Source organism: Enterococcus songbeiensis (assembly GCF_005405265.1).
GTDB classification, from domain to species: Bacteria; Bacillota; Bacilli; order Lactobacillales; family Enterococcaceae; genus Enterococcus_C; species Enterococcus_C songbeiensis.
Window position 1 is genome coordinate 1 of the sequence record NZ_BJDS01000012.1, and the last position, 93,828, is coordinate 93,828.

Sequence of the window (93,828 nt, forward strand, 5' to 3'; positions counted from 1 at the left end):
AATAACAAAAAAAGAGAACACCGGAATGCTCTCTTTTCCAGATTTAATTCAAAACAACACTATTTGACAAAGAGCCACAAAATGTACGCCGTTTTTATACCTTTATTTATTGAAAATTTTAGGACCTTTTCGCATATGCTTGCGATCATTTTTCGGGGTATCCATCTGTTTGGATCTGCCGCCACCCTGTTTCTTCTTGATTAATTCTAACATTTTTTCTTTTGAATTCATTTGTTCCACCACCTTCACGGCTTATTACTCAACCGACGCTTCTCTTTTCATTTTCTATCAATGGAGTAGTTCCATTATCCACATCACAAAATCTCATGATAGCAGAATATAAAACACTTGGCAATAATGACTTTTAGATAGAGAGCCTCGTTGCGTAAACTCAAATTCTTCTTGAAGTTAGCACTCCTAAGTAAAGAAATCGAGAATTCAGATTAAGATCCAAATTCTCGAAAAGCTATCAATTCAATTACTTCTCCACTCGAGTAAGCAAACTTACTGACTCCACATGATATGTTTGTGGGAACAAATCAATTGGCTGAATCTTTTTAGTCTCATAGCCTTTTTCAGCAAAAAGTGCCAAATCACGAGCAAGAGTTGCCGGGTTGCAAGAAATATAAATAATTTTTTCCGGAGCTACATCACTGGCAGCTTCAATGAATTTTGGTTCCAGTCCTTTGCGGGGGGGATCAACGAAAATCACAGTAGGATTCACATCTTCTCGTGCCCACTGCTGCATAACTTTTTCTGCTTTTCCGACTAAATAGGTTGCATTGTCGATTCCATTTTTTTCAGCATTATATTTTGCATCGGCAACAGCACTTTCAATGGTTTCCATTCCGTAAACATGGGCTACTCGTTTGGCTACCGACAATCCGATAGTTCCGATACCTGAATAAGCATCGACTACAATATCATCCTTTTGCAGATCAGCAAAATCAATAGCTGTTTGATACAGCAATTCTGTTTGCTGGGTATTGACTTGGTAGAAGGATTTCGCTGAAATTCGGTACGTATTGCCTAAAAGTTGATCTTCAATGTAGGCTTGACCATACAAAATAACTTCCTTTTCTCCCATAATGACATTGGTTTTTTCTTCATTGATATTTTGGATCACAGAAACTACATCAGGAATTTCATCATGGATTACGGATGCAATTTCTTTTCCTTTAAAGAATTTCTCTTTTTTGGTCACCAAAACCACCATCATTTGATGGGAGTAATGTCCGCGACGAATAACGATGTGCCGTAAGAAACCTTCATGTGCTTCTTCATTATAGGCTTTTACGTTGAAGCGTTGCAAAATCTCACGAACAGTGATGATAGCAGCATCAATTGCTGGATCCTGAATATAGAAATCCTCAATAGGCACAAGATCATGACTATTTTTTCGGTAAAAACCTGTTTGTAGCTTGCCGTCAATTTTTTTGACAGGAATTTGTGCTTTGTTCCGATAATGGGAAGGTACCGCCATACCAATCGTATCCAAAACAGGAACATCCGGCAATTTTGCCACCCGTTGCAGAAGATTTTTCACTTGTTTTTGCTTGAATAAAAGCTGTTGTTCATAGCTTAGATGGCTTAAAGGTGCAATTCCAGTACGAAGTAATTCTTCATTGACAACTTCTTGACGATCTGGACTTTTTTCAAGCCATTCGCTGATTTTTCCAAAGCCAAATTTAGGTCCAACTTTTAAAATTTTGATGCGGACTTTTTCGCCAGGTAATGCATTTTCAATAAATACAGGATAGTGATCAAATTTAGCAATTCCCATACCTTCATGGGTCAAATCGATGATCTCCACCGTATGCTGTTCATTTTTTTTGATTGGGTAGTCTTTCATTATTTACTCCTAATTTTTGACTTTTGTGACCATGCAATAGAAAAACACTTTACTACGCTTTTCGTGCAAAGTAAAGTGCTTTAATTTACTTTTTTTCTTCAGCAACTTTGCCGTCGCCATCAATATCCTCATCCGTCAGCCGTTCTACCTCTTTGATAAATCCTTTGCTGACTTCTTCGTAATCCTCTTCCTCAGTACCAACTAGCGCATCATCTGGTATTTCATCAATATTGGCAAACATTTCAATATGCTGATGGAGATTTTCGAAGGTCATCGGTGCATCACCGCCGTATTCCCCGTCTAAATTGATCATTAACCGTCCTTCTGAAGTTGGTGCTTCAACTACCAGCTTCGACGTTTTCGTATAGATCAACCGTTTGTCATTGACATGCTTGCCGCCATTTAACATTAGCGCCACTAAATGAACGATTTCAAAAATATTGGCAGTTTTCACAATAATCAAAGAGAATTTTCCGTCATCTAAGGTAGCATCAGGAACGATTTGCTCGAAGCCGCCAACTGAATTGGTTAATCCTAAGAAAAACATTGAGGCGTTTCCATCATATTCTCCATCGTCATATTTGAGGTGCATCTTGATTGGTTTAACTCGCGGCAGCAACTCTGCTCCCTTAACAAGATAAGCCAAATAACCAAAGGTACTCTTCAATTCAGAAGGTACATCATAGGTCAATTCTGTCAGATGTCCCCCCGCAGCGATGTTAATGAAATAATTATCTGTCGTTTTTCCGATGTCCATTTTGATTGTCTGATTTTTCAAAATCACTTCGGCGGCATCACGAATATTATCTCTTGGAATTTTCAATGCTCGAGCATAATCATTCGTTGTTCCAGCTGGGATAATTGCCATTTTTGGACGATTCGCCAAAGGTGCGATACCGTTGACAACCTCATTGATCGTGCCGTCTCCTCCAGCTGCCACCACAAGATCAAAGCCAGCCTCTCCCGAACGTTTTGCTTCAAACATTGCGGAATTTGGTTCCGGTGTAGTGGCAAACGCGCTGGCTTCATAGCCAGCACGTTCCAATACATCTAAAATGTCTGCAAGATTTCTTTTAAGGGTTTCTTTTCCTGAAGTTGGATTATAGATTACTCTAGCTTTTTTCATGATTGCCCCTCTTACCGTTTTGCTAATTCTTCTTGCAACAGTTTATTTACAACTGCCGGATTTGCCTTTCCTTTCGTGGCTTTCATAAGCTGCCCTACTAAGAAACCAACGGCACGATCTTTCCCGTTTTTGAAGTCTTCAATTGATTGTTGGTTTTTATCTAAAATTTCATTGATGATCGGTAAAAGCTGTGCAGGATCTGACAATTGGATCAATCCTTTTGCTTCCACCACTTCTTTGGCACTGCCACCGTTAGTAATTAATTCACGGAAAACTTTTTTCGCAATTTTTGAACTGATGGTACCGTCTGCAATCAATTGGATCATCCCCGCCAAATTGCTTGGTGTCAATTTCGTTTCAGCCAACTCAAGTTTTTCACTATTTAGATAAGCAGAAACTTCACCCATCAACCAGTTGGAGGCTTGCTTGGCATCTGCGCCATCTTTCAATGTTTCTTCAAAGAAATCCGACATTTCTTTTGATAGAGTCAGCACTTTTGCATCGTATTCTGGCAAGCCAAGTTCATTGACATAACGTACTCTGCGAGCAGCTGGTAATTCAGGCAGGGTTGCCTTTACTCGAGCAATCCACTCATCATCAATAACGAATCGCGGAATATCAGGTTCTGGGAAGTAACGATAATCACTTGACCCTTCTTTCACACGCATCAAAAGTGTTTTATTGGTAGTTTCGTCAAAACGGCGGGTTTCTTGCTGAATTTCTCCACCAGATAACAGAACCTTTGCTTGCCGTACTTCTTCAAATGCTAATCCTTTTTTTACAAAGCTCATGGAGTTCAGATTTTTTAATTCAGTTTTTGTTCCGAACTCTTCTTGCCCATAAGGACGTAAAGAAATATTCGCATCACAGCGCATGGAGCCTTCTTCCATCTTCACATCGGAAACTTCCGTAAACTGGATGATGGAACGTAAGGCTTCCAAATAGGCATAAGCTTCTTCTGGTGAACGCATATCTGCTTCAGAAACGATTTCGATCAACGGTGTTCCCTGACGGTTCAAATCAACATAAGAGTAACCGCCGATACCATGCATATTTTTTCCGGCATCTTCTTCTAAATGGACTCGTTCAATTCGAATTTTTTTCTTCTTGCCTTCAACCTCAATTTCAATCCATCCATCATGCCCAATAGGTTGATCGAATTGTGAAATTTGATATGCTTTGGGATTGTCAGGGTAAAAATAATTCTTCCGGTCAAAATGCGTGTCTCTTGAAATTTCGCAGTTTAACGCAAGGGCAGCTTTCATTCCAAATTCTACTGCGGCTTTGTTCATAACCGGTAGCACACCTGGATATCCCCAGTCGATTACATTGGTATTGCTGTTTGGTTCTGCTCCAAAATGAGCGGGTGCCGGTGAAAAGATTTTAGAGTTGGTTTTTAATTCTACGTGGACTTCTAATCCAATGACTGTTTCAAAATTCATTCCGCATTTCCCCCTAAAATCGCTGGTTTTTTCTTGTGAAATTCTGTTGCTTGTTCAAAGGCATAGGCTGCTTTGTACATCGTTGCTTCATCAAAGTGCTTGCCGATGATTTGTAATCCTACAGGTAAGCCCTCCGAGAAACCTGCTGGAACTGACATTCCAGGAAGTCCTGCTAAGTTTACAGGAATCGTCAAAATATCACTCATATACATAGTGATTGGATCGTTGATGTTTTCACCGATTCCAAAAGCTACAGTCGGTGATGCTGGACCAATAATCAAGTCGTAATCTGCAAAAACTTTTTCAAAGTCCTGTTTGATCATTGTCCGAACTTGACCGGCTTTTTTGAAGTAGGCATCATAATAGCCAGCACTTAATGAGAAAGTCCCCAACATAATCCGACGTTTTACTTCGGTACCAAACCCTTCACTACGAGAATTTACATAAACATCTTCCAAATTTTTGACATTTTCAGATCGGAAGCCATAACGGATTCCATCAAAACGTTGCAGATTTGAACTTGCTTCTGATGAAGCAATAATGTAGTAGACAGCTACGCCATATTTTGAATGAGGCAAGCTGACCTCTTCCACTGTTGCCCCTAATTCTTTAAAGGTTTCTGCAGCTTTCAAAATTGCTTCCTTCACGCCGGGTTGAACCCCTTCGCCTAAATATTCTTTTGGCAAAGCAATTTTCATTCCTTTGATTTCTCCCGTCAATCCTTCAGTAAAATCAGGAACAGAAATACCGGAAGATGTACCGTCCTTTTCATCAAAACCACTGATGGCATTTAGTGCCAAGGCATTGTCTTTGACGGTACGGGTCATTGGTCCGATTTGATCCAATGAGGAAGCAAAAGCAATCAAGCCAAAACGAGACACACGGCCATAAGTCGGCTTCATGCCCACGATTCCGTTGAATGAAGCTGGCTGACGAATCGAACCACCTGTGTCACTCCCTAATGAAACTGGAATTTGACCGGCCGCAACAGCTGCAGCCGAACCACCTGAAGAACCGCCAGGAACTTTAGAATGATCCCATGCATTTTTTGTTTTCTTGAAATAAGAGGTCTCAGTACTGCCCCCCATCGCAAATTCATCCATATTCAATTTACCAACTGGAATCATATCTGCTTGATACAATTTATCCATGACAGTTGCATCATAGATTGGTTCAAAATTTGACAGGATTTTTGAAGCTGCTGTCGTCAGAATATCTTTTGTAACAATATTATCTTTGATCCCAATAGGAATTCCTGCCAATACGTTGTCTTCTGAAATTCCTTTTTCATCAATCGCTTTTGCTTGGGCCATAGCTTTTTCTTCTACTGTGGTGATGAACGCATCGATTTCCGGTTCTGTTTCTTTGATCCGATCAAAAATTGCTTTAGTCAAATCCACTGAAGTGATTTCTTTTGAAACAAGCAATGCGTGTAATTCCTCTAAAGTTTTGTCATATAGTTTTTCCATTATGCACCAGCCTCCCCATTTTCGATGATTGCCGGTACTTTAATAAAGCCATCTTCTGATTCTGGAACATTTTTTAATAATTCATCACGATTCCAACCGGCTTGCGCGCGATCTGGTCGCATAACATTCACTGTTTCAACAACATTTGAAGTGAACGGCACTCCTTGTGTGTCTACCTCATCGAGTAATTCCACCATATCGATGATTTTTCCTAATTGCGTTGTGAATTCATGTCGCTCAGCATCTGAAAAAGATAACTTTGCTAATTTTGCTACATGTTTGACTTGTTCTTCACTAATCGCCATTGTACCCCTTCTTTCTAAAAATCTTCGTACAACTCTTTTTTTGATTTTCCTTACTTATAATGAAATACTTCACGCAATTTTGCAAGTAACTAATTAAAAACATAGGAAATTACTTCTTTTTCCCCTGCTTTTTTTGCTATAAAGGCTTGCGGACCGTCGATGGAATTGATTTGAACCTCGATTGTCCCGGAAGTCCCCTCAAAAATTGATTCGATTTGTTTTCCAATAAATTGGGTAAAACTGGTAATCTCAGTTTTACTATAATATTTTGAATAGATGCTCATTGTTACTGCTTGCACCTGATCTTCGACATAATAAGCACTACCGGTTACTCCCGCTAATTCTGGGAAGAAACCTTGTATGGCATCACGAAAGCTGGTAAATTTCGTATTCAAACCATCTTGTGTCGCATTGTTTTTCTCTCCAGAAGCCACTGGTAAAGTGACGTGCGCTTCAGTGACCCTATCAAACTGATCAATGGTCGTCCCGCCATCCTTGCTCACAGCAGAATAAATATAATTTCCGCCTCGAATGTCTTCTCTAGCTGCTTGTTCAAACAGTCCAACCATAATCGGCACTTTTTCCAGACCTGAAATTTTCCGCACACGGGTCAGTACAGCATTGACAGTTTTACGAGCATTTGCCATGATTTCATCCCGAGAGATTTCAACTGCTTCATCTCCCGAATAATCCACCGAATTAAATGCAAAGCCTAAACTGATTCCTCCCAAGGTTTTGCCGTCTTCCTTAATGAAATCTTGTTCCATCAACTGCTGAAAGATAATCGGCTTTTTTTCATCTTTGGGATTAAGCCCATCCGGATTATCATCACTTGCCCGATCCAACCAAGAACGAAGGGTCTCCTCATCAATTTTTTGTCCTTCTTGGAAATAATACGAATCCACCGAAAAGGTTTCATGAGAAAGCCGTAACAACCCATCTTCAAAATTCTGCTGGTTGTAGCCGCCGGTCATTTTCTCTGCATTTAACTTGCGGGCAGCACTGGTTTGGTATTGTCCGTCTTTCATCAATGCCTGGTAAGCGGAATTATCCACCCGACCAGTAGTGATACTTCCCCCACTGGTCTTCTCGCCTTCATTTACATTGGAAATCCCATTTTCTAAATTTCCACAGGCACTTAAGAAAAATATGGTCGCACCCAACAGAAGTATTTTTTTAGTTTTCATCTTCATGACTCCCTTCGATTGCTGCGACCATTTCTGCTTCATTCCAAACAGTGACGCCAAGAGTTTGCGCCTTGACTAATTTACTTCCTGCCTCTTCACCGGCAACGACAATATCGGTTTTCTTCGAAACACTACCAGTGACTTTTCCCCCTAGGTTTTCGATTCGCTCTTTTGCTTCTTCTCGCGTAAAATGCGTTAATTTTCCAGTTAAAACAACTGTTTTATCCTTAAAAGGAGACTCTATTTTTTCAAGCTCCCTGATAGTTTTTCCCTGATAGGCAAAATTGACACCAGCTTCGGCCAATTCACGAAGAAGTTCATGGACCTCCTCATTAGCAAAATAAGTCACCAAACTATCTGCGATGATCTCTCCGATTGCATCAAGCTGAATGATTTCTTCTTTTTTCGCCTCAGCAACCTGCCATAAATTACCAAAATATTCAGCTAGAATTTTCGCAGCTTTGCTGCCGACATGGCGGATTCCCAAACCAAACAGCAAACGTTCCACTGAATTTTCTTTACTCTGTGCGATAGCGGTCAATAAATTATTGGCTGATTTTTCTTTTATCTTATCTAAGGTGAGCAGTTGTTCCTCCGTTAACGAATACAAATCAGCGACATCTTTAACCAGTCCACGATCGTACATTTGAGCTAAAACCCGTGGACCTAACCCATCAATGTTCATAGCATTTCGCGAAACAAAATGACTCAAGCCTTCTTTGATTTGCGCAGGACATTTTGGATTAATACACCGCAGGGCAACTTCTTCGTCCAAATGAACCAATTCACTATTGCAAATTGGGCAATGGGTCGGAATCTGATAAGGCTGGCTATCCGCTGGACGTTCGTCGATCAAAACTTGTGCCACTTCAGGAATAATATCCCCAGCTTTATAAATCACTACTCTATCCTGTAAACGGATATCCTTCATCTTGATGTAATCAACATTGTGCAACGAGGCACGACTAACTGTTGTTCCAGCCACACGAACTGGGGTCATTACCGCAGTTGGCGTTACAACACCGGTACGGCCGACCGTCCATTCGATCGTTTCAATTGTTGTTTGAGCTTCTTCAGGAGGAAATTTATAAGCCGTTGCCCAACGAGGCGCTTTTACAGTAAAGCCAAGTTGATCCTGCTGATTGAAATCGTTGACCTTGATAACAACGCCATCAATTTCATAAGGCAGGTCTAATCGTTTTTCATGGTATTCTTCAATGTATGCCCAGATTTCTTCTACATTTTTGCATAGACGTTTTTCCGGATTGGTACGAAAACCGATCCGCGCTAATTCATTTAGCGCATCAAATTGGGTTTGTGCTTCCAATGGACCAAAATCAGCTACCGTATACAAAAAAGTGTTAAGGTTACGTTTTGCCGTAATTTTAGTATCTAGCTGCCGTAAACTTCCGGCAGCGGCATTTCTCGGATTCGCAAAAACATCCAACCCAGCTTCTTCCCTTTGTTCATTTAGCGAAACAAAAGATTTTTTCGGCATATAGCATTCGCCGCGAACCTCAACAGATATCGGTTCTTGTAAACGCAAAGGAATCGATTTGACGGTTTTCAGGTTCTCCGTGATATTTTCTCCTACGGTGCCGTCTCCTCGAGTCGCTCCTCGAACGAAGATTCCTTCTTCGTAACGCAACGAAATAGAAAGTCCATCGATTTTCAATTCACACACGTAAGAGACTTGTTCTCCCAGCGCCTTCTTTACCCGTTCGTCAAAAGCAATAATCTCTTCTTTGCTGAATACATCACTCAAACTGTAAAGAGGACGATCATGGACTGCTTTTTCAAAGCCTTGAAGCACTTGTCCACCGACTCGCTGTGTGGGCGAGTCAGCAGTAACGAGCTGTGGATATTGCGCTTCAATCTCCGCCAATTCATGGTACAGCCGATCATAGATATAATCTTCTACTGTCGGTTGATCTTGAACATAATACTCATAGGCGTAGCGATTCAACTGCTCTCTGATTTTTTCTGCCTTTTCGGAAATCTTATTTATTTCTGGTTGGCTCATATCAGCTGTCCTTTCTTATAATTTCTCGATTGGGGCAAAAGCCGCCAATAATTTTTTAACACCTTGTTCAGGAAAAGCAACATCCAACTCTACATCTTTGGCTGTACCGTTTGTACGAACCACCGTGCCGATTCCCCATTTCTTATGTTTCACTTTATCGCCGGCTTTCCAATCAGCGGAATCTCCACCAGTTTCTTGACGGCTGGATACAACCCGCTGTGTTGGCTGTACATAAGCAGGTTTGAAGACTTTAGGATCAAAAGTTCGCACAGGTTTTTGATGAATACTGCCCGTTCGGCTTCCCTTATTAGCCAGTAATTCTCCTTCAATCTCTTCGATAAAACGAGACGGACGATTATACTGCGTTCGCCCATATAAAGTTCGAGAAAAAGCATTTGTCAAATATAATTCTTCTTCAGCTCGAGTGATCCCGACATAAGCCAATCGTCGTTCTTCTTCTAATTCTGCTTCTTCCAGCAAGGCACGGGAAAGAGGAAAGACGCCTTCTTCCATCCCTACTAAAAAGACAACTGAAAACTCCAAGCCTTTTGCTGCATGCAGGGTCATCAAAGTGACTTGGCTGGCTTCTTCTTCGTAACTATCAACATCCGATAACAGCGCCAAATCATTAAGGAAGATTGTTAATTTATCTTCAGCTTCCATTTCTTCTCGTTCAAAACGTTTATCAAATTCCTGCGTCACTGAAAGAAACTCTTCTAAGTTTTCTAAACGAGTTTGTGCCTCCAACGTATTTTGTCGTTTCAATTCATCTTCATAGCCGGATTTAGTCAAAACTTCGGCGGTTAATTCTGTCACTGACAGAAAAGGAACCATCTTCGAAAAATCTGCGATCATTTCCCCGAAATCGCCTAATTCCCGACCAGCTTTTCCAGAAATATTAGCTAACTGGACATTTTCAGTAGCCTCTAGCAATGAAAATTCATGAAGTGCAGCAAAATCCCGTAATTTTTCAATAGAGCCCGGTCCGACACCACGTTTGGGTACATTGACGATTCGTTCAAAACTGATTGAGTCTTTGGGATTGGCAATCACTTGCAAATAAGCCAAAATATCTCTAATTTCTTTGCGGTCGTAGAATTTGTGCCCGCCAACCATTTTATAAGGGATATTGGCTTTTAAGAAAGTTTCTTCCACGACACGTGATTGCGCATTGGTTCGATAAAGCACTGCGAAATCGCCGTATTTTCGTTGATTGTCACTAATCTGACGCAAAATCTCTGAAACGATAAATTGTCCCTCGTCCCGTTCATTGTCTCCACGATAATAGGTGATTTTTTCTCCGTCGTTGTTTTCCGTCCACAGTTGCTTTTCTTTCCGGTTGCGATTATTTTGAATCACTTGGTTTGCCGCAGCCAAAATCGTTTTGGTGGAACGATAATTTTGTTCTAATAAAATAACAGATGCATCTGGATAATCTTTTTCAAAATCCAAAATATTCTGCATATCGGCTCCCCGCCAACCATAGATACTTTGATCTGCATCACCAACAACACACAAATTGCGGAAACGAGCCGCAAGCATATTGACCAATGTATACTGCGCATGGTTCGTGTCTTGGTATTCATCGACGTGGATATAATGAAATTTAGACTGGTAATAGGTCAAAGAATCTGGATGCTCATTGAAGAGACGAATCGTATTCATAATCAGATCATCAAAATCCATACACTGATTGGTTCGCAATTCTTTTTGATACAGGTGATAACAACGAGCAACGATTTGTTCAAAAAAGCTGCCTTGTAAAGCTTCTACATCGTCAGGCGTCTGCAAAGCATTTTTTGCATTGGAGATTGCGCCTAAAATCGATCGGGCATCGTATTTCTTTGGATCAATATTCAATTCTTTTAGCACTCGTTTCATCAATGTCAATTGTTCTGATGAATCGATGATTGTAAAATTTCGCGAGTAACCGATGAAATCGACATCCCGGCGCAAAATCCGCACACACATGGAGTGGAAAGTCGAAACCCAGACGTCTGCTCCTTCTGCACCCAGCAGATTTCCAACACGTTCCTTCATTTCTTTTGCTGCTTTATTTGTAAAGGTGATTGCTAAAATATTCCAAGGATTAACTTCCTTTTCTTCAATTAAATAAGCAATTCGATGGGTCAATACGCGGGTTTTTCCGCTACCGGCTCCGGCCATCAATAATAATGGTCCTTCTGTTTGCTGCACGGCTTCTTTTTGTTTGGGATTCATCCCTTGTAGCAAGTTTTTCCTGGATGACATAACGAAACATCCTTTCCATTTCAATCCTCCCAATTATAGCATTTTCCCTCTTGTCATAAAACGGCTAATAGGAAAACTTTTTTAAATTTCAATAAAACCCCAACTATTCTTCTAAGAAACAATGAAAATCATTTTTATTTTTTCTGAATCTCCTTTTTTCTTCGGATTACCCTTGTCAGCACAATAAAAACAAGCTACATTAAATAAGGAAATGAGTGAAAAAAATGAGTAAAATAAACTATTTAGATGAAACACGAATAAAATATATTGGAAAAGGGGTTTTAGTGGGTGCTTGTGCCGGCTTCATTGTTAGTCTCTTTCGGTTGTTTATTGCAACCTTGAGCACTTGGGTGACTGATGCGTACCTTTTTTTTCATGAGGAACCGTTGTGGCTGATTCCTTGGATACTACTTTCATCTATCATTGCTGTTTTTGTCGGTCTACTGGTAAAAAGTGAACCGGACATCAAAGGTAGCGGGATTCCCCAAGTCGAGGGTCAGCTACGGGATGAAATCCACGTTCCCTGGTTCCCCGCTTTATGGAAAAAATTTATCGGCGGTGTGCTTTCTGTCGGCATGGGATTGTTTTTAGGGCGTGAAGGACCATCAATCCAACTGGGTGCCAGTGTCGGACAAGGTTTTGCCAAAAAATGGCAGGCAGAAAATTCTGAGACAAAAGTTCTGATTTCCAGTGGTGCCAGCGCAGGACTTGCCGCCGCCTTCAACGCACCGATTGCTGGATTGCTTTTTGTCGTAGAAGAAGTACATCATAATTTTTCGCCTCTTGTTTGGTTGACTTCTTTCGCCTCAGCCATTACTGCAAATTTTGTTTCATTAACAATTTTTGGTTTGCAGCCGGTTCTTCATTTAGGCGCAATCGAATCCTTGCCCTTGCGGTATTATTGGTTGTTAATTCTTTTAGGTATTTTTTTAGGACTCTTAGGGCGCTTCTATCAGCTTGTATTATTATCATTGTCAAAATGGTTTCATAAATTACCACTTCCAGAGTACCTTCATGGCTTGATTCCTTTTTTGCTGGTGATCCCGATTGGTTGGTTCTTTCCTGATAGTTTGGGCGGTGGAAATCAAATCGTGATTCAGTTAGGACAAGCTTCGCCGACCTTACTAATTATGCTGGGACTTTTCTTGCTACGTTTTGTTTTCTCAATGATTTCCTACGGCTCATCTTTACCGGGAGGAATCTTTTTGCCTATTTTGACATTAGGTGCTGTTTTAGGTAGTTTGTTCGGCACGGCAGCAGTTCTTTGGTTTCACATTGATCCGATTTTTGTTAAGAATTTTATCATCGTGGCAATGGCCGGCTACTTTGCAGCAATCGGCAAGGCACCACTAACAGCAATCGTCTTAGTGACAGAAATGGTCGGCTCGTTAGTTCACTTGATGCCGTTGGGAGTTGTTGCGCTGGTTGCGTATGTCGTGGTGGATTTATTAGGCGGCAATCCAATCTATGAATCACTATTAGAACGATTGGTGCAAACTAAACCTTCTGATATTCAAGGAAAAAAACTTGTACTTGAATGGCCGATTACCGTTGAAAGCTCTTTGGATGGACTGATGATTCGTGACTTTAATTGGCCGGCAAATATGCTGCTGATTTCGATTCGACGGGGAGATCACGAACTACTGACTCACGGGGATACCATTATGAAGTTAGGAGACACATTGCGGATTCTGACTGACGATACCAATGTTGCAGAAGTTCGGCAAACGATTCAACAACGTTCAGCAAAGACATTGATCTAAAAAAAGAACCTTCCCGGCAACTAAATCGGGAAGGTTCTTTTTAATTATAGCCAAAATCAGCAGCAATTTCTTCGTTTAAATAAACAGAAATGGAGCCATCCTTCACAGGAAAAACCCCTTTGCCGTTTTCATCAAGGACAACCTTTTCTTGCTGATTGTTCAACACGTCCACGAAAGTTTTTCCTGCATGGATACCGCTGATGGTCATTTCTTTTTCACCACCAGACCCATTCGTCATGAGTACGGCAAATCCTGAATACTCATGCTCAAAATCTCCTGTCATCACCCAACCAATCCGATCGGGGTCATCAAAATAATCCACTTGATTACCAAACGCTAATTGTTGTCGGATTGCCATCAAGGTCTCAAGATCTTGACCGACAGGATTAATTTTTTGTGTTGGAATTCCATAAAGATCTCCCCAAAAAACGGTTGGAATTCCTGCCTTGCGCAATAAAATCAAGGCATAAGCATGTACCTTGAACCAGCCATCAATCCACGACTCCAAACTCTGCCCCTTTTGCGTATCATGGTTATCAACAAAAGTCACCGCATAATCTGGACGAGAAGCAATCAGGGTATTCGCAAAAATTTCCCGCATGTCAAAACTTCCCATCGACGAACTGGCACGATAAAAATTAAAATGCAAAGGAACGTCAAAAAGTGCAATCAAATTACCGGAAGCATCAATATACTCCTCCAATTTAGTTACTTCATCCGCCCAATATTCCCCGACAACAAACAAGGAATCTTTTTTTTCTTTTCGCCGCTGCAACAACCAATCCACAAAAAAATCAAATTGGATATGTTTGACTGCATCTAAACGGAAACCATTGACATTTGTTTCTTCCAAATACCATTTTCCCCATTTATTTAATTGCTCTGCCGTCTCAGGATTCTCCATATCCAGATCACAGCCCATCAAATAGTCAAAATTCCCTTTTTCCCTATCGACCTCTTCGTCCCAACCTTTATCAGCAAAATTAAAAATCGCATGATTAGATCGTCGAGCATCATAGTCTACTCCAGAAAAGTTTTTCCAAGTCCAAGAATACGTATTGTATTTTCCTTGGCGACCGGGAAAAGTGAATTTGGTCCAAGCTTCAATTTCTTCTTCTCCGCTGATTGCTTGGTTACGATTATCCCAATTGTATTCTACCGCCGAGACTCGCTCTATCTCGTCTGCTCCCATAAAATGATTGAACACTATATCCCCATATACCGCGATTCCTTGATTTTGCAAGGCTTGAATCGCTGCTAAATATTCTGCTTTCGTTCCATACTTCGTAGCAACGCTTCCTTTTTGATCAAACTCTCCTAAATCATACAGATCATACGTGCCGTATCCCACATCTTCTGATCCGGCAGCACCTTTAGAAGCTGGCGGCAGCCAAACGGCGGTGATCCCTAACTGTTGCAACGCTGCGGCTTTCTCTTTTATCGTTTGCCAATGAGTGCCGTCAGCAGGCAATTCCCATTGAAACGCTTGTAAGATTAATTGATTGTTCATTATCTATCCTCCTAATCCCGTGACTGTTATTGCACTTTTTTAGCAAATGGTCCTTCTTCCATTAAGCCAAGAAGCAGAAAAAAAGTCAAAAGAAATCCGTATGATTGCTTCTCTGCTCGTTTATGGCGGATTCGTAGGGATCGAGGTGACCGTTTTTGAAATAATTTGATTGTTTTTGATTGAATAAATAAAAAGAATATGCTAGGATAAAAAACGAAGAGGTGAATGCAAATGCTTACAGAGGAACGCCAACAAAAAATTCTCTCCCTATTAGAAGAAAAAAACATCGTCAAACTTCATGAACTGACTAATGCTCTTGGGGCCTCCGAGTCGACGATTCGCCGTGATCTTCAAGAATTGGAAGATCAACAACTCTTAACCCGCATCCACGGCGGTGCTAAAAAGATTCAGCGTCTCGGTGTGGAACCAACGATGCTGGAAAAAACCCAGAAAAACGCAACAGAAAAAAAAGCAATCGCACAACAAGCAGTGAATCAGCTTCATAAAAATGAAGTCATCTATTTAGATGCCGGATCCACCACCTACGAAATGATCCCACTATTGCCGACTCATTTTGATCTTAAAGTTGTGACTAATTCTGTCAAACATGCTGCTCTACTGATTGATCGACAAATAGCAACGATTATTATCGGTGGAACGATAAAACTTTCAACAAATGCTGCGATGGGGTCTACCAGCGCACAGCAGTTAAAACAATACCGTTTTAACAAAACGTTTTTAGGGATGAACGGTGTGGAAGATCACTGCGGACTTACTACCCCTGATCCAGAAGAAGCTGCTTTGAAACGATTAGCAATTGAGAATAGTGAACAAACGTTTGTTTTGATTGATCACTCAAAATTTCAGCAAATCACTTTTACGCAGGTAGCACCTTTAGACAGCAGCATCACGCTGATTACCGATCACGTTCCTGATGGCTATCGTTCCCTTTATCCCGAAACTACTATTATGGAGGTCAAACAATGATTTACACCGTTACTCTTAATCCATCCATCGACTTTATCGTTCACGTCGACCATTTTCAAGTGGACGCTCTGAATCGCATGACAAAAGATCTCAAGCTTCCCGGTGGAAAAGGACTGAATGTCTCCCGAATTTTAAAACGCTTAGGCCAAGATTCAGTCGCTACCGGCTTTTTAGGGGGATTTACCGGCCGCTTTATTCATGACTGGCTGACTGAAGAAGGTATCACTCAACAATTTACTTCAGTCAAAAACGATACCCGAATCAATATCAAACTCAAATCAGATACTGAAACGGAAATCAACGGGTTAGGACCAGACATTTCTTCACAAGAAATCGAGCAGTTGAAAAAAAACTTAGAAAAAGCTGGTAAAGGAGATATCGTCATTCTTTCCGGCAGCAAACCAGCAAATCTTCCTGAAGGTTTCTACAACGAGTTGGTTACCCTTGTTAAACGCAACGGGGCTGACTTTATCATTGATACGACTGGCAAAGACCTTTTACAGTCTTTGGAGCAGCACCCACTATTAGTGAAACCAAATAACCACGAGCTAGCGGAACTTTACCAAACCAGCTTCACAACAATCGCAGAAATCCTGCCTTTTGGAAAAAAACTTTTAGAAGACGGAGCGCAACATGCAATTATTTCAATGGCTGGTGACGGCGCCTTGCTGTTTACACAAGATGGAATCTATCAGTCCAACGTATTAAAACGTCCAGTAAAAAATTCAGTGGGTGCCGGTGATTCGATGATTGCTGGTTTTATCGGTGAATATGCCAAAACACAAGATGCCCTTTCCGCTTTCAAATGGGGAGTTGCTTGTGGCAGTGCCTCTGCTTTTTCCGATGATTTGGCAACGAAAGAATTCATTGACAGTTTATTACCCGAAGTCAAGGTTACACCTATTGACTAAGAGTAAGAGCAACTGATTATTTTTAACAAAGAGAAATACCCAATGACGAACGATGCCGTTTTGTATTAAAAAGAGGAGGAGAAAAATGAACATCAAGGATTTATTGATTAAAGATGCAATGATCATGGATTTGCAAGCAACCGACAAACAAGGTGCCATTGATGAAATGGTTCAAAAAATGTTTGATACTGGTCGTATTTCAGATATTGCTACCTACAAAGAAGGCATTTTGGCACGTGAAGCCCAAACTTCAACAGGTTTAGGTGACGGAATCGCTATGCCCCATGCAAAAAATGCGGCTGTAAAAGAAGCAACTGTTCTTTTTGCAAAAAGTAACAAAGGATTGGATTACGAAGCGTTGGACGGACAACCAACCTATCTTTTCTTTATGATCGCTGCTCCAGAAGGCGCAAATGATACTCACCTGCAAGCCTTAGCACAATTAGCACGACTGTTGGTGGATCCAGAATTTGTCGACCGTTTAAAGAAAGCCGAAACACCTGATGATGTCCAAAAACTTTTTCAAGAGGCGGAGGCGGACAAAGAAGCCGAAGAAAAAGCCGAAACAGCAGAAACAACTGAAAAAGAAGATCAACCCTATATCGTAGCAGTCACTGCTTGTCCAACCGGCATCGCCCACACCTATATGGCAGAGGATGCTTTAAAGAAAAAAGCCAAAGAAATGGGCGTGGCTATCAAAGTTGAAACAAACGGATCGGAAGGAATCAAGCATCGACTAACTGATGAAGATATTGCTCGTGCCAAAGGAGTCATTGTTGCCGCCGATAAAAAAGTGGAGATGAATCGGTTTGATGGCAAACCTTTAGTCAATCGCCCTGTAAGTGACGGCATCCGTAAACCAGAAGAATTAATCAATGAAGCCCTCAGTGGAAAGGCACCTCTATTTCATGGAGATGGGCAAGCAGCCGCCGATTCTCACCAAGCAGATGGAACTGTTGGGCAACGAATCTATAAAGATTTGATGAATGGTGTTTCGCATATGTTACCTTTCGTAATCGGTGGTGGGATTGCAATCGCCCTCTCCTTCCTGATTGATCAATCCTTAGGTGTGCCACAAGCCAATTTAGCTGATTTAGGAAATTACAATGAAGTGGCCAGTTGGTTCAATCAAATCGGCAGTGCCGCTTTTGGTTTCATGTTACCGGTTCTTGCTGGATTTATCGCTTCCAGTATTGCTGATCGTCCAGGATTAGTCGTTGGTTTTGCAGCCGGTGCGTTGGCAAATACCGGAGGTGCCGGATTTTTAGGTGCACTTGTTGGCGGCTTTTTGGCCGGCTACGTTGTCTTATTTTTACGAAAGATTTTCAAAGGATTACCAAAATCGTTAGATGGAATCAAAACAATCCTTTTCTATCCGGTGTTTGGCTTGATCATCACTGGTCTGATGATGTTGGTCATCAATATTCCCATGAAAATCATTAATGATGGCTTGAACAGCTTCTTAACGGGCATGAGCGGAACCAATGCGGCATTGTTAGGTGCTTTGCTGGCCGGAATGATGGCGACCGACCTTGGCGGACCGATCAATAAAGCCGCTTATGTTTTCGGTACAGCTACCTTGGCCAGTACCGTAGCCGACGGCGGAAGTGTTGTCATGGCAGCGGTCATGGCTGGCGGAATGGTACCTCCATTAGCAATTTTTGTCGCTACTCGTCTTTTTAAAAATAAGTTTACCCAAGACCAACTGGATGCTGGCTTAACCAATATCGTGATGGGCCTCTCCTTTGTAACAGAAGGTTCAATCCCTTTTGCAGCAGCTGACCCATTGCGGGCAATTCCAAGTTTTGTTGCCGGTTCAGCGGTGACAGGAGCATTAGTAGGTGCTTTAGGAATTAAATTATTAGCTCCTCACGGTGGGATTTTCGTGGTATTCTTACTAAGCAATCCGCTGCTTTATCTTTTATTTATTCTGATTGGATCACTTATTTCCGGTGTAATCTTTGGACTTTTGAAGAAAAAAATTAATTAACTTTAACGCCCCGTATCCTCTAGCGATACGGGGCGTTACTCATTCTTTTTTCACTTCTCTTTCAAGATAATAACAAAGTGCCAAACCACCGACAAAAGAAACAAGGCCAATCGGAATTTTCAAAGCAAAGTCAGGCAGTAAAAATAAGAAAAATGCGAGTACTGCAATCGGCAGCATCACTTTTAAAAATAATTTATCATCCATTCAATCAGCCTCCTAGTCCTCTTGTTTCCAGTTGTTCAAAGGTCGAATAATTCATGAAAACAACACGTAAATGGTTTTTCCCTTTCTTTAAATCAAAGAAGGATTTTCCTTTTCGCTGTCTTAAACGACTAAAGCGAATATCCGTCATAGTTTCCTTCAATTTTTTGAAGGGGATTTTTTTTAAATAGTCGTCCGGAATATAAATCGTCAAAATCGCCTTGAATTCAGGATAATTTTCATCACAAACATTGATTTCCAAATAGTTGCGAATATAATACATGTACGCCGAAAATCCTTCATCAATGGCATATTCAGGATTTAACACAAGATAATTCATCATCTTCATTCCTTGTTCATCTACCCAGGGAAAATAAGCTCGTGCATTTAGTTCGCCCTTCACTCGTTTTTCCTGATAATGACGGCGAACGATATCATACGTCCGTGTAACAAAATGGGAAGCTTTTTTCTTTTCGATTGGCTGCAAGCGATCATTTTGGTATTGCACAGTTTGAATCATATTGCCATTAAATGCATATTCTACAAATGGTTCCCGAAAAATTCCCACGCCATTGTCCCATGCCAATTGATCGATCCCAATTTGATCACGAAACAACCGTTGATAGTCCGCATTTGCCGACTCATCCCAACGAAAAGGATCTTTGTATAATTCAATAATTACCAGCTCATCGATTTGCTGTACCCGTTCCACCTGCTGAATATCGGCAAATAAAGGCAGAGGAATGATTTGGTGGTAGCTAGTATGAAAATAGAGCCGCCAACACGAAGTCAGCCAGAATCCACGATAATTCACATCGTACCCAGAAAATTGATTGCAGTCTACAATCACTTCTCCACGAAAGTTTTTCCTTTTTGGCAACTCATCTACTTCTTCTTGTGTCTCAAAAAGTAATCGCTGTTCAATCTTTTCTGTATTGTGATAGAGATATTCATCATAGGAGCGAATCGACGCAAACAATCCCTTTTGGTGAGCCTGCGTTTCTACGTAATTGAGAAATAATTCTCGTTTTTCTTCAAAAATCTTCCTTTGAATAATGTGCTTTTCTAATAACTCTCCTTCAAACAAATAAAAGGTGGACTCATTCGTCCCATTTCCAACAATGATCGAAAAATCTTCATGAGTGCCTAATTGCTCAATAGTTTCTCGGCAACGAATCAGGGAAAATTGGGTATAGGATTCCTCTGCGATTTTCATATAGATTGGTTCATACAATAAACGAATCAGAACAAACCAATCCTGCGTGTGCCGCTGAATCATTTTTTTGGATAAAGAACGATATTGAATCGTCGCCATCACACGTTCGGTTTTTTGCATTTTTCCCCTCTCCTTTCGTTTTTTAATCATTTGCTAATCTAATTATAACGAAAACGCACAAGAAAAAAAAGAAATAGGTTCTAGCAAAAGCAATGAAAAAAGAAGCATTTCGTGCTAAACTAGACCTAGCGGAGGTGGCAATCATGGGCTTAAAATTTCAACGTGAAGATTCATTGGATAAAATGTTTGAAGAATTCGCCATTTTACCCGATCAAAAAGAAAAAGTAGTGGAAGAAAATAAAGCAATTGAACGTTTTCTAAAACCAGAAAAAAAGACAAAAGACAAAAAAAACGACCAAGACGATTAAACGTGTTGGTCGTTTTTGATTGCTTCTTCAATAGCCTGCCAAGCAGTTTCTTTTCCTTCTTTTGTCACAGAAGAGAAAATAATAAACTGATCTCTTGGATTAAAATTCAATGCATTTTTGATCATTGATTCATGTTTGTTCCATTTTCCTCGGGGAATTTTGTCTGCTTTGGTGGCGACAACGATGATTGGTATATGATAATAGCTCAAAAATTGATACATCTGAATATCTTCTTGACTAGGGGCATGACGCATATCAACTAAGGAGACGACCGCTTTTAGTTGCTCCCGCTGAGTGATATATGTTTCAATCATTTTTCCCCACTTTGCCCGTTCGGTTTTTGAAACTTTTGCATAACCATATCCTGGGACATCGACAAAATACAAACTTTCTTCAATTAAATAAAAATTCAACGTCTGGGTTTTTCCGGGTTTGGACGAGGTTCGTGCCAAATTCCGCCGATCAATCAACGTATTGATGAAAGAAGATTTCCCCACATTGGAGCGACCTGCCAAGGCAATTTCCGGCAGTTGGCTTTCGGGATATTGTTTCGGTGCAACTGCACTGATCACGATTTCGGCTGAGTGAACTTTCATGTTTTTACTCCTTTCAAACGAATGACAAACAGAGAGCCGGGACGAGAATTTCGTCGACCGGCTTTCTTTTGTTATCCTGCTTTTTTCTCTGTGTAGACGATTTCTGGTTGGCCCTGTCCTTTGGCTGCCAGTTCAGTGATAATCACCTTTTCAATCCCTGTTTCAGATGGAATATCAAACATCACATCCATCATGATATCTTCAATGATCGAACGCAAGCCTCGAGCGCCGGTATTTCGTTCGATGGCTTTGTCAGCAATCGCTTTTAGCGCTGTCGGTTCAAATTCTAACTTTGTTTCATCTAGTGCCAGCAATTTTTTATATTGCTTAACTAAAGCATTTTTAGGTTCGGTCAAAATACGAACCAAATCTTCATTGGTTAATTTATCCAATGCTGCCATTACCGGCAAACGTCCGATAAATTCAGGAATCAACCCAAATTTCAGTAAATCTTCCGGAATGATGTGTTGCATCACACTTTCATTTTCACCGATTTTCCGATTGTTGGTACCAAAACCGATTGTTTTTTCACCCATTCGATTTTTTACAATGGTTTCGATGCCATCAAAGGCGCCACCTACGATAAACAAAATATTTGTCGTATCGATTTGGATCATTTCTTGATGGGGATGTTTGCGTCCGCCTTGCGGAGGCACACTCGCTTCGGTACCTTCTAAAATTTTCAGTAACGCTTGCTGTACGCCTTCACCGGAAACATCCCGAGTGATCGATACATTTTCACTTTTACGGGCAATTTTATCAATTTCATCAATATAGATGATGCCTTTTTCTGCGCGATCAACATTGTAATCGGCTGCCTGTAATAGTTTTAGCAAGATATTTTCAACATCTTCCCCAACGTAGCCTGCTTCAGTCAAACTTGTCGCATCAGCAATCGCAAAAGGCACGTTCAAGGTTTTTGCTAAGGTTTGCGCTAAAAAGGTCTTTCCAGAACCAGTTGGGCCAATTAGACAAATATTGCTCTTTTGCAATTCTACTTCGTCTTCTGACGTTACTTCTGCATTTACCCGTTTGTAATGGTTATAAACCGCCACCGCCAATGCTCTTTTCGCACGGTCTTGTCCGATAACATAATCATTTAAAATACTTAAGATCTCTTGAGGTTTCGGCACTTCCGTAAATTCACGGACCGCTTCTTCATATAATTCCTCATCAATGATCTCCTTGCACAAATCAATACACTCGTTACAAATGTAGACGCCGGGACCAGCTACGATCTTTTTGACTTCTTCTTGTGTTTTACCGCAAAAAGAACAGCGTACTGTTTCACTACCGTTAGAATTGTCGTACATGGTTTTCACCTCTTGAATTTTCCAAGCTCGTTAACGAGTGGAATAAGATACAGACTTTTTCAGTCTTTTATAATCATAACATAATTTAAAAAAAAGAAAAAGTTCTTTCGATTGGATTCATCGATAGATGGGGGATTTTGCATTTTCTTAGAACTTTTTACTCTTTTTTAAGGAAGAAAAAGAAAGCATCGAGGCTATCGATACTTTCTTTCAATCAGACTCTTCCTAAGAAAGATGGAAGATTATTTTTCTACAGCTGTTCCCGTTACAAGTTCAACTGCTTGTTTCATCGTAATGTCATGTTTCAACATATCTTCTGTTAAAACATTTTTGATTTGGTCCTCTGGCATGTTGTATGCTTCAGAAAGTTCTTTGATTTCTTTTGCTACATCTTCTGCAGACGCTTCTAGATTTTCTTCTTTAGCGATTGCTTCGATAACTAGATTTGTTTTAACGCGCATTTCTGCTTCGCCTTCAAATTGTTTATGCAAATCTTCTTCTGTTGAACCAGTTAATTGGTAATACATTTCTGCTGAGATTCCTTGACGTTGCATGTTGTTTAGGAATTCGTCCATTGAACGGTGAACTTCGTCATGAACCATTACATGTGGTAAGTCAAGAATTTCTGCGTTTTCAACTGCTTGACGAATTGCAGCTTCATCTTTTGCATCTTCTGCTGCTTTTTCTTTTGTTTCAGCTAGTTCTTTGCGGTATTTTTCTTTCAATTCATCAAGTGAGTTAACTTCTTCGTCGATGTCTTTGGCAAAATCATCGTCTAATTCAGGAAGTTCTTTTGCTTTGACTTCATGAACAGTCACTTTAAAGACTGCTTCTTTACCAGCTAAATCTTCTGCTTGGTAATCTTCTGGGAAAGTCACAGTTACATCTAAATTATCGCCAGCTTTGTGTCCGACTAATTGTTCTTCAAACCCAGGAATAAATGAACCTGATCCAAGTTCTAAGGAATGGTTTTCACCTTTTCCGCCTTCAAAGGCTTCATCATTCACAAAACCTTCAAAGTCAATAACAACTGTGTCGCCGTTTTCAGCTGCTTCGTCTTCTTTAATTACTAAATCTGCTTGTTGTTCTTGTTCCCGTTTGATGCGTGCGTCAACATCGTCTTCAGAAACTTCACGGTCTTGTTTTTCAACCGTCAGATTTTTGTATTCGCCTAGTTTTACCTCAGGTTTAACTGTAACTTCTGCTTTGATTGTCCAGTCTTCCCCTTTGTTCATGCTTTCAACATCGATTTTTGGTTGTGAAACAGGATCAATGCCAGCTTCTGCAACAGCAGCTTCATACGCTTCTGGTAAAACAGCGTTCAATGCATCTTCAAACAATGCTTCTTCGCCATAGATACGATTAAATACTTGGCGTGATACTTTTCCTTTACGGAATCCAGGGACATTTAAGTTGCCCTTCACTTTATTGAAAGCTTGATTCAGCCCTTTTTGAATTTCTTCTTGTGCAATCGAAAATGTCAATACACCATCATTGGTGCCTGTTTTTTCCCATTTTGCAGTCATGTATTTCCCTCCGAATGTTTTAATAATTTTACATATGAAATAACTTCATGCATACTTTTCAATAGTACACTAACCCTTTTGAAATGTAAATATTTAGGGTTGAAACTTTCTTGTTTTCTAGCGATTTTTCTCGATTAATTGTTGAAAAAATTCCCGAAATCGGGTTTTTTCCTGCTGGATTTCCTGATAACGCATTAATTCGCGATTGGCGTCCTCATTTCCAAACATGGCTGCGTATTCCAAAACATAACTTTCCGCCCATGCTTCTGGTTGAAGCTCCTGGGGAGGAAAAGGAAAAGCCAGCGCAAAATGCGCCTGAATCTCTGCTACTATCGCTGCTGATAGGGCAGGATCATCTTGGCCCGTTGTTTCTTCCACATGTCGAATCATTTGTTGCAAGCTTTCTGCCTTTTCCGGCAGCGTCAGCAAGTTGGGTTGAAATTCCTGCAAGGTGCCTTCCAAGCTTTTGACAACAAAAATCTTATTACACTCCAGCTTCACCAACTCCTCAGCTAAGCGAGGCCGCACAAAAGGATTCGTTGCGATTGGTAAAAATTCCTTTATTAGCGAAAGAAATGATAAATAGGTCACGTTTTGAGTAAACACATCCCAGTCATTCTTTGAAATCGGACCGATTGCTTGATCGAATTCCCGTAGCAATCTGCGCTTTTGCGGAACAGATTCAGGGTCCACCAGTTGCTGGATATTTTCTAACTGCTGCAATTGCTGAAAAAGCTCCTCTATCAGTATGTTGTCTATTTTTTTCGCTTTTTTTCCTATTAACAAATATTCTCTTGCCTTCAAAAATCGCCGACTCAAAAGCAGTGTTTGCGTATATAAACGAAAGCCAGTCCTGTGAGAGAAATATTCTTCATACCAATCTTCCGCGATTCGCAGTACTTTGTCGAAGTCTTCCAGTTTAACTAATGCTTTTGTCCAAAGCAAATGATTATCAAAATTCGGTGCAAGCTGGTACGCCTTTTCAAAAGCCGCTGCCGCTCCAAGATACTCTGCCTTCTCCATTAGCTGCTGGCCTTGCCACAAAAGTCTTTGGTATTCATCTGGAAATTTTACCGTATCTCCCATTATGGATAGCTCCTTTAAAATAAGTTTGGAACAGCTGTTGTTGCTCAAGCCGTTCCAAGAATGGATATAAGTAGCACTAAATTATACGTGGATTTCTTTATTGAAAGCCTTAATCATGTTTAAGGTTACCACTGCCGTACCGGAAAAGTAATCCCCCAAATGTTGTTTTTTCCTCGAAAATGCTGCCGGTAGATAACCCAAAATGAAGGGAAATGATTTGAGAATAAATCGGCAAGCTCCCTCGCGAACAAGCACTGTCGCCCAGCTCAATTCCTCTTGATCCAAACTAACAACACGAATTCCAAAAACCATTTTTCCAATTGTTTGGCCTTTGTTCAATTTGGTCAGTAAAATAAAATAGACAAGATAAATAGCCAGGCTCAGCAAAGCATAAACACTTAGAAAACCGCTATCAGGTGTTTGTCCTCTCAAACGATAGAACAAGCCAATCGTACTCGAAGTAATTGCCTGAATACATAGGATGTCTAATAAAAAAGCAAAGAAGCGAATCCAAAAACCGGCATAAAAATACGCTGGAAAATGATTGAAGCGATAGTTTTCTTTGGTTTCTTCAAATCGTCGCCAATTTTTTTGACGGTCAGTAATTTCTTCTTGCGTAAAAGGTTCATCCGTCGAAGGTTGATAATAAATTTCCGGTCCGACTTGTGGTCCACTAGCATGCTGCTTGCTGTCATTTTTCTCAGTAACTGTCGCTTCAGGTATTTTTTCCTGTACCTCGGTTTCTTTTTGATTGTTTACTGCTTCATCATACTTTTCTTCCGTCATATTATTCACCTCCGTAATAATACAAAGGCTTTGGTGCTTCGGCGGTTCCAATGCTATCTAATAAAGAAAGTACCCGGCTGGTTTCAGACATTTTTAATCCTTGAACTTCAGCCAGACTTGATCCCAACCAAGTAGACGCAAACCCGGTGGTCGCAGCCTCATAAGAAAAAACTTCAGCATTTTCTAAATCATGGTCTTTTTTTAGTTGTGCCAAAGCATCTTCAGGAAAACCTAAAGCATCGATCAGTCCATTTTCTTTTGCCTGCGCACCATCATAGATTCTGCCATCAGCAAGTTTTCGGACAGCCTCTTCGCTCATCTCTCGTCCTTCTGCAACCACTTTGACAAAACGACCATAGGCACTGTCAACAAAACTTTGCAGCACTTTGTTGTCCGCTTCAGTAGGTTTTCGTTGAGCAGAACCCATATCTTTTAAAGCACCGCTTTTATACGTTTGGTCTTCGATTCCTAATTTTTCAAACAATCCCGCATAGTTGATTCCTGACATGATGACCCCGATTGATCCGGTCACCGTTTCATCCGTAGCAAAAATCTTCTCTGCTCCAGCGGAAATATAATATCCCCCGCTGGCCGCCATGTTTTTCATGCTGACATAGTAAGGAATTCCTAATTCTTTGATTTTTTTCATTTCTTTGGCAATTTCAGCACTTTCATAAACTCCGCCACCTGGAGAATTGACCTCTAACAAAATCCCTTTAATTGTTGAATCTTCTTGAATTGCTTTAAGCTGTTGCAAAAAATCTTGATGATTATAGGTTTCCGTGCTGAATAAGCCACTCTCACCAGAATCCGCAATCGTCCCATCAACGGAAATTTCAACAATCCGCGAATCAGACGATCCTTCTTCAATGATTGTTTCTCCCATTTCATTGGTACCGTAAAGTAAACCATTGATTCCGCTTAAAACTTGTTCCTGTTCCTCTTTAGTCGGTCCGGTCATTGCAGTCACTGCTGCAAATAAAAACAATCCGGCTGCGATTGCTACCGCTACCCATCTGCGCTTATTCATTTCTCCACCCCTATTTTCTTAATATAGATTTTCAATCACGATCACTGTTTCTGTTTCTCCGCTTGCCTTCATCTTTTCTGCTTTCGCGAGAGACGCGTACCCATTGAACAACTCTTTTGACAGTGGATCTTCCACTTGAAATTGTTGGGCTTCTTGACGGGTGATAGCTCCGGGAAGTATTTCCTGCAAACTATCCCAACCAGTATCTAAAAAGATTTTTGTTTCATCATTCACGGTAGGATCAGCCTCTAATTGTTGGAGGACTTCCTTTAATTCTTTAAATGTCATACAACGTACTTGATTTTCCATCATCTCACCTCTTCTTATACTTATTTATTGTATCGAATTATTAGAAAATATGATAGTGGATTTTTTTATTCTCTTAAAAAGTTTTCTATATCTATATATACCAATAGCGATTAAATAAAAAAATAATTGACAAACCCTTCTTTTTCTTTTACTCTATTCCTATGTTTCTATAAAATAAAACAAGGAGATTTATATATACCAATCGGATAGCGCCTGGTCTGTTTTTCACAGATGACGAGGAAAGAGCTTATCGAAAATTTCGGCGGATGGCTCTAGGGACTGCACTCTACAGACAAAGACAAAATGAGGTCGCAAGGCTTTAACAAACCCTTTGTCACGCAGATAGAAACATATAATGACTAGGAAAGCAGGAAAACTCATTATGTGCGGAATTGTTGGAATTGTTGGAAAGAATCATGCAGAAAAAGTAATTTTAAATGGATTGGAACGTTTGGAGTACCGGGGTTATGACTCTGCCGGTCTTTTTGTTGCGGACCAAAAGCAGCAGCACCTGATCAAAGCACAGGGAAGAATCAAGAAACTAGAAGAAAAAATCACTCCTGATATTACAGGAACGATTGGCATCGGGCATACCCGCTGGGCAACTCACGGCAAACCAAGTGAAGCCAACGCCCATCCCCATACCTCTACCAGTCAACGTCTAGTGTTGGTTCACAACGGGGTAATCGAAAATTTCGAAGACTTGCACCAAACGTACCTAAAAAATGATAGTTTCATCGGGCAGACAGATACTGAAATCGTTGTACACTTAATCGAAAAATTATTGACACCGGATATCACAGTAAAAGAAGCCTTCAAAAAAGCCCTGACCTTGATTCACGGCTCATACGCCTTTGCTCTGGTAGACAAACAAGACCCAGAAACAATTTATGTAGCGAAAAACAAGAGCCCTCTTTTACTAGGTCTGGGTGACGGCTTTAATGTTATTTGCAGTGATGCCTTGGCCATGTTGGATCAAACTAATCAATTCGTTGAGTTGGAAGATGGTGAGTTGGTAGTAGTTCAAGCGACCTCCATTGCAATTGAAGATCAAAACGGGACCCCCGTTCAACGTGCATCCTACGAAGCAGATTTCGATCTGACGGATATCGAAAAAGGACCATATCCTTATTATATGCTCAAAGAAATCGATGAACAGCCTGCCGTTATGCGTCGACTGGTTCAATATTATGCAGATGAAGCCGGTCAAGGCACCATCGATTCTTCTTTGATCCAAGTAATCAGCGGCAGTGATCGCATTTATATCGTTGCTTGCGGAACCAGCAGTCACGCAGGTTGGGCTGCGAAAAAATTGATTGAAACATTGACTCAGTTACCAGTAGAGGTCCACTTATCCAGTGAGTTCGGCTATAATATGCCTTTGCTATCAGAGAAACCTTTCTTTATCTACCTCACCCAAAGTGGAGAAACGGCCGATAGTCGTCAAGTATTGGTAAAAACCAATCAACTCGGTTATCCTTCCCTGACAATCACAAATGTTGCCGGGTCAACTCTTTCTCGAGAAGCCAACTATACCTTGCTGCTGCATGCTGGACCGGAAATTGCCGTGGCATCCACAAAAGCGTACACTGCTCAAATTGCGGTTCTGGCAATCTTGGCAAAACAAGTTGGTGAAAATCGGGGCATTCCATCAGCCTCTGTCATCGATATTTTTCATGAACTAGGATTGGTTGCAGCTGCGATGGAGTCGGTGATTACCGAAAAGGCTTTGATTCAAGACCTGACCGCCGCTTATTTAACCGATACTCGAAATGCGTTTTATATTGGTCGTGGCAATGATTTTTACGTTTCTCTAGAAGCCGCCTTGAAATTAAAGGAAATTTCCTATATTCAAGCAGAAGGCTTTGCCGCTGGCGAGCTGAAGCATGGAACGATTGCTTTGATCGAAGAAGGGACACCTGTTTTAGGCATCATCACAGATGCCTTGACGGGTTCTCATACCCGGGGAAATCTAAAAGAAGTTGAAAGCCGAGGTGCAAAAACCTTAACGATTGTCAGTGAAAACCTTGCAACTGAAACCGATCAGATTCTTTTGCCTCAGATTCATCCTCTACTAACAAGTCTGATTTCCGTAATTCCAACACAGCTCATGGCCTACTACGCTACGTTGGAAAGAGGCTTTGATGTGGATAAACCCCGTAATTTAGCAAAATCTGTTACCGTTGAGTAGAACGATTCGAGACTCCTTTACTGTTTTTGGTAAGGGAGTTTTTTTCACGAAAAAAAGCACCTTCTTTCGAAGATGCTTTGCAATCAATTCCTAATCGATACCGATTTCTTGGCGAACCACTGCTGCGATTTTTTCAACATAATACTCAACCTTTTCATGAGTTGGTGCTTCTGCCATCACTCGTAATAAAGGTTCTGTTCCGGAAGGACGAACTAAAATACGGCCTTCGCCATTCATTTCCGCTTCAGCTTCTTCAATGACTTCCTTAATCAAAGGAACCTCCATTGCACCGTTTTTATTCGACACTCGGATATTCACTAATTTTTGTGGATAAATCGTTACTTCTGCCGCTAATTCAGATAATTTTTTACCGGTTTGTTTCATGATATTCAATAATTGAATTCCAGAAAGCATGCCGTCTCCTGTTGTATTGAAATCTAGGAAAATCATATGTCCTGATTGTTCTCCACCAAAATTGTAATCATTTTTTCGCATTTCTTCTACAACATACCGATCCCCGACTTTTGTGATGACGTCTTTTAAGCCGATTGCTTCTACCGCTTTATGGAAACCAAGATTGCTCATCACGGTAGTAACGATGGTGTCTTGTTTTAGACGTTTCTTTTCCGACAAAAATTTTGCACAGATGTACATGATCTTATCGCCATCAACAATATTTCCTAACTCATCGACAGCGATCACCCGATCTCCATCTCCATCAAAGGCCAAACCGACATCTGCACCTTTTTCAACAACGAATTCTGCTAATTTTTCTGGATGGGTCGAACCAACACCGTCATTAATATTTAAACCATTCGGCGTCGTTCCGATGGTATAGAATTCTGTTTCCAAATCTGCGAATAATCGATTGACGGAAGTAGCTGTGGCACCATTTGCCGCATCGATACAAACTGTTAATCCAGAAAGATCTTCATTGATGGTTTGTTCAAGAAATTGTGAATATTTCAGTAGACCTTCTGGAAATTCTTCCACGGTTCCCAAACCTTCTGCAGAAGGACGAGGCAGATTATCTTCTGGCGCATCCAATAATGCTTCAATTTCTAATTCTTGATCATCCACTAACTTGAATCCGTCACTCCCGAAAAACTTGATGCCATTATCTAAGGCAGGATTATGAGATGCAGAAATCATTACTCCGGCACTGGCTTTTTGTACCCGAGTAAGATAAGCAACCCCAGGTGTCGAAATAACGCCTAATTGAAAGACTTCAATTCCCACTGATAATAAACCGGCGATCAATGCATTTTCCAGTAATTGACCTGAAATACGAGTATCTCGTCCAACTAAAACTCGAGGGCGACGTTCACTGCTTTCATGTTGGCTAAGGACATACCCGCCATATCTTCCTAATTTAAATGCCAATTCTGGCGTAAGCTCCACATTTGCTTCTCCTCTTACACCATCTGTTCCAAAATATTTTCCCATTTTTATTACCCTCTCTGTCTAATTATCGTCATTTCCTGATTCATTCGTTTGTGAATTTTCAGTTGTCGTTGATTGCGTTGTACTTGATTCTTCTGTGGTAGACTGTGCGGATTCTTCTTGTTGGGAAGGCACAGTCTCGCTTGCTCCACTGCTTTCGCTGGAAGACTGGATCAAGGTTGGTGTGATTTCAACAGAAACTTTCGCCGGAGTCAAGCCCAAACCATCCTCAACGGGAATATCAATCGTCCTTGTTGTCGTCTGATTGATTCCTGAAATATCAACTGGAATCGCAATACTATCGATCAAGTCGATTTGTGATAGCGGTCCTTGCAATACTGCTGTCTGCTGCGCAAGCGTAAAGGTGTATCCAGACACGCCTGAAGGTATTCTACCTTGTTGGGTAACATAAAGTCCAACAGTTTTTTCAGGTGCGGTCAATGAAACCTTCACGTTGACTTCGACAGGATCGGATAAAATGCTCAAGCTGTTCCCTTTTTCATCCAGCGCCTGTACCGCCACCGTTTCTTCAAAATCTTTTGACGTTACCTTTTCAGGATCGACAGTCGCAACCACTCGATTGATCAGTTCTGCGGTCTTATCGCCAGTTGTGATTGTGACTTCTTTCGGTGACACTGTAGCACTTTCCAGTTGAAAACCATCTTCCAGATTAGCTGTAGAAACTACTGGCTCTACTTTAAAGGTCTTGGATACTTTTTTCTCAATCGTTACTGTGATTGTTCCGGGATCAACGGTTGCAGTCACAGCGCTACTTAACTTGTTGATTCGTAGTTTCACCTCATGAGTGCCTTCTTCTAAATTTGAAAGATCTGCAACGACCCGAAATCCCCGAGTATCTTCATTTACTTCTGAATTGAGTTGAATCCGGTTCGCACTGCGTAATTTCACTTTCACTGTTGGCTCGTACCCGTGGATATAATATTCTGACGAATCGTAGACCGGATGAACGGGCACGTTAGTTACCGTCTCTTCGTATGCTTCAGGTGTACTGGTCAAACTTGCGGTAAGGTTATTATTCCCATTTACATTAAAGAATAAGACGACACTGAACAACAAAGAGACGATTGCATAAAATACGCTGCTTTTTGACTCTTTGGAAATCATTTACGTCCTCCTTTACTGACTCCTTCAATAAAGGACTGTAGGAGATTTTTACGATTTTTATCTTTCGCCTTATCTTCCGGAACCAATTCTCTTCTTAAGATAGTCAAGTATTCTTCTTGCTTCAATCCTGCTAATAGCTCATTGTTCAATGTAATACTGACATCCCCGGTTTCCTCAGAAACGACTAGCGTTACTGCATCACTGATTTCACTGACACCAACGGCTGCACGATGGCGGGTACCAAACTCTTTGGGAATCAGCATGCTTTCCGATAAAGGCAAATAAGCACAAGAAACCGCGATTTTTTCATTACGAATAATCACTGCTCCATCATGCAACGGTGTATTGGGAATAAAAATATTTATCAGTAATTCCCCAGTAATATCCGCATCAAGAGCAATTCCTGTTTCAATGTATTCCTCCAAGCCGGTATTGCGCTCAATCGTGATCAGGGCACCGATTTTTCGACGCGACATATATTGCACGGCTTTATCCAAGGCTGTGATCATCTTCTCATCTTTTTTCTGCTCTTGTTTTGTCGTTCGGAACAGTGAACTTCGCCCTAAATGCTCCAACCCCCGCCTGATCTCCGGCTGAAAAATGACGATTGCGGCGATCACACCATAAGTGATGACTTGGTTCATCAACCATGACAGTGTATGCAGACCAATCATCTCCGCTAGAATCCGGATAACGATAAAAACTGCAACCCCTTTAAAGAGCTGGATTGCTTTGGTTCCCTGAACCAATTTGATTAATTTGTAGACGATATACCAAACAACTAAGATGTCTAATATGTTGACAAAAAATTTCAGTGAGAAAATATCCACTGAAAATAGTTGTTTCCAATAATCGATATTGAATAATTCCCCGATATCAAATGACATAGACAGCCTTCCTTTACATTAAGACTTTACGAAAATAAGTATACCATAGGTTTCGTTTTAGATTAGTGAAAAAAAGACTTTTCCTGCTATTTTCATAAAATTTTCGAAAAATCCTTCATTTTCTCTTCTTCATTTGTCCCTTACCATTTGCAAAAAGTCGAGAAAAATCCGCGAATCTGTCTTCCAATAGCAAAGAGAGATTCACGGAATCAAATTTATTCTTTTCGTGCCGCACGGGCTGCTCTTCGGGCTGCCCGTCGCGCTTCCGCTTCAGGATCAGCGACTTTTTCTCGTCGAGGGCGAGTTTCAGGCTCTGTGACCAAATCATTTTTTTCTAATTTCCCTCTGATTTTCTCTTCTTGACCGGCTAAACGAGCATAATTGTAAAAACGAATTTTTGCATCATCCACGGTTTTTGCGAAAAGTTTGTCAGAAAGTTCTTTGTCGTTGGTTTCCAGCGAAGCAAAACGGACTTGGGTTCTCATAAAGGCCGGCATTTGTTCAAAATCCGGTTTTTTATAGTCCAATGTCATTGGCAATTTGCCTTTTTCTCTTGCTTCAGGATTGTAGCGGTACAAAGACCAATAGCCACTGGCTACGGCTTCCTGTGCTTCCTTAATGGATTGTCGCATGCCGCCGAACAGACCATGGGTGATACAAGGCGTATAAGCGATTATAAGCGATGGTCCAGGGAAACGTTCTGCTTCTTCGAACGCTTTGATAGTTTGCATTTGATTGGCTCCAGAGGCGACTTGTGCCACATAAACATTTCCGTAAGTCATCGCCATCATTCCCAAATCTTTTTTCGACACATATTTTCCACTTGCCGCAAATTTTACGATTGCAGAAGTTGGTGTCGCTTTTGACATTTGCCCACCGGTATTAGAATATACTTCATTATCCAACACCAGAATATTAACATCTGCCCCAGATGCAAGCACATGATCCAATCCGCCATAACCAATATCGTATGCCCAACCATCGCCGCCAATCATCCACTGACTTGGTTTCACGAATAAATCTTTGGCTTTATAGATAGCCGCCAACTCTGGAACATTAAAAAGTTCTGCTTCGATCGCAGCTTGAAGTTTTGCTGCCCGTTGTTGTGATCCAGACCCTTCATTTAGATGGGACATCCAGTCTTCCATTAATTGACGTAATTCTGGCGAAACTTTTTCCAAAACAGCTGTCATTTGTTTTGCTAATTGTTCGCGGCGTGTTTGATTGGCTAAAAACATTCCATAACCGTATTCGGCATTGTCTTCAAGCAAGGAATTGGACCAAGCGGGACCTTGTCCGTTCTCATTTGTTGTATAAGGAGATACCGGTGCTGCGCCACCCCAGATGGAGGAACAGCCTGTCGCATTAGCAATCATCATCCGATCACCATACATTTGTGTTAGCAGTTTGACATATGGCGTCTCACCACAACCGGAACAAGCTCCGGAAAATTCTAATAATGGTTTATTGAATTGTGTTCCCATGACGGTTCCCGGTTTTGCCGGATTTTCTTTTTGTTTCAAAGTCATCGCAAATGCCCAGTTGATGGCTTGTTCTTTTTGTTCTTCATACGGTTTCATCACCAAAGCTTTTCCTTTTGCCGGACAAGCTTCAACGCATAGTCCGCAACCCGTACAGTCTTCGACAGAAACTTGGATTCGATAATTCAATCCATCTGCTCCCCGCATACTGCGAACAATATATCCTTCTGGTGCTTCTGCCATTTCTTCTTCATCCGCAAGAAATGGACGAATCGCAGCATGAGGACAAACAAATGCGCACTCATTACACATCGTACAACGATCACTAATCCATTCAGGAACCTCCAACGCCACACCGCGTTTTTCAACAGCAGCGGTTCCTAACGGCATTTCTCCCGTCGTCATTTGATTATTGATTAGAGTACCCACGGACAGGTCGTTTCCTTCTTGGGCAGTCACTGGCTCGACGATTTCCCGAACATAGCGGGAGGTATTTTCAGATTTTTCTGGTTCAATTTCTAATGTTCGCCATTCTGCTGGTACATCTACTTTATGCAACAGCTCAACCGTCCGATCGATTGCTTGAATATTTTTTTCAACGATTGTCATGGATTTATGCCCATAGCTTTTTAGTGCTTCTGCCTTCAAAATAGGCAACACTTTTTCAAAGGGCATGATGTCAGCCAATTTAAAGAAAGCTGTTTCCATTGCGGTATTGATTCGTCTCCCCAAACCAACTTCCATTGCAAGTTTCATGGCATTGATGGTGTAAAAAGAAATCTCGTTTTCTGCCAAGTAACGCTTCATTTTTTTGGGTAAATGACGGTGCAACTGCTCATCAGTCCATGTTGTATTTAACAAGAAGGTCCCGCCTTTTTTCAATCCCTTTACCAAATCATAGGTATGAAGGTAGGCAGGTGTATGGCAAGCGACAAAATCCGCATGTTCGATCAAATAAGTGGAACGAATTGGTGTATCCCCGAAGCGTAGATGAGAAACTGTCAGTCCACCGGATTTTTTGGAATCGTAGTAGAAAAACCCCTGAGCAAATTTTTCTGTATTGTCACCGATAATTTTGATTGCTGATTTATTGGCGCCAACTGTACCGTCTGAACCAAACCCCCAAAATTTTGCTTGGAAGGTTTTTGGGTTTGTCAAATCCAAGCTCTCTCCACAATCTAGCGAAAGATGGGTCACGTCATCATTGATACCGATCGTGAACCGTTTCTTTCCAGATTTTCCCTTTTTTAATTCATCGAAAACCGCAACGACTTGATTGGGTGTAACATCTTTGGAACCCAAACCATAACGACCGCCAATCACGATTGGTCGGATTTCTGATTCATACAAAGCACTTTGAACGTCTAACAGTAATGGTTCTCCACCAGCACCAGGTTCTTTGCTGCGGTCTAGCACAGCAATGGCTTTAACCGTAGCTGGAATTTTTTCTAATAAATTCTCAATAGGAAATGGTCGATACAAATGAATATTGATAAAACCAACTTTTCGTCCTTGTTTATTCAAATAGTCAACGGTTTGTTCAATTGTTTGAGCCGATGAACCCATTGCAATTATCAATTCTTCCGCATCATCCGCCCCATAATACGTTGTCAAATCATAGTTTGTATTTCGCAGTTCATTAATTTTAAACATATATTTTTGCACGATTGCCGGTAATTTATCATAATATTGATTGATGGTCTCCCGCTGTTGAAAATGGATATCCGGATTCTGATTGGTTCCGCTGACGGTTGGGTGATTGGGATTCATTCCCCGTTGCCGAAATTCCGCCAATTTATCCTGATCAATTAATTCCGCCAGTTTTTCATAATCAATCACCTCGATTTTTTGAATTTCATGACTGGTCCGAAAGCCATCAAAGAAATTCAAGAAAGGCAAGCTGGATTCGATGGCTGCCAAATGTGCAACTGCCGAAAGATCCATAACTTCTTGCACACTACTTTCCGTCAGCATTGCAAAGCCCGTCTGCCGAGCTGCCATCACATCAGTATGGTCGCCGAAAATATTCAGAGCATTCGTCGTTACTGCACGACTCGCAACATGAAAGACTCCGGGTAATAGTTCACCAGCGATCTTATACATATTCGGAATCATTAACAGCAGACCTTGTGAAGCTGTGTACGTGGAGGTCAAAGCGCCGGTTTTTAATGAACCGTGCACAACACCGGCAGCTCCTGCTTCCGATTGCATTTCTACCACTTTTACTGGTTGACCGAAAAGATTCGTTTTTCCTTCTGCCGACCATTGATCCACCAACTCTGCCATCGTTGAACTTGGTGTAATTGGATAAATTGCTGCTAATTCAGTAAAGGCGTAAGAAATATAGGCAGCTGCTGTATTTCCGTCCATTGTTTTTCGCATTTTTTCATCATCCTCTATAGATTTCTCTACTCCCTGTTATTATAGCCGAAAAAGGAACAATTAGAAATGAAATTAAGAAATATTTCACAGACTTTTTCCTTTTGCCGACTTCAATAAAAAAGTCTTTGTGAAATAAAACCAAATACTTCTTTCTTCACCATTTTTCAGCTACACTAGAGGAAAAGGAGGCGAAAAAATGGATACTTCAGAAATCAATTATTTAGAAACCAATGCCGATGTCGGAGTTAAAATCGGTCCTACAGATGCACCAGTCGCCATCATTGAATTTCTTAATCTACGATGCCCCTATTGCCGTCAATGGTTTACCGCTTCAAAAGACATTATCGACCAGGCAGTAAAAGAAAAGAAAGCCTATCGAGTCATCAAACTTTTTGACAAAGAAAAAGAAAGTCTGCAACGGGGGAATGTGATGCACCGTTACGTCACAAAAGGAGATATTGAAAAAGCCTATCAAGATATCAACCGCATTTTTGATACACAAGATCAGTGGGGAGAGTTAACACTGGAAGAAGTCGAAACCTTCGCGGAAGAACAGTTAGGTTTAGAGAATTACGAAGATACACTGACCACCAAAGCAATCATTGAAGAAGCGAATCGTGCAAATATCAAATTTGTACCGACAATCATCATCGGCAATAAAATTTTTGATGAGTCGATTGAACCGGAACAGTTAAAAGACTATCTTAATGCAGCTCTTTTGAAGAGATGAAAAAAACGCAAGAGGCTCTTTGACGTTTGTCGAAGAAGTCTCTTGCATTTTATACTTTTTCCCGCAGGTTTTCTGCAAATTCATTAATTTTACGAATCCGATGGTTAATCCCTGATTTGGAGATTGCTCCGGAGGGAATCATTTCTCCCAATTCCTTAAGACTAACCTCCGGATGTTCCAGACGCAGCTCAGCAATTTCCTGTAATTTCTCCGGCAAAGCCTGCAGACCGACCCGCTGTTCGATAAATTCGATATTATCAATTTGTTTTGAGGCGGCATCAATCGTTTTATTCATGTTGGCCGTTTCGCAATTGACCAAACGATTGACTGAATTACGCATATCCCGAACAATTCGCACGTCCTCAAATTTCAACATTGAATTTGTTGCCCCAATCAAGGTTAAAAAATCCGCAATCTTTTCAGCACCTTTAAGATAAGAAATAAACCCATTCCTTCGTTCCAGCATTCGAGCATGCAGTCCATAATAATTTAACATGTCACATATATCTTGATTATGCTCTTCATAAATAGAATAAATTTCCAAATGGTAACGACTGGTTTCCGGATTATTGACTGAACCGGACGCCATAAAAGCCCCCCGCAAATAGGAACGCATTTTTTGCCCATTTCCCATAATCTCATCGGAAACATGAGTATGAAACATCATGCCATCCATAATATCCAATTCATTCAATACCCGTTGTGTTTCTTGCTTTAAGCGTACGATATAAACATTATTCTTTTTTAATTTCATTTTTCGCCGTACGAGCAGTTCACTGCGCACTTGAAAGTGATCCTTCAACAGAGAATAGATTCGTCTGGCGATTGCAGCATTTTCTGTTTGAACATTCAAAACAAATTGATGATTGGTCAAACTTAAAGAACCGTTCATCCGAATCAAAGCGGCTAGTTCAGCTTTGGCATGTTCCCGATGGACTTCTAAGCCGGTCAATTCTTTTTTTACATCAGCAGCAAACGACATCTAATCCCCTCCTCTCTATTTTGCACCGTAGACGATCCGCAGCAATTCCTCCGCTACTTTTTCGCCATCATGGAAGACCCCGCCATCATGCAGCTTTAAAAAGTCAGTGGAGACCACGCGGCATTCTTCCGCCCGTAGTCCTTTAAAATCGTGCTTAACCTGAAGCAGGTATTCGTCATAAATTTCCGGGTCCATATACCCCTCTGGCACCTTTTCTGTATTGACCAGCACGGTGTCAATAAATTGTTTTCCTAAATGTTTGTGCAATACCCGCACATGATCCGCATCTGTAAAGTGTTCGGTTTCACCTTTTTGCGTCATGATATTGCAGATATAGACAGTTTCAGCCTGTGTTTCTATTAACGCTTGACCAACTTCACTGATCATTAAATTAGGCAAAATACTAGTAAATAAACTCCCCGGTCCAAGTACGATCATGTCCGCATCCATAATGGAAGAAACCACTTTACGCGCTGCTTTTGGTTCTCGATTTCCGTGTTGATTCCGCACAAAAACCCGATCAATGGTTTTACGATCCAAAGCAATTTTTGATTCGCCAACTGCTTCCGTTCCATCGGCAAAAACGGCATGCAAAACTAACGGTTCTTCACTTGAAGGGTACACGTGACCGTCGACATGCATCATTTTTGTTAATAATTGAATGGCTTCATAAGTACTTTCCCGCATTTCAGAAATCGCAGCAATAATCAGATTCCCTAATGCATGATTTGCTAAAAATTTGTCTTCTTTTTTAAAGCGATATTGAAAAATATCTCCATACAATTTTGGCATATCCGATAAAGCCGCTAAAACATTTCGTAAATCCCCCGGCGGTGACATTGCGATGGAGTCGCGGATTTCGCCGCTGCTACCTCCATCGTCAGCAACCGTTACAACTGCTGTAATGTCTACCCCTTGATTGCGCAAACTTTTCAAAATAACCGGTAAGCCGGTTCCGCCGCCGACAACAACGATTTTTGGTTTTCGAATACGATAGGTTTTCATTTTCATGAACGGTTCACCGTCTCTTTACGTTTATCTTTATCCCGGTGAGTGATATTAACTTTATAGTCTTTGGCTAGTGCTTGACCCACTCGTTCTGTCAAAGCCACTGAACGATGCTGTCCGCCAGTACAGCCGATGGCAACTGTCAAACTGCTTTTTCCTTCATTCACATACCCGGGCATAATCGTTTGTAGCAAGCCGATAAAACGTTGATAAAATTCTTCTGTTTCATCAAAAGACATCACGTAATCGTAAACCGGTTGATCCATGCCGGTAAGTGGTCGCAAATCTGTAATATAATGTGGATTAGGTAAGAAACGAACATCCATCACAATATCTGCATCGATCGGTAACCCATACTTGAAGCCAAAAGAAATCATCTCTATCCGAAAGCCGTGTTCGTTCGATGTTTTAAATGCACCATTGATTTTTTCCCGCAATTGTCGCGGAGTCAAACTGGTTGTATCAATAATAATGGTTGCCTTCGTTTTGATATCATCAAGGATTGCCCGTTCTTTACGGATTCCTTCCGTAATCAAACCATCCATCGCCAAGGGATGCGCTCTGCGGGTCTCCTTGTAACGAGAAACCAATTCCTCATCAGAAGCATCTAAAAATAAAACCTGTGTATCGATGAAATTCGTATTTTCAATATCCACCAGCATACTTTGAATTTCTTCGAAAAAAGAGCGGGAACGCAAATCCACCACTAACGCAATTTTAGTTATTTTTCCCGATTCTTTAATTAACTCCCAAAATTTTGGAATCAATGAAGGTGGCATATTATCGATACAGAAAAAACCCATATCTTCAAAACTCTGGATGGCTACCGTTTTTCCGGCACCGCTCATTCCGGTAATAATGACTAATTGTAAATTATCTTGCATAATCAAAAAACTCCCTTCAACAGCATCACCTATTCAACATATTATAACATTCCGGGCGTGTCTTTGCTACGAAATTCCACCGTATTCATAAAAAAAGAGCCAAAATCAATTGACTCTACTCGTGTCTATTTAAGTTGGTTCTCTTTTTTTGCTTGTCGATCCTGTAATGCGCGTGCTATCGTCCGGTCAACTAAAATTGATTGGGCATCGATTACCGGATACGGATTGTTCTCGGTGAATTCTTCCATCAAAGAAAGCTCGGTACAGCCTAAAACGATTTTTTCGCAGTGGTATTTTTCGACGACTTCCTGCAAAATTTCAAAATACAAGGTCTTATTCAAAAAATCATTTTCTTTGATGTCTTGGTAAATCAAATGATTGATTTTTTTCTGTAGAGAAGCGTCAGGAATCAGGACATCAAAGCCTGCGGCCCGTAATTCTTTCTCATAGACCCCCGCCTTAACACTCCCTTCAGTGCCTAAAAAAGCGATTTTGCCAGAAGCTTGCTGCTTTTGCAACTCCACCGCCGCTTCTCGTGGCATATGCAATAAATCAATCGGTGTCGCTGCCTGCAGTTCATCAAAGAAATAATGTGCCGTATTACAAGTCAGCACAATAAAATTCGGCTTCAGGAGATTTTGCTTGGCAATATCATCCAACAAAAAAGGCATAGGATTTTCTGCCGTCGTATCCAAGATATACGCTGTGCGGTCAGGGACCGTTGCGTGATTGAACAAGACATAATTCAAATACTCCTGATCCTTATGGGCTACTGTTCGATGATTCAGAAGGCGGACAAAACTCTCTGTCGCCATCGTCCCCATGCCACCTAAAATACTAAAAAAATTCTCCACAAGCTATCCTTCTTTCACATTAAAGTACGTTTTGAAGCGCTTGATGTAATTATGGAACATGTATTTCATCAAGAACCAGCGTTTGAAAGACTGGTCCTTTTCATAAAAGACGGTCGTTCCCCATCTACCATCTCGAATCAATTTTTCGGCAAAGGCTTTCCCCGCATTGTCCCGCGCATATTTTTTAAATGTTTTTTTCGGTACTCCTAGCCAAACTTTCGCTTTCGGAGAGTCAATAGTGCCATATTCTGTTTCTCGAAAAACAGAAGAATAAATTAGGTCTTCCGTAATGTATTTTGCCAGATTATATCCGCTCAATGTTACAAAAAAGCTACTTCTTCCTTGACGTAAATTAATTTCGAACAATTTGTATTCATCATCCCGGACATCATACTTCAAATCAAAGTTCGCAAATCCAACATAATGGATTTTCGTCAAAAACTCCTTAATCGTTCGATAAATCTTTTCATTATAGTCTGGAACGATTACCACATAATTTCCTACGGATGCGGGAGTTGGATCTTCTAATAATGGGTGTCCTAAAACCATCATACGAACGTTTTGATGTTGATCGACATACGCATTTAAAACCCGCATATTGCTATCATCCCCAGGAATAAAATCTTGAACGATCATCTCGCTGGTATAGCCGGCTTTATATAAACGATCTAAAATCATGTCAAACTCAGCTTGATTATCAATAATAAACGCTTTTTTGCGTCCTTCAAATTTAACAGACAACCATTCTACACTGTTCGCTGGTTTTAATGCGACTGGAAAATCAAACGGCAACGCTTGATTTAGTTTCCCCTCTACCACCATTTCTTTTGTTACAATCAAGGTCTTAGGATAAGGCAGTTGATATTCCTCACAGACTTCATAAAAACTTACTTTGTTGATCAGTCGCTTGAAAAGTGAGTAATCATTGGCAGCAAAAACAAAATAAGGCGCCAAGTCCTCCTTATGTTGCGACAGTAATTCCGCATAACCGTCTCCGCAAGCGATCAACAGATACTTCCTAGAAGGATCGTTATAGGTATTCTTTGCCAGTTCTAACATTTTTTCAATAAACACTGGATCTTTATCAAAGCCATCCACCACATGGACATCGACGATTTGGCTATATCTTGTTGGTGCCAACTGATTTGATGCATAAGCGACAGAAGTCATGCCATATTCTTCATGAAAGGCACGAGCCATCCCATAGACATTCATATCGCTTCCTAAAAGAATCGGAATAAAGTTGTTTTGATCATTCATTTTACACACTCACTTCTACTAACTGATTCAATGATTTCTTGAAATATACAACAATCATAATACCATAAAGAAAAAAGCAATCAAAGTGCTGAACTTCGATTGCTTTTTTCAATTTTGAACGGATAGAACTTATAGGACAATAATTCAACCAAAAATCGTTGAGTTATCCCCTTGTGTGCATTCTAACCGAGTTGATTTCCAGTGACAAGTTCTTGAAAAAACAGTTAAGAAAACTTTAAATTTTATTTCAAAACTTTTTTCAAATACTGCCCGGTGTAACTTTCTTCCACGGCAGCGATCATTTCCGGTGTTCCTTTGGCAATAATCGTTCCACCGCCATCCCCGCCTTCTGGGCCAAGGTCAATCACATGATCTGCGGATTTGATGACATCCAGATTATGTTCAATCACTAATACGGTGTTCCCAGCGTCTGCCAATCGTTCTAAAACATGAAGCAAACGCGCAATATCATCCGTATGAAGTCCCGTTGTCGGTTCGTCAAGAATATAAAAGCTCTTGCCGTTTGAACTTTTATGCAATTCGCTGGCAAGTTTCATTCGTTGTGCTTCTCCCCCGGATAAGGTCGTAGCAGGTTGTCCCAGTGTGACATACCCCAAACCAACATCCACAATTGTTTGCAGTTTTCGATGGATTTTAGGAATATGTTTAAAGAAATCAACGGCATCTTCCACTGTCATATCCAAAATTTCTGAGATATTTTTCCCTTTGTAATGCACTTCCAACGTTTCTGAATTATACCGTTTTCCATGACAAACTTCACAAGGAACATAGACATCCGGCAAAAAGTGCATCTCGATTTTTATGATTCCGTCCCCTTTACAGGCTTCGCAGCGGCCACCCTTAACGTTAAAACTGAAACGTCCTTTTTTATACCCTCGCATCTTTGCTTCATTGGTTTTCGCAAAAAGATCACGAACATCGTCAAAAACACTGGTATAGGTAGCAGGATTGCTTCGTGGTGTCCGACCAATTGGGCTTTGATCAATATCGATGATTTTTTCAATCTTTTCGTAGCCAGTCATCGTTTTGAATTTTCCCGGCTTATGAGAGTTACGGTTGATTTTTTGCGCCAAAGCTTTTTTCAAAATCTCATTGACCAAGGTGGATTTTCCTGAACCGGAAACGCCGGTAACCGCAATAAATGAGCCTAACGGAAATTCTACCGAAATATTCTTCAAGTTGTTTTCACTAGCTCCGGTGATTTTAAGTTTTTCACCATTTCCTTTGCGGCGTTCTTTCGGTACAGGAATGACTTTTTTCCCGGATAAATATTGTCCTGTCAATGACTTCTTATTTTTCGCTACCTGCGCCGGTGTTCCCGCCGCGACGATTTCACCGCCGGCATGCCCGGCTCCTGGTCCCACATCAATCAAATAATCTGCTGCCCGCATTGTATCTTCATCATGCTCTACAACAATCAAGGTATTTCCCAGATCCCGCATTTTTCGTAAAGAATCCAATAAACGATCGTTGTCTCTTTGATGAAGACCGATAGACGGTTCATCCAAAATATACAATACACCCGACAGATTGGAACCGATTTGGGTCGCTAAACGAATCCGTTGTGCCTCTCCCCCAGATAAAGTACCGGCAGCTCGACTCAGGGTCAAATAATCTAACCCAACATTTCGTAAAAAGCTTAAACGGTCATTGATTTCTTTCAAAATAGGCTTGGCAATTACTTTTTCTGTTTCTGAAAGCGAAACCTTCTCAAAAAAGGCCAAACTATTATTGATGGCAAATTCGCTCACTTGACCGATATTTGTTTCATTGATTTGAACTGATAACGCCTGCGGATTCAACCGGTATCCACGACACGCTTGACAGGTTAATTCAGTCATATAAAGTCGCATTTGTTCCCGAGTGAAATCACTATTTGTTTCATGGTACCGGCGTTTAATATTCGTCAATACTCCTTCAAAGGCAACTTCAACATCCCGTACACCGCCAAAATCATTTTCATAATGAAAGTGGAAAGTTTCTCCATTTGATCCCTTTAAGACGATTTCTTGATGTTCTTCTGGCAATTCCTCAAAAGGTGTATCCATATCAATACCAAAACTGTCACAAGCTTGCTCCAACATTTGAGGGTAATATTGCGAACTGATTGGATTCCAAGGAATGATTGCTCCTTCATGCAATGTCTTGGTTGTATCTGGAACGACTAAATCCACGTCCACTTCCAGTTTAATACCTAAACCATCACATTCTGGGCAAGCTCCAAATGGTGCGTTAAACGAAAAGAGTCGCGGTTCAAGCTCCCCAACTGTAAACCCACAATAGGGACAAGAATAGTGTTCACTAAACAGCATTTCTTTTTGACCGATTACATCAACGACCGCATAGCCCTCTGCTAAATGCAGTGCCGCTTCAAAGGAATCAAACAGTCGAGAGCGAATGCCTTCCTTCACAACAATCCGATCAATGACAATACTGATTTCATGTTTTTTATTTTTTTCTAATTCAGGGACTTCTGAAATATCATAAATTTCGCCATCTACTCGAACCCGAACATAGCCTTCTCGCTGAATTCGTTCAAAAACTTTTTTATGCTGTCCCTTTTTTTGATAGACGATTGGAGCCAAAATTTGGATCTTCGTTCGTTCAGGTAGCTCTAATACTTCATCCACCATTTGTTCCGCAGACTGACTGGTGATCTCAATATGATCATTGGGACAAATCGGATGTCCAACCCGAGCAAATAACAGCCGCAAATAATCATTAATTTCTGTCACCGTTCCGACTGTTGAACGAGGGTTTTTACTGGTAGTCTTCTGATCGATAGAAATTGCCGGACTTAGACCATCAATACTGTCCACATCTGGTTTATCCATTTGCCCCAAAAACTGCCGAGCATATGCCGAAAGACTTTCCACATAGCGACGTTGTCCTTCTGCATAAAGTGTATCAAATGCCAATGAGCTCTTCCCAGAACCGGATAAACCAGTGACCACCACCAGCTTATCCCGGGGAATCGTTACATCAACATTTTTTAAATTATGTGCACGCGCACCGTGAATCACGATCTTATCATTTGCCATTGTTTTCCTCCTACTCAGACGCCTTTAATTCTAAAATGGTATCCCGTAATGTTGCAGCCGTCTCAAAATCTAACGCTTTGGCTGCGTCCTTCATTTCTTTTTCTAACTTACTCAATAAAATGGCTTTTTCTTCTCTTGATAAATCTTCAAAAGAAGTCGTTTCATAAGCTTCATCTTCTTCAGCCACTTTGGTGATTGAAATCAGATCGCGAATTTCTTTAATAATCGTCTTAGGGACGATGCCGTGTTCTTCATTATACTTTTGTTGAATCGAACGACGGCGTGCTGTTTCATCAATTGCTCGCTGCATCGAATCCGTCATTTTATCCGCGTACATAATAACTTTCCCATCGGAATTTCGGGCTGCCCGTCCAATCGTTTGGACTAAAGAACGCTCACTACGCAAGAAGCCTTCTTTATCGGCATCTAAAATCGCAACCAAAGAAACTTCTGGTACGTCCAGACCTTCCCGCAATAGGTTGATTCCGATAAGAACGTCAAATTCCCCTAATCGCAAATCGCGAATGATTTCCGTTCGTTCCAACGTTTTGATATCACTGTGAAGATATTTAACCTTGATTCCTAATTCTTTTAAGTAATCTGTCAAGTCCTCTGACATTTTTTTCGTCAAAGTCGTCACAAAGACGCGCTGGTTCTTTTCAGACCGAGCATTGATTTCTCCAACCAAATCATCAATCTGTCCCATAATCGGACGGACTTCGATAACTGGATCAAGCAAACCAGTCGGACGAATAATTTGTTGAATGACGGTATCTGTTTGTTCTGCTTCATAAGGACCCGGTGTTGCCGAAACATACACAATCTGATTGACATGTTCTTCAAATTCCTCCAAACGCAAAGGACGATTATCCAATGCAGAAGGCAAACGAAAACCATAATCCACCAACATTTGTTTTCTCGCCCGGTCACCATTATACATGCCGCGCACCTGCGGCATCGTTACGTGAGATTCATCTACAACTAATAAAAAATCATCTGGGAAGAAATCGATTAATGTATATGGAGGTTCTCCTTCTTTTCTGCCATCCATATGTCGGGAATAATTTTCAATTCCAGAGGTATACCCCATTTCTCGCAGCATCTCTAAATCATAATTTGTCCGCTGCTCCAAGCGTTGTGCTTCCAATAATTTATTTTCACTTCGTAGGACCTCCAAGCGATCCTTTAATTCGGCTTGAATAGACGCAATCCCGTGTTCTAAATAATCTTCATTGGTAACAAAGTGAGTTGCCGGAAAAATCGAAACATGTTCTGTTTCTGATAAAATTTCACCGGTCAATGCATCCACTTCACGGATTCGATCGATTTCATCACCAAAAAATTCGATTCGTAATGCCCGTTCATCACGAGATGCGGGGAAAATCTCCACCACGTCTCCACGGACACGAAAACGCCCCCGCTGAAAATCAATGTCATTCCGTTCGAATTGGATATCGATCAAATTACGTAACAGCCGATCACGAGAAATCTCCATACCGACCCGTAAAGAAACTACTTGCTTCTGGTATTCGACTGGTGAACCCAAACCAAAAATACAGGACACAGATGCCACAACGATTACATCATTGCGTTCTAACAAAGCACTGGTCGCCGAGTGACGCAATTTGTCAATTTCATCATTGACACTAGAATCTTTTTCAATATAAGTATCACTGGATGGAACATAAGCTTCCGGTTGATAGTAATCATAATAACTAACAAAATATTCCACCGCGTTGTTTGGGAAAAATTCTTTGAACTCACCATACAACTGCCCAGCCAATGTTTTATTGTGGGCAATGATCAACGTCGGCTTGTTCACTTCTTTGATCAAATTCGAAATGGTATAAGTTTTTCCGGTTCCGGTCGCTCCTAATAAAATCTGGGCTTTCTTCCCTTCAACCACACCTTCAACCAATTCTCTAATGGCTTCCGGCTGATCCCCGGCAGGCTGATATTTTGAGACTAATTCAAATTTATGGGAGGTTTCTCTCTCAATCATCTAACATCCTCCTTTATTCCTTCATATTAAAAGCAAAGAAAATAAACACATTTCTCACTGCGCTATATTATATCATAGCGAACATACTTTCGCTAGTTTTCTGACTGAATCTCGCTTTTCCAAATGTAAGATTTCTTCACATTCGTTGTTAGCATTCTTGGTATTTTTTTATTTATTCCTTACTTTCTCTTGTTTAAGAGCGCTTTAACCCGTATAATATCCTCATATTCAAAAAAATAGGAGGATACGAAATGAAGAAACGAACACTTCTGCTCTTGTTGGCAGCATTAATGGTAGGTCTCTTTACACTAGGCGGAAAAGAATCGGTCGAAGCTGCCGAGAAAACCTATAAAATCGGAACCGATCTCACATTTGCGCCCTTCGAGTTCCAAAATGAAAACAATGAATATGTCGGTATTGATATCGACTTATTAAATGAAATTGCAAAAGATCAAAATTTTTCAGTCGATTTGCGACCGTTGGGCTTTGACAGCTCTATCCAAGGCGTCCAATCCAACCAACTAGACGGGATGATTGCCGGGATGAGTATTACTGACGAACGGAAAGAGTCCTTTGACTTTTCCGAACCTTACTTTGATAGTGGCATCCAAATGGCCGTTCGTGCAGACGAAGAATCTATCACCGATTATGATGGACTAAAAGGAAAAACTGTCGGTGCAAAAGTCGGCACAGAAAGCGCCACTTTTTTAGAAGAGAATAAAGAGACCTATGGATTCAAAGTAAAAGTTTATGATGCAGCAGACGGGCTCTATGGCGCATTACGCAACAATACCGTACAGGCAATTTTTGATGACTACCCTGTGTTAGGTTATGCTATTTCAAATGGCGAAGAATTCAAACTCATCGGCGAACCGGAACAAGGAAATTCTTATGGTTTTGCAGTAAAAAAAGGTGAAAACAGTGAGCTCTTAGAAAAATTCAACAACGGCTTAAAAAAACTTAAAGAAAACGGCCGCTATGACGAAATTGTTGCAACCTATATCGCAACAGAAAGCGGAGACGATTCCGCTACAATGAAAAAAGTTGAACCAAAAAAAGAAGAATACATTATCGCAAGTGATTCCGCTTTTGCCCCTTTCGAATTTAAAAATGAAGAAAATGAATATGTCGGTATCGATGTCGACTTAATGAAACGAGCGGCTGAATTACAAGGCTTCAACATTAAATTTAATTTTATCGGCTTTTCCGGTGCATTACAGGCGCTTGAAGGCAATCAAGCAGACGGCATGATTGCCGGGATGAGCATTACTGATGAACGGAAGGAGTCCTTTGATTTTTCTACCCCCTATTTCGAAAGCGGAATTCAAGTCGCTGTAAAAGAGGGCAATAAATCAATCAAATCTTATGATGATTTAAAAGACAAAAAAGTTGGCGCAAAAATCGGTACGGAAAGCGCAGATTTTCTTGAAGCAAACAAAGATAACTACGGCTACGCAATAAAACTGTACGATGCGGCGGATCAGCTTTACGAATCCGTGAAAGGCGGACAAATTGATGCTATGATGGACGATTATCCAGTTATCGGCTACGCCATCAGCAATGGGCAAAAATTAGCAACTCCTATCAAACGCGAATCTGGTGGTGAATATGGTTTCGCAGTAAAAAAAGGGCAAAATCCTGAATTACTTGAAATGTTTAATGAAGGAATTGCCGAAATGAAACGAACCGGCGAATACGAAGATATCCTCGCAAAATATATTTCAGATGGCGCCGCTCCTGTAAAAAAAGCCAATGAAAAAACGATTTTCGGATTATTAGAAAATAACTGGAAAGTCTTACTGGAAGGGCTCGGAAAAACGATTGCATTGGCCTTGATTTCCTTTGCTCTAGCTCTAGTGATTGGGATTATTTTCGGACTGTTCAGCGTTGCACCAATCAGAGCTTTGCGGACTTTTGCTTCCATATACGTCGATATCATTCGCGGTATCCCAATGATGGTTCTGGCGTTCTTCATCTTTTTCGGGCTGTCGGATGCAATCGGCATTACGATTCCTGATTTTGCAGCAGGCGTCATCACCCTAACCTTGAATGCAAGCGCCTATATCGCTGAAATTGTTCGTGGCGGTATCAACGCTGTCCCCGTTGGACAGATGGAAGCCTCCCGCAGTCTCGGCATGCCTTACACTCGCACCATGCAAAAGATCATTTTACCGCAAGCAATCAAAATTATGATTCCTTCCTTCGTCAATCAGTTCGTTATTTCGTTGAAGGACACGACCATTATCTCCGTCATCGGCGTGGTAGAACTATTGCAAACAGGAAAAATCATCGTTGCACGAACTTCACAAAGTACCAATGTTTATCTGATTATCGCGGTCATGTACTTGATCGTCATCACGTCACTGACAAAATTGGCAAAAGTTTTAGAAAAGAAGGTGAAATAAGATGGCAGAAAAAATCTTAGTGGAACATCTTGTTAAAAAATATGGTGACAATACCGTGTTAAATGATATCAGTATCTCAATTAAAGAAGGTGATGTTGTCTGTGTCATCGGTCCGTCTGGTTCCGGAAAAAGCACCTTTTTACGTTGTTTGAACCGTTTAGAGGAACCAACCAGTGGAGATATCGTCATTGATGGTGCTCATTTAATGGATAAGAATACCAATATCAATCTTATTCGGCAACATATCGGTATGGTTTTTCAACATTTTAACCTTTTCCCCCATTTGACCGTTTTAGAAAATATTGTTTTAGCACCAATGGATCTTAAGAAAAACAATCGTAGCGAAGCGGAGAAAAAAGCGCTGGAATTATTGGATACCGTTGGACTAGCAGATAAAAAGGATATGTATCCTGATAAATTATCTGGCGGTCAAAAACAGCGAGTCGCTATCGCTCGTGCTTTGGCAATGAACCCTGATGTTATGTTATTTGATGAACCTACCTCTGCTCTGGATCCAGAAATGGTCGGCGATGTGTTGAACGTAATGAAAAAATTAGCAAAACAAGGCATGACAATGGTTATCGTCACCCATGAAATGGGCTTCGCCAAAGAAGTAGCTAATCGTGTTCTCTTTTGTGACGAAGGAAAATTCTTGGAAGATGGAACACCAGACCAACTGTTCAATGCTCCTAAGAACGAACGAACCAAAGATTTTCTGGACAAAGTTCTAAATATTTAATCTTTCTTGTGAAAGTCGGTTAATCCCTGACTTTCACAGTTTTTTTTGCAAAAAAATAAGTAGAAACAACGCCAAACAGTCGTCATTTCTACTTATTTTTTATGAACAGGAAGTCGATTGATTACCTACTTCTTTTTTCCGCTGAAGGCGTCTTTCATTTTATCAAAAAAACCTTCTGCCTGCTGTTCACTAATTTTTGTACCACTAGCTTCCGCAAAGCTACGCAATGCGTCTTTTTGCGCATCATTCAGATTTTTTGGTGTAATGATTTTAACGCGGACTTGTTGATCGCCATTGCCACCACCACGTAAACGAGGTGCACCTTTTCCACGAAGACGGAAATTAGTTCCCGTTTGTGTACCAGCTGGAATTTTCAGCTTCACATCTCCATGAACAGTCGGCACATTGATTTCATCGCCAAGTGCTGCTTGGACAAAGTTTAATGGCAATTCATAGTAAATCTCCGCACCATCCCGATCGAAGATATCACTTTCTTCAACTCGGAAAACAACATAAAGATCCCCATAAGGTCCACCGTTTTGTCCGGCTTCCCCTTGATTTGCCAAACGCATTTGTTGCCCATCTTCTACCCCTGCAGGTACATTGACTTTCACTTCATGGGCTTTCTTTTCGTGTCCAGCACCGTGACAAGTTGGACATGGTTCTTTGATTTCTTTCCCAGTACCATGACAGACATCACAGGTTTGACGACTCATTACACGACCAAGAGGCGTTTGTCGTTCCACATTGATTGAACCAGAACCATGACACTTATGACAGGTTTCTGGCTGGGTACCGGGTTTCGCTCCGTTACCGCCACATGTATGACAGGTTTCTTCCCGATTGTACTTGATCGGTTTCTCCACACCAAAAATTGCTTCTTCAAACTTCAAGTTGATCGAATACTGCAAATCGGCTCCTTGTCGGGGCGCATTGGGATCAGCCGAACGACCACCGCCACCGCCGCCAAAAAACGATTCAAAGATATCTTCAAATCCACCAAAACCGCCACCGGAAAAGCCACCATAATTACCGCCGCCAAATCCACCGTAGCCGCCACCGCCACCATAATTAGGATCTGTACCAGCGTGTCCATATTGATCATACGCTGCTCTTTTTTGCGGATCGCTCAGAATTTCATAGGCTTCGGAAATTTCTTTGAATTTATCTTCTGCATCAGCCTCTTTGTTAATATCCGGATGATACTTTTTGGAAAGCTTGCGGTATGCCTTTTTAATTTCATCATCCGAAGCCCCTTTTTGCAATCCCAGGACTTCGTAATAATCTCGTTTTGTTGCCATAGGCTTCCCTCCACATTTCTTGTTTTAACCACTTGTGTATTTTATCATATTTCTGTCATAAGCCAAATCATTCTTAACAAATCATAAGAAAAAGCCAAAGGATGACTTTGGCTTTTTCTTAGCGAGTTACTTATTTGTCATCGCCGTCTACTTCTTCAAAATCAGCATCGACAACATCATCTGCGCCGCCTTGCGCTTCTTCTGGATTTTCTTGCGCTTGTTGTTGCGCTGCTTGTTCGTACAATTTAACCGTTAAGTTTTGTACGATTTCGTTTAATGCATCTCGTTTTGTTTTCATTTCTTCGATGTTATTTGCTTCAACTGCAGCTTTCAGTTCATCCCGAGCATCTTCCGCTTTCTTCACTTCTTCTGCATCTACTTTGCCTTCTAGATCTTTCAATGTTTTATCAACAGTGAATAACAACGCATCTACATCATTACGAAGATCTACTTCTTCTTTGCGGGCTTTATCTGCTTCAGCATTTGCTTCAGCATCTTTCACCATGCGATCGATTTCTTCATCTGAAAGACCTGAAGAAGATTTGATGGTGATTTTTTGTTCTTTTTGTGTTCCCAAATCTTTAGCAGAAACATTCACGATACCGTTCTTATCGATATCAAAAGTTACTTCGATTTGTGGAATTCCACGAGGTGCTGGTGGAATATCCGTCAATTGGAATCTTCCTAATGTTTTGTTATCAGAAGCCATTGGACGTTCCCCTTGCAGTACATGGATATCTACGGCAGGTTGATTGTCTGCTGCTGTTGAGAAGACTTGTGATTTACTTGTAGGAATCGTTGTGTTACGGTCAATTAATTTTGTAAAGACACTACCCATTGTTTCGATACCTAATGAAAGTGGTGTAACATCTAACAAGACTACATCTTTGACGTCCCCAGTGATAACTCCACCTTGGATTGCAGCACCCATCGCAACAACTTCATCAGGGTTTACAGATTTATTTGGTTCTTTGCCAGTTTCTTTACGAACAGCATCAACAACTGCAGGAATCCGGGTTGAACCACCGACTAAAATCACTTCATCTACTTCAGATTGTGATAAACCAGCATCTTTCAAAGCTTGACGTACTGGAATTTTTGTCCGTTCAACAAGATCACTTGTTAATTCATCAAATTTCGCACGAGTCAAAGTCATTTCCAAATGCAAAGGACCAGCGTCTCCGGCTGTAATAAATGGCAAGCTGATTTGCGTGCTTGTTACACCTGACAAATCTTTTTTCGCTTTTTCAGCGGCATCTTTCAACCGTTGCAACGCCATTTTGTCTTTTCCTAAATCAATACCGTTTTCTTTCTTAAATTCAGCAACCATATGATCGATGATTTTGTTATCAAAGTCATCCCCACCAAGATGATTGTCACCGGCTGTAGATAATACATCAAACACACCGTCACCTAATTCAAGGATTGATACGTCAAAAGTACCACCACCAAGGTCAAATACTAAGATTTTTTCTTCTTTGTCTGTTTTATCCAAACCATAAGCTAATGCTGCTGCTGTTGGTTCATTAACAATCCGTTCTACTTCTAAACCTGCGATTTTACCAGCATCTTTCGTTGCTTGACGTTGCGCATCATTGAAGTATGCAGGAACTGTAATAACTGCTTTTTCAACTTTTTCACCTAGATAATCTTCAGCAAAACCTTTGATGTATTGTAAAATCATAGCTGAGATTTCTTGTGGTGTATAAGATTTCCCTTCGGCTTCTACTTTATAACCTGCTTCACCAATATGACGTTTGATAGAAGAAATCGTATGAGGATTTGTTACAGCTTGACGTTTTGCTACTTCACCTACTTGGATTTCACCATTTTTGAAAGAAACAACAGAAGGTGTTGTGCGGTTTCCTTCTGGATTTGCAATAATTTTTGCTTCGCCGCCTTCAAGAACAGCGACTGCTGAGTTTGTTGTACCTAAGTCGATACCGATAATTTTACTCATGTAAAAAACACTCCTTTAAAATAGTATACTACTAATATTTTTTTATTATTGGGCTACGATAACCATGCTTGGTCGCAAGACGCGGTCATGCAGCTTATATCCTTTTTGTAAAACTTCAACGATTGTATCTGTTGCTACATCGTCACCGGCTGGAATCGTTTGAACGGCCTGATGAACATTAGGATCAAACATTTCACCAGCTGCGGGAATTTCTTCAATCCCTTCTTCTTTCAAAGCAAAACGAATTCCTTCTAGAACCATGTCGACACCTTTTTTCAAATTTGCACCTTGGTCATCGGATACTTCCGCCGCCATTGCACGTTCCAAATTATCGATTGCCGGCAAAAGTTTCTTCGCCAAATCTTGCGAACGATATTTTTGTAATTGTTCCCGTTCATTGCGATTTCGAGTGGTAATATTTGCGATTTCCGCCCGCGCTCTCAAAAACTGATCTTCTAATTCATTGTTTTTTGCTTGCAACACTTCAAGTTCTGTCGGAGCTTCTGATTCAGTATCATCAGCTTCAATTTCTTCAGTGATCGCTGCTTCAATTTCTGTTTCTAGTTCTTTTTCCAATTCTTTTTCAGACACTTGACTAACTTCCTTTCTCTATTAGATTGTTTCGCTTTTTACTTTTACTAACTAAACGAATCTAGTGATCGATAATAGTCAGCCAATTTTGATGCGAGTTCTTGACGAAAAACGTCAATCAACGCAAAAATTTTTGAATATTGCATACTCGTAGGACCCAAAAGCGCAATCGTGCCGCGGCCATGACCAGAAATATCATAACTTGCTTGGACTAAACTCATATTTTGCAGCAAGTCAATGCCAAGCTCATCACCAATTCGAATCTGGATGGTTCCATTTGGCGGAATCAATAGCTGATTCAACTCCTCGGGATCTTTCATAAAAGAATAAATCGTTTTGAACTGATCCACATCCGGCTTAGGACCGAAATCCAAAAGGTTCATCCGTCCGCCGACAAAGATTTTTTCTTCGAAAGCGTTACTCAGCAACGAATCAAATAGATCAAGAATCCCTTCAGTTGTTTGAAAATACTTATGCAAAATCATAGGAATTTCTGTTCGCAAGCGATGATATACCGTAATCAACGGTTCACCGATCAATTTATCATTGATGATCCGCACCATTTTCTCTAAATCTTCTCCACTAATGGAGCGGGGAATCGTAAAGACCTGACTTTCAACGTTACCTTTATCTGTCACGATAATCGCAATGATTTGGCGATCGTTCAAGGGAACGATGCGAAAACCCGTTAAACGTCGTTCCTTCATATCTGGACCTAGTGAAAGTGCTGTGTAACTGGTCAGACTGGATAGGATATCCGCAGACTGTTGGATGATTTCATTAATTTCATGAAACTCTCTACCAAAAGACTGTTGAATAAGTTGCATTTCTGATTTTTCGACTTTGTCCGGTCGTAAAAGATGATCAACATAATAACGATAGCCTGTCATCGAAGGAACTCGCCCGGAAGAAGAATGTGTTTTTTGAAGAAAGCCATATTCTTCTAATGCCTTCATCTCGTTGCGAATCGTTGCAGAGCTTGCATCAATTCCTTCTTCCATCAGTTTTTTAGAACCGACTGGATGACCCGTTTGCGTGTAATTTTGAACAATGAGACGCAAAATATCCTGTTGCCGTTGTGTCAACATAATCTATCACCTCTCATTAGCACTCTTTACTTATAAGTGCTAATACGAGTATAAATATACCACACTCCACTTATTTGTCAAGAATTTTTCACCACTTTTTAGCACTCTATCATGCCGAGTGCTAATTATTTTAGAAAAATTTAAAAAGAAAAAAGAGTCCTAGTTAGAACTCTTCAATAAAAACTTTTCAAATACTTCATTACCGATAAATAACCCAGTTTTTGTCAAACGGACGGTATCCTTTTCTTCCAGCAGCCAACCTTTTTCTTTCAGCTCCGGCAACACTGATCCATAAATATCATGAAAATCGACATTAAATTTTTGGCGGAAGTTTTGCTTGGAAATACCTTCCAGTTTTCTTAGACCTAAAAATAATTCCTCTTCCATCTGATTTTCCTTTGTTAAAAATTCTTCTTCATAAATAGGAAGCTTTCCCTTTCGCAAAGGTTCCAAATAATGTTGGATTGGTCCATAATTTTTGTATCTGCGATTACCCAAGTAGCCGCTAGCTCCCGCACCAAACCCAAAATAATTTTCGTTGTTCCAATAAACCAGATTATGCTGAGATTCTTTTCCAGACTCAGCAAAGTTACTGATCTCGTATTGATGACGTCCGCGTTTTTCCATTTGTTCGATTGCTTCTTCAAACATTTGACTTTCAACTTCTTGATCCGGCAATTCGATTCTTCCTTGCCGCACCCAATTCATGAACATGGTTTTATTTTCCAAAATTAAGGAATACAAAGAATAGTGAGGTAAATCAAAATCCAATGCTCGATGTAACGTATCTCTGAAACTTTCCAATGTTTGTCCCGGTAACGCATAGATTAAATCGATAGACACATTATCAAACTGCTCTTTTTTTAACAAGTCAATCGTTTGGTAAACATCAGCTGCCGAGTGCTTACGACCAATTTTTTTTAATAATTGGTCATCAAATGTTTGGACGCCCATTGATAAACGACCAATTCCGTAATTTTTCATAACCCGCAATTTATCCTGAGTCAGATCGCCCGGATTGGCTTCAATAGTGAATTCTTTTACCTTCTCCATCGGAAACAAGTCCGTGACGCCTTGCAACAATCGATCCAATTGCTTTGCGGATAAAGAAGTTGGCGTTCCTCCACCAATGTAGATTGTTTTTGACTCTTCCGTTTTTTGTTGCTCCAATGTCAATTGGATTTCCTTCAACAGCATTTCGATGTATTCATCGACTGGCTGCCCTTCCAGGAATACCTTATTAAAGTCACAGTAATAACAGATATGTTCACAAAATGGGATGTGAATGTAGGCTGAAATGCTGGTATTACCTGGTTTATCTATATTTTTCATTTTGTTATTTCCTCTCAAAAGGCCTGTCCGCTTCTTTAATACCTTTCATTTAGCTATAAATTGAAGCGTTGCACTTCATTCTATCATAGGCTATAAAAACTTAACATATTCTTTTCAAGAGCAATTACTAAATGAAGTTACGATAAAGCAACTTTTATTGAGGAAAATACTTATTTCTTCTATACTAGTAAGTTTATTTACACCACCAAAACTCGTAAGTTACCCCTCTGTCAATCTCTCATATTTTCTCAGGGTCAAAGGAACAAAAAGTAATAATAAAAGACCTAACCAAATCAGTGCGGTCTGGAGATTGTGGATTATTAACTCATTCATTAACAAACCTCGAATTGATTCTGTAATTGGAGTGAAAGGAGAAATTTCTGCTAACCGGCGTAAAAATTTTGGTAATGTTTCTAATGGGACAAACCCGCTACTCAAATAGGGCATAAACAGCAAAATCATCGGAAAAGCTGCCGCTGCTTCCGTTCCAACAGTGAGCCCAACAAAAAAGCTGATCCAGATCAGTACTGCCGCAAATAACAGCACAAAGAATAGCAAGAAAAAACCAGTTAAAAAAGTAATCTGAGTGCTAAATCCAAGCAAGATGCCCACTATGACCACTAGAAATACGGCAATAAGATTTTTTAGAAGATTAATGGTTAGTTCCCCCCATAAAACCGAAGATTGGGTAATATTCATTGTTTTGAAGCGATTCAAAATCCCTCTTTGTTTCATCGTAGACATGGCAACCGCCGCTCCTGCCGATACTTGCCCGATTCCTAAAACAATGATTCCGGGCAAGATATAATCGATATAATTCCCACTACGGTCAATTGCACCTCCAAAAATAAAAACAAAGGACAATAAAATCAGAACAGGCAAAAAAATTGTAGTAATCAACCCATCCAAATTACGGGAATTGAGCTTCCAGCTTCTCCTACTCATAACCGTCAAATCATGAAACCATTGCATGGCTGCTACCTCCTTTAGTTACTTCCAAATAAACATCTTCCAACGTTGGTTCCAATAATTGAACATCACTTACCACAATTTCATGGTCTGCTAATTTTGAAAACAATGAAGTCAATTTTTGAACTTTTTCTACTGCCAAAATCTCTAACTTATTTTCTGGTAAGAGAGCGATTTTTTCTCCGATTAAAACCAATTGTGCTTTTTGGAAGTCCTTTTCGTTTGAAAACTGTAAATGAATCTTACTTTCTGGCAATTGCTTTTTAAGTGTTTGAATCGATCCATCAGCAATAATTTTTCCTTGACTCATGATTGTCACATAGTCAGCCAATATCTCAGCTTCTTCCAAATACTGAGTGGTAAGAAAAATCGTCATTCCCGATTTTTTTGCCAAATCAGCAATCAGTTTCCAAATTTTCCGACGATTTGCAGGATCGATTCCAGTCGTTGGCTCGTCCAAAAACAACACTTTTGGATCTCCCAAAAGACTTGCTGCAATATCCAATCGGCGTTTCATCCCGCCAGAATACTGACTGACTTTTCTATCAGCAGCTTGTTCCAATTGAAATTGTTTTAATAGTTCCATAGCTTTTTTTCTCGCTGTCTTCTTCGGTAACGAATGGAGTTGCCCAAGAATTTCTAGATTTTCCCGCCCAGTCAGTTCTTCATCCAGTGCTGCAAATTGTCCTGTCACACTGATTTGACTGCGGATTTCCTTTCGTGAAGCCTTGATTCCTTCGTAAAAAATTTCTCCTGCTGTTGGTTTTAACAAACCGGTAAGCAAATGAATCGTGGTCGTTTTTCCCGCCCCATTTTCTCCTAATAACGCAAAGATCTTACCAGTAGCCACCTGAAAATTAATTGCGTCCACTGACAAAAAATTCATAGGCTATTTATTTTTGCAATAAAAAACTTAAAAAGATGCTGATATCCGGTAATTGATAGTCCTCTTCAAAAATCGTTGCCATTAGTCCTACTCCCTGAGCGCTACTGATAAAAAACATCGCCAACATTTGCGGATCACTAGCAACAAATTGCTTTTTTTCCTGACCACGAATAATCAATTGTTTCAATGCCGCAATTAGCTCCTTATCCATCGCAATCAATTCCTTCAAGCCGTTATTCGGTTCTGTATTGGGGAAAATCGATTGCGTAACCAATAAAAATAAATCACTTGTGGTTCGATCCACCGCGATTCCTTTCAACATTTCCTCTGTTGCCCCCGTTAAAATACTTCGTGGATCACCTTCTGCTTGAAACAGGTGTTTCAAATTTCTTAAGCCCTCAATGGCTTCACTCATTATGGCATCGAACAAGGCCTGCTTGGAAGGAAAATAACGATATGCCAACCCTGTGCTGACACCTGCCTCTTCGGCAATTGCCTGCATTGTCGTATTCGCAAAAGAATGTTTTGCAAATAAAGTAACCGCGGCATAGCGAATTTTATCTCTCGTTTGTTTTCGCATCGCTTCAAAGCGCTCTGTTTGTTTACTCACGAAATTCCCCCCTGTTCTTTTTTATTCGATATAAATTTATTATAAGAGACTTTGTGAGAGAATTCAATTTGCGGAGAGTTGCTCCCTTAATCTGCAAACGTTTCCTCTTATTACTGCTTTTTCTAAAACGTCACAAAGACTGACTGGACAATAATTTTGCTGATCAGCCCTAGGTTTAGCCCGCGGCGTCCTAATAGCTTTTTAAAATATGGGCTGCATTTTCTGCCGTTTCGCCGAAGAGAAAATCAATCACATTCTCATGATTGAAATGTGTATCCGCAATAAAATATTTCACTCCGCTTTCTCCTCAGCGCATCTCACTTTGTAAGTCTGTATAATTAGTGATTTTCCCTTCCAGACGCTCTAAAGTTTCTCCCATTTCTTGGTATTTCTTTTTTAATTGCTCTCTTTCTTCAATCAAAATTTGTTTTCTGGCTTCTAGCGTTGCAGCTCCCTGTTGATAAAGTGTTGTATATTCAATCAAAGATTCCACCGTCAATCCAGCACTGCGCATGCATTTGATGAAATCAATCCATTGCAAATCTTCTTCTGAATAGTTCCGAACCCCGCCGTTTTTACGAGTGATTGGAGGAATTAAACCAATTCGCTCATAGTATCTGAGAGTGACTGGTGTTAATGCCATTTTTTCTGCTACTTTGGAAATGTTCATTTTTTGTCTCCTTGCTTTTTGTCTTTACACTATTTATCATTCATCGCATTCAATACATCAACTTTATAACTTGAACTCCAGGTTAAGTCAAACAGAACTTTTTTGCAATGCTTTGCGAAAAAAAACGACGATCAACAGGATTTCCTGCTAATCGTCCTTTGATTCAACTTATTCGTCTGCAAAATCATAGAGAACTGTCGAAAGATAGCGTTCGCCGTTATCAGCAACAATTGCTGCGACTTTCTTGCCGGCACCTAATTTTTTAGCCACTTCAATTGCACCGTAAATAGCTGCCCCTGCAGAAATTCCGACAAGAATCCCTTCTTGTGTTCCAACTTTCCGCGCAGTTTCCAAGGCGTTTTCACTAGATACAGGTAATACTTCTTGGTAGCTTTCTTCATTTAAAACTTTTGGCACAAAGCCGGTAGAAATCCCTTGAATTTTATGAGGACCCGCTTTGCCGCCAGATAAAACAGCAGATTCGGCCGCTTCCACCGCATAAACACGAACATTTGGCAAAGTTTCCTTCAAACTTTTGGCAACACCGGTAATCGTCCCACCAGTTCCAACGCCGGCAACAAACGCATCGAGTCCTGTTTCGGCGAATGCTGCAGCAAGTTCCTTACCAGTTGTTTGATAATGAATTTCTGGATTGGCTTCATTTTCAAATTGCAAAGGCAAAAACCAACCGTTTTCTTCTGCCAACTCTTTAGCCTTGGCAATCGCTCCGTTAATCCCTTCACTACCTGGTGTCAAAACTAATTTTGCACCGTATGCTTGGATCAATTTCCGACGTTCAATTGAGAAGGTTTCCGGTAAAACGATGACAACGTTATACCCTTTTGCCGCACCAACGAAGGATAAGCCAACGCCTGTATTGCCGGAAGTCGGTTCAACGATTGTTCCTCCGGGTTTTAATTTCCCCTCTTTTTCTGCTTTTTCGATCATTGCAAGGGCGATTCGATCCTTGACTGAACCAGCTGGGTTATAAAATTCTAGTTTAACATAGACATCTGCAGCACCTTCTGGAACGATTCGATTTAGTTTTACGACAGGTGTATCTCCGGTCAATTCTAAGATATTTTCAACGATTTTTGCCATTTGCATTCTCTCCTTTTTATCAGTACAACCGCTGTTCCTACAAAATAAAAAAACATCCTTCCATAAAAAGAAAGGACGATTGTCTCGTGTGACCACCTTTGTTCGCTGACTCTTCACAAAGTCAGCCTCCATAAGTATCTCAAAAAATTCAAACGAAATACTTGCGCGTATCTAACGGACGCTTTCCGTCGGCAGTTCGTTATTACTTGCTGTCGATTGCTCCAAGACCATTTTCCAAAGTTTCCCGCTGCTTATTCTCATTCTCCTAAGCTCTCTGTAAGTGTTCCGCTTTGTACTTATCTTTTCATGGCATTTCTTATTTTGTTGTTGTAATCATAGCGCAGAGAGTAGATTAATTCAATCTTTCACATGATAAGAAATAAAGCGGTGTGATAAATTTTTGTTATCATTAAAAAAAGAATCGGAGTAATTATCCTCCGATTCTGGTTTCTTATTTTTTAAAATATGCACGTGTTGCCGCTTCGTCTGCATGCAGTTGTTCGATCAGAGCTTCTGCCCCATCAAAAGCAACCTGTCCCCGTAACAGATGTAGCCAGCGGACACTGACCTGTTCCCCATAGATATCTTGATGAAAATCCAAAATATAGACTTCAACTGTTAATTCTCGTCCTTTGCCGAAGGTATCGTTATGGCCAATTGATCCCATTGCCGGATACCAACGATCGCCCACCTTCAATTCAGACACATAGACGCCTTCTTCGGGCAAACGGACAGTAGATTTGAACTTGATATTGGCTGTAGGAAATCCTAAAGTGCGTCCACGAGCATCCCCGTGCACGACTGTCCCTTCGATTTCATATGGATAGCCCAATAGTTTATTGACTTCATCCATATTTCCTTCTTCCAACAATTGACGAATACGAGTAGAACTGATTTTTTCTCCATCCTCAGTTTCTTTTGCTACTGTGACTACCTCAAAACGATTTTTAGCATATTCAGGAAGATGGGCTACATCAGCGATATCTCTCGGACCATAGGTATAATCAAAGCCGCTGACAGCAAATTTTCCATGAAGACCCACAATATATTGATCCACAAAGTCTTGTGGCTTTAATCCTGCAAACGCCGAAGTAAAATCAATCACATATAAATAATCGACGCCTAGATCAGCCATGATTCGTTCTTTTTGCGAAAGGCTAGTTAGGTAATGCATTTCAGCTGGATCGACCTTTTGGAAAACAATGGAAGGATGTTGATTAAATGTCATCACAGCTAACTTTAATCCTTGCTCCTCAGCGATTTTTTTTCCTTTCCGAATAACTTTCTGATGTCCTTTATGTACCCCATCAAAAAAGCCCAGAACTAAAACGACATCCCCTTCTGGAATTTGCTCTTTTGTATAAGGATGTCTAATCGTTATTATTTTCATCAAAATTCTCCGTTCATAATTAAGGTAACAAATTTACTACACAGAACCTATCAAGTAATCCTCCATCTACTACTCCGTACGAAACATTTTCCTCGGTTTTAGTTCTTCGGGATTCTTATTGTTCTTTTCATAGATTCCTACCACTTTTTCTTGATAAAACAGCGCAATCGGTTCCTGTGGCATTTCGGCTAATTGGAAAGCTGAAAAAGGCAGTCGCATCCCATTTTTTATTTTTTGCCACAATGCATCGGAAAGATCCACCCGTGGAAATTCCTTTACGCCATATTCAATTGGCAATAAATAGGCCTCTAATTGGTTTTGATCTACTAATTCCCGTACCTGTTGCAGGGTTACTGCTTGCGCTTTTGTAAATCCGCCACTAGCTATTCGTGTTAAGTCCGACATGTGGGCGGCTACCTGTAATTTTTTCCCCGTATCAACCGCTAACGTTCGCACGTAGGTTCCTTTGCCGCACCTCACTTGAAACCGCCAAGACTGGGTTCCATTTTCCCATACTGGCTCTGAGATTCGTTCAAAAGAAAAAATTTGGGCTTTGCGTTCAGGGCGTTCAACGATTTCTCCCGCTCGTGCATAGTCATATAACCGACGTCCGTTGACCTTGACCGCTGAAAACATCGGCGGTATCTGAGTGATTTCACCCGTCAAAGAAGCCATCGCTTCATCGATTGCTTTGTTTGAAAATGGTTGTTGGATGACTGTACGTTCAACAACCTCTCCTGAAGCATCCTCTGTCGTTGTTGCAAATCCAAGGGTAATTTCCCCTACATATGTTTTTCCCGACTCCATCAGAAATTCTACCATCTTTGTTCCTTTTCCGATACAAATCGGCAATACACCATCTACATCGGGATCCAGTGTACCACTATGCCCGATTTTTTTTGTATGTAAAATTTTTCGTAATTGAAAAACACAGTCATGACTCGTCATTCCCCGTTCTTTCCATAGAGGTAAAATTCCGTCCATGTCACACCTCACTTCTCCTATTCAACTGGATTATTATAGCACATTTCCCCAGAAGTTTATCATCTGTAAACTGAAAAAAGCGAAGGTATCTCAGTTCCCAAAAAGAGAGCTGAAATCCTTCGCTAGTTTTTTCATGAAATTCTTCTTTACTCTTTGTGCAGGTTGCGAATCATTTCATCGATCTTATTGCCATATTCGACAGATTCATCAAGTTCAAAAAAGATTTCCGGCGTTTTATAAAGGGTTAAGGTTTGTCCCAATTCATGACGAATCAAACCTGTTGCTTTTTCAAGCCCTTGCTGTGCCTTTTGTCTTTCAGAAGCTAATTCTGACAGTAAACTATAATAAATTGTCGCTTGTTGCAAATCACCTGTCACACGTACATCCGTAATAGTTACATCCTGTACCCGAGGATCACGGATTTTTTTTCGTAAGATTTGGTTTACTTCCCGTAGAATTTCTTGTGCTACTCTGCGATCACGATAATTGGCCATAGTCTTCGACCTCCTTTGTGATTAATCGTTTTTAATTTCTTCCATAACATATGCTTCGATAACATCATCTGCTTTGAGATCGTTGAATTTTTCGATCATTGCACCACATTCAAAGCCTAGCTTAACTTCCTTCACATCATCTTTGAAGCGTTTCAAGCTTGCTAATACACCTTCGTAAATCACGATGCCGTCGCGAATCACACGCACACCGCTGTCTCGACGAATAAATCCTTCTGTTACGTAACAACCAGCAATCGTTCCGACTTTGGAGACTTTATATGTTTCCCGGACAACCATTTGTCCTATGATTTTTTCTTCGAATTCTGGATCAAGCATTCCCTTCATCGCTGTTTCGATTTCTTCGATGGCTTTGTAAATGATCCGATGTAGACGAATGTCCACTTTTTCAGCATCTGCTTGTTGTTTTGCTTGTGGTGTCGGACGCACATTGAATCCAATGATAATCGCATTACTTGCTGCAGCCAGTGTCACATCGCTCTCATTGATGGCACCTACTGCTGAATGGACGATATTGATACGAACGCCTTCAACATCGATTTTTTGTAATGAGGCTGCCAATGCTTCGGCAGAACCTTGCACGTCTGCTTTAATGATAACATTAACGTCTTTCAATTCGCCTTCTTTTAGGCTTTCAAATAATGTATCCAGCGTTACCCGACTATTGGATGAGCGTTGTTCCATCAAGGCACGTTTGCCCCGTTCTTCCCCAGCTGCCCGAGCAGTTTTTTCATCTTCAAAGACAACGAAACGGTCTCCAGCTTGAGGTACATCATTCAATCCGGTAATTTCAACTGGTGTTGCTGGTCCAGCTGCTTTTTCCCGCCGACCGATATCATTGGTCATCACTCGAACACGTCCATAGGTATTTCCGACAACGATTGGATCACCAACATGCAGTGTTCCTTGTTGAACCAGTAAAGTAGAAACTGGTCCTTTTCCTTTATCTAATCGTGCTTCAATGACGGTCCCGATTGCCCGCTGTTTAGGATCTGCTTTCAAATCTTCAACTTCTGCAACTAAAACAATCATTTCCAACAATTCTTCGATATTTTGATCGAATTTTGCGGAGATTTCAACAAAAATCGTATCGCCACCCCAAGCTTCAGGGATCAGTTCATATTCGCTTAGTTCTTGCATAACATGTTGTGGATTAGCACCTGGTTTATCGATTTTATTGACTGCAACGATGATTGGAACTTTTGCTGCCTTCGCATGATTAATTGCTTCAATTGTTTGTGGCATCACACCATCATCTGCTGCAACTACTAAAATAGTAATATCAGTAATACTTGCTCCCCGTGCCCGCATGCTGGTAAAGGCCGCGTGTCCCGGTGTATCCAAGAAGGTAATAGGTTTGCCGTCGATATCAATTTGATAAGCACCAATATGCTGTGTAATTCCTCCGGCTTCACCACTGGTTACTCGTGAATGACGCAAGGTATCTAACAACGTTGTCTTACCGTGATCGACGTGTCCCATGATCGTTACAACTGGTGGACGTGGAACAAGATTTTCTTCATTCAATTCTTCTGGTTCAAAGAATTTGTCGATATCTGTGATATCCACTTGTACTTTTTCTTGTGCTTCCATGCCGTAGTCTGTCGCCAATAATTCAATCGTATCTTTATCCAACGGTTGATTTTGGTTGACCATAACACCCATCAAGAATAATTTTTTGATGATTTCGGCTGGCTCACGATGGATTTTTTTTGAAATTTCTGCTACGTTCATACCTTCTGTATATTCTAAAACATCTGGCAATTCACGGAATTTACGTGGTGGAACAGCAGGTTTTTGGGAAGTTTGTTGTTGACGGCCTTTCTTCCCTTTTTTATTAAATCGATTACGATTTTGATTGCCGAAATTGTTGCGGTTTTGGTTGTTGAAGTTTCCTTTGCCGCGGTTATTGTTCGTTGTTCGTTTTTGATCTTGTCCACCTTGTCCGCCGGCTTGTCCTCGAGCTTGATTCTGAGAAGCAGCTTGTGGACGTTGGTTGGTTGCTTGATTACGTTGTTCTGTTGGTTTTTGGTTTGTTTTTTGATTCATCTGTTTTCCTGACTGTGGTTGCTGTGATTGTGGACGACTTTGTCCCTGAGGTTTTTGACCTTGTGTTTGTGGTCTTTGTCCTTGGGTCTGTGGTCTCCCTTGATTTTGCGGTTTTTGACCTTGATTCTGTGGTCGTTGTGCTTGATTTTGCGGTCTTGCTTGATTTTGATTTTGTGGTTTTTGACCTTGTGTTTGTGGTCTTGTTGTCTGTTGTTTTGGTTTTTCTTGATTTGGTCGTTCTGCCTGGTTTACTCCTTGATTTGCAGGTTTAGCCGTGTCTTGACGATAAGGCTTGTTTCCCGCTGGACGGGCAGGTTTGTTACGATTTTGAAAATTCGGATTATTCCGCTGTGTTTGGAATTTTTTATGTTCAGGTTTTGCTTCTGGATTAGAAGGCTGGTTCGCTGGTTTTTGGGTTGCAGGTTGGCTATTTTCTTGTTGTCTATTTCCGGAGTTCGGTCTGTTTGACGCGCCTCCAGTCAATGTTTGGCGTAATTTTTTTTCTTCTCCATCCGAAATCGAACCCATATGGTTTTTGACATCAAATCCTAAAGATTGCGCCTTTTCAACAAGCTCTTTGCTTGATTTGTTCATTTCTTTTGCAAGTTCATAAATTCTTTTTTTACCCATGCAATCACCTTCCTAACCTTGTATTAGTTCCTTGATCTTCCTTCCAAAACCTTGATCCATTACAGCAATCACCATCCTTGGTTTGCCAATGGCGTGACTGATTTCAGTAGAAGTTAACTCGTCAAAGCAAGGAACTTTGTAATAAGTACTTTTATCTTTGACTTTTTTTTGGGTATTTTTTCCAGCGTCAGAGGCGATCAAAACAAGTGCCGCTTTTTGCGAACGGATCTCTTTGACCACAAGCTCTTCGCCGGTTACCAGTTTACCAGCTCGCATTGCAAGTCCTAACATATTCAGCAGCTTCGTCTTATTCATTTTTGAATAACTCGCGACGGGCTTTTTGATGGGTGACATAGTCTAATAATTCTTGATAGAATTCATCTGTCAAGGTTGTTTCCAACACCCGATCCAAAATTTTCTTTTCTTGAGAAACACGTACTTCCTCAGGTTCAATCGCAACATACGCACCGCGACCAGGCATTTTTCCAGATGGATCAATGGAAACGACGCCTTCTTTTGAGCGGGCAATGCGAATCAATTCTTTTTTAGGTTTCATTTCACCAGACACAACCGATTTTCGTAAAGGAACTTTTCGTTTTTTCATCGTTTTTCCCTCGCTTGTTTCTCTACTTTTCGTCCATATCAACGACTTCATCGTCTGCAGGTTTTTCTGATTCCACGATTGCTTCTTCTGGAGTTTCAGTTATCGCTGCATCCACATCAGCTGATTCACCGGCATCGATATAATCGCCATCTTCAAGTTTTGCGTAAAATTCTTCCATATCTGATTCTGATTTGATATCGATTTTAAACCCAGTTAATTTTGCCGCAAGACGGGCGTTTTGTCCCCGTTTGCCGATGGCTAATGACAATTGATAATCTGGTACGACAACTGTGCAGGCCTTAGGATTTTGCAAGTCAAAGATAACATCCACAACTTGTGCCGGATTCAACGAATTTGCAATGTACACTGCGGCATCTTCGTTCCATTCAACGATATCCATGTTTTCGCCCTTTAATTCATTGACGATAGCTTGGACCCGTTGGCCTTTTGGTCCTACACACGTTCCCACGGGATCGATATTCGGATCATTGGATCGAACAGAAACTTTTGAACGGTCCCCTGCTTCACGAGCAATACTGATAATTTCAACCGTTCCATCATAGACTTCCGGCACTTCTTGTTCAAATAAGCGACGCAACAAATCTGGATGGCTGCGGCTTACAAAAACTTGAGGGCCTTTTGATGTATTTTCAACACGAGAAACGTAGACCTTGATTCGGTCGTGAGGTTGATAAAATTCGTTAGGCATTTGATCTTGCTTTGAAAGGACAGCTTCGATTTTGCCAAGATTGACATAAATATAACGATGGTCTTGACGTTCAACAATTCCTTGCATGATGTCTTTTTCATAAGCACTGAATTCGTTATAGATAATGTTGCGTTCCGCTTCTCTCACCCGTTGCAAGATAACTTGTTTCGCCGTTTGGGCGGCAATCCGTCCAAAATCTTTCGGTGTGACTTCGAAACGAATCTTATCCCCGATTTCATAAGCAGGATTGATCAGCAAAGCATCTTTTAAAGATACTTCCAACTGAGAGTCCATGACTTCTTCAGTTACTTCTTTGACTGCATACACATGGATGTTGCCCTTTTTTTGATCAAATTCCACTTCAACGTTTTGTGCTTGGCCATAGTGGCGTTTGTAAGCCGAAACTAAAGCTGCTTCAAGCGCTTCAATAACGATTTCTTTGGAAACTCCTTTTTCCGCTTCCAATGCATCCAATGCATTCAACATTTCTTTACTCATTGTTTTCTGACTCCTTCGTGATTAAAATTGAATAGCTAAACGCGCTTTAGCAATGTTTTTCCGATCAAAAGTAATCTCTTTTTCCCGTGTTTTTATACGAATTTTCATCGTCATCTGTTCTTTATCAAAAGCTTGTAAAAATCCTTCGTACTGCTTTTCACCATCGACTGGCTGATAAAAGGATACATGGATGTATTCGCCAAGTGCTTTTTCATAGTCGCTTTCTTTTTTCAAAGGACGCTCAGCACCAGGAGAAGAAACTTCTAAAAAATATGCTTGGGGAATGGGATCTGGATCGCACGCATCCAGTTTTTCACTTAATTGCTCACTGACAAAGGCACACTCCTCGATATCGATTCCGCCTTCTTTATCAATGAATACGCGAAGAAACCAGCTTTTTCCTTCTTTTGCAAATTCCACTTCAACCAACTCAAAATTTTGTTCCTCTAAGATGGGAGTCACTAATTCCGTAACTGTTTCCACCACTGTACTCAAAATTCTTCGCCTCCTTCAAAATAAACGACTTTCATTCATGAAAAAGAGTGAGCGAAATTTCCGCTCACTCACTTCAAGTATCATTACCATAACGTACTATACCATATACTACGAGAAAACTCAAGGTCTAAAGACGGACCTGATAAGCATTCCACGCTTTCTTAAAAAATATTCAATAATTTTTTCTTAAAAAATTTGGCGAAGCAACCGTGGAAGCAACGCCTGTTGATCGAAATCCATTGGCGGATATTCGGGGAAAAGCAGGAACAAGCGTATACCGTATACGACTAAAACAACGCCTAACAATGACAGCCAGAGTTTCTCCTTACGCAAAATTACCGCCAGACGGGGAAAATATTTCTTACCGAGCAGCGCTCCGAAAATCAAAGCTACCAACCAAAATAGTGGATGATAATAAAATGCCCCAGTAAAATCGCCACTAAAAAAATGAAGAAATGCGCGGGTCATGCCACAACCTGGGCAAGGCAGACCGGTAATTGCTTTGAAAAAACACATTAATAATCTGTCCAGTCGTCATCTTTTGTTTCTGGCTCCGTAGTATCTGTTCGCCATAAAAGATTCAAATCAGATTGCAAAATCGCCATATTGACAATATTCAGCCCAAATAAAGATAGGACGATAAAAAGAACTTTATTGTCATTATAAACCTTGTAGCCAACTTTTTGCTGCGCTTTTATGAATAGGTCATTGATCCGATACCACCAATAAATACCGTAAATACCACAGGTAATAATCGTTAATAAAATAACCGTTCCTGGACTTAATCGATAATCATTGGTGTACTCATTCAGATCTCTTGTGGTTTGATACATCCAGACAAAAAAATAAATGCCACAGGTAATAATCGACAGGACAATCACTGATAGGATCGATCGTTGCTTGTTTTCCATTTTTTCATTCCTTTCTCCCTGTTTTTATCTCTTTTTGATAATAAATTTTCCCGCTTTTTGATGTTTAACCAAAAAGCGAGAAATTCGTTCAACTATTCAGTAGTTGCCTATGCTTCACGACTGTAATTGTTTACTTCTGCAACGATTGCATCGATAAACATACTCAAATCTTCCACAGCAGTTTCTTTACTTCCGTAACGACGAACATTTACCGTAGCATCCTTCACTTCATTGTCTCCAACAACTAATTGATAAGGAATTTTTTGCGTTTGGGAGCCCCGAATTTTATAGCCCATTTTTTCATTTCGGTCATCCACTTCAACCCGCAAACCTTGGCTTTGCAGACGTTCTTTGATTTCATAAGCGTAATCACTATGTGCATCAACGGAAACCGGGATGATTGTTGCTTGAACAGGTGCCAACCAAGTTGGAAAAGCGCCTTTATAAACTTCAGTCAAATATGCAACAAAGCGTTCCATGGTTGACACGATTCCTCGGTGAATGACAACAGGACGATGCGTATTTTCGCCATCTTCCCCAACATAAGTCAAGTCAAAACGTTCAGGCAATAAGAAATCCAATTGAATCGTTGACAATGTTTCTTCCATTCCCAATGCTGTTTTTACTTGTACGTCCATTTTTGGACCATAAAAGGCAGCTTCACCTTCTGCTTCAAAATAGTCTAAACCAAGCTCATCCATTGCTTCTTTCAACATTGTTTGAGCATTTTCCCACATTGCATCATCATCAAAATATTTGTCTGTATTGTTTGGATCCCGATAGCTTAAGCGGAAACGATAGTCGGTGATGTTAAAATCTTTGTAAACAGCAATCATCAAGTCCAGTGTCCGTTTAAATTCTTCCTTGATTTGATCTGGGCGAACAAAAGTATGTCCGTCGTTCAAGGTCATTTCCCGCACCCGTTGCAACCCGGACAATGCGCCAGATTTTTCATAACGGTGCATCATGCCAAGTTCAGCAATTCGAATTGGCAACTCGCGATAAGAATGGATATGATTTTTATAAACCATCATATGATGAGGACAATTCATTGGGCGCAGAACCAGCATTTCGCCATCTCCCATATCCATTGGCGGAAACATATCTTCATGGTAGTGATCCCAGTGCCCAGAAGTTTTGTATAAGTTTACATCTGCCATAATCGGTGTATACACGTGTTGATAACCCAAACCGATTTCCTTATCTACAATGTAGCGTTCGATGGTCCGGCGAATGGTTGCTCCTTTTGGCAACCAGAATGGTAAACCAGAACCAACTTCTTGAGAAACCATGAATAAATCTAATTCTTTCCCAAGTTTACGGTGATCCCGTTCCTTGGCTTCTTCTCTTTGTTTGATAAATTCCTTTAATTCTTTTTTATCAAAGAAAGCTGTACCATAAACCCGTTGCATCATGTGATTGTCAGAATTTCCGCGCCAGTAAGCACCTGCCACAGACAGCAATTTGAATACTTGGATTCGCCCCGTTGACGGCACGTGAGGTCCACGGCATAGATCAACGAATTCTCCTTGACTATAGGCAGTAATTACTTCGTCTTCTGGCAATTCACTAATCAGTTCCACTTTATAAGGATCAGCCGCAAAAAGTTCTAGTGCTTCTGCTTTTGTTAAAACATGGCGTTCGATTGGCAGGTTTTCTTTTACAATTTTCATCATTTCTGTTTCGATTGCTGGTAAATCTTCGGCAGCAATTGGGTGTTCGCCATTGTCTGTATCGTAATAAAAACCAGTATCAATCGCTGGACCCACTCCAAAATGGATTTTAGGGAACAAGCGACGCATAGCTTGCGCCATTAAATGAGCAGAAGAATGTCGAACCAAAGCAAGAGCATCTTCATGATCTGGGGTTACGATTTCAATAGAAGCATCTTCTTCAATTGGGCGATCCAAGTCGATCAATTGTCCGTTTATTTTTCCTGCTAATGCTTTTTTTCCAAGACTTTTAGAAATTTGATCTGCGATTTCTTTTGTAGTGATTCCAGCAGCAAACTCTTTTACTGCACCATCTGGAAATGTAATTTTTATTGACATAAAAAATCCTCCTTCAAAATTATGATTGATAAAAAGATAGGTCGAAGAGCTTTTGATTGCCGAAAAATAAAAAAATCCTAGCATCGCACTGCGATACTAGGACGAAATTTCGTGGTTCCACCTAATTTTCAAACACAATCTGTGTTCCTCAAACGTGGTAACGGTGCGACCGCCTTCGCTTCAACAAAGGTTTCAAAAGTGGTCCGCCTCTGGTTTTCTTCCGGAAAATTCTCAGCCGTGATTTTCCTCTCTTTTCGAAGACTCTCAAATTTGGTTGTCTTTTTCATCAATCAATTATAGAACCATTTAAGCACTAAAACGTGTAAATTGCAAGAAAGAAATGCCTATTCTTTCCAAGCTCCGTTAACTCCGTAATTTCCTTTTTTCATTTCATTGATGATGACGTGGATATGTTCTTTTGGCGCACCCGTATTTTTATGAACAGCCTCAGTAATATCTTTCATCATTCCTTCAAGCTGTTCTCTGCTTCTTCCTTCAACCAATTCTACATGAACAAATGGCATAGTTCTTTCCTCTTTTCATAAATATAGACAAATGATTTTTGACTTTGCGGCTCCTATTATACCTCCCGCCTTTCTTAAATAGCAAATCGCTCTTAAAAAAATTTGGGGTCCTACTTTCCTCACCGATGGATACAAAAAAATCAGCCCCAAACCGACTGATTTTTTTCCTATTAAAGATACCTCACGATGATATCTGAAAGCAGATCATAGCCTTCTTTACCAAAGTGCAGACCATCCTTTACTGTTCCATTGATGATTTTTTTAAAATCCGGCTGGTTGATGATCTCTGTATAAAAATCAAGAACAACACAGTTTTCCCGATTTGCTACTTCCATCAAACAATTGATGTAGGACTTGATTAGCTCATTGTTACGAAATTTCTGTTTCTGTTCATCCACTGCGGGAGGAGTGATAAAGAAAATTTGGCTGGCAGTATATTTCTTTTTCAGCTGAGTAATCATCCATTGCAGATTTTCCTGATAAACCATTTTGGAAACCTGCTTATTTTCAGCTAAATCATTTGTTCCAATTAGAAGAAACAGCTTGTCAATTCCTCTAAAATGCATCACATCTTTGGCAAAACGATTTCGTAAGTCATTGCTGTTGTTGCCACTGATTGCGGTGTTTACGATTTTTATTTTAGGAACCTTCTTCTTCAAATATGCGTTCAACATGGGTTCTTTTAGGGATTCCTTACGAGCGATCAAACTATCTCCAGTCAATAAAATCTTCATGCTATCCCTCCAATTTTCTAATCATTTTTGGCACGCAACGCACTCAAAATTGAAACAGTATCTACAACTTCTTGCAAAATTGCTCCGAATAAAGCGGGGATGACACCTGTGCTGGCAATCAACATCAAAAGTATACAAATAAAGATTCCGATCAAAACCGATTGTTTGGCGATTCGCATTGTATCTTTTGCGACCTCTACGGCTCTGAGCACTCGCGACAAGTCATCCTTCAAAACAACCGCATCGGCACTCTCACTGGCAGCAGTTGACCCATGCGCTCCCATGGCAATTCCGATATCCGCGATTGCAAGTGCCGGTGCATCATTGACCCCGTCACCCACCATTACCAGTGGTCGATCAGATGCCGAAATTCCCTTAATCACATTGATTTTATCCTGTGGCAAACATTCAGCATAGACCTCGTCAATACCCGCTTGTTGAGCAATATCATCGGCAATCGCTTGATGGTCTCCCGTCAACATTAAAATTCGTTTGATACCAAGGTTTCTCAAGGAAGCAACGGTTTGCTTTGCTTCTGGACGTAAGATGTCTTGAAATGTAATCGTCCCGGCGAATGATTCATCGCAGGAAATATAAATAATCGTTTCATCAGTGGGAATTTCTTGCGCGTTAGCAAATGCTGCCCGCCCGATTTTTAAAAGATGGCCATCAATTTCCGCCTTGATTCCTGAACCAGTTACTTCTTCCAATGAATCTGCCGTTGTCAGGGTAACTTTGTTTTTGGCATACGCAACGATGGAACGAGCTAAGATATGAGAAGAATCCTGTTCCGCGCTGGCAACATAGTAAAGCAGGCGCTGTTCATTGAATCCTTCGGTCGGATGAATTGCGGAAACTGCCAGTTGTCCTGCTGTTATGGTTCCTGTTTTATCAAAAGTTATTGTTTTTGCCTCTGCCAATTTTTCAATCGTTGTTCCGGTTTTTACAATGATACCGTTTCGACTAGAGCGGCTCATTCCTGCAACCAAAGCGATTGGCGCTGCCAAAATCAACGGACAAGGAGAAGCAACCACCAAAACTTCAGCAAAACGAACTGGATCTTTTGTCACCAACCATGCAATCCCCCCAATTAGGTAAGCAATTGCAGTAAAAGGAATCGCGTAACGATCTGCCATTCGAACAAAGTGAGCTGGTTTTTCTTTTGATTCTTTTACCAATTTGATAATTGTTTGGTATTGAGAATCTTCCGCGGACTTTGTAACTTCGACTCGCAACGATTCTTCACCGTTGATTGATCCAGACATGACCTCTTCACCGATTTTTTTCGTCACCGGACGAGACTCACCTGTCAAGGAAGACTCATCCAAGGTAGCTCTCTCAGATAAAATTTTCCCATCTACTGGAACGATCTCACCGGGCTTCACCACTAGCTGATCGTTGATTTGAGCCGCTTCGACCGCAATATCCTCCAATTGTCCATTCACAAGCCGATGGGCAATTTGTGGTGAATGATCCAGTAAAGACTGCAATTCTTTATTGGCTTGTCTGCCGGCGTAATCTTCTAAACTATCTCCACCTGTCAGCATGACCAAAATCATCAAACTCGCCCAATATTCGCCTACTGCTAATGTGGCAACAATGGCGGTAATTGCTAAAATATCCACACCATATCGCCCAGAACGAAGTGTTCGAATCATTTCAATCAACATAGTAAAAGCAACGATACTGCCAATGATAGCAACCAATAAAAATGCCCATCTCGGTTGCTTCAATAAGAATTCGCTTGCGAGAGCCGCTACTCCTACAAGAATTGTAATAATGAATTTTTTAAAGTGGTTCATCAACGATCATCCTTCTTTCTTTTCTAGCATACCGATAATTCGCTGAAAAGAAAAAGAAAGCAGCTTAAATGAAAATATTTTTCATTTACAATTAAACAGTTTCCTTTTTGTCTGTTTCCTGGTACCACGTACGGCTATAAGCCATTACTTTTTCGGCTGTTTCCGCATCGTAAAAGAATCCTTGATGTGCTGCAAATTTTAAAGCTTCGCCATGAAAGAAGGCTTGTGTTTTAAACAATGCCTGCCAGATTTTTTCTTTAGAAGAAAAATCCCGAACGATTAAAAGTTGCTCTTGTTGATCCATCGTTAAATATTTAGGCAAATATTTAAAATTTTTGCCGACACTAAACGTGTAATTTTTTTCTGCAGCAACCTGCCAGCTTAACAAGCGCAATAATTCTTTTTGACAAACTTCATACAAATGATCTGAAGCATAGAGCAGTTCCTTACGCCACAAGCCTTTAACAACATAGGTGGATACCCACCAAAATTCATTGCAGCAGTCAAAAAACTCTTCCTTTGTTGGCTCCTTGACCCAAAAAGCAGTATCTGTTGGAGAAGTTAATTGCGGAAAAATGCCACAAGGATCATATAAAACTGATAATAATGGTTCTTCTGCAATCTCCCTTTCAATCTCAGAAAATGGACAGAGCATTAAATCAATCCGATTGCCATCTGCAAACAGCATCAAAAAAGTAAATCGCTCCCCTAATGTTGGTGGAAACAAGGTCATTTCCTCGGGGCATTGCATAATCAAGCGTTCCCCGAATTTTTCCAACCATTTCCGATTGGTGAGTAGACTTTTTTTCTCATTCACAATATACACAATATCAAAATCCTGAAAAGAATCCTTTGGTACGTTGGAATTCATACGAGAACCTGAGATTGCTGCAGCAACGACTTGAGGTAATTCCTTGGCTGTTTGCAGAATCAACGTCAGCATTTCTTGTTCTGTTCTCATTTCCATTTCTCTCACATCTCTTTCTTTTTCTTTATTTTATCATAAGTCTTTTTTTATCTCGGCAAGTTACTGTTTTTTATGCTATAATTTTATGTTGTATTTTTTTAAGGAGGCCTATTTAATGGAGGAAAGAATCAAAGAACAAATGCATGCAGATGAGACCATCGGCTTGATCGGTGCTGAGCAGCAATTATTGGAAAAACAGCAGCAAGCATTGACTGGAACGATGCAAGAAGAACTGAAAGAAATCGCAAAGAAAACGATCCGCAGCGGTTCTGACGAAGCTTTTTATGAATCTGCCGTTGAATATCGCCAACATGAACAAGAATTATTACTAAAATATCAGACTGCAGAGTCCCAGCAAAAGCGGATCAAAACTTTGCAGACAATGAGTGGAAATCCGTATTTTGCCCGAATCGATTTCAAGGAAGAAACGGAAAAAGAAACACTTTATTTAGGAATTGCCTCCTTGCGAGACAAATCGGAAGAAACGATCGTGATCGACTGGCGGGCACCGATTGCTAATCTTTATTACGAAGGCGAGCTGGGTCCTACTTTTTATGAAACGGATCAAGAGCGTTTTGATGTAGAATTATTGTTAAAAAGACAATTTAAAATCCAAGAAGGAAAAATTCTTTCGATGGTGGATACTTCCGAAGTGATCAACGATGAATTCCTTCTGGAAATCTTGGATGAAGCCTCTTCTTCCCAAATGAAAAATATCGTCTCCACGATTCAAAAAGCGCAAAACCAAATTATCCGTGATACTCATAGCAAAATCATGCTGATTGAAGGAATCGCCGGTAGTGGAAAAACCTCGGCTTTATTACAACGGGTTGCCTTTCTTTTGTATCGTCACCGCAAATGGCTAGACGACAAACAAGTTTTACTGTTTTCACCCAATCATCTATTTTCTGATTACATTGCAATGGTTTTACCTTCTTTAGGGGAAAGTGAAGTTCCTACACGTACCTTCCGAACCTTTATTTCCCAATTGGTACCAGGATTTGAAATTGAAAAAGAAGCTCAGCAGGAAGAAATTTTTCTATCCGGAAAAGAACAGAAAACCGAACGACTCAAAAGTGGAATGAGTCTCGTTAGTGAAATCCAGCGGTACAGTCGGGGAATTACTTCCTATGGTCCTTTGTTCCGTTCGCTGAAAGTCAAGGGTGAAGTAAAATTATCGGCGGCACAAATCAGACAATGGTACCAAGAGACCAATCCGGTACTACCGCTTTATCAACGAACACAACTTTTGCAAACGAAGCTCTTGAAAAAAATCGGCGGATTGCAAAAAGACGAAGCGAAGAAAAACTGGGTCAAGGAGTTGGCAGAAGAAAAGCTGCAGGAATTTTTTGCCGACAATCCCAATCAAGATGACTCAGAAGAAAATGAACGTCGGATACGGGGGCAAATTCGCAAACAAATAGCCCGGCGTTATTTCCGAGGAATGACACGAGCTATCCAACAATTTCAATTTATCAATTATTCCAAACAATACCTGCATTTTCTGCAATCCATTCCAGAAACAAAATTGGAAAAAGCGGGAATTTCAAAAGCAGAATGGGCAGAATCTCAACTTGTCACCCGTGAAAAATTGAAAAATAAAGTCTTGACTCAAGAAGATGCAGTGTTGTTTTTCCTATTGTCAAAGGAACTTTATCCTGCTGAAGTACCGCAAAAAGCCCGCTTCATCTTTATTGATGAAATGCAGGATTTCCCCCCTGCACAGGTTGCTTTGTTGCGCCGACTCTATCCGAAAGCCACACTAACTTTGTGCGGCGATCTGAATCAAAAAGTTTTTGGAAATGAAACGATTGTGGGCTCTCTGCCTGAGTTATTCCCTAATGAAGAGGTGACTCGTTATCAATTGACGACCAGCTATCGTTCCACCAAAGAAATCACCGATTTTGCCAATCAGTTTCTGACCCAAGACAACCGAGTAGAATTGACTGCCCGCAAAGGCGAGCTTCCTTTGATTCTAACCAGTCCTTCTGAAAAGCAACGCTTGCATGTCCTCGAACAGTTGTTGCAGGATGAAGAAAAAGCCCATTTTTGGCGTAGTGCAGTCATTTGTAAAACAGCTGAAGAATGTGAAGCCTTGTACCAACAGCTTTCACCAGAATTACAGAAAAAAGTCCAGTTGATTGTTTCAGAAGACACCTTCATGAAGCGTTCTATTATGATTATTCCGGCATTTCTGGCGAAAGGTTTGGAATTTGATCAGGTATTTGCGTGGAATATAGGAGAAAATTTCCGGACAGCTCAAGATCAACTGATTTTATATACGATTGCTACCCGTGCCATGCACGAGCTGACTATTTTTACACCAACACCAACCAGTCCACTACTGGCTGCGGTAAAAAATAGTTTTCAAGAAAAAATGATTTAAAAAAACGCCCTTTCCACTATTTTGTGAAAAGGGTGTTTTTCATTTATTATTCCTTGAGAAATGGTGTCGTATGAGGATATTTTAAGGATACGACATTTAAAATCATTGCCAATTCTGAACGATTTTCTGCCAGTTCTGAATCAAAATTTTTGCTATGTCGACCAATCGCACCGTTATCAATCAAACGATAGATTCGGTTCCATTCAATAAACTGCTCCAATGTATTGAAATTACTGATAGGAAAACCCGCACCATCCAGAATCTCCGACAAACGGAAAACGAGATAGGCACTGTCAATGACTTGTTTATCATCAGAAATAGCTTCATAGGAGGTACGCTTTTTTGTTTTGTTGTAATCCATAATCACTTTTTCCGGTTGATGCTTCAGACTCCATTCCAAAAGCAGGAAAAAACCTTCCATTCGGTATTCTTCTCGAAACAGACGATCGGTTTCTGCTGATTGTCGAAAAACTAAAGGAATCAAATATCTCTTTTTATAAATCAAAAGAGGTGCACAATCGACACTGAAATTTACATAACGATTTAAATAACCTGAACCGCGAAAATTTCCTAGCCGATAGCCAGATACGCCAAACTTTTGATATTTTTCACATAACTTTGAACAATCTGCGATTGAGACAGCTGTTTCTGCTAATTTATCATACCCGCTCAAAATACGATCAAAAGGTTCGAGGACGATTTTTTCCGACATATGCTCACCTGCTCTCTAAAAATAAATAACTTTCTCCTTTGATTTTAGCACAGAATTTTCTGATTAGCCAAATTGAAACAGGAGCAAGTGGAAAATTTTTTTAATGGCACATTTTTAAGATGAGGCGACCTAAAACAGCTTTCTAATAGTCTTTTTTTCTAGTCTACGTTATACTTTTTTTAGGAGATGCTGGGTCTTTCTAGATTTCTATTAAAGGACTCCCTTAGAAAAAATTCAGCCAATTATTTACAGAAAATGAGGTGTTAAACATGTTTGTACTTGCTATTATAACGGGAATCGCCACTATTTTTCTTTATTACTTGATTATGAACGCAACGATTTCCCTAACGATTGCTACCATTCTTCAACTTGGACTATTGGTACTAACGATTCTTGCCAAAATACTCTATCGCGGACCTAAAAAACGCGGCTCTTATGACGGAGGCTGGTATAAAATCTGGACGATTCGTTATGGATTGATCATGCTGTCCCTTTTAGGAAATATGGCGGTCTTCATTGTTTTTGTTTTGAATCTTTTTGGGTTTATGGAAGTCTTCTAAAAAACGCTGACCTCGTTTCTGTCATCCAGAACGAGGTCAGCGTTTTTTTAGTCATCTAACTCGACATTGTGATAGATGTTTTGAACATCTTCTAAATCTTCCAAAACATCTATCATTTTTTCAAATTTTTCTAAATCGTCACCGGATAGTTGTACTTCATTTTGCGGAATCATTTGGATTTCAGCAATTGAAAATTCGGTGATACCTTTTTCTTTTAAGGCTTCTTGAATGCTGTTAAAATCTGTTGGTTCACCGTATACGATGATTTGTCCTTCTTCATCGATCACATCTCGAACATCGATTTCTTTTTCCATTAAATATTCTAAAATCTCATCGGCATCATTCCCGGCAAAGCCAAAAATCGCTGTGTTATCAAACATATAGGAAACGGCGCCAGAAACACCCATATTTCCGCCATTTTTACCAAATGCTGCTCGAACATCTGCCGCTGTACGATTGACATTGTTTGTCAATGTATCCACAATAACCATCGAGCCATTTGGTCCAAAACCTTCATAGCGCAATTCTGAATATTGCTCATCGCCAGAACCCTTCGCTTTTTCAATTGCACGATCAATGATATGTCTTGGTACATTATAGGTTTTCGCACGTTCGATAACGAACCGTAATTTTTGGTTCGCGTGTGGGTCAGGATCACCTGATTTCGCTGCCGCATAAATTTCGATTCCAAATTTTGCATAAATTCGGCTGTTGTTTGCATCTTTAGCAGTCTTTTTTGCTACGATATTTGCCCATTTACGACCCATAGTCTCACTTCGCTTTCTAATTTTTGTGCCTCTGACGAAAAAACGTCCTCGTCCATTATACTTGTCAATCCCGCTCCTGTGAAGTAGTTTTCCAAAACTATTTTAAAAGCCTCCAAGGATGCCGACCAAAATTTTGTTCTTTGATTCCAGTCGCTCCCAATTGATAGATTTGATCACTTCGAATCATCAGTGAAGCAACTGCTTCCTCTTTTTTACCGATTTTAGAAAAGTACGGCAAGCTGCTTTTCTTTTTTCTTTCAGTCAAAAAAGCCTGACCATTTTTCGTAAAACCTAATATATGAAGGTATTGCTTTTGCCACTGTTCCTCTAAATCTGTCTGCTTTAAATTTAACAATAAGGAACAAAGCAGCCGTTGGATTCGGGCCTGGGTATACCGCTTGGTTTTTAGTTTGGTAACTAATTCTTCAAAATTATCTGCTTCTTGAATCACTTTTTTTAGTCGGAATTCTAACCCATCCACCATTTGATAAATTTCCCGTAACTCCGTCAGAGAGCTGGAAAGAATACGATACTGCAACAGGGGCCAGTAATTTTCCCAAGTCACCGTGTGCGATTTCAATCCCGCTGCCGTTTGCTCTGGAACATAGGCAGTCACCGAATGATGATTTCCAACTGCTTGGCGAATAGCAGTAGCACTGGCAATGGTTTGGGTCAATTCCGTTGAATGATAACCGGCACCTTTGCGTTTGACAGAAAAAAGCTGCATCGGATTAGGATACTTCGCATTTTCCTGTGCATAGCTTAATCCTAGGATATGATTTGGCTGGTTGATGCCCACCTGCAATGGAGAATAAATTTCTTGCAAAACAGTCATCATTTTCTGAGGATAGGTTAGGCTGGGATCTGTGATTTTTTGAAAAGCCAGATCAATTTTCTCTTGATTTTCTAAAACAAACCTGCCAAAAGCTTGATAATCAAAAAAAGTCTCTTGATCTGTGCCAAAACATAAAAATTCACAGCCCAGCGCCTGCAACAATCCAATGGCTCCTCTTGCAAAAAGATCTGCCGGCTGCATGGACCATTCGACAGGTAATTCGACCACCAGATCCACACCATTTTGCAACGCCGCATTTGCCCGCTGCCATTTATCTATAATTGCCGGCTCTCCCCGTTGCAAAAAATTCCCACTCATCACTGCGACAACAACATCTGCGCCGGTCAGCTCCCGTGCTTTTTTTGCGTGATAGGAATGACCATTATGAAAAGGATTATATTCGACGATGATCCCGCATGCTTTCACATTTTTGCCTCCCTTTTTTTCTTTATTTTAACAGATTTATTCCATAAAAAAAGAGAGCCATGAATAGACTCTCCAAAAAAATTAATCTAAGTTTTCTCCATTTGATGCAATGACACGTTGATACCAATAGTAACTATCTTTCTTGTAACGATTCAAGCTGCCTTCTTGTGTTTCATCTTGATCCACATAAACAAAACCATACCGTTTTTGGTATCCATTCAACCAACTTAATAAATCTGTATAAGACCATGTGCAATAGCCCAAAACTTGGCAACCGTCAGCAATCGCATCAGAAATAGCTGCCACATGATTCCGTAAATACTTGATTCGGTAGTCATCATGAACTTGGTGGTCCTCAGTAATTTTATCAAATTCTCCCAACCCGTTTTCCGTAATTAAAACAGGTAGACGGTACCGACTGGTGATTCGACGCAATGCAATACGAATTCCCATTGGATCAATTTCCCAATCCCAGTTTGTACGATCAACAAATGGATTTTGAACCTTTTTGTATAAACCAGGAACGCCAGATTCTTTTGAAGAACCTTTTTTACCAGAGGTGTTCATTTCCCCTTGACCGACACCATCTAAAGGATTGAATTGATTTGTGGCACTTTGATAATAGTTCATTCCCATAAAGTCAGGTTTGCCTGCTTTCAACAATGCCGCATCTTCCGGTAAAACCTCCGGAGCGATTCCATGTTTTTCCAAATAGTCCATCACAACGATGGGATATTCTCCTCTTGCATAAACATCCATCCAGAAATTTGCCATGAATTCTTCTGCATTTTCTGCGGCTAATACATTTTTAGGATCACTATCAAAAGAATAATTAGGTGTATAGGCAAAACTTGGACCAATTTGTCCTGGCATTTTCATTTCATGAAATTTTTTGATAACCGCTGCATTCGCCAAATTTGCATGATGATTTGCTTGATACATGCGTTTTTGATCACTGACACCTGGGGGATGAACCGCCAGCATATAGCCTAATTGAATGAATACGTTTTGTTCATTCAAGCTCACCCAATAATGAACTTTTCCTTTAAAGGTCTCAAATAAAACGGTTGCATAGTTCACAAAGTCCTCAACAATTTCGCGAGATTCCCAACCTCCATAGGCTTCTTGTAACGCAAGTGGAAGATCCCAATGATAAATCGTTAATAACGGTTCGATTCCGTTTGCAATCAATTCATCTACTAAGCGAACATAAAAATCAAGTCCAGCCTGATTGATTTCTCCACGTCCTTCTGGAAAAATTCGTGTCCAAGCAACGGAAAAACGATAGGATTTCAATCCTTGTTCCTTCATCAAGCGAATGTCTTCTTCAAAACGATGGTAATGATCTACTGCTAAATCACCGTTCGTTCCTTTAAACGTTTTACCGGGAATTCGTACAAATTCATCCCAAACGGATTTTCCTTTGCCGTCTTCGTCCCAAGCACCTTCAACTTGATACGCGGCGGAAGCTGATCCCCACAGAAAATCAGCAGGAAAGTTTGTTTTATGTGTGTTTTCCAAAAAATTCTCCTCCTTTTTGGTGAAAAGAAATTCACAGTCTTTTCTTTCCATACATCTATATTTTATCACTTTTTCTGACAAATGTGAAAACGCTTTGTCCTTTTTCTAATTTTTTTTCTGTTATCACCGCTGTAACCTACTTATCAAAATCCAAGTATATAAAAAAAAGACACAAATCAAAAAGATTCATGTCTATTTTTGACAAACAAAAAACCAACGCCGACTCACTTCATTCGGCGGCGAATCAGTAAAATCTGCAAAAGTTTGAACCTGCTGAAAGCCAGCATTTTCCAACATTCGTAAATAAACCTCCAGTGGATAGGTCCGTTCCTTATGCAATTCATCTTGTCGCGAAAAATGATTACTTCCTTCTTCGTCTGCAACAAAAAAAGTCAAGAAATGCTCAATGCTGTTTTCATGTTCGCCAGCATAGCTGTCCCACAAAAACGCAAACTCATCTGTTTGATAGTGGTAGCTGTATTCCGGAAAAACATCATTAATTTGATAAAGGGAATGGACGTCGAAAAGAAAGATTCCGCCATCTTCTAAAACCTGGTACACTTCATCAAAAACTTGCTGAACATCTTGTTCATCTGCCATATAGCACAGAGAATCAGAAAAACAGGTCACTGCCTCATACTGACCAATCTCAGATAAATCAAGCATATCTCCCTCAACAAATTGAATCGAAACATCTGCATCGATTGCCCGATTGCTGGCGATCATCAGCATTTCCTCAGACAAATCAAGCGCGGTTACTTGATACGCTTCTTTTGCAAAAGCCACTGCCAATGCACCTGTTCCGCAAGCCAATTCAAGTATTTCTTTTTTTCCTTGCAAATGACGTTTAGAAAATGCCAGCCATTTTTCATACAAGCTGGCATCCATCACTTCGTCATACACGAAGGCAAATGTTTCGTAAGCCATTTTATTCCACGATCCAATCGTTGACGCTCACTAATGGCGCATCTGCCCAAAGTTTTTCAAGATTATAAAAGGCACGTTCTGAATTACTGAAAACATGGACGATAACATCTCCCAAGTCGATTAAGACCCACTTGGCACCATCTTTTCCTTCGATACGTTTTACTTCAACCTGTTGCTCTTCTTCCTTATCAACTACCTCGTCAACAATCGCATTGATTTGACGTTCGCTGTTTGCTGAACAGATGACGAAATAATCGGCTAATAACGAAATTCCTCTGACATCTAAAGCAAGAATATCCTCAGCACGTTTGGAATCTGCCGCCCGAACAGCGACTTCTAAAATTTTCTGACTATCTATGATAATTCCCTCCTTGTTCGTTTTAATGTATTAAATTTTCTTTTAGAAAATTTAGTCTTATTCTCACGCCGCATACCATTCCACTAAGCCTCTCGTTACAAGTGGAACTGGCATCCTTGGTTCTTTTAATGTATTAAATTTTCCTTTAGAAAATTTAGTTTTATTCTCTCGCCCTATCCCCATTCCACTAAGCATCTCGTTACAAGTGGAACTGGCATCCTTGGTCGTTTTAATATATTAAATTTTCTTTGCTACCCAGCGGTTATAGGTTTCGATAGTTTTGGGGTAAATGGGTTTTTCTTGTTCAATTAGATGACTCAATGTGTGTTTCGTTTCAAAAGCAACTGCACTATCCAATTCTACTAATGCCAATTCTCGTGCTGCTTCAACACCAGGAAAATCTCGACCTGGTTCAATGTAATCTGCCACATAAAGAATTTTGTCAAGCAGACTCATTTCCGCTGCACCCGTTGTGTGAACCCGAATGGCCTGTAAAATTTCAGGATCATCAATAGCCAACTCTCGTTGAACAAAATCTGCACCCACGACACCATGCCAAATTGCATTTCCCCAATGAAGCAGATCAAGGTCGAATCCGTCACGACGAATCACTAATTGAAATTCTTCGTCAGGGCGTTCCTTTGCATAATCGTGAACCAATCCGGCAATGCTTGCCTGCTCTGGTGAACAACCATATTTTTCAGCTAAGGCAATCGCCGTTTCTTCGACGCCCAAAACATGTTTAAATCGCCGTTCACTCATCCGCATTTGAACTTTTTGCATCAAGAGTTCCCGATCAAGCGATGTATATTTTCCGCTATAATTCATCCAGATACAACCTCTTTTCTTGAATATAGTGTAGCACATTCTCTGGTAGGAAGTATCGAACCGAGCATCCTTGAGCGATTCTTTTTCGTATCATGGAAGAGCTAATATCCATCAACGGAGCATCTACCCAAATGACGGGGTATTCACTTTCAGCCGGGAAATCAGGACGTTTGACCCCAACAAAACGAACCAATTGAACTAATTCATCAATCCGGTACCATTCTGGAAGATAAGCAACCATATCCCCGCCGATAATAAAATAATAATCAGTATCGGGATTTTTTTCCGTCAGCTCTTTCATTGTATCGTAAGTGTAGCTGATTCCTTTTCGTTCTAGTTCAATCGTTTCCACTGCCAACAAAGGATTATCTGCAACAGCCAGCTCCAGCATGTTTAACCGATGCGTTGCTGAAATCGTCGTTTTTCCATCCTTATGCGGCGGTAAATATTCCGGCATAAGATAAACTTTTTCCAAACCTAGGGACTGGCCGACCTGATCGGCTAAAATCAAGTGAGTGGTGTGAACTGGGTTGAAATTTCCACCAAGAATCCCCACTTGCTTGCGTTTTTGGATTGTTTCCAATTCCGATTGAACCAAGGTTGCAGTTCCCACAAGTGATTTTGCCTGCATATTCTTTCCCTCCGTTTTTAAATCGAACGAACTTCTCTTGACAACTTTTGGTACTTTTCTTTCGTAGAGGGTTTAAATAAAACCAGCACACGACCAATAATTTGTACCACGTCGCAACGAATTTCATTTTGTAACGTTTCTGCAACCTCATCTGCGACTTCTTCTGTATTTTGCAACAAAGATATTTTGATTAATTCTCTTTTTTCAAGTGCTTCTTCAATTTGTTTAATCATCGCCTCATTGACTCCACCTTTACCAACTTGGAAAATTGGTTGCAGATGATGCGCTTGACTACGCAAAAAGCGTTTTTGTTTTCCTCTAAGTTCCATAACGTTCCTTCTTTCTAAATTAAAGCTTTTCTACGCAAGACATCGACACCTTTTGGCGCCCAACCAGCAACCACACAGGGTGTCGTAACGGTGACCCAGCCAAGACCGGCAAAAACGATGTCGGTTTTTTCTTTCACTGCAAATTCAAAACGAACCAGTTCAGGAAAATCAGCCACTTCATCGGGGCGTGGCGGCTGCAATAAGCCTCCCACGTGCTTGTCATAAAATTCGTCTGCCTTCGCTAATTTTGTGCGATGAATCTCCACATCGTTGGCGACATATGCGATAAAGGAACTTTTTTCCCCCTGAATGAAATCAAATCGAGCTAATCCACCTAAAAAGAGTGTTTGCTCTGCCTGAAGTTGATAAACTTTTGGTTTGATTTCTTTGTGGGGCGCGATAATTTTGAGATCCTTCTTGCCAAGATAATGTGCCATTTGATGCCGGTGAATAATTCCCGGTGTATCAATTAAAAAGTGGCCGTCATCCAACGGAATCTCAATTTTATCCAACGTCGTGCCGGGAAATCTTGAAGTGGTGATCAATTCTTTGATCCCAGCCGTATGTTGAATGATTTGATTGATCAAGGTTGATTTTCCAACGTTTGTCACACCCACGACATAGACGTCTCGATTTTCCCGATATTTTTCAATCATATCCAATAGTTTTTGCATGTATTTTGCATTTTTTCCACTAGTCAGCATGACATCTACTGGACGCAAGCCTGATGCATGCGCTTGTTCCCGCATCCATTGGGTCAATTTCCCCGGTTTTAAAGATTTTGGCAAAATATCGACTTTATTGCCGACAAGTAACACGGGGTTGTTCCCAACAAACCGATGAAGTCCTGGAATCAATGATCCGTTAAAATCAAAAATATCCACGACATTCACGATCAACGCATCCTTTTGCCCTAATTCATTCAATAATCGCAAAAAATCATCATCTGTCAAAGAAACATCTTGGATTTCATTGTAGTGCCGCAGACGAAAACATCTTTGACAATACACTTCTCCAGTCGCTAATCCCTTTTCAAGTGCCGATTGTGGTGTGAAGCCGGGTTTTTCCGGATCTTCTGTTTGAATCACCGCACCACAGCCTACACAATGGATCGCTTCACTCACCTAAATCACCTCGCCATTTCATATCTGAATGTTCTTTCAATAACTGTTTCATTACTCTTCGCTCCATAAAGCGATTGATTCGTGTGTTCCATGCATCTGTTTCAATCAGCGGTTTTACCAAAATACTGCGTACACCTGCGCGATTGGCTCCGCGAATATCCGTCATTAATTGATCTCCCACCATCACAACCTCATCTTTTGACATTTGCAGCCGCTCATGTCCGATACGAATGCCTCGGGAAAAAGGTTTTAATGCGCGAGAAACATAGCCTAGATCCAATGCTTGGATGGCCCGCTCCACACGACTGGCTTTATTATTGGAAACCACGATTACAGGAATTTCCGCCTGCTTCATGGTTTGCAGCCATTGCCGCAATTCATCCGTACCATCAGGATTGTTCCATGCAATCAAGGTATTGTCCAAATCTGTCAGGACCGCTTTAATTCCATGTTTTCGTAATTGTTCGGGAGTCAAATCATAGATAGCATTGACCATCCATGTTGGTTTGTACTTTGCAAACATAGTGTCTCCTTTGTTCAAAAAATGAAGGAGTACAAAAACGTACTCCTCAAGCCGAAATTATACTATAAAATTGCGGAAAATACTAGGTTTATACAAAGGTCCGCTTTTTTACGAAAAAAGACTTAGATTGAGGGTCAACATTTTAAAATTCGGTTCCTCATGAGAAGTACGCCACTGTTGAATTTGATTTTGAAATTGCTTTAAGCGTTCTGTTTGTCTAAAAATTCGACAAACAGACAATGCTTGATCAAAATATTGATCTCCCACCATCACCTGTTGCTCCTTATAGCACAAAACACCTTTATTGTATAAATAATCGATTTGAGGAAACAATAAATCCACTTTTTTTCCTAAAGCCTCTCCTGTCAGTTGCAGAATTTCCCGCGCATAACTGATTTTGTTTCGATAAATAAAGACTTGAAACAAATTGTACAGGATATCAAAATACAAGCGCTGTGTCTGAGGCAATGCCAAATAAGAATTTGCTTTTTTGATGACTCCTTTTGAAAAACGATAGAGTTCTTCTGGTTCGAAAAGAAAACTAAAAATCGAAAACAAGCGTAATTCCATTTCACCCCAATCATCTACCTGATGGAGATAGCGAACAACTCGGGTATCCGATCCAATGAAATCATTGTCTTCATTCAACGCAAGAATATATTGAATAAAATCTCCAAGAAAAAGCGGCCAACTATAGGCAGAAGTGCTTCGTTGATGAAGCTCGTTCATTAGCAGAATACTCTTTTCCTTTTGATTTTGATTCAAAAACGTTTCCATTCGTTTTACGTCCAACTGATAATGATCTTTAATCGTTTCTTTTTGAACAAAGCGAAATTCCTCAATAGAGACATTGATATTTTCCAGACAATGAAAAAACTGATCCACCGTCAGCATCGTCTTATTGTTTTCAAATCGGGAAAGCTGTGCCGCGCTGATACTGGAAGCTGCTGCCTCCTTCAAAGTGATTCGCTTGTTTTTTCGCAATTGCTGAAACGTCTCTCCAAAGTTCATCTGCCATCCTCTTTTTTACATATATGTAATTTATTGTGTTTCCTTTATTTTAACCCGCTATGCTAGAAACATCAAGGAGGGACATTCAATGAAAAGAATTTTACGGTTATTTTGGAAGGAAAATTTCGTCGTTGGCTTATTTTTATTAGGAGAAGCCTCGGCACAAACCGCTGCTACTTTGAGCATTGCTAAAGTTTTCAATGCAATCATTGCCCTGGATCAACAACTTTTTTTCCGCACAATTTTTGAGGTGTTGGCAGCATTCACCCTATTTTTGATTCTGGTTTTTTTCCGTGTTCGCTGGAAAACAACAGTCATTCAAAAAATGATCAATTACCTGCGTTTGGAAATCACTGACCGCTTGACTGGAACCAGCTATGGAGATTTTCATAAAGAAAAAGTTGGGACTTACGCTTCATGGCTGACTAACGATATCAATACCATTGAAAAGAGTTTTGATAGCTTTTACCAAGTTACCAGCGGAATGATCGCAACCGTCGTTTCTTTTTTCGCTTTATTTTCTTTTCACTGGTCATTGGTTTTATTGACTTTTGTTGAAAGTGTCGCACTATTACTTCTGCCAAAAATTTTTGAAAAAGAAATGAAACACCGCTATCTTACTGTGGCAACTAAAAGTGAAGTTTTTTTAAGTCAAGTATCAGACTACCTCAGCGGCTTTGACACCCTCTATGTCTTTCATCGCCTCCCATTTATTCATAAAAAAGTTGCTGAAGCCATTGCCCCTTTGCAAGAAAGCAAAATCATGCAAGGAAACACCACCGCAAAAGTTGCGGTGACCGGCGGTATCGGCAATGTTATCGGTCAAGTTTCAATTCTTGCATTGACAGGTCTTTTAGTTATTCGAAAAGCTCTAACACCAGGTTCGGTCGCAGCTACCGGAAATTTTGCCTCCACGATTTTTAATACTTTAGGCAATTTGAATAACTACATTTCAGAAATTCAGGGGACCGCCCCTTTGTTTGATAAATATTTGAACGTTGCGCCATTTGATGAAACTCCGGCAGCCGATTATCAACTGACACAAGGTATCCAACTAACCAATCTTTCTTACGGCTATCAAAAGGAACAACCCATTTTCACTAACCTTTCTTATACGTTTGAACAAAATAAAAAATACTCCGTCGTAGGTGCCAGCGGTTCGGGAAAAAGCACGCTATTAAATATTTTGAATGGTAAAATTCGTGGATACCAAGGCTCTGTCACCATTGGGAACTCAGAATTAGCAAAGCTTGCCACCAATCAAATCTATCAGGATATTTTGTACATTGATCAAGCGCCTTACATCTTTACTGGAACCATCCGAGAAAATCTGGTCTTGGATGAGCATTTCTCCGAGGAGGAGATTAAACACGCCTTAGAAGAAGCTGATTTATGGGAGTTGGTTCAGACCCAAGAAAAAGGACTGGATCAATTTATCGGTGAAAACGGTAGATTGTTTTCCGGTGGTCAAAAGCAGCGTCTCGCACTAGCTCGAGGATTTTTACGGCAGAAAAAAATTATTTTGGTCGATGAAGGAACCGCAAATCTTGATCGCACGAGTGCAGAAAAAATTGAAAACCTGCTGCTGGATAAACCTGAATTGACAGTCATCATGATCACCCATCACTTATCCGCCGCTATTGCTCAACGATTGGACGGGGTCCTGCGCTTAACCGACTAATCAAACGACTAAAGTTTTTTGAAATCAAAAAAATCCCACATTACAGTCGAAGTAGTGTGGGATCGTTTTTCTAAAATTGTGACCATGGTTGGGCATGCAACATCCAGTTGAGACCATACTTATCTTTAAATTGACCAAGTTTTCCGCCCCAGAATTGATTTTCATAAGGTAAAACAACGGTAACTTCATTTGATTTTGTCAATCCTTCATAAAAATCATCTGCCGCTTTCATACTTTCAGGATCTTCACTATTTACACTGATCATGAGGGTGATTTGTCCTGTCGGATTTGTGTCGGCGCCAAATGAATCTCCTGCTTGGATCTCTACACCCAAAACACTGAAAGTTGCATGAACTGTAATCGTATCTAAATCGGTGCTTTCAGGAATCCCCATTTGACTTGCTTGTTCTGCTGTCGGCGACAAGCGATAAATGTCCGTTGCTCCAAAAACATTTTCATAATACGCAAGTGCTTCTTTCGCATTGTCAAATGCGATGGAAGGAAATAAACGTGTTTCCATATGCGTTTGCTCCTTTGCATTTTTTATGATACAGCATAATTAAACATGAAAACTGTATAAAACACAATTATTTCCTCTCCTTACAAACGAAGGATTTTTATTTTTTTCGATAAAAAAACACCGCCAATTGAACGGTTGGCGGCATAATCTATCTTGTAAAGCGTTTCGTTTTAAGGAGTAAAAGCTTTGCTAAATGATAATGATTATCACTTAGTAAATTAAAAATACTATATTTCCCGAGAAATAGCAAGAAAAAAGTGGATTCTTTTCTACCAAACTTCTTTTGCGATTTCTTGTAATAAAGTGATTTTTTTCCACTGATCTTCTTCTGCTACTTTATTGCCTTCCTCGGTGGAAGCAAAACCACATTGCGGACTGATACTCAAATTTTCAAGAGGAACAAATGCTGCTGCTTCCTGAATCCGTGCTTTGATTTCTTCAGGATTTTCCAATTGTGGAAATTTTGAAGTAACTAACCCCAAAACAACTTTGCTTCCATTATTTGACCAATGGCGCAATGGCGAGAAGTCACCGGCACGTTCTGAATCGTATTCTAAGAAAAAACCATCATAATTGGTTGCAAATAATTCTGCAGCGATTGGTTCATATCCACCCGAAAATAACCATGAAGAAGCATGATTTCCTCGACAGATATGCGTGGTGACTGTCAAATCTTCCGGTTTATCGGCTAATGCTTGATTGATAATTTTTGTACAGATAGCAGCGATTTCTGAAGCGTTGATTCCTTTTTCCTGCAATTCTTTTTGTTTCGTCGCATCCGCCAAAAAAGCCCAATTGGTATCATCAAATTGTAAATAACGACAGCCAGCTGCATAAAATGCATGAAGCGCATCTTGATAGGTTTTAGCCAAATCTTCGTAAAAAACAGTCAGGTCTGGATAAATAGCAGCGATTCTGGAAGAACCATCATTTGCGAGCAATTCTTGGCGTAAAATCATCGTTGGACTGGGAATCGTTGCTTTCGCAAAATAGCCTTCCTCCGTTTCAACTACTTCTTTCAGAAAACGAAAATCAGCTAAAAATGGATGATGTTCATTAAAGGAAATACGATCAATCACGCGAATATTGTATGAGGGTGCTGCTTTTCCATGAAAATGTTGATTGTATCCGGTCTCTGGTACGTAACCTTCCACTCCATTTAAATTTTCTAAAAAATCAATATGCCAGAATCCACGACGAAATTCACCATCCGTGATTCCTTTTAAGCCAGCTTCTTTTTCTTTTTTCACTAATGAACGAATGGCTTCATCTTCGACCGCCCGCAATTCCGCCGCAGAAATCACGCCTTCTGAGGCTTTTTTCCGTGCTTCCTTCAACTTTTTGGGACGTAGGAAGCTTCCTACGTGATCGACTGTAAATGGTATTTTTTTACTCATATTTTCCACTCTTTTCTTAAATTTTTTTAATAAAAAAATCCCTTTACCGGCGAATGCCAGTAAAAGGACGAATGATCGTGTTACCACCTTTATTTAGAAAGATTGCTCTTTCCCTCAGCCCGACGTCATTATGAATGAGATCGGCGGTCCTTTTAACGGTGGACAATCCGTTTTTGACTACATATCGCCAAAAATTCCTCAAAGGCCATTTTCAACTTGCCACACCTAACCCTTCACACCAACCAGAGTCTCTCTAAAACAGCTTTAAGCTTACTTTCCTTATCAACGGAGAATTATTTTGTTGAATATAAGATTAGCACTTTCTATTTTTTTGTCAATGGTTTTTTAATCAAATTTTTTATTTTTTCTCCCTACTGTCGGCTCAAACAAAAAAAACACCATCAACGTCGTTTCATCCGTTGACAGTGCTTGATCAATAGACTCATCAAAAACGAGCATGGCCTATACTTATAAAGGTACTGTAATTGAAAATAGACAAAAATGCAACCAATATGCTTTACGCCTTGATAAGTACAATTCAAAAGAAAAAATCGCCAACACAATTTGTTAGCGATTTTTTCAAAATAAATAGCTTTGTATTGAAAAGATTTAAAAAGGAGTTAGGTTTGTTCATTCAAAATGATAGCGCTTTATCATTTTGATGGCTTAAATATAACGTATTATTTTTGAAAATGCAAGCAGAAAATTAAAATTTCTCTTGTTTCTTTTTAGAAAAAGCCGTATACTTTATCTTGTTCCGCGGGTGTAGTTTAGTGGTAAAACAGAAGCTTCCCAAGCTTCCGTCGCGAGTTCGATTCTCGTCACCCGCTTATCTTATAAGTCTTGATTTATCAAGGCTTTTTCTTTTACCCTAAATTTATTCCCGTTAGTAACTATCTGCAAATAGTATTAAAAAAAGATGAACCTTCACATCTTTTTGATAGACTATTCTAGTTTGGAGGCAAATTATGGAAAATATTCGGATAACAACTAAAGCCGACTATTTTGAAATAGTGAATTTTCTTGAAAAAAAGACAAAATATGTTAAATTATTACGTCTTCTCGATGACCAAGAATCTACTATTATTCTTAATAAATAGAGATATTCCTGAATAATTCATAGCTTTTTTGAAATGCTATTTAAACATTGTCCTAACGCTGTTTATTGTTTTATTACCCAACA

At 40.3% G+C, this 93,828-nt stretch carries 81 protein-coding genes, 1 tRNA gene and 2 other annotated features; of the genes, 13 read left to right on the plus strand and 69 right to left on the minus strand.

The features are described from left to right. Positions 1-102: 102 nt before the first annotated feature. From FFM66_RS11490 to pcrA, 9 genes are all read right to left on the minus strand, one after another. Positions 103-231, minus strand: coding sequence for a hypothetical protein (locus tag FFM66_RS11490; RefSeq protein WP_048602958.1), 129 nt, complete (start codon positions 229-231; stop codon positions 103-105). 247 nt (positions 232-478) lie between these two features. Next, positions 479-1,852: a 23S rRNA (uracil(1939)-C(5))-methyltransferase RlmD gene (gene rlmD, locus FFM66_RS07075; RefSeq protein WP_137605448.1), complete on the minus strand. Its 1,374-nt coding sequence runs from the start codon at positions 1,850-1,852 to the stop codon at positions 479-481. Positions 1,853-1,937: 85 nt separating this feature from the next. Beyond that, positions 1,938-2,978 (minus strand): diacylglycerol kinase, encoded by a 1,041-nt coding sequence (locus FFM66_RS07080; RefSeq protein ID WP_048602960.1) that lies wholly within the window; start codon positions 2,976-2,978, stop codon positions 1,938-1,940. Positions 2,979-2,989: 11 nt separating this feature from the next. Beyond that, positions 2,990-4,420: an Asp-tRNA(Asn)/Glu-tRNA(Gln) amidotransferase subunit GatB gene (gatB, locus tag FFM66_RS07085; protein WP_048602961.1), complete on the minus strand. Its 1,431-nt coding sequence runs from the start codon at positions 4,418-4,420 to the stop codon at positions 2,990-2,992. Further along, positions 4,417-5,889 carry an Asp-tRNA(Asn)/Glu-tRNA(Gln) amidotransferase subunit GatA gene (gatA, locus tag FFM66_RS07090; RefSeq protein ID WP_137605449.1) on the minus strand — a complete coding sequence of 491 codons (1,473 nt, stop codon included), beginning with the start codon at positions 5,887-5,889 and terminating at the stop codon, positions 4,417-4,419. The genes gatB and gatA overlap by 4 nt, the downstream gene beginning before the upstream one ends. Further along, entirely contained in the window at positions 5,889-6,194 is a 306-nt protein-coding gene (gene gatC / locus FFM66_RS07095) for an Asp-tRNA(Asn)/Glu-tRNA(Gln) amidotransferase subunit GatC (protein ID WP_048602963.1), read from the minus strand. The genes gatA and gatC overlap by 1 nt, the downstream gene beginning before the upstream one ends. An 89-nt stretch (positions 6,195-6,283) precedes the next feature. Beyond that, positions 6,284-7,381, minus strand: a complete 1,098-nt coding sequence (locus FFM66_RS07100; RefSeq protein ID WP_137605450.1) for a CamS family sex pheromone protein — start codon at positions 7,379-7,381, stop codon at positions 6,284-6,286. Further along, the gene (gene ligA / locus FFM66_RS07105) at positions 7,371-9,404 is read right to left on the minus strand and encodes an NAD-dependent DNA ligase LigA (RefSeq protein ID WP_137605451.1); all 2,034 of its coding nucleotides are present in this window, start codon (positions 9,402-9,404) and stop codon (positions 7,371-7,373) included. Before ligA ends, FFM66_RS07100 begins: the two co-directional genes overlap by 11 nt. A 15-nt stretch (positions 9,405-9,419) precedes the next feature. Then, positions 9,420-11,654, minus strand: a complete 2,235-nt coding sequence (gene pcrA, locus FFM66_RS07110; RefSeq protein WP_137605452.1) for a DNA helicase PcrA — start codon at positions 11,652-11,654, stop codon at positions 9,420-9,422. 215 nt (positions 11,655-11,869) lie between these two features. Between pcrA and FFM66_RS07115 the strand changes: the two genes are divergently transcribed. After that, positions 11,870-13,417, plus strand: a complete 1,548-nt coding sequence (locus tag FFM66_RS07115) for a ClC family H(+)/Cl(-) exchange transporter (protein WP_171000816.1) — start codon at positions 11,870-11,872, stop codon at positions 13,415-13,417. 40 nt (positions 13,418-13,457) lie between these two features. Here FFM66_RS07115 and FFM66_RS07120 read toward each other — a convergent pair whose 3' ends face one another. Continuing rightward, positions 13,458-14,927, minus strand: coding sequence for an alpha-amylase (locus tag FFM66_RS07120; protein ID WP_137605454.1), 1,470 nt, complete (start codon positions 14,925-14,927; stop codon positions 13,458-13,460). A 231-nt stretch (positions 14,928-15,158) separates the two neighbouring features. Between FFM66_RS07120 and FFM66_RS07125 the strand changes: the two genes are divergently transcribed. From FFM66_RS07125 to FFM66_RS07135, 3 genes are all read left to right on the plus strand, one after another. Beyond that, positions 15,159-15,914 carry a DeoR/GlpR family DNA-binding transcription regulator gene (locus FFM66_RS07125; RefSeq protein ID WP_048602969.1) on the plus strand — a complete coding sequence of 252 codons (756 nt, stop codon included), beginning with the start codon at positions 15,159-15,161 and terminating at the stop codon, positions 15,912-15,914. Next, entirely contained in the window at positions 15,911-16,825 is a 915-nt protein-coding gene (gene pfkB, locus FFM66_RS07130; RefSeq protein ID WP_137605455.1) for a 1-phosphofructokinase, read from the plus strand. Before FFM66_RS07125 ends, pfkB begins: the two co-directional genes overlap by 4 nt. 85 nt (positions 16,826-16,910) lie before the next feature. Then, positions 16,911-18,815 (plus strand): PTS fructose transporter subunit IIABC, encoded by a 1,905-nt coding sequence (locus FFM66_RS07135; protein WP_137605456.1) that lies wholly within the window; start codon positions 16,911-16,913, stop codon positions 18,813-18,815. Between the two features lie 39 nt (positions 18,816-18,854). On the opposite strand, the gene FFM66_RS11365 is transcribed toward FFM66_RS07135, so the two are convergent. Both FFM66_RS11365 and FFM66_RS07140 read right to left on the minus strand, forming a co-directional pair. After that, on the minus strand, positions 18,855-19,019 hold the full coding sequence (locus tag FFM66_RS11365) for a hypothetical protein (protein WP_171000817.1): 165 nt from the start codon (positions 19,017-19,019) through the stop codon (positions 18,855-18,857). A gap of 4 nt (positions 19,020-19,023) precedes the next feature. Then, the gene (locus FFM66_RS07140) at positions 19,024-20,352 is read right to left on the minus strand and encodes a hypothetical protein (protein ID WP_137605457.1); all 1,329 of its coding nucleotides are present in this window, start codon (positions 20,350-20,352) and stop codon (positions 19,024-19,026) included. 143 nt (positions 20,353-20,495) lie between these two features. Between FFM66_RS07140 and FFM66_RS11370 the strand changes: the two genes are divergently transcribed. Further along, complete coding sequence (locus tag FFM66_RS11370; protein WP_171000818.1) at positions 20,496-20,660, plus strand: SPJ_0845 family protein; 165 nt, start codon at positions 20,496-20,498, stop codon at positions 20,658-20,660. Here FFM66_RS11370 and yihA read toward each other — a convergent pair. The 7 genes from yihA to FFM66_RS07175 form a co-directional block, all read right to left on the minus strand. After that, a complete protein-coding gene (yihA, locus tag FFM66_RS07145) occupies positions 20,657-21,256 on the minus strand; it encodes a ribosome biogenesis GTP-binding protein YihA/YsxC (protein WP_137605458.1) in 600 nt (199 codons plus the stop codon). The genes FFM66_RS11370 and yihA overlap by 4 nt on opposite strands. 71 nt (positions 21,257-21,327) lie before the next feature. Continuing rightward, a complete protein-coding gene (clpX, locus tag FFM66_RS07150) occupies positions 21,328-22,569 on the minus strand; it encodes an ATP-dependent Clp protease ATP-binding subunit ClpX (protein ID WP_048602974.1) in 1,242 nt (413 codons plus the stop codon). 242 nt (positions 22,570-22,811) lie between these two features. After that, positions 22,812-24,095 (minus strand): trigger factor, encoded by a 1,284-nt coding sequence (tig, locus tag FFM66_RS07155; RefSeq protein ID WP_137605459.1) that lies wholly within the window; start codon positions 24,093-24,095, stop codon positions 22,812-22,814. Positions 24,096-24,212: 117 nt separating this feature from the next. Further along, positions 24,213-25,181: a hypothetical protein gene (locus FFM66_RS07160; RefSeq protein ID WP_137605460.1), complete on the minus strand. Its 969-nt coding sequence runs from the start codon at positions 25,179-25,181 to the stop codon at positions 24,213-24,215. A gap of 81 nt (positions 25,182-25,262) precedes the next feature. After that, a complete protein-coding gene (locus FFM66_RS07165; RefSeq protein ID WP_371851514.1) occupies positions 25,263-25,904 on the minus strand; it encodes an RDD family protein in 642 nt (213 codons plus the stop codon). 64 nt (positions 25,905-25,968) lie between these two features. Continuing rightward, positions 25,969-26,997 (minus strand): signal peptide peptidase SppA, encoded by a 1,029-nt coding sequence (sppA, locus tag FFM66_RS07170; RefSeq protein WP_137605461.1) that lies wholly within the window; start codon positions 26,995-26,997, stop codon positions 25,969-25,971. Positions 26,998-27,015: 18 nt separating this feature from the next. Further along, positions 27,016-27,306, minus strand: a complete 291-nt coding sequence (locus FFM66_RS07175) for a hypothetical protein (RefSeq protein ID WP_137605462.1) — start codon at positions 27,304-27,306, stop codon at positions 27,016-27,018. A gap of 382 nt (positions 27,307-27,688) precedes the next feature. Here FFM66_RS07175 and glmS point away from each other — a divergent pair, with 382 nt between their 5' ends. Further along, positions 27,689-29,497 carry a glutamine--fructose-6-phosphate transaminase (isomerizing) gene (gene glmS, locus FFM66_RS07180; RefSeq protein WP_137605463.1) on the plus strand — a complete coding sequence of 603 codons (1,809 nt, stop codon included), beginning with the start codon at positions 27,689-27,691 and terminating at the stop codon, positions 29,495-29,497. A 90-nt stretch (positions 29,498-29,587) separates the two neighbouring features. Here glmS and glmM read toward each other — a convergent pair whose 3' ends face one another. From glmM to nifJ, 4 genes are all read right to left on the minus strand, one after another. Next, positions 29,588-30,943, minus strand: a complete 1,356-nt coding sequence (gene glmM / locus FFM66_RS07185) for a phosphoglucosamine mutase (protein WP_048602980.1) — start codon at positions 30,941-30,943, stop codon at positions 29,588-29,590. Positions 30,944-30,961: 18 nt separating this feature from the next. Then, complete coding sequence (locus FFM66_RS07190; protein ID WP_171000819.1) at positions 30,962-32,065, minus strand: CdaR family protein; 1,104 nt, start codon at positions 32,063-32,065, stop codon at positions 30,962-30,964. Next, positions 32,062-32,952: a diadenylate cyclase CdaA gene (cdaA, locus tag FFM66_RS07195; protein ID WP_137605464.1), complete on the minus strand. Its 891-nt coding sequence runs from the start codon at positions 32,950-32,952 to the stop codon at positions 32,062-32,064. Before cdaA ends, FFM66_RS07190 begins: the two co-directional genes overlap by 4 nt. Before the next feature lie 215 nt (positions 32,953-33,167). After that, positions 33,168-36,803, minus strand: a complete 3,636-nt coding sequence (nifJ, locus tag FFM66_RS07200) for a pyruvate:ferredoxin (flavodoxin) oxidoreductase (protein ID WP_137605499.1) — start codon at positions 36,801-36,803, stop codon at positions 33,168-33,170. A 208-nt stretch (positions 36,804-37,011) separates the two neighbouring features. Here nifJ and FFM66_RS07205 point away from each other — a divergent pair, with 208 nt between their 5' ends. Further along, complete coding sequence (locus tag FFM66_RS07205) at positions 37,012-37,545, plus strand: thioredoxin domain-containing protein (RefSeq protein ID WP_048602984.1); 534 nt, start codon at positions 37,012-37,014, stop codon at positions 37,543-37,545. 49 nt (positions 37,546-37,594) lie between these two features. On the opposite strand, the gene whiA is transcribed toward FFM66_RS07205, so the two are convergent. The 7 genes from whiA to uvrB all read right to left on the minus strand — a co-directional run bounded on the left by whiA (position 37,595) and on the right by uvrB (position 47,597). Then, on the minus strand, positions 37,595-38,527 hold the full coding sequence (whiA, locus tag FFM66_RS07210) for a DNA-binding protein WhiA (RefSeq protein ID WP_048602985.1): 933 nt from the start codon (positions 38,525-38,527) through the stop codon (positions 37,595-37,597). A 15-nt stretch (positions 38,528-38,542) separates the two neighbouring features. Then, positions 38,543-39,538, minus strand: a complete 996-nt coding sequence (locus FFM66_RS07215; protein WP_048602986.1) for a gluconeogenesis factor YvcK family protein — start codon at positions 39,536-39,538, stop codon at positions 38,543-38,545. After that, on the minus strand, positions 39,535-40,419 hold the full coding sequence (gene rapZ / locus FFM66_RS07220) for an RNase adapter RapZ (protein WP_137605465.1): 885 nt from the start codon (positions 40,417-40,419) through the stop codon (positions 39,535-39,537). The genes FFM66_RS07215 and rapZ overlap by 4 nt, the downstream gene beginning before the upstream one ends. A 125-nt stretch (positions 40,420-40,544) precedes the next feature. Then, complete coding sequence (locus tag FFM66_RS07225) at positions 40,545-41,273, minus strand: amino acid racemase (protein ID WP_137605466.1); 729 nt, start codon at positions 41,271-41,273, stop codon at positions 40,545-40,547. Positions 41,274-41,276: 3 nt separating this feature from the next. Then, positions 41,277-42,533: a carboxylate--amine ligase gene (locus tag FFM66_RS07230; RefSeq protein WP_048602989.1), complete on the minus strand. Its 1,257-nt coding sequence runs from the start codon at positions 42,531-42,533 to the stop codon at positions 41,277-41,279. Between the two features lie 242 nt (positions 42,534-42,775). Then, positions 42,776-45,595 (minus strand): excinuclease ABC subunit UvrA, encoded by a 2,820-nt coding sequence (gene uvrA, locus FFM66_RS07235; RefSeq protein ID WP_137605467.1) that lies wholly within the window; start codon positions 45,593-45,595, stop codon positions 42,776-42,778. A 10-nt stretch (positions 45,596-45,605) separates the two neighbouring features. Beyond that, positions 45,606-47,597 carry an excinuclease ABC subunit UvrB gene (gene uvrB / locus FFM66_RS07240; protein WP_137605468.1) on the minus strand — a complete coding sequence of 664 codons (1,992 nt, stop codon included), beginning with the start codon at positions 47,595-47,597 and terminating at the stop codon, positions 45,606-45,608. Between the two features lie 251 nt (positions 47,598-47,848). On the opposite strand from uvrB, the gene FFM66_RS07245 reads away from it, so the two are divergent. Beyond that, complete coding sequence (locus tag FFM66_RS07245; protein ID WP_137605469.1) at positions 47,849-50,002, plus strand: amino acid ABC transporter substrate-binding protein/permease; 2,154 nt, start codon at positions 47,849-47,851, stop codon at positions 50,000-50,002. Position 50,003: 1 nt separating this feature from the next. Continuing rightward, the gene (locus FFM66_RS07250) at positions 50,004-50,741 is read left to right on the plus strand and encodes an amino acid ABC transporter ATP-binding protein (protein WP_048602993.1); all 738 of its coding nucleotides are present in this window, start codon (positions 50,004-50,006) and stop codon (positions 50,739-50,741) included. Between the two features lie 125 nt (positions 50,742-50,866). Here FFM66_RS07250 and dnaJ read toward each other — a convergent pair whose 3' ends face one another. The 25 genes from dnaJ to FFM66_RS07375 form a co-directional block, all read right to left on the minus strand. Next, the gene (gene dnaJ, locus FFM66_RS07255) at positions 50,867-52,042 is read right to left on the minus strand and encodes a molecular chaperone DnaJ (protein ID WP_137605470.1); all 1,176 of its coding nucleotides are present in this window, start codon (positions 52,040-52,042) and stop codon (positions 50,867-50,869) included. A gap of 130 nt (positions 52,043-52,172) precedes the next feature. Further along, entirely contained in the window at positions 52,173-54,002 is a 1,830-nt protein-coding gene (dnaK, locus tag FFM66_RS07260; protein WP_048602995.1) for a molecular chaperone DnaK, read from the minus strand. A gap of 45 nt (positions 54,003-54,047) precedes the next feature. Continuing rightward, on the minus strand, positions 54,048-54,593 hold the full coding sequence (gene grpE, locus FFM66_RS07265; protein ID WP_137605471.1) for a nucleotide exchange factor GrpE: 546 nt from the start codon (positions 54,591-54,593) through the stop codon (positions 54,048-54,050). 47 nt (positions 54,594-54,640) lie between these two features. Beyond that, positions 54,641-55,681 (minus strand): heat-inducible transcriptional repressor HrcA, encoded by a 1,041-nt coding sequence (gene hrcA, locus FFM66_RS07270; protein WP_048602997.1) that lies wholly within the window; start codon positions 55,679-55,681, stop codon positions 54,641-54,643. Between the two features lie 159 nt (positions 55,682-55,840). Next, entirely contained in the window at positions 55,841-57,013 is a 1,173-nt protein-coding gene (gene hemW / locus FFM66_RS07275) for a radical SAM family heme chaperone HemW (RefSeq protein ID WP_137605472.1), read from the minus strand. 219 nt (positions 57,014-57,232) lie between these two features. Then, a complete protein-coding gene (locus FFM66_RS07280; protein WP_137605473.1) occupies positions 57,233-57,985 on the minus strand; it encodes an ABC transporter permease in 753 nt (250 codons plus the stop codon). Further along, entirely contained in the window at positions 57,969-58,853 is an 885-nt protein-coding gene (locus FFM66_RS07285) for an ATP-binding cassette domain-containing protein (protein WP_246038427.1), read from the minus strand. Before FFM66_RS07285 ends, FFM66_RS07280 begins: the two co-directional genes overlap by 17 nt. Positions 58,854-58,875: 22 nt before the next feature. Continuing rightward, positions 58,876-59,478: a TetR/AcrR family transcriptional regulator gene (locus FFM66_RS07290; protein WP_137605475.1), complete on the minus strand. Its 603-nt coding sequence runs from the start codon at positions 59,476-59,478 to the stop codon at positions 58,876-58,878. Between the two features lie 307 nt (positions 59,479-59,785). Further along, positions 59,786-60,148: a MerR family transcriptional regulator gene (locus FFM66_RS07295; RefSeq protein ID WP_137605476.1), complete on the minus strand. Its 363-nt coding sequence runs from the start codon at positions 60,146-60,148 to the stop codon at positions 59,786-59,788. 168 nt (positions 60,149-60,316) lie between these two features. Further along, positions 60,317-61,249: a cysteine synthase A gene (gene cysK, locus FFM66_RS07300; RefSeq protein ID WP_137605477.1), complete on the minus strand. Its 933-nt coding sequence runs from the start codon at positions 61,247-61,249 to the stop codon at positions 60,317-60,319. A gap of 68 nt (positions 61,250-61,317) precedes the next feature. Continuing rightward, positions 61,318-61,566: a binding site (T-box leader), on the minus strand. 134 nt (positions 61,567-61,700) lie between these two features. After that, positions 61,701-62,639 carry a riboflavin biosynthesis protein RibF gene (gene ribF / locus FFM66_RS07305; protein ID WP_048603004.1) on the minus strand — a complete coding sequence of 313 codons (939 nt, stop codon included), beginning with the start codon at positions 62,637-62,639 and terminating at the stop codon, positions 61,701-61,703. A 69-nt stretch (positions 62,640-62,708) separates the two neighbouring features. Beyond that, positions 62,709-63,623: a tRNA pseudouridine(55) synthase TruB gene (truB, locus tag FFM66_RS07310; RefSeq protein ID WP_137605478.1), complete on the minus strand. Its 915-nt coding sequence runs from the start codon at positions 63,621-63,623 to the stop codon at positions 62,709-62,711. Positions 63,624-63,769: 146 nt separating this feature from the next. Beyond that, positions 63,770-64,117, minus strand: coding sequence for a 30S ribosome-binding factor RbfA (rbfA, locus tag FFM66_RS07315; protein WP_048603006.1), 348 nt, complete (start codon positions 64,115-64,117; stop codon positions 63,770-63,772). Positions 64,118-64,138: 21 nt separating this feature from the next. Then, positions 64,139-66,814: a translation initiation factor IF-2 gene (infB, locus tag FFM66_RS07320; RefSeq protein WP_137605479.1), complete on the minus strand. Its 2,676-nt coding sequence runs from the start codon at positions 66,812-66,814 to the stop codon at positions 64,139-64,141. A 12-nt stretch (positions 66,815-66,826) separates the two neighbouring features. Beyond that, entirely contained in the window at positions 66,827-67,129 is a 303-nt protein-coding gene (locus tag FFM66_RS07325) for a YlxQ-related RNA-binding protein (protein ID WP_048603008.1), read from the minus strand. After that, a complete protein-coding gene (gene rnpM, locus FFM66_RS07330) occupies positions 67,122-67,418 on the minus strand; it encodes an RNase P modulator RnpM (RefSeq protein WP_048603009.1) in 297 nt (98 codons plus the stop codon). Before rnpM ends, FFM66_RS07325 begins: the two co-directional genes overlap by 8 nt. Before the next feature lie 22 nt (positions 67,419-67,440). Further along, positions 67,441-68,625, minus strand: coding sequence for a transcription termination factor NusA (gene nusA / locus FFM66_RS07335; protein WP_137605480.1), 1,185 nt, complete (start codon positions 68,623-68,625; stop codon positions 67,441-67,443). Positions 68,626-68,646: 21 nt separating this feature from the next. After that, entirely contained in the window at positions 68,647-69,120 is a 474-nt protein-coding gene (rimP, locus tag FFM66_RS07340) for a ribosome maturation factor RimP (RefSeq protein WP_048603011.1), read from the minus strand. Positions 69,121-69,306: 186 nt separating this feature from the next. Beyond that, complete coding sequence (locus tag FFM66_RS07345; protein WP_171000820.1) at positions 69,307-69,636, minus strand: DUF2752 domain-containing protein; 330 nt, start codon at positions 69,634-69,636, stop codon at positions 69,307-69,309. After that, a complete protein-coding gene (locus tag FFM66_RS07350; RefSeq protein WP_137605482.1) occupies positions 69,636-70,031 on the minus strand; it encodes a DUF4234 domain-containing protein in 396 nt (131 codons plus the stop codon). Before FFM66_RS07350 ends, FFM66_RS07345 begins: the two co-directional genes overlap by 1 nt. A gap of 107 nt (positions 70,032-70,138) precedes the next feature. Next, positions 70,139-72,082, minus strand: a complete 1,944-nt coding sequence (gene thrS / locus FFM66_RS07355) for a threonine--tRNA ligase (protein WP_048603014.1) — start codon at positions 72,080-72,082, stop codon at positions 70,139-70,141. A gap of 344 nt (positions 72,083-72,426) precedes the next feature. Further along, complete coding sequence (gene thmT, locus FFM66_RS07360) at positions 72,427-72,606, minus strand: 2-hydroxymuconate tautomerase (RefSeq protein ID WP_137605483.1); 180 nt, start codon at positions 72,604-72,606, stop codon at positions 72,427-72,429. A 170-nt stretch (positions 72,607-72,776) separates the two neighbouring features. Further along, on the minus strand, positions 72,777-73,340 hold the full coding sequence (locus FFM66_RS07365; RefSeq protein WP_137605484.1) for a GDSL-type esterase/lipase family protein: 564 nt from the start codon (positions 73,338-73,340) through the stop codon (positions 72,777-72,779). A gap of 17 nt (positions 73,341-73,357) precedes the next feature. Then, complete coding sequence (locus FFM66_RS07370) at positions 73,358-75,142, minus strand: heavy metal translocating P-type ATPase (protein WP_048603017.1); 1,785 nt, start codon at positions 75,140-75,142, stop codon at positions 73,358-73,360. Between the two features lie 91 nt (positions 75,143-75,233). Then, the gene (locus FFM66_RS07375; RefSeq protein WP_048603157.1) at positions 75,234-76,103 is read right to left on the minus strand and encodes an aminoglycoside 6-adenylyltransferase; all 870 of its coding nucleotides are present in this window, start codon (positions 76,101-76,103) and stop codon (positions 75,234-75,236) included. A gap of 121 nt (positions 76,104-76,224) precedes the next feature. Here FFM66_RS07375 and helD point away from each other — a divergent pair, with 121 nt between their 5' ends. Next, positions 76,225-78,495: an RNA polymerase recycling motor HelD gene (gene helD / locus FFM66_RS07380; RefSeq protein WP_137605485.1), complete on the plus strand. Its 2,271-nt coding sequence runs from the start codon at positions 76,225-76,227 to the stop codon at positions 78,493-78,495. Positions 78,496-78,541: 46 nt separating this feature from the next. On the opposite strand, the gene FFM66_RS07385 is transcribed toward helD, so the two are convergent. Next, positions 78,542-79,207: a hypothetical protein gene (locus FFM66_RS07385; protein ID WP_048603019.1), complete on the minus strand. Its 666-nt coding sequence runs from the start codon at positions 79,205-79,207 to the stop codon at positions 78,542-78,544. A 269-nt stretch (positions 79,208-79,476) separates the two neighbouring features. On the opposite strand from FFM66_RS07385, the gene FFM66_RS07390 reads away from it, so the two are divergent. Beyond that, a complete protein-coding gene (locus tag FFM66_RS07390; protein WP_048603020.1) occupies positions 79,477-79,767 on the plus strand; it encodes a hypothetical protein in 291 nt (96 codons plus the stop codon). 47 nt (positions 79,768-79,814) lie between these two features. Here FFM66_RS07390 and FFM66_RS07395 read toward each other — a convergent pair whose 3' ends face one another. The 11 genes from FFM66_RS07395 to FFM66_RS07445 all read right to left on the minus strand — a co-directional run bounded on the left by FFM66_RS07395 (position 79,815) and on the right by FFM66_RS07445 (position 89,047). Then, positions 79,815-80,534: a YebC/PmpR family DNA-binding transcriptional regulator gene (locus FFM66_RS07395; protein ID WP_137605486.1), complete on the minus strand. Its 720-nt coding sequence runs from the start codon at positions 80,532-80,534 to the stop codon at positions 79,815-79,817. A 97-nt stretch (positions 80,535-80,631) separates the two neighbouring features. Continuing rightward, positions 80,632-81,795 carry a nucleotidyltransferase gene (locus FFM66_RS07400; RefSeq protein WP_137605487.1) on the minus strand — a complete coding sequence of 388 codons (1,164 nt, stop codon included), beginning with the start codon at positions 81,793-81,795 and terminating at the stop codon, positions 80,632-80,634. Between the two features lie 81 nt (positions 81,796-81,876). After that, on the minus strand, positions 81,877-83,316 hold the full coding sequence (locus FFM66_RS07405; protein WP_048603024.1) for a glycoside hydrolase family 1 protein: 1,440 nt from the start codon (positions 83,314-83,316) through the stop codon (positions 81,877-81,879). 192 nt (positions 83,317-83,508) lie between these two features. After that, positions 83,509-84,243 (minus strand): class I SAM-dependent DNA methyltransferase, encoded by a 735-nt coding sequence (locus tag FFM66_RS07410; protein ID WP_137605489.1) that lies wholly within the window; start codon positions 84,241-84,243, stop codon positions 83,509-83,511. Between the two features lies 1 nt (position 84,244). Then, complete coding sequence (gene rsfS / locus FFM66_RS07415; protein WP_137605490.1) at positions 84,245-84,586, minus strand: ribosome silencing factor; 342 nt, start codon at positions 84,584-84,586, stop codon at positions 84,245-84,247. A 252-nt stretch (positions 84,587-84,838) separates the two neighbouring features. Continuing rightward, complete coding sequence (yqeK, locus tag FFM66_RS07420; protein ID WP_137605491.1) at positions 84,839-85,429, minus strand: bis(5'-nucleosyl)-tetraphosphatase (symmetrical) YqeK; 591 nt, start codon at positions 85,427-85,429, stop codon at positions 84,839-84,841. Beyond that, positions 85,419-86,060 (minus strand): nicotinate-nucleotide adenylyltransferase, encoded by a 642-nt coding sequence (locus FFM66_RS07425; RefSeq protein WP_137605492.1) that lies wholly within the window; start codon positions 86,058-86,060, stop codon positions 85,419-85,421. The genes yqeK and FFM66_RS07425 overlap by 11 nt, the downstream gene beginning before the upstream one ends. Before the next feature lie 17 nt (positions 86,061-86,077). Further along, a complete protein-coding gene (gene yhbY / locus FFM66_RS07430; protein ID WP_137605493.1) occupies positions 86,078-86,389 on the minus strand; it encodes a ribosome assembly RNA-binding protein YhbY in 312 nt (103 codons plus the stop codon). 14 nt (positions 86,390-86,403) lie between these two features. Further along, a complete protein-coding gene (gene yqeH / locus FFM66_RS07435) occupies positions 86,404-87,513 on the minus strand; it encodes a ribosome biogenesis GTPase YqeH (protein ID WP_137605494.1) in 1,110 nt (369 codons plus the stop codon). Then, positions 87,506-88,036, minus strand: a complete 531-nt coding sequence (locus tag FFM66_RS07440) for a YqeG family HAD IIIA-type phosphatase (RefSeq protein WP_048603031.1) — start codon at positions 88,034-88,036, stop codon at positions 87,506-87,508. Before FFM66_RS07440 ends, yqeH begins: the two co-directional genes overlap by 8 nt. 108 nt (positions 88,037-88,144) lie before the next feature. Then, complete coding sequence (locus FFM66_RS07445; RefSeq protein WP_137605495.1) at positions 88,145-89,047, minus strand: Rgg/GadR/MutR family transcriptional regulator; 903 nt, start codon at positions 89,045-89,047, stop codon at positions 88,145-88,147. 88 nt (positions 89,048-89,135) lie between these two features. Here FFM66_RS07445 and FFM66_RS07450 point away from each other — a divergent pair, with 88 nt between their 5' ends. Next, positions 89,136-90,728: an ABC transporter ATP-binding protein gene (locus FFM66_RS07450; RefSeq protein ID WP_137605496.1), complete on the plus strand. Its 1,593-nt coding sequence runs from the start codon at positions 89,136-89,138 to the stop codon at positions 90,726-90,728. A gap of 70 nt (positions 90,729-90,798) precedes the next feature. On the opposite strand, the gene FFM66_RS07455 is transcribed toward FFM66_RS07450, so the two are convergent. Together FFM66_RS07455 and FFM66_RS07460 are read right to left on the minus strand one after the other, a co-directional pair. Beyond that, positions 90,799-91,248 carry a VOC family protein gene (locus FFM66_RS07455; RefSeq protein WP_137605497.1) on the minus strand — a complete coding sequence of 150 codons (450 nt, stop codon included), beginning with the start codon at positions 91,246-91,248 and terminating at the stop codon, positions 90,799-90,801. 269 nt (positions 91,249-91,517) lie between these two features. Then, positions 91,518-92,645, minus strand: coding sequence for a 5-methyltetrahydropteroyltriglutamate--homocysteine S-methyltransferase (locus FFM66_RS07460; RefSeq protein WP_048603035.1), 1,128 nt, complete (start codon positions 92,643-92,645; stop codon positions 91,518-91,520). 60 nt (positions 92,646-92,705) lie between these two features. After that, positions 92,706-92,940: a binding site (T-box leader), on the minus strand. A gap of 464 nt (positions 92,941-93,404) precedes the next feature. Between FFM66_RS07460 and FFM66_RS07465 the strand changes: the two genes are divergently transcribed. Continuing rightward, a tRNA-Gly gene (locus FFM66_RS07465) sits at positions 93,405-93,475 on the plus strand. The last annotated feature ends 353 nt before the right edge of the window (positions 93,476-93,828 follow it).

What these genes read in the sequence shown, in the direction of transcription:
- ribF (WP_048603004.1), bottom strand. Translation starts at nt 62,639, where the DNA reads ATGAAAATAATAACGATTAGACATCCTTATACAAAAGAGCAAATTCCA.
- gatC (WP_048602963.1), bottom strand. Translation starts at nt 6,194, where the DNA reads ATGGCGATTAGTGAAGAACAAGTCAAACATGTAGCAAAATTAGCAAAG.
- nusA (WP_137605480.1), bottom strand. Translation starts at nt 68,625, where the DNA reads ATGAGTAAAGAAATGTTGAATGCATTGGATGCATTGGAAGCGGAAAAA.
- FFM66_RS07125 (WP_048602969.1), top strand. Translation starts at nt 15,159, where the DNA reads ATGCTTACAGAGGAACGCCAACAAAAAATTCTCTCCCTATTAGAAGAA.
- FFM66_RS07250 (WP_048602993.1), top strand. Translation starts at nt 50,004, where the DNA reads ATGGCAGAAAAAATCTTAGTGGAACATCTTGTTAAAAAATATGGTGAC.
- FFM66_RS07160 (WP_137605460.1), bottom strand. Translation starts at nt 25,181, where the DNA reads ATGGGAGATACGGTAAAATTTCCAGATGAATACCAAAGACTTTTGTGG.
- FFM66_RS07280 (WP_137605473.1), bottom strand. Translation starts at nt 57,985, where the DNA reads ATGCAATGGTTTCATGATTTGACGGTTATGAGTAGGAGAAGCTGGAAG.
- pcrA (WP_137605452.1), bottom strand. Translation starts at nt 11,654, where the DNA reads ATGTCATCCAGGAAAAACTTGCTACAAGGGATGAATCCCAAACAAAAA.
- FFM66_RS07455 (WP_137605497.1), bottom strand. Translation starts at nt 91,248, where the DNA reads ATGGAAACACGTTTATTTCCTTCCATCGCATTTGACAATGCGAAAGAA.
- thmT (WP_137605483.1), bottom strand. Translation starts at nt 72,606, where the DNA reads ATGCCATTTGTTCATGTAGAATTGGTTGAAGGAAGAAGCAGAGAACAG.
- ligA (WP_137605451.1), bottom strand. Translation starts at nt 9,404, where the DNA reads ATGAGCCAACCAGAAATAAATAAGATTTCCGAAAAGGCAGAAAAAATC.
- hrcA (WP_048602997.1), bottom strand. Translation starts at nt 55,681, where the DNA reads ATGTTGACACAACGGCAACAGGATATTTTGCGTCTCATTGTTCAAAAT.
- FFM66_RS07205 (WP_048602984.1), top strand. Translation starts at nt 37,012, where the DNA reads ATGGATACTTCAGAAATCAATTATTTAGAAACCAATGCCGATGTCGGA.
- FFM66_RS07395 (WP_137605486.1), bottom strand. Translation starts at nt 80,534, where the DNA reads ATGGGTCGTAAATGGGCAAATATCGTAGCAAAAAAGACTGCTAAAGAT.
- FFM66_RS11370 (WP_171000818.1), top strand. Translation starts at nt 20,496, where the DNA reads ATGGGCTTAAAATTTCAACGTGAAGATTCATTGGATAAAATGTTTGAA.
- FFM66_RS07100 (WP_137605450.1), bottom strand. Translation starts at nt 7,381, where the DNA reads ATGAAAACTAAAAAAATACTTCTGTTGGGTGCGACCATATTTTTCTTA.
- FFM66_RS07295 (WP_137605476.1), bottom strand. Translation starts at nt 60,148, where the DNA reads ATGAACATTTCCAAAGTAGCAGAAAAAATGGCATTAACACCAGTCACT.
- cdaA (WP_137605464.1), bottom strand. Translation starts at nt 32,952, where the DNA reads ATGTCATTTGATATCGGGGAATTATTCAATATCGATTATTGGAAACAA.
- FFM66_RS11365 (WP_171000817.1), bottom strand. Translation starts at nt 19,019, where the DNA reads ATGGATGATAAATTATTTTTAAAAGTGATGCTGCCGATTGCAGTACTC.
- FFM66_RS07375 (WP_048603157.1), bottom strand. Translation starts at nt 76,103, where the DNA reads ATGAGAACAGAACAAGAAATGCTGACGTTGATTCTGCAAACAGCCAAG.
- gatA (WP_137605449.1), bottom strand. Translation starts at nt 5,889, where the DNA reads ATGGAAAAACTATATGACAAAACTTTAGAGGAATTACACGCATTGCTT.
- rapZ (WP_137605465.1), bottom strand. Translation starts at nt 40,419, where the DNA reads ATGCAAGATAATTTACAATTAGTCATTATTACCGGAATGAGCGGTGCC.
- FFM66_RS07175 (WP_137605462.1), bottom strand. Translation starts at nt 27,306, where the DNA reads ATGGAAAATCAAGTACGTTGTATGACATTTAAAGAATTAAAGGAAGTC.
- hemW (WP_137605472.1), bottom strand. Translation starts at nt 57,013, where the DNA reads ATGAAAAATATAGATAAACCAGGTAATACCAGCATTTCAGCCTACATT.
- FFM66_RS07350 (WP_137605482.1), bottom strand. Translation starts at nt 70,031, where the DNA reads ATGGAAAACAAGCAACGATCGATCCTATCAGTGATTGTCCTGTCGATT.
- dnaJ (WP_137605470.1), bottom strand. Translation starts at nt 52,042, where the DNA reads ATGGCAACAAAACGAGATTATTACGAAGTCCTGGGATTGCAAAAAGGG.
- dnaK (WP_048602995.1), bottom strand. Translation starts at nt 54,002, where the DNA reads ATGAGTAAAATTATCGGTATCGACTTAGGTACAACAAACTCAGCAGTC.
- FFM66_RS07230 (WP_048602989.1), bottom strand. Translation starts at nt 42,533, where the DNA reads ATGAATGATCAAAACAACTTTATTCCGATTCTTTTAGGAAGCGATATG.
- rlmD (WP_137605448.1), bottom strand. Translation starts at nt 1,852, where the DNA reads ATGAAAGACTACCCAATCAAAAAAAATGAACAGCATACGGTGGAGATC.
- clpX (WP_048602974.1), bottom strand. Translation starts at nt 22,569, where the DNA reads ATGTACGACAATTCTAACGGTAGTGAAACAGTACGCTGTTCTTTTTGC.
- yihA (WP_137605458.1), bottom strand. Translation starts at nt 21,256, where the DNA reads ATGAAAGTTCACTCAGCCGAAATCGTGATCAGTGCAGTTGCACCGAAA.
- FFM66_RS07140 (WP_137605457.1), bottom strand. Translation starts at nt 20,352, where the DNA reads ATGCAAAAAACCGAACGTGTGATGGCGACGATTCAATATCGTTCTTTA.
- FFM66_RS07385 (WP_048603019.1), bottom strand. Translation starts at nt 79,207, where the DNA reads ATGTCGGAAAAAATCGTCCTCGAACCTTTTGATCGTATTTTGAGCGGG.
- FFM66_RS07120 (WP_137605454.1), bottom strand. Translation starts at nt 14,927, where the DNA reads ATGAACAATCAATTAATCTTACAAGCGTTTCAATGGGAATTGCCTGCT.
- FFM66_RS07325 (WP_048603008.1), bottom strand. Translation starts at nt 67,129, where the DNA reads ATGAATAAGACGAAGCTGCTGAATATGTTAGGACTTGCAATGCGAGCT.
- tig (WP_137605459.1), bottom strand. Translation starts at nt 24,095, where the DNA reads ATGACTGCAAAATGGGAAAAAACAGGCACCAATGATGGTGTATTGACA.
- pfkB (WP_137605455.1), top strand. Translation starts at nt 15,911, where the DNA reads ATGATTTACACCGTTACTCTTAATCCATCCATCGACTTTATCGTTCAC.
- FFM66_RS07445 (WP_137605495.1), bottom strand. Translation starts at nt 89,047, where the DNA reads ATGAACTTTGGAGAGACGTTTCAGCAATTGCGAAAAAACAAGCGAATC.
- sppA (WP_137605461.1), bottom strand. Translation starts at nt 26,997, where the DNA reads ATGAATAAGCGCAGATGGGTAGCGGTAGCAATCGCAGCCGGATTGTTT.
- FFM66_RS07365 (WP_137605484.1), bottom strand. Translation starts at nt 73,340, where the DNA reads ATGAAGATTTTATTGACTGGAGATAGTTTGATCGCTCGTAAGGAATCC.
- truB (WP_137605478.1), bottom strand. Translation starts at nt 63,623, where the DNA reads ATGGACGGAATTTTACCTCTATGGAAAGAACGGGGAATGACGAGTCAT.
- FFM66_RS11490 (WP_048602958.1), bottom strand. Translation starts at nt 231, where the DNA reads ATGAATTCAAAAGAAAAAATGTTAGAATTAATCAAGAAGAAACAGGGT.
- FFM66_RS07215 (WP_048602986.1), bottom strand. Translation starts at nt 39,538, where the DNA reads ATGAAAATGAAAACCTATCGTATTCGAAAACCAAAAATCGTTGTTGTC.
- helD (WP_137605485.1), top strand. Translation starts at nt 76,225, where the DNA reads ATGGAGGAAAGAATCAAAGAACAAATGCATGCAGATGAGACCATCGGC.
- thrS (WP_048603014.1), bottom strand. Translation starts at nt 72,082, where the DNA reads ATGTCAATAAAAATTACATTTCCAGATGGTGCAGTAAAAGAGTTTGCT.
- glmS (WP_137605463.1), top strand. Translation starts at nt 27,689, where the DNA reads ATGTGCGGAATTGTTGGAATTGTTGGAAAGAATCATGCAGAAAAAGTA.
- yhbY (WP_137605493.1), bottom strand. Translation starts at nt 86,389, where the DNA reads ATGGAACTTAGAGGAAAACAAAAACGCTTTTTGCGTAGTCAAGCGCAT.
- yqeK (WP_137605491.1), bottom strand. Translation starts at nt 85,429, where the DNA reads ATGAATTATAGCGGAAAATATACATCGCTTGATCGGGAACTCTTGATG.
- uvrA (WP_137605467.1), bottom strand. Translation starts at nt 45,595, where the DNA reads ATGGCAAATGATAAGATCGTGATTCACGGTGCGCGTGCACATAATTTA.
- nifJ (WP_137605499.1), bottom strand. Translation starts at nt 36,803, where the DNA reads ATGGACGGAAATACAGCAGCTGCCTATATTTCTTACGCCTTTACTGAA.
- FFM66_RS07390 (WP_048603020.1), top strand. Translation starts at nt 79,477, where the DNA reads ATGTTTGTACTTGCTATTATAACGGGAATCGCCACTATTTTTCTTTAT.
- FFM66_RS07080 (WP_048602960.1), bottom strand. Translation starts at nt 2,978, where the DNA reads ATGAAAAAAGCTAGAGTAATCTATAATCCAACTTCAGGAAAAGAAACC.
- cysK (WP_137605477.1), bottom strand. Translation starts at nt 61,249, where the DNA reads ATGGCAAAAATCGTTGAAAATATCTTAGAATTGACCGGAGATACACCT.
- whiA (WP_048602985.1), bottom strand. Translation starts at nt 38,527, where the DNA reads ATGTCGTTTGCTGCTGATGTAAAAAAAGAATTGACCGGCTTAGAAGTC.
- FFM66_RS07245 (WP_137605469.1), top strand. Translation starts at nt 47,849, where the DNA reads ATGAAGAAACGAACACTTCTGCTCTTGTTGGCAGCATTAATGGTAGGT.
- FFM66_RS07410 (WP_137605489.1), bottom strand. Translation starts at nt 84,243, where the DNA reads ATGGCTTACGAAACATTTGCCTTCGTGTATGACGAAGTGATGGATGCC.
- infB (WP_137605479.1), bottom strand. Translation starts at nt 66,814, where the DNA reads ATGGGTAAAAAAAGAATTTATGAACTTGCAAAAGAAATGAACAAATCA.
- FFM66_RS07135 (WP_137605456.1), top strand. Translation starts at nt 16,911, where the DNA reads ATGAACATCAAGGATTTATTGATTAAAGATGCAATGATCATGGATTTG.
- uvrB (WP_137605468.1), bottom strand. Translation starts at nt 47,597, where the DNA reads ATGATTGAGAGAGAAACCTCCCATAAATTTGAATTAGTCTCAAAATAT.
- FFM66_RS07440 (WP_048603031.1), bottom strand. Translation starts at nt 88,036, where the DNA reads ATGTTTGCAAAGTACAAACCAACATGGATGGTCAATGCTATCTATGAT.
- FFM66_RS07460 (WP_048603035.1), bottom strand. Translation starts at nt 92,645, where the DNA reads ATGAGTAAAAAAATACCATTTACAGTCGATCACGTAGGAAGCTTCCTA.
- glmM (WP_048602980.1), bottom strand. Translation starts at nt 30,943, where the DNA reads ATGGGAAAATATTTTGGAACAGATGGTGTAAGAGGAGAAGCAAATGTG.
- FFM66_RS07345 (WP_171000820.1), bottom strand. Translation starts at nt 69,636, where the DNA reads ATGTGTTTTTTCAAAGCAATTACCGGTCTGCCTTGCCCAGGTTGTGGC.
- gatB (WP_048602961.1), bottom strand. Translation starts at nt 4,420, where the DNA reads ATGAATTTTGAAACAGTCATTGGATTAGAAGTCCACGTAGAATTAAAA.
- rnpM (WP_048603009.1), bottom strand. Translation starts at nt 67,418, where the DNA reads ATGAAAAAACGAAAAGTTCCTTTACGAAAATCGGTTGTGTCTGGTGAA.
- rbfA (WP_048603006.1), bottom strand. Translation starts at nt 64,117, where the DNA reads ATGGCCAATTATCGTGATCGCAGAGTAGCACAAGAAATTCTACGGGAA.
- FFM66_RS07425 (WP_137605492.1), bottom strand. Translation starts at nt 86,060, where the DNA reads ATGCAGGCAAAATCACTTGTGGGAACTGCAACCTTGGTTCAATCGGAA.
- FFM66_RS07370 (WP_048603017.1), bottom strand. Translation starts at nt 75,142, where the DNA reads ATGAACCACTTTAAAAAATTCATTATTACAATTCTTGTAGGAGTAGCG.
- FFM66_RS07190 (WP_171000819.1), bottom strand. Translation starts at nt 32,065, where the DNA reads ATGATTTCCAAAGAGTCAAAAAGCAGCGTATTTTATGCAATCGTCTCT.
- FFM66_RS07450 (WP_137605496.1), top strand. Translation starts at nt 89,136, where the DNA reads ATGAAAAGAATTTTACGGTTATTTTGGAAGGAAAATTTCGTCGTTGGC.